This window comes from Rheinheimera pleomorphica (genome assembly GCF_011634895.1).
GTDB classification, from domain to species: Bacteria; Pseudomonadota; Gammaproteobacteria; order Enterobacterales; family Alteromonadaceae; genus Alishewanella; species Alishewanella pleomorphica.
The window spans coordinates 403,701-518,335 of sequence record NZ_SIRR01000003.1 but is presented as its reverse complement, the minus strand read 5'-3'; the positions used below and the strand labels follow the sequence as shown (position 1 = coordinate 518,335).

Genomic DNA, 114,635 nt, shown 5'->3' with positions numbered 1-114,635 from the left:
AACGCAACCAACCGGTGTATTTCTCGTTGATAGTCCATCTGGAAAATAGCCAGCCGTTGCAACTCGAAGCCCGTTATGTCAGCCCAAAGCTGGTGCCGGACTATGTACAACAAGATTTTAATCAGCAAACACCGCATCAGTATTTAAGTTTTATTGCGCCTTTGACTGAAGCCGAGCACACGGTAGAGGCGATTTGGCCGGATGACTTCACCTGTAAACATTTAATGCTGAAAAAAGCAGAACCCTGCCTGCGTCTGACCCGCCGCACCTTTAGCCGTGAAGGCGCGGTCAGTCTGGCTTATTTAACTTCACCGGGTAGCCGCTACCGTTTAGGCGGCCATCTGAACTTTTCCTTACCGAATAGCAGAGAGCATATCTGATGACAGACTCACGTATTGATAACAGCCGGGTGATCCGTGCTGACCGTGGTAGCAAAATCAGCGCTAAAAGCTGGTAAACAGAAACTGCCAAACGCATGTTGATGAACAACATGGATCCGGAAGTGGCCGAGTCCCCCAGGGCCAGTTAAACACTCTGTTACCAATCTCACTGCTTTGTAGCTTCTAAGTTAGCCGGCAGCACTATTTTGGTGCTGCCGCCCTTTTTTTGTTCAGCGTCCCTCTATTCTGGCTAGACCAGTATCGGTTTCTTTGTTAACTTCAGCTTGTTTATCAAACAGCTGCTGTCTATGGTTAAGGCAGCGCAACAATGCGGAGTGGACTTCAGTGATTCAGTTAAAGGTTGCCCACAAGGTCATTATCGGCTTTGGTTTTATCGCATTGTTGTTATTACTATCAAGCGCGTCAGCACTGCTGAGCTTTTCCGCTATTACCCAATCCAGTGAACAGGTAAACGCCTTGGCCGTGCCGGTGCAGCAACAAAGTAACGCTGCTCAAATTCAGCTGCTTAAGCTGGCTAAATTATCAGCTCTGGGTTACACCGCAGAGACAGATCCTGCAATTCAAAGTTATCAGCAACAGTTTAACAATGGCAGCGCCGCGTTACGGCAACAGCTGGCAACGCTGGTGGCATTAACCGCTGGCGAAAGTCGCTTCACCGACATACTTAGCAATATAGACAACCGCTATCAACAATATGCAACCGCCGTCGACAGCATGTTTAATGCCCGGTTACAAAGCAATACGCTGCAACACCAGGTACAAACCGAATTTGCGGCGCTGGAGCAACTGATAGACAACATTGGCGCCAACCTGCTGGATATTTCGTACCTGGAGCTGCCCGGGGGTGCCGGACAAATGGAGCTGATTGCCGGCAGTGCTAACCGTATTGACGGCCAGCTGCTCGGTTTGCTAAATACGTTAAAAGAAGTCGCCGCCTATGACAATCAAAGCCAGGCCGAGACGGCCCAGGAAAATATCAGTTTCAGTTTAAGTGACATGCAGGTCAACATTGACTACATGGCAAATCTGGTGTCTGGCCAGAATACCGATGGTTTGTGGCAAGACGTGACACAACAGCTGACTGAGCTGACTGCACGTTTACAAGCCGGCAATAGCCTGGCTAATATTAAGCTGGCTCAGGTACAGGCACAGCAACAAGCCCGGCAGGATTTAAACCAGTCAGAGCAACGGGTCGATCAAGTTATAACGGCGCTAGATAGCCTGCTCAGCGCTGCTGACAGACAGTTTGCTGCTTTACAGCAGAACGTGTCAGACTCTGTCAGTTCAGGCAATGCCCGAACCCTTAGCCTGATGCTGATATTGATCGTGCTGGCAGTGGCGGCAGCTTATTTAACCATTAACGCTATGCTACGGCCACTCAGTGGTATTAATACCGTGCTGACCGACATCACCAAAGGTGATTTAACGCGCAAGCTACGCATCATTCAACAGGATGAGTTTGGCGCCCTGGCTGAAAAAGTCAACAGCCTGACCAATGCACTTAGCAGCCTGATTATTAATATTCAGCACAATGCCGGTGAGTTAAATCAGAATGCCAGCCAGTCAGCCTATGAAGTTGGTGAAATAAACGACTCTTTGCAACATCAACAACGTCAGATAGCTGAAGTCAATGACATAACCCGTCAGTTGGCTGACAGTACGCGGGATATCGCCCAGCAATCTGCTGACACCACCTCTGCTATGCAACAGGCCCTGGAGCAAGGTAAGCAGATAGACACTATTGCCAGACAAAACAATGACCTGATTAACCACCTTGCGCAGCAGCTGACAGCAACCAGTGATGTCATGAGCCGGGTCAATGACGAAGCTAATAATATTGGCAGCATACTGGCCACCATTCGCGGTATTGCCGAACAGACCAACCTGCTGGCACTGAACGCAGCAATTGAAGCGGCGCGGGCCGGCGAGCAGGGCCGCGGTTTTGCAGTTGTCGCCGATGAAGTGCGCTCTTTAGCTGGTCGCACGCAGCACGCTACTGACGAAATACGTCAGATGATAGAAACACTGCAGCAGCAAAGTAAACAAGCGGTGCAGGCAATTACTAACGGTAAAAGCGACGCCGACAGCTGCGTAACGCAAACATTGGCGCTGGTATCCTCACTTGAATTGGTCAATCAGGCGCTGGCCAGAACGCAGGATATCAGTAGTCGGGTCACTGCTGCGACTGAAACCCAATTGTCTTTGGGTAGCACTATTGATAAGAATATGCAGCAAATGGTTGAAGTCGCGCATGTCAGCAGCGAAAAAGCAGAGCGTACTTTGCAGCATAGCGACGGTGTTTCTACGCTGGCAAAAGCACTACAAAAAGCTGCCAGTGCGTTCAAAATAGCCTGAATCTATCCCAGCAGGGCGCGGCGTCCTGCCGCTGCACAACTAACCCTCAGTGTTATCTGCGGCTCCTCGCCGCTGCGTTGCTCAGCCCTGATCACAATCTGGCGTCCTGTCCACTACGCCGCCCGTCCTGAGCGATAGATTGGCATCTTGCCACTGTGCCGCTAATCCCAAGCAAGAATGATTGGCTTACTGCCACTACGTTGCTAATCCTTAGCAAAGAAAAGGGCTGGACTAAGTCCAGCCAGGCAGGAAGTAATTTTGCATCCTAGTGTTTTTATCGATTCCTTTCGTCAGCTAGTGTGCCAAAACATCGATAAAAAACCCGATGAAAAAATGATATCAGCACTAAACCAATGCAAATTGTTGTTCCCGATGGCGTTTTTGCTGCTTTTTTAGACTTTTAGCATCAAGTAACTCAATATTTGCCTCGCGGGCAAAAATCCAGGCCTGGCTGCTAAAGCCAGCATAACTTACCACTATGCCACTGCTAAAGTCCGCGGCCAGCATTTGCTGAAACAATGATCGTATCTGGGTAATATCAACAACCTGCTCATTTTGTTGCATATAAACCAGCTTTTCATGTTCTCTGCCCTGCAGACAACGATATTCCGGACTAACACGCGGTGTGTGACACAATTTGCCCTGATGTAATAAAAACCGCTCAGCATCCTGTAAAAATTGCTGTTGTTTATCGTTGGAAGATAAAAAACTACGCAGCGGCAAAGCAAAACCAAACAATTTATACTGTTCATCCAGTTCAAAAAAGGCCAGCACGTTAAATATCAATGCCACAACAAACATCAGCACGAAAGTCCACAGCATAAAGGCAGACCAGAAAGCAGATAATACCCAGTTGTTGTTACTGAGTAGTAAGGAATGCTCAGCAAAGAATAAATACACAGCACCGGCAACAACGCCAAGTGCCGTGCTTACAGATGATATAACCAGCCATTTATTTTTCATAACACCCTCAACTCCATCTGTTGAGTAGCAATTATGCGACCGCAGTGTAAAGTAAACCTGATAAGAAGCTGATAAATGCTTTATAAAATGTCGGTGTGGCGAATTATTACTCAGCCACAGTGTGTTAATGCCTCTACAGCAGAAGCGTACTGATAACGAAATGCAAACTGACGGATAAATCGCTGTGGGTCAACCTGACGCAGCTGCGTTGACGGTTCAGAGAAGCGCGCGACCGTGCCGGTAAGCTCTGCTGCTTGCTGGTAAAAAACCTGCCGTGATACCGCCTGCGGACAGCTCAAATTAAAAACGCCGCTACTTAGGCTGCTTTGTGCCAACAGACATAGCACAGCCCGGCCAATATCAGTACTGTGCACCATGTTTATTACTGCCTGCGGATCCGTCAGGGTTTTACCGGCAGTAAAACGCCCGGGGTGACGGCCCGGCCCCATTAATCCGGCCAGGCGTAAGGTAATACAGGGCTGAAACTGCGCTAAAGCCTGCTCTGCAGAGGCTAACAACTGCACCCGAGGCAACGACAGCTGTAATGAGGCAGTTTCATTTACCACACCATCCAGCCCCTGATAGACACCGGTTGAACTAAAGTGGATTATCGCCCGGCTTTTAGCCGCTTGCATCAGCTGCGCCAGCCGCTGCGACGACTCAACATACTGATTGTCACCTGGCTGCCTTCCGGGCGCTATGGCACAAATGACCACGGCACCGGCAAACAGTTGCTTCAGCTGTGTGCTCATCTCAACAGGCTTGCTTAAATCCAGCACCTGGCAATCCACAACTGGCGAGAGTGTACCGCAGGCCACAGCAGTTCTGCGGGTAGCAACCAGGCTATAGCCTGCCGCACTCAGTACCGGCACTAACTGCTGCCCAAGCCAGCCACAACCTACTATGATTATTTTCATTGTATCTCCGTCATCAGGTTGTGGTTTTATGCGGCAAAACGGCATAGCGGCCGTGAAACTCTGCCGCCAACTCACCCGCTGAGTATATGCCGACACGGATCTGCTGCTGTACTTTACGGCCATCAGCCAGCGGCGCTAAGTCCCCGTTACACTGCTGCAGTGCACAGCGCGCTTCGGGTTGCGCCGCCACCGGACGTCTATAACTGATATTGGCGTCAGCCAGTACCTGATCGCCTTGTAACCCCAACGCCTGCAACTGCAGATACAACATGCCCCAACCTGTCAACGTTGCCAGCGCATAAATGCTGCCGGCAAACATGGTCTGGTGCAAATTGACATTCGGCGCCAATGGCGCCGCGCAGCGCAGCTCGTTGCCATCAAACCGCGCCAGGCTAAGCTGCATATACTGACTCAGCGGTATGGTTTGCTGCCAGGTTTGGCTTAATTGTTCACACCACTGCTGGTATTGCGCGCCAGTTCCGGCAATACGCAGTGGCTTCTGCATTAGAAAATGTGCAATACCATACAACGCGGGCGCAGTAGCCGCTTGCTGATAGCCATTACGCAAATAAAATGGCCGTGCCGTATCACGGGCATTTAAGCGGATCACCTCGCAGCCCCACTGCACGGCTTGTAACTCCAGCGCCGCCAGCAATCTAGCGCCGGCACCTTTACCCTGATGCTGTGGTGCCACAGCCATATATCGAACCTGAGCTGCTGCCGGCCCCAGCCGGTGTAAGCGCCCCACCGCCGCGACATCGCCTTGCTCTGTCAGCAACATCAAATGATAAGCCTGGCTCTCCAGTTCATCTTGCTCAGAGCCCGGCGGCTGCTGCCAGGGGGCACGCAAAACCTGCCAGCGCAAATGATAATAAGCCTGCCATTCCTCGGCAGTTTCGGGAGAACGTAATTGCCAATGCCGCATTATTACCTCGTCGCGTTTAGCTTTGTAGCAAGAAAGTCACAGGGCCATCATTTGTCAGGCTTACCTGCATTTTGGCTGCAAACCGTCCGGTCGCAACCGCTAAACCGAGCGCCTGACATTCGCTAACAAAGGCGTTATAACATGCCAACGCGTGTTCAGGCCTGGCGGCTGGGGTAAAACTAGGTCTAAGGCCAGACTGCGTATCTGCTGCCAGGGTAAACTGTGATATCACCAGTAAGCTGCCGCCGGCTTGCTGCACATTTAAATTCATCTTGCCCTGGTCGTCAGCAAACACCCGGTAATGGGCCACTTTATGCGCCAGCTTAGTGCTGTCAGCCAGATTGTCGGTTGCTTCTACACCAAGCAGTACCACCAGGCCCTGCGTTATCTGGCCAACAACCAGCTGCTGCACACTGACAGAGGCACTGCTAACGCGTTGTATCAGCGCTTTCATTTTACTCCTACCCTTAATTATCGGCCTGATTTTGATCCGGATCATTCGCCGCCGGCCGTTCGGTGTCGGCGGCTATTTGTTGCAATAACGCAGTAAGTTCAGCCCCAAGTAATACAACCATCCAGCATAAATACACCCAGACAAACAAAATAGGGACCAAAGCCATAGCGCCATAGATTGTATCGTAAGCCGGAAAATGCGTGACATAAAGGGTAAAACCGCGCTTGCACAGCTCAAACAACACGGTGGCCAGCAAAGCCCCCCACAACGCATGACGCGAGCGCACTTTAATGTTTGGCACGACCAGATACAGAATAAAGAATGCCAACAGTGACATCAGATAAGGCACCAGGCTTAGTACCAACGTAGAAAAGCCGGGGGTATAGTCATCGGCGAAGCGCGTTAAACCAACCAGATAGGACGTCAATGCTATTGATGAACCAAACAAGATAGGCCCCAGGGTTAGGATCATCCAATAAATAGAAAACGAAATAATGGGTCTGGGTCTGGTGTTAACGCGCCATATCTTATTCAGGGTTTTATCAATATTATGAATAAGTAACAAAGCAACCAGCACCAGAGCCAGCACACCGACAGCCGTCATACCGCCGGTGTTGCCGATAAACTGACTGATATAAGACTGAATTTCCTCACCGCGGGACGGAATAACATTAGCATAAACAAAGCTTTCTATTGCCTGACGGAATTGGGCAAACATTGGGAAGGCTTTTAGCATGGTAAACATCACCGCGATCAGCGGCACCAGCGACAATAGAGAGATATAAGCTAGATAACCTGCAACCACGTTAATTTGGTCATCTCGCAACCTGTTTACCAGTAATACAATAATAGTTTTTGTACTACTAAGCCTTTCACTCCAGCGATTAGCCATATTCCACGCCTCAAAAGTCACTCATTTATCAATTTTTTGTTCATTATATGTAAAATAAAACATTCTTTTTTAATGTAGATTTTTGCCGCGGCCGATTGCTTCAATCTGCCCTAAAAACAACATAAATTACAAAAAGGATCGGAAAACTTTATGTTTAATTTTAAAAAAACGCTTATTACCAGTGCGCTGTTGTGTTCTACTTTCGCAGTATCTGCTAACTCGCAGCTGCCTGCGGCTGTGGCAAATGATGGTACTATTCAGGCAGAAACTCAGCAAGTACAGCCTGCCGTAGTTCAAGCCATAGGCGCATTTATCCTTGCAGAAGCTAAAAGCGCGTTAATTTCTAAAGCAAAATCCTTTATTAAAAACGCTTTGTTTGGCTCTGGCGGCTCTGCTGGCCCAAGCATTGTGTTACTTCACGAAGACTCTCTTGCCCAAATTGAGTCCATTGTACGCGATGCGATCCTGCGTTCTGATGTGGCGCAATTCAGAGCAAGCTTTAATACCACATCCGCCAACCTGACTGACTATCATGAAGTGTTGAACAACAACGTGGAAGACTTCCTGTTGCTGACATTGCTAACAAATGATGTAAACAGCTTGCGGTTGCACCATGCATTTGACACTGATTATAACCCTACCAGTTTCTATTTAACCCATAGTTATGGTTTAGTCGCAGCATTAACCATGTCAGTGATGACGGAGAATGTATTAAAAAATCGCTTCTCTGAAGCTTACGCCCGCACTGTCGCCCGCGGTCTTGCAACCAAGCTGTCACAACTTGGTGCTGCTGCCGATGTCAAAATTAGTCAGTCAGTCAGGCTTACAGGACCTACCGGAGACTGTAGCGGCATTATTATATATTCTGATAAAACGAACAAAAAAGAACAGCTGCCATCTGATTGGGAAGCAGACTATAACTTTGAGGTGACCCCCTCCTTCCGGAGAGACTGTGCTTACACCGTAACAGATACCTTATCAAATCGGAGTCGGCGTTTTGATTTTGCCCTGTATGGAGAGTACTTTGCGGCCAATCAGGCGATGGCACTGTATAACTCATGGCAAGATGAGCATAGAAGCCGGATTAAAGGCAGTGACTATACTACGCTGCTAAGCAGATTAAATAGTTATTAATGTAGTTTTTTGTGCAAACAAAAAGGCCAGCAATTTGCTGGCCTTCGTATTTCAAGACTGAATTAATCAGCGCTGCGGCTGGCGCGCTTACGATCGTTTTCAGTCAGGTGGCGTTTACGAATACGGATAGACTTAGGCGTCACTTCTACCAGCTCGTCATCATCAATAAACTCCAGTGCCTGTTCCAGCGTATAACGGATTGGCGGCACCAGGTTAATGGCTTCATCAGTACCGGAAGCACGCACGTTAGTCAGCTGCTTACCTTTTAAACAGTTCACTGTTAAGTCATTGCTACGGCTGTGAATACCAATTACCTGTCCTTCATATACCTCTTCAGCATGGCTGATAAACATCCGGCCACGTTCCTGCAGTGAGAAGATTGCATAGCCGGCGGCTTTACCCATGGCGTTCGAAATCATAACACCATTAGTGCGCTGGCCGATAGTGCCGCCCTTGTGCTCACCGTAGTGTTCAAAGCTGTGGTACATCAAGCCCGTACCTGAGGTAATCGTCATAAATTCAGTACGGAAGCCAATTAAACCGCGGCTTGGCATCAGGAAGTCCATCCGGATGCGGCCTTTACCGTCTGGCTGCATATTGGTCATTTCTGCCTTACGCTCACCCATACGCTCCATAATTGAGCCCTGGTGCTGCTCTTCACAGTCGATGGTGACGTTTTCCATCGGTTCCATGCGCACACCGTCGACGGTTTTCATGATCACTTCCGGCCGTGATACCGCCAGTTCAAAACCTTCACGGCGCATGTTTTCAATTAACACGCCCAGGTGCAACTCACCCCGGCCTGACACTTTGAACTTGTCACCGTCCGGCGTTTCTTCTACCCGCAATGCCACATTGTGTTTCAGCTCGTGCTGCAGGCGCTCTAAAATCTGCCGCGAGGTAACAAACTTACCTTCTTTACCGGCAAACGGCGATGTATTGACCTGGAATGTCATGGTTACGGTAGGTTCGTCTACCTGCAATGCAGGCAGTGCTTCTACTTTAGTGGTGGCACAGATGGTATCAGAGATTTTCAGCTCACCAAGGCCGGTGAAAGCAACGATATCGCCGGCTGTCGCCTCTGTCGTCTCTACCCGCTCCAGACCTAAGTAACCGAACACCTGGCCAACTTTGCCATTACGTTTACTACCATCAGCTCCAACAATGGTTACCTGCTGGTTTGGCTTTAACGCACCACGTTTAATACGGCCAATGCCGATAATGCCTAAATAGCTGGAGTAATCCAGCTGTGATACCTGTAGCTGTGTCTCACCGTCCAGCTCAACAGCAGGTGGTGCTACGTGATCGACTATCGCCTGGAACAAGTCAGTGATATCTGTTTTTGGCTCATTGTAATCCAGCGTGGCCCAACCATTTAACGCTGACGCATACACGATAGGAAAATCTAACTGCTCGTCAGTCGCACCCAGGTTGTCGAACAGGTCAAATACCTGATCAATGACCCAATCCGGCCGTGCGCCCGGGCGGTCAATCTTGTTTACCACGACGATAGGCTTTAAACCATGCGCAAACGCCTTTTGCGTTACAAAGCGGGTTTGCGGCATTGGACCATCAACGGCATCAACCAGCAGCAAAACAGAATCGGCCATTGACAATACACGCTCTACTTCACCGCCGAAGTCGGCGTGGCCTGGCGTGTCCAGAATATTAATATGGTAACCGTTCCAGCGCACCGAGGTGTTTTTTGCCAGGATAGTAATACCGCGCTCAGATTCCTGCGCATTTGAGTCCATCACACGCTCCTGCAGTTTAGCGCGGGCGTCGAAGGTGCCAGACTGCTGCAGCAGTTTGTCAACCAAAGTGGTTTTACCGTGGTCAACGTGCGCAATAATGGCAACGTTGCGCAGCTTTTCTAAATTTGTCGCAGTAACGCTCATGTAAACATATCCTCTGTGGCACTAGATGACCATAATGACCACCAGGCAAAACTAACTGAAACGAAAGGGCGCATATTCTACTCTGTTTTTGCATGGAAAGAAAAACCGCATCTGAGGTTTCGGCAATTTTTTTTCGCCACAGGCAAAACTGCAGCTACACTTAGGTCTGCCAAGACTGCACCATAGTGAGGCGACAAAGCACCATTTTGGTGCTAACCTGACAACTCGGCCAGGGTTAAATTTTAATAAACAGATAAATTTCATAATGTTACATCTTTGGCATGTAACTGGCATTTATTGGCGCAACACCTTGAAACTCGTTCAAAACAGGTCAATTTGGAGGAATGCATGTCTGCATCATCTGTACTGAATTTAATTAAAGAAAATGAAGTAAAGTTTGTCGATTTACGTTTTACCGACACCAAAGGTAAAGAGCAGCATGTAACCATTCCGGTTAATCAGATCACCGAAGACTTCTTTGAAGACGGTAAAATGTTTGACGGCTCGTCTATTACGGGCTGGAAAGGTATCAATGACTCAGACATGATCTTAATGCCGGATCCTGCTACTGCGGTATTAGACCCATTCTTTGAAGAAACCACGTTGAACATTACCTGTGACGTGATCGAACCCAGCACCATGCAGGGTTATGACCGTGACCCGCGCTCTATTGCCAAGCGTGCAGAAGACTACCTGAAATCAACCGGCATTGCCGATACGGTATTGTTTGGCCCGGAGCCAGAGTTCTTCATGTTTGACGACATTCGTTTTGAAACCAATATGTCGGGTTCATTCTTTAAAATTAACTCAACCGAAGCAGCCTGGAACTCTGGCACCAGCTATGAAGATGGTAACAAAGGCCACCGTCCAAGTGTTAAAGGCGGTTACTTTCCGTTACCACCGGTAGATTCAGGCCATGATATTCGTAGCGCCATGTGTATGGTGCTGGAAGAGATGGGTCAGACTGTTGAAGCGCATCACCATGAGGTGGCGACAGCCGGTCAGAACGAAATTGCCACCCGTTTTAATACGCTGACCAAAAAAGCAGATGAAATTCAGCAGTTAAAATACGTTATTCATAACGTCGCGCACTTGTATGGCAAAACGGTTACCTTTATGCCTAAGCCACTGGTTGGCGATAATGGCTCAGGCATGCACTGCCACCAGTCACTGGCCAAAGACGGCGTTAACCTGTTTGCCGGTGACAAATACGCAGGCTTGTCAGAACTGGCGCTGTACTACATCGGCGGCATCATTAAGCATGCTAAAGCGCTGAACGCCTTTACCAACCCGTCGACTAACTCGTACAAGCGCTTAGTGCCACATTATGAAGCGCCGGTAATGCTGGCTTACTCTGCGCGTAACCGCTCTGCCTCTATCCGTATCCCGCTGGTGCCAAGTGCTAAAGCACGCCGTATTGAATGCCGTTTCCCGGATCCGGCAGCCAACCCTTATTTGGCATTCGCTGCTCAGCTAATGGCTGGTTTAGATGGTATCCAGAATAAAATCCACCCTGGCGATGCGATGGACAAAGACTTATACGACTTGCCAGCCGAAGAAGCCGCAAATATCCCGCAGGTTGCCGCTTCATTGGAAGAAGCCTTAAATGAGCTGGACAAAAACCGCGCTATCTTTACTAAAGGCGGTGTTATGTCAGATGCGATGATTGATGCCTACATTGATATTAAGCGTGCTGAAGCGCGTAAAGTCGCAGTGGCTGTTCATCCATTAGAATTTGAGCTGTACTACAGCGTTTAAAATAAAGCTGATGCACAAAGCTCACTTCGGTGAGCTTTTTTTTTGTAGAAAAAAAGGTCAAAGCAGGCTACAGTAACCGCATTTGGTAACAATAATAATAAGAAAACAGCAATGGATTACCGCATGAATAACGTATTGTTTATTTTAATATTGTTGCTTGTTGTGCCAACGATAAACGCACAAGAAACAAAAAAAGTATTTGTTACCCGCGACGCTAATGGGGTGTTAGTTTTTTCTGACAGTCCGCAGGCTGGTGCTGAAGAGCTAACCCTGTCCAGTCGTGCGAATATTATGGCCGCCACCGACCCTACCCTGCCGCTAGCCAAAAAGCCTGCAGCAGAGCCATTTAAAGTCGAGATAGTCCAGCCCGAAGAACAGGGTACAGTACGTGATAACACGGGTTCGGTCTATGTCTCTGGTAAAATTAGCCCGATGTTTGAACGTGGCTTGATGGTACGTTTGCTGGTAGATGGCAAAGCCCAGACTGAACCACAAAATAATACGGTGTTTATTTTACGTGATATAGAACGTGGCGAACATAAACTGCAAATGGAACTGTTTGATAAAAACGGCAAGATAATTGCAACCAGCCCTGTAACGACCTTCTATTTACATAGAGCTTCGGTAATCTCACCAAATTAGTGCCATAGGTAGGCAATTCAGCCGAAACTGAATTACACTGTCCCCAATGCGCACCAATTTGGTGCAAGGGGCGGTACAGTGACACAAAATTCAATTACAACAGCGCAACTACAGGCGCATATTACTGAACAGCTGACGACAGCTATTATGCTGCTGGATGCCAGTTTAGCCATTCGCTATTTTAATACCGCATGCTGCGCGGTATTAGGCTTGGGCGAAAAACGCCTGGCTGAGCACTACTTTATAGAGCTTTTTCAGCACATAGACATTAGTGCCGCACATTTGCACAGCGCGCTTAACGCTAAGCAAGGTTTCAGCGTCAGCGATGTACAGGCCGTATTGGCTGATGGCCGTCATTTATTGCTGGATATCGCCGTAACCCTTAGCGAACATCCGGCAGAGCACTTATTACTGGAAATCCGTCAGGTTGATCAGCAACGCAAAATCAGCCTGGAAAGCCTGCAACAGCACCAACATCTGGCAGCCCGTGAGCTGATCCGTGGCCTGGCCCACGAAATTAAAAACCCACTTGGCGGCTTGCGCGGTGCAGCTCAGTTACTGGAAGAATCTTTACCTGAAGAGTTAACCGAATACACCCAGCTGATCATTGCCCAGGCTGACCGGTTACGTAACCTGGTTGACCGCTTGCTGGGGCCCTACCGCCCGGCCCAGCGCATCAGCAGCAACTTGCACCAGATGATTGAGCAGGTACGTCAGCTGGCACTGATGGATAACCCCGGTCAGGTGCAATTTAGCCGCGACTATGACCCAAGTATTCCTGATTTCCCTTTTGATCCTGAATTGCTCGAGCAAGCCCTGCTTAATATAGTTCGCAATGCACAGCAAGCCCTGGAACATACCGAGCACGCCTGCATTTGCCTGCAAAGCCGGGTCTTACATCAACATACCTTACATGGCAAGCGCTACAAACTGGTCGCACTGATCCGCGTAATCGATAATGGCCCGGGTATACCCGGCGAAATAAAGGACACCCTGTTTTATCCGATGGTCAGTGGCAAAGCCGGTGGCACCGGCCTGGGCTTATCTATTGCGCAAACTTTGATCCATCAGCACGGGGGCTGGATCGATTGCGACAGCTGGCCCGGCCATACTGAATTTACGTTATACCTGCCAATTGCAGACACTAAGGATTGAACGAATGAGTCATACCGTGTGGATTATTGATGACGATAATTCTATCCGCTGGGTTCTGGAGAAAGCCCTGGCCCGGGCGGATATTTTGTGTGAAAGCTACGCCTCAGCCGATTTAATGCTACAGCGGCTGGAATATGATCAACCTGCAGTGGTGGTATCGGATATCCGCATGCCCGGCACCGATGGCATGGCGTTGTTAAGCCGGCTGCAGGAGCTGGCGCCGGAGCTGCCGGTTATTATCATGACAGCGCATTCTGATTTAGACAGTGCTGTTAATGCGTTTAAACGCGGCGCTTTTGAATACCTGCCCAAACCTTTTGATGTAAACGAAGCGGTGGCGCTCATTAGCCGGGCGCTGGATCATGCCAAAGCCCGACAGCCAAAGCACAAAGCTGCGGCCACTGTGCTATCGCCGGAAATTATCGGTGAAGCGCCGGCCATGCAGGAAGTCTTTCGCGCTATCGGGCGCTTAGCCCGCTCCAGCATCAGCGTGTTAATTAACGGCCAGTCCGGTACCGGTAAAGAACTGGTGGCCAGAGCATTACATAAACACAGCCCACGTGCAGAACAGCCTTTTATTGCGCTGAATATGGCCGCAATTCCAAAAGATTTAATTGAGTCGGAGTTGTTTGGCCATGAAAAAGGCGCCTTTACCGGTGCTAACAACCTGCGCAAAGGCCGCTTTGAACAAGCCGATGGCGGCACGCTGTTTTTGGATGAAATCGGTGATATGCCACTGGATGTGCAAACCCGGCTGTTGCGTGTGCTGGCGGATGGCCAGTTCTACCGCGTGGGCGGCCATCAGGCGATAGGCGTCGATGTTCGCATTATCGCCGCAACCCACCAGAATCTTGAGCAACTGGTGAGTGAAGGCAAGTTTCGTGAGGACTTGTTTCATCGCTTAAATGTGATCCGTGTGCATTTACCCCAGCTGCGTGAGCGCAAACAGGATATTGCCAGGTTAGCACAGCACTTTTTACAGCAGGCGGCCAAAGAGCTGAATGTTGAGGCGAAAACGCTGACCAAAGAAGCCGAGCAGTTTTTAAGCCAGCTTGACTGGCCAGGCAATGTGCGTCAGTTGGAAAACACCTGTCGTTGGTTAACCGTCATGGCCAGTGGCAAACATATCGTTGTTGCCGATCTGCCGCCTGAACTGACCACGCCAGCGAAAACGACTACGGCGCAGGTGAACGGCCAATCTGGCAGCTGGCAAGAGCTACTGGCTAGCTGGATTAGCAGTAAACTTAATGCCGGGGCGGAAAATATTCTGGCTGAAGCCGGACCTGAGTTCGAACGCACGGTATTGCAACAAGCATTACAGTTTACCCATGGCCACAAACAGGAAGCGGCAAGGCGCCTTGGCTGGGGCCGTAATACCCTGACCCGCAAACTAAAAGAACTGGATTTGGAATAGTATCAGCGGGCCAAAGCCCGCTGTTACGCCGCTGCTGCCAAATAGCGGCTCAGCTATTGTCGCGCTGCTGCTTTTTATGTTGCCACCTTTGCCACTTTTCGCGCTGCTTTTCTGCTAATTGCACGCGTTGCTCAGCAGTTAATACCTGCAGCATTTCATGGCGTAATTTTAACTGAACCAGGCGCTGCTCCAACCGCTGCTGTTGTTGCTGCTGCAATAATTGACGGGCGCTTACCTCATCAAAACTGTCGGCAGCCAGCAGCGCATCAAGTTGCTGCCGCACGCTGTTATCGCGCTGCCAGGTGCCTTTTGTGGCGCGATGTTGCTGCATCAGTTGCTGTATTTGTGCCTGCTGCTCCTCTGTTAGGGCTAATGATGCCAAGGCGCGCTGCAGCGGAAATTGCCTGCTGTGCTGGTGCTGCATGCCCCGCTCATGGCGGCTACCCTCTTGATGGTACTGATGCGCCAGCACCATACCTGACACACTGCTGGCCGTCAGTAGGCTTAATGCAATAATCAATGTCGTTGCTTTCATCGGTTCTGCTCCTGTGGTTAAGACAGGTTAAGCATAAAACAGCCAATGCAAAGCAGCGCAAAGGCCGGGTAAAGATTCGGTAAAGATATAGGGCTGCAGCGTAAGATTAGGTAAACTCTGCTGAGTAATAAGGAGTGGCTATGCCTGCAATTCTGATGATAGATGATGACACTGGCTTATGTGAGCTGGTAGCGGAATATCTGGCGCTGGACGGTTATCAGTTCAGCGCAGCCCATGACGGTCGACAAGGGCTTGCACTGGCCCAAAGCGGTGACTTTGACCTGATACTACTGGATATTATGCTACCGGGCATAGACGGCTTAACGGTGCTCAGGACGCTGCGTACTGAGCACTATTGTCCGGTATTGATGCTGACCGCCCGTGGTGATGATGTTGACCGCATTGTCGGGCTGGAATTGGGTGCCGACGATTACCTGGCCAAACCGTTTAATCCGCGCGAGCTGGTAGCACGCATCAAGGCGATATTACGCCGGGTAGAGCTGCTGCGTGCACCGCACAGCGCACGAGGTAGCGTAATTGAACGCAATGGTTTACTGCTTAATCCACATAATCGCCAGCTCAGTTGCCACGGCAACGCTATTAACCTCACTGCTACCGAATTTCAGCTGTTGGAATGTTTAATGCGCCGGGCCGGTGAAGTGATCAGCAAAGATGAATTAAGCCGCGACGTGCTGGGCAAACGCCTGCAAATGTATGACCGCAGCCTGGATATGCACATTAGCAATATCCGCAAAAAAATTGCGCCCTTTGCCAGTGATGAAAAAATACAGACCTTACGCGGCAGTGGTTACTTATTTTTGGCAGCTGACCAATGAAAGCCCTGGCGCGGTTGAACCCGTTTCATTATCTGGCCGGCAGAATTTTTCTCTGGTTCTGGTTGGTGTTACTTAGCGCCGTGTTCGCCACGCTGGCGCTGTCGCGGGCGCTGACCGAGCAAACCGAAATCCGCCGTCTGCCGAACAGTATCAGCCAGCAATTACAGCAGCAACTGCAGCGCTTTGCCGACAGCGACAGCACAGCAACACTGTTGGCCAGACTGCAACAGGATAATCCCCGGCGTTGGCTGGTCGTCGACACCGGCAACAACAGCATACTGACACCAGACCTGTTACCACGTGATTTTGACCCACACTGGCTGACTGAGCTGTCTCAACTGTCACGCCCCCGCTGGCTTAAACACCACCATATCTCACTGGCCGGGCCCTTTGTACTGCGCATCGGCGAAGACACATTAGCCTTGTATCAGCAGCGTCAACGTCCACCTCAGCCCTGGTGGCGTTTAAGTGCGATACCACAGCAAGTATTGCTGCTGTTTACCTTAGTTATTTCGGCTGTGGCCAGTTTAATTCTGGCGTTGTCTATTTCACGGCCACTGCGCGAATTACTGCAACGCAATCTGCAGTTTGCCGATGGCCAGCTGCAAAGCCGGGTCACACGGCTGATTAAACGTCAGGACGAACTGGGCCAGCTGGGCCACAGTTTTAACACTATGGCAGAGCGGATCAGTGCCCTGCTAACCAATCAGCAGCGGCTGCTGCGCGATATCTCCCATGAACTGCGCTCACCACTGGCGCGGGCGCAACTGGCGCTGGGGTTAACCGAGCGCCAGCAAACCCTGGAACAAGTGCCCAGGTTGAAACAAGAGCTTGACCGGTTGGATGCCATGCTCGATGAACTGCTAACCTTCAGCAAGCTGGATGCCGGCCAGTACCAGCTCGAACAGCAACAGTTTGATTTAACAGGCTTACTCACTGAAATTATCGACGTAAATCAGGTAGAGGCCGATGCCAGACAACAGCAGATCACGCTTAGCGCGCCTGAGCAATTGCTGATTAATGCTGATAGCCGTTTGTTAGCGCGGGCCATTGAAAATATCCTGCGTAATGCCATTAAATACGGTCCTTGTCACAGTGAAATCAGCTGTCAGTTGCAAGTGCAGCAACAGCAACTGTTACTGACAATATGTGATCAGGGCCCGGGCATCGCCCCCGATCAGCTCAGTGCCATATTCGAACCGTTCTACCGCACCTCCAGCAGCCGCAATAGCAGCACTGGCGGCACCGGGCTGGGCCTGGCAATTGTTGCCCAAATCATTCGCCAGCATGGTGGTCAGGTCAGCGCCAGCAATCAGCACAGCGGTGGGCTTTGTATCCGCCTACAGTTACCGTTACACTAAGGCCAGATTTGTCCTTCGGATCGACATATTGAACACAACCACTTTTCCTGCCATCACCGCTCTGGGCAATGCTGCCAGCCTGGCGGCAGACTGGCCTACCCGGTTAAAACCTTTCTGGCAGGCCATGCAATGTGGCGTGTTAAACGGCAGCGGCAAACTGCCACTGTCTTATTATGCGCACCTGACACCGGGCGCTAAACAGGCTGTCGTTATCAGCAGTGGCCGCATGGAAATGGCGGTTAAATACGCCGAGTTATGCTATGAACTGGTACACGCCGGCTACAGCGTGTTTTTGCTTGATCATCGTGGCCAGGGGTTGTCAGGCCGCGAGCTGGATAACCCGGATAAAGGCTATGTAGCTGATTTCGCGCTGTATCACCAGGATATGGATCTGTTTGTCCGCACTATAGTACAGCCATCCGCGCACCAGCAGTATCTGGCATTAGGCCATTCGATGGGCTGTGCCATTCTGGCCGGCTATATTCAGCACTACTGCCATCCTTTTAGCGCGGCGATTTTTGCCTCGCCAATGTTTGGTATCTATACCGGGCTGGTACCGACAACGCTGGCCGAAGCCCTGGCGTTGGCATTTGGCGCCGTTAACCGCCGCTTAAGCCCGGTGCCATGGTACTTTCCCGGGCAAAGTAACTACCGCGAAAAAGCGTTCGCCAATAACCCACTAACCAGCAGCATTGAGCGCTACCACTGGCTGCATCAGTTATACCGTGAGCACCCTAAAGCCCGGCTTGGTGGCGTCACGACATATTGGGTGCAGGCTGCCATCAGAGCAATGCGCACGATACAGGCTGAAGCTGCCAACTGGCCGCTGCCGGTGCTGCTACTGCAGGCTGCTGCCGATAAAGTCGTCAGTAACCATGGCCAAAACCAGTGGTTTGCGCAGCTGCCTACTCAGCTGCTACACCAAAAAGTCGTGTTGCCACACGCCAGGCACGAGATATTTATGGAAACTGACGCCCTAAGACAACAAGCCGTCAACGCCATCAATGTGTTTTTAAGACAGCTGCCAGATAGCCACTGATTTGTTACACTTGGCGGCTGTCAAATCCGGAGTAGATTATGCTGCATATCGTGTTGTTTGAGCCTGAAATTCCACCGAATACCGGTAATATTATTCGTTTATGTGCTAATACCGGCTATCAGCTGCATTTAATCGAACCGCTGGGTTTTGCCTGGGACGACAAACGCATTAAACGTGCCGGCCTGGACTACCACGAATTTGCGAAGGTACAGCGCCATGCCAGTTTTAGTCATTTTGTTAGCCAGATTGCACCAGCACGCCTGTTCGCCTGTACCACCAAAGGCCATACCCGGCACAGTGACGTCAGTTATCAGGCTGGCGATGCGCTGATCTTTGGCCCGGAAAGCCGTGGCTTGCCAGCGGATGTACTTCAACAGCTGCCGGCAGAACATTGGCTCAGGATCCCAATGACAGCAAACAGCCGCTCGATGAATTTATCTAATGCGGTAGCCGTTTTTGTTTACGAATCATGGCGCCAGCTCGATTATCTCGGCGCCAGGGCATAAAATCCGCTTAGCGATATTTGCATATTCAATCACCCTACAGCTATATTTAATGGCGCTTTGCTCGATAACAAGGATGTCGACACTATGCCATTGTCACGCTGGCTGCTTTGCTCTGCCTTATTACCGCTAACAGCCAGTGCCGCTGCCAGCGGCAGCTTTAGCTGGTTGCCGCAGCTGACAATAGCCGTCTTGTCGTTAATCACCGCCCTACTGCTGCTACACATTCTGCAATTGCGAAAGCGCAGTCATAAACTGCTACAGCAACAGCAAAAGGTGCAACGCTTTTTACAACAGGCTACTGATTATGTTGCTGTACTTGATGCCAGGCTAAACCCGGTTTACGTTAACCCCAGCCTTTCTGCGTTGGTCAGCGATGTATCGGGCCCTTTGGCTTTTTACCTGGAGCAACACAGCCAACAATTATTGTTACCCCAACTTGAACTGGCAGATAACTGGCAAGGTGATGCCTGGCTGCAAACCACTGACGGCGATAGGTTAGCGCTGTCAATCAGCTTAACCCGATTGGCAGAAACTCCCAGGCAGTATTTGCTGCTAGGGCGTGCCATCGATAGCCTGACTCAACGGCAACAGCAGGCCGCACAGAATTACATCCGGGATCCTCAGACTGGATTACTTAGCCGGGCCGTGTTAACAGAATACCTGCAAAGCTTTATTCAGCTGAGTACTGCCAGTCAGCCTAAGTTTGCCTTGCTGCTGGTAAAATTTAGTCAGTTGCTCGGTGCTGATATAGCCAAACCGGGCGCCACCCTGCAACATAGCCTTGCCGATTTAAGCCACGCCATGCAGCAGCTAGCCGGGCCAGAATATATACTGGCTCGCTACAGCAATGACACCCTGGCCCTTCTGGTGCCGCATCATTTATGTCAACAGCAGGCCGGGATCGACGTAAACCGGCTGGCACATAAGCTATTAAGCCTGACCGATATCGCCAGGAGCAAACTGAACGTGTCACTGCACACGCAGATAGGCATCAGCCTGTATCCGTTGGATGCGCAGCACCCGGCTGAATTAATCTTTGCTGCCAGCACAGCGCTGCAGCAGGCTGTCCGCCTTGGTCACAGTAATCTGGTATTTGCTAACAGCCGCCTGCAACAACGCGGCCCGGAGTATCTGGCGCTGGAAAGTGAACTGAACAACGCCCTGTCTAACGATGAATTTGAATTGTATTACCAACCACGTTTTAGCATTGGCAGTAATCGTATTATTGGCTATGAAGCCCTGCTACGCTGGCATAACCCGCGCCGAGGCATCATCTTACCGCAACATTTTCTGGCGCTGGCGGATGAAACCGGGCTGCTCATTCAGCTGGATCGGCTGGTATTTCAAAAAAGTTGTGAACAGCTACTGCAGTGGCAGCACACCGGAGTCAGTCGTGGCCGTATTTCACTTAATGTTGCCACGCTTAGCGTACGCCAGCACGATTTTATTGCTTATTTAACCACACAATTACGGCACAGCGGCTTAACAGCTGAGCATTTCGAACTCGAACTACCTGAAGATATTTTATTAGATGACAGCAGTCAGGTCGCTGATTGCCTGCAACAACTGCACACCTTGGGCTTTCATCTGACACTGGACAATTTTGGTGCTGGCGTCTCTTCACTGGCAGCACTGAGAAAGCACCCACTACACAACCTGAAAATTGCCCCGGAATACATTAAGGGCATGGAAAATAATGAACAGCAGCGCAACATAACGGCCAGTTTGATCCGGCTGGCATCCTATCTGCAGCTAGATGTTATTGCCAGTGGTATTGAAAACGAGATGCAGGCTTACCTGCTGCATGTGATGGGCTGCGATATTTTACAAGGCCATCTGTTTAGTAAAGCTTTGCCAGCAACAGAGATCCCACTGTTGCTGGCAAAAGAGAACAAGTTAGTACGTAAGCAGGTTAGCTGACTTCGTCGCGTTTTTCGCGGCCGAGTAAATCCAAGGCGGCTAACTTCACATCCTTGCCCTGATACAACACCTGATAAATTTGTTCGGTGATAGGCATCTCGACACCAACACGTTGCGCCAGATTAAATACCTCTTTGGCATTGCGGTAGCCTTCAACCACCTGACCAATACTCTGCATTGCCTCGTCAACCGGTTTACCCTGGCCTAACAATAAACCAAAGCGCCGGTTACGTGATTGGTTATCGGTGCAAGTCAGCACTAAATCGCCCAGCCCTGCCATGCCCATAAAAGTGTCTTTTTTGGCACCAAGCGCACAACCCAGCCGGCACATTTCGGTTAAACCACGCGTAATTAACGCCGTACGGGCATTGGCACCAAAACCGATACCATCGGCCATACCGGCACCAATGGCAATAACGTTTTTTACCGCACCACCAAGTTGCACACCAATAAAATCGGGATTGGTATAAACACGAAAACTCTTGGCGCAATGCAGCAAATCAGATAACTGGGTAATAAAGTCTGCATCGGTTGACGATAATGAGATGGCTGTTGGCATGCCCATTGCCATTTCTTTGGCAAAGGTCGGCCCCGACAATACCGCCAGTGACACTTGCTCCCCCAGAATGTCACGCGCCACATCCTGTAGCAAACGACCCGTTTCCGGCTCAAGCCCTTTAGTAGCCCAGGCTACCCGGGCGTCCGGTTTGAGTAATGGCTTAATCTGGCGCAAGGTGTCGGCAAACGCATGACTGGGCACCACCAACAGTATATCCCGGCTGCTGGCGACAGTTTCGGCTAAATCGGCACTGAGCTGCAACGTATCGGGCAGGCGAATATCGGGTAAGTACTTCTGATTCAGACGCAGTTTTGCCATCTGCGCCATATCTTCACTGCTGCGGCCCCACAGGCTGATTGTATTGCCGTTACGGGCCAGACAAATAGCCAGAGCGGTGCCGTAAGAGCCCGCCCCTAACACCGCTATAGCTGAAGGCTGCATCGCTTAAGCGTCTGCCCGTGTGCCTTGAGCTTCAGCCTGACGCTGCTGCACATATTGGGCAAACAAGGCGTCAAAATTTACCGGCGCTAAGTTCAGCTGCGGGAAAGTGCCACGGTTAACCAGGTTAGACACCGCTTCACGTGCATAAGGGAATAACACATTCGGACAGTAAGAGGCCAGCATATGCGCCATTTGTGCGTCTTCGAGCTGACCAATAGAGAAAATGCCTGCTTGTTGTACTTCACATAAAAACGCCGTTTCACCTTCAACCGTTGTCGTAACGGTTAAAGACAGCACTACCTGATAGACATTCTCTTCCAGTTTTTCGCTACGAGTGTCTAAATCCAGTTTTACTTCAGGCTTCCATTCTTTACGGAAAATTGCCGGCGCATTGGGCGCTTCAAATGAAATGTCTTTAACAAAAATACGTTGAATGGCAAATTGTAAACCCTGCTGCTCAGTTGCAACGCCGTTTGCTTGTTGTTCGGCCATGATAATTCCTACTGTTTTTATAAATGTAATAAGGGATCGAGTTGTCCGCTGGCGTCAAGTGCCAGCATATCATCGCAACCGCCGATATGACGCTGGCCGATAAAAATTTGTGGCACTGTGGTGCGTCCGCCGGCACGCTCAATCATTTCTGGTCGTAATTCTGGTTGTTCGTCAATCCGCACTTCCTGATAGCTTACGCCTTTACTATTGAGTACCGATAAGGCGCGAACACAATAAGGACAATAAGCTTTGGTGTAAATAGTCACTTGCGACATCATTACCTCTTTGACTTAACCAATGGCAAGCTCGCGCTCGTCCAGCTACCCATGCCGCCTTGCAACACAGCCACGTTACTAAACCCTTGCTTTAACAGGCTCGCTGCCGCTTTTTGTGCGGTCATACCGGCCTGGCATACCAAAATAATGGGTTCTGCTTTGTGTTTTTCAAGCCCTGCCAGCTGCTGTTTTTCAATATCGGCTAACAGCAAGTGCCTGGCGCCGGTAATATGGCCCTTGGCAAAATCTGCCTCGGCACGAATATCTACCACCAAAGCATTTTGCCGGTTTACCTGCAATGTCAGCTCAGTCGGGCTTACCTGCTTTAACGCAGAAAAACGTGACTTGAGCACACTGGCAATTAACATAACAAATAGTACCAGCCACACCGCACTTAAAATCGGGTGGTTTGCAAAAAACTCGATATACTGCTGCATATTTACTCTGCTTTTAACCTTAAAAATACCAGCGCTGAGTATACTCAGTTTAATCGCTAAAAGCAGCCCTGCACTGGCACAAGGCTGCACACAGGGCTGGAGAATTATGCAGATTTCGGTAAGATAACCACTCTTTTTTGTCTTCTCGCTTAAGCACGGAGTTCGCATGACCAGTCGCAAAAAACCTTTAGTGTTATTAATTCTGGATGGCTGGGGCTATCGTGAAGAAGTGAACAACAATGCTATCGCCCAGGCGAATACGCCGGTGATGGACAGGTTATGGCAAGATTACCCCCATACGCTGATCTCTGGCTCAGGACTGGATGTCGGTTTACCCGACGGGCAAATGGGTAACTCAGAAGTCGGCCATGTCAATTTAGGTTCAGGCCGGGTGGTATACCAGGACTTTACCCGCATTACTAAAGCAATCAGCGACGGTGACTTTTTCAGCAACCCGGTGTTACTAAGTGCAGTAAATAAGGCAAAACAACAACAAAAAGCAGTGCATATTATGGGGTTGTTGTCGCCAGGTGGCGTACACAGCCATGAAGATCATTTGCTAGCGATGATTGAGCTGGCAGAACGTCAGGGCGCTGGCCCCATCTATCTGCATGCGTTTTTGGATGGCCGTGACACGCCGCCACGCAGTGCTGAAGCGTCACTAGCAAAAGTGCAGCAACACTTTGCCCGTACCGGCAGCGGCCAGATTGCATCAGTCATTGGCCGCTATTACGCCATGGACCGTGATAAACGTTGGGACAGGGTGCAAAAAGCGTATGACTTACTGACTCAGGGCAAAGCAGACTTTCACGCTGCAGATGCTACAGAGGCGTTAAAACAGGCCTACCAGCGCGATGAAAATGACGAGTTTGTTAAAGCAACCGCTATTGTTAAAGCTGATGGTACTGCGGTGCAGATGCACGATGGCGACGCGCTGATTTTTATGAACTTCCGTGCTGACCGGGCACGTCAGTTTAGCCGCGCGTTCACCGATGATGACTTTACCGGCTTTAGCCGCCAGCATCGTCCGGCACTGAGTAGCTTTGTCATGCTGACTGAATATGCGGCAGACATCAAAGCGCCTTGTGCTTACCCGCCTGAAAGCCTGAACAATGTGCTGGGCGAATGGCTGGCCAAGCACGGCAAAACTCAGCTTCGCATCTCGGAGACAGAAAAATACGCCCATGTGACCTTTTTCTTCAGTGGTGGTCGTGAACAGCTGTTTGACGGTGAACAACGTATTCTTATCGACTCGCCTAAAGTAGCAACCTACGATCAGCAACCCGAAATGAGCTCAGCCGAGCTTACCGATAAACTGGTCAGCGCCATCCACAGTGGCGAATTTGATGTCATTATCTGTAACTATCCCAATGGCGACATGGTGGGCCACACCGGCGTGATGGCCGCAGCCATTAAAGCCGTCGAAGCCGTTGATCACTGTATTGGCCGCGTAGTGTCTGCATTGCAGGACGTTGGCGGCGAATGCCTGATCACAGCCGACCATGGCAATGCCGAGATGATGCTGGACACAGACTCCGGTCAGGCGCATACCGCACACACCAGTGGTCCGGTACCGCTGATCTATGTCGGTCGTCCGGCCAAGGTTACTGAAGGCGGTATTCTCAGTGACATTGCCCCAACCATGCTCGCCTTGATGGGGCTGCCGGTACCAGAGGAAATGACCGGCAAAATTCTGATGCAGCCAACCTAAATGGCATTGCTACGTTCATTCTGCTGGTTAATGGCCAGCAGCATCCTGTTGCTGTGTTGGGCCGCTTCGCTATCGGCTCAGGAAACACAGCAGCAAGAGCTGGCTGAACTGAAACAACAAATCCAGCTGACCGAGCGTCAGGTGAAACAACAGCAAAAGCAGCTGGAACAGGCAGAGGCCGCCTTGCAGCAATCTGATCGCGCGTTGGCAGAGGCTGCGTCGGCTACCCGGGACACCTCGCAACAACTGCAACAGCTGCAACAGCGTGAACAGCAGTTAACCGAACAACAGCAAGCGTTGGAGCAAAAAATACAAACCCAACAACGCTTGCTGGCATCACAGCTAAAAAGCGCCTATAGCCTTGGTCAGCATGACTACAGCAAAATGCTGCTGAACCAGCAGGACGCCGGCAAACTGGAACGGGTGCTGAGTTACTACCAATACTTTAACCGCGCCCGTTTAGCACAGCTTAACGCATTAAATATGACAATTAGTCAGCTGCAACAGGTGTTAACTGAACTGGCAGACAAGCAGCAGCAATTGCAGCAAACATTACGCACGCTACAACAGCAACAGCAGCAGTTGGCTCAGGCCAAAGCACAGCAACAACACGCGGTGAGCAAATTGCAGGATACCCTGCAGCAACAGGGCAAGCAGCTGGATTACTTGCGCCAAAACGAAAACAGCCTGCAGGCCAAGCTGGACCAATTGCGTAAACTGGCTGAGCAAGCACGTGAGTTAGCAGGATTAAACGGACAAAAAGGCCGCTTGAGCTGGCCCCTGCAAGGGCGTTTATTGCAGCGCTTCGGTGAAAACCGTCAGGGCGGGATGCCGGCACGCGGTATTCTCATACACGGCAGCGAAGGGGATGCTGTAAAAGCCATTGCCGATGGCCAGGTGATCTACGCCGACTGGCTCAAAGGCTATGGCTGGGTTATTGTGCTGGATCATGGGGCTGGTTTTATGAGTTTATATGGCCATAACCAAAACTTGCTAAAACAACCCGGTGCACGTATCAATGCCGGAGAAACCATTGCCCTGGCAGGCATGAGCGGCGGCCAGGCCTCTGCAGGCTTGTATTTTGAGATCCGTGATAAAGGCGAAGCCGTTAACCCGCTTAGCTGGTTGCAGCAAAACAAACGCTAAAAGCTGATGTAAAGCCGCTTTGTTACGCTTATACTTTGGCCTGAAAATAAGGCATCAAGCCTTTAGCACTACACTATAAACAGAGAATAATAATAACGTGCGACAACTCATTATATTATGCCTAAGCCTGTTCAGCCTGACACTGCACGCCAGTACTGAAACACCGCGCATTGCCATCATCATTGATGACATTGGCTATCAGAAAGCCGACTTAAAACTGATTGATTTACCCTTTGCGCTAACCTTTGCCGTACTACCGCATACGCCTTACGGCCAGCGTGCTGCCCGCTATGCTTTTCAGCAACAAAAAGATGTGATGTTGCATATGCCAATGCAGGCCAGCAATGGCAAAGCTCCGGGCCCGGGCGCGCTGACAGCTGACATGTCAAAGCAACAGGTGCAGCGCACGCTACAGGCTGCCCTGGCCGATATTCCCTATGCCATTGGTATTAATAACCATATGGGCAGCTTTTATACCGAGCAAAGTGATGCCATGGCCTGGACCATGGAGTACCTGAGCAAACGGCATTTATTTTTTGTCGACAGCCTGACGACATCGCGCAGTCAGGCCAGTAAATATGCGAAACAATACAGTGTAACCAACCTGAGCAGGCAGGTATTTCTGGATAACGAGCAAAACGAAGCGGCAATAGCCCGTCAGTTTGACACCCTGTTACGTATTGCCCGCAAACGCCAGACGGCAATAGCGATAGCGCACCCTTATCCAGAGACCTACAAGTTTTTGCGCAAACAGTTACCTAAACTGCAGCAGCAAGGCGTAACCCTGGTGGGCATTGCACAATTACTACCGCAGCACCATGATGTGGTTGCAGCAGGATTCACGGCGCCAGCGGTATCGGCTCCGCAATAAGCGGCCAGCCCTGGCGATTATGCCTGCGTTTGTTGCTGTAAAAACACTAACAGCTCAGCCGGTGGCATTGGCTTGGCGTACATAAACCCCTGTACTTCATCACACCCCATGGCTTTTACCGCCAGCTCCTGCGCTTTGGTTTCAACCCCTTCGGCAATAGTCGATAAGTGCAGCCGTTTACCCAGATTAATGATGGTTTCGGCGATAACCGCACCGGCAACGTGGTCAATGTCACGAATAAAAGCCCGGTCAACTTTAATCCGGTCCAGTGGTAATTGCTGCAAATAACTCAATGATGAAAAGCCAATACCAAAGTCGTCTATCGCGACCTTTATGCCAAAGTTTTTCAGTTTTTGTAACGCCTCTATCACTATTTTCGGCTCGTCCATCACCACCGATTCGGTGATTTCCAGCTCCAGTAACTGCGGCGCTATCTGATGGCGGCTAACACAGTCGATCACAGATTGCACAAAACCATGGTTACGAAACTGCGGCATAGACACATTAACGGCGATACGCAACGAGGCAAAACCTTGCTGCTGCAGCTGTTTAATTTGCATGCATGCCTGCTCCAGCACCCAGCTGCCAATTTCAACAATCAAGCCGGAATACTCAGCCAGGGGAATAAACACTGCCGGAGACACAAACTGGCCATTGCCCTGCGGCCAACGCAGCAACGCTTCCATCCCCACCACTTGTTGGCTGTTTAGCGACACCTGCGGTTGATACCATAACTGCAAACGGTCATGGGCAAAATCCTGCCGTAGCATACGCAGTAACGCCAGGCGCTCTGCCATCTCCTCTTCCATGTCCGCGGTGTAATACTGAAAATTCTGCCCCAACTGCTTTTTCGCTTTGTTCAGCGCGATGTAAACATGCTTCAGTATTGTCAGGCCTTGCTCTGCGGTGTCGGTTAAGCGACAAAAACCAAAGGTTGCGTTAACCTGCAGCGCGTGTTCAGAGGCATGAAATGGCGCGTCAAACACCGCCTGCAGACGCTCAGGCGTCAGATCGTCCTGCGGGCCTACCAGGCCGAACACGTCGGCACCAATACGGCCCAGTTGCGCCGTAGCACCAAAATGTTCAATTAGCCGCAAAGTGACCGCGATCAATAATTCATTACCGACATCCTGGCCCAGGCCATCATTAACATCGGAAAAATGGTCGATATCAATCAGTACAGCAACATTGTCTGCCGCCTCATACCGCTTGGTATCCTGCAGGATCTGAATAAATTCGTTGCGGTTTGGTGTTTTCGTCAACGGGTCAATATAAGCCGCATGTTTTAGCTGCTGAAACAACGTCACGTTTTCATAGCCAATAGAAATATTGCTTAAAAATACCTGGATCAGCTGACGGTCCAGCTCTTCTATTGGCCGGTTAGTTTCTATATATACTGCTGCGCAATGGTTGTCATTGCCAAGGTAGAGCACCGTATCAATATCTGAGAATATATGCTGGCGGGTCGACAGGCATTTTGTGATCTGACTAACAATACGCGGGTTATCGAGCCGGTCGAGCTGGCACTTGATAAAAGGCGCATAGTGGCCGGCAGCGCCCAACACGTAAATAGTTTCACTGGTGCTACCATCGTCCTCAATTTGGGCACATAGCACGCCCTCGGCGTGCAAGCCTATCAGTGAAGAAATCTGGGTGACAACGCCTTCTGAGAACTCATGCAGCGAATGTTGCTCCAGTAAATTAGCCCCGGCATTAATAATTTTTTCCAGACCACGCCGGCTTTGGTTTATCGTACGGATTTGCTGATAAGAACGCAGCGAGGCAATAATAGAGGTGACCAGCTTGCTGCGGGTTAATTCTGTTTTAGTTTTGTAATCATTAATATCATATTCTTTAATCACGCTTTCTTCAGGCGCATAACCTGGCTGGCCGGTACGCAGCACAATACGCACTTCATCCATACACAGCTCTTCACGGATCTGGTGCACCACTTTTAGCCCGGCATCATCTGACTCCATCACAACATCAAGCAATACCAGTGCGATATAAGCGTGCTGACGCAAAAACTCAACGGCGTCTTTACCTGAATAAGCATGATGAAACACCAGCTTGCGGCCCAGAACCGTTAAATCGCTCAGCGCCAGCTTGGTAACAGTATGTATCTCTTCGTCATCATCAACAATCAACAGGTGCCATTCACCCAGCGTTTGTTGCTGTGCGTTAGCCGTAGGTTCTTCTTCTGCTAAAAACAGAAAATCCTCATCTGTTTCTTTTGACACCATTGTTCAGCCTTATCTAATGATTCCGTTTAAATATACATGCTTAATATGTATTAGAGTAAGTTATAACAGATTTTATTTTGCGCAAAGTAGTTAGCTGCACTTGCCGCAAAATATATCCGATGCCAAGATACCCACCGGTACTACTGCTGGGATCACTTAGCTTTATGGTAAAAATAACCACGCTGACCGGCCAGCAACGTTTGCGCCAGCTTGCTAAAGCGCAGTTTGGCACGGTGTTAGGGTCTGCCGACACCATTACCCCGGCAGAGCCTAAGGCGCAGCAAGGCCATTTTGGCGATAAACATCAGCAACTCGCTGCACGATCTGGTGCCCAAGGCAACCAATCTAACCTGTCGCTAGCCCAACGGGCTGAACGCCGTTTGCAAATGCAACGCGAGCGGCAACAACATAATCTGGAGCGGGTAATAGCACAGGCCCTGGAATACTGCCCCGAACATGTCTCTGCCCAGGATGTAGACCCGGATTGGTTTGCACAGTTTTGTGAACTGACACTGGATATCTCTAACGGCAGCATGCAGCAATTGTGGGCCAAGATTCTGGCTGGCGAAATTGCCAGCCCGGGAAAATTCGCCTTAAAAACGCTGCATACGCTAAAACGCATGAGTTATAAAGAAGCACTTGCACTGCAGCAAGCGGCGAATTTAAGCTGTCGCACACGGCAAGATCCCACTGCCCGCATTTATTTTGGTTATATCCGCCGGCCATCATTATGGCGTTTGCTAACCGGCCGTAGCCGGGCGGTGCTGAATTTAAATCAGTTTGGCTTAACCTATCCACAAATTCTCAGCCTGGTGGATATAGGTCTGTTACACAGCTCTGAGATAGAAAGCGGAGAGTTGCCCTTTGGCCAGTCATTGTGCTGGCAGTATCAACAGCTGACATTAAATGGCACTGTCATCAGTAAAAATGTGGTGTTGCAGTACTATAAATATACCGCCAGTGGCGCTGAGTTACTGCCCCTGCTAACGACTCAGGTAAACCAGCCCTACCTGGATGCGCTAAAGCAGTTATTACGTGATACTGTCCGTTTTAACGGCTGACGAACACCAACGTAAGATATGCTGCAGTTTAGCCGCTTCCAGTGGTTTGATAATGACATCGTTCATACCTGCTTGTAAAAACAGCTGTACCTCGTCGTCCAACGCATGCGCTGTGAACGCCAGGATAGGGGTATGCTGATACTCGGGGGTTTGTCGCAGCCGGCGGGCTACCTCAGTGCCATCAATATCCGGTAACTGAATGTCCAGCAAAATTACGTCAAACCGCTGTTGGCGGCATAATGTCAGCGCTTCGGTACCACAGCTGGCGGTAAACAGCTGCAGTGGGTGTTGTTTTAATAATACCCGTACAAATGCAAGGTTGGTGGGGTTGTCATCGACCACCAGCAGTTTTGCTAAGTGAGTGCCAGCCTTAGTCGCATCCAGCACCTGAGCCAACACAAAAGGCGAGCTGGTTACAGGCAGCTTTAGCGCCGCCTGCCACATCGCAAGCTGAGCTGGCACGGCATAACACAATACCTTGCCGCGGCTGCTAAGGTCTTGCAACACCTGATGCCATACCGATAACTGCGCAGGCTCAGGTAGAAAAATTATCGCCACATCATACAGATACTGCTCACTTTTCATCGTCAGCTCAGATAAATCGTTGCATTTAGCAACATGCGCGGCCAGTGCGGCCAAACTATTGCTGCGCTCTTGCAAATTACTGCTCTGACTATCGAATAACAATACATGTTGTAAAGCGGACTGAGGCAACTCTGACAAACCATGCACAGGGATCGCTAAACTAATATTGCCGCCCAGGCCATCGAGAGATTGCAGTGAAAACGTGGCATTAAGCTGTTGTTTTACCGCCATGACAATAGCAATATCACTCTCATGCCATTGCAGTGTGCTGGTGTCCTGCCCCTGCAATAACTGACGCACCCGTTTAGCAATGCCATCACCGTTATTGGTAATATTTAACCGTAATACCGTAGCGGTACTGTCCAGTTGTACCTTTAAACTGATCTCCGTTACGTTAGTACTGCGACAGCCCAACTGCAACATCGCGCACAGTAATGTTTGTAGCAGCTGCGGACAGAATGTCAGTTCAAAGCCCGGATTATCAGCACCTTCAAACAGCTGCAGCGTCACATTGTGGTCAGCCAGTAGCTGGTCAAACTGTGGCAACTGGCCAGCCAGTAACGCCGTCAGCTGCACACGGCTATCGTCTGACATGGCTGGCCCGGTATCCAGCTGTAATAACAATAACTGTGCTGCCAGATATTGAGCAAACAGCTGTTCTGGCAGTTCATGCTGCTGCCGCTGTAATTGATGTATATGCTGTAATCTTAACGCAATCTGCTGTTGCATCTGCTGACAGCGGCCTTGCAGCTGCTGACACTGCTGTTGCAGTACATCGTGTTGCTGCTGCAACTGTACGTTGTGCTGCTGCTGCTGCTGCAACGCCGACTGCAATTGTTGCAGCTTATCAGCCTGAGCCTGGGCCAGCTCGTTAAAGCCTTGCTGCACCGGGGTTAACTCCGGCACCAGTTGCTCATCAACCCTGACATTCAACTGCCCGTGACGCAGTTGATTTAACTTATGTGTCAGCAAGCTCAGATCAGTATGCAAACGCTGTATCAGCTGCGACCACCGATGTTGCCACAACAGCAATACCAGCCCACCAATAAGGCCGACGATCATCACTGGCACCAGCCATACGCCGTAGCCAACGGCATTATCAATGGCCAACACTAAATAATAAGGCCCACTGCCCGGTCGCAGGCTGATACCGGATACCGGGTCAGCTTCAGCCGGCGTGATCGGTTGCACAGCCAAAAATTGGTTTTGATATGACAACAGGGTGTAACCATTTAGCATGGTTTCTGCTGTGAATTGCTGTAATATCGCCGGTGTATCTGTCGCCAGCATTAAGCGATGGTTTTGGTCAAATATCGCAATCGCCGTTACGGCTAAACCACTACTATGGCCAATATGACTTAGCTGCGCCTTCAACCAGTCATAATCATCGTTGCGTAGTAAAGGGCGGATACTCAGCTGCAACGTCGCAGCGAAGCGGGCAATGTCTATCCGCTGCTGTGCCTTGGCTTCGTACTGATACCATAACCCGGTGAACACGCTCATCACCAGCAGCGCTATTAACCAGGGCAAAGTTAACTGCCTGAAATAATTTACCAAAATCAGACCTGATTAGAAGAACATTAGGCTAACTATAAAACGAATACGGCAGGCTAACAAGGCGCACGCCCGTCAGACCCTGCCGGATTGAGCAACGGGCAGAATGCCCGTTGCTGCTGAAGGTGACGCTATCAGAAGTGTAACTCGACGCCGGCAAACACGCCTTTAAAGTCCAGATTCGCATACAGATCGTCAATATCGTCTAACCGTAAATTAACCGCCCGGTAGCCCAGCTTAACGCGTAAATCTACTGCCAGATTATCCAGCAACGCATAAGCGACGCCACCTTGCATATCGTATACCCGGCTGCCGTCATAAGAAACAAAACTGCCCTGAGCAAACAGTTCCAGCCCGGTTAACGGCAAACCAACAACGGCCGAGCCATAAAGCATAGGGATAAAAGTTGAAGCATCCTGCACGGCAACCATACCGTTGGCAGCCGTTTCGGCTACCGCGACGCTGCCGTTAATGTACTTGGCATTAACGCCTAAATCGAGGCTGACCAAATCATTATCGAGAATTTCGTAATACAACACATAATCGGTATTGGTCAGATCAATCTGGTTCTGTACTTCGCTATCGACGCTAAACGACTCGCCGGCAAAGCTGAAGTCTGCACTTAACGCCGTAATACCGGCAGATTGCAGCTCATTGTGTTGCAAACGGATATTCGGCAGCAGCGGGATGGGATGCTCCAGCGCAACGTAATAAGACTGCTGCGTTTTATCGGCAAAATTAAATTCCTGTAGCTGTGACGTATTGGCAAAGCTGCCATCCGTTGCAGTACGCCAGCCATCAGCGCCGATATAAAGACCAAGCAAGGTATCTGCCTGTGCGGCGCCGCTTGCCAGCGTGCCGGTCAGCGCTAACATCAATGCTGTTTTTTTCATGCGTGTTTTACCCTTGTGTTAATAATTCAGACAGATCAATTAAAGCGGCATTTGCGCGGGAAATATAATTCGCCATCACCAGCGAGTGGTTTGCCATTAAGCCAAAGCCGCTGCCATTAAGCACCATCGGGCTCCATATCGGCTGCTGCGTGGCTTCCAGCTCGCGGATAATCTGTTGCAGGCTCACCATAGCGTTTTTGCGCTGCAATACATCAGCAAAGTCGGTTTCTACCGCGGTTAAAAAGTGCAGCAGCGCCCAGCTGGCTCCGCGGGCTTCATAAAATTCATCATCCAGTTTCCACCAGCTGGTTTTAATCAGCCGCTGTCCCGGCGTTGCCGTCGATTGACGCGCGTTGGCCTCGCCAGCCAAATCCGTATTTAGCCGCTCCTGCCCCACACTGGCGCTTAAACGCTGTGAATAGCTGCCCAGGCGTTTCTCGACCGCTTTGAGCCAGTCCCGTAAATTGTCAGCGCGGGCGTAAAACTGGCTGTCTGGCCGTTGCGGGTCCAGCAACTCTTCGCGGTACAAATACAACTGCGCAATAGCCTGGCGGTATTCTGCTTCAGCGCTGGGAATGGCCCAGCTACGATGGTCAATATTAAACTTTGGCTGAGCCACTTTCAGGTAAGGGTTTTCCGTTGACTGCGACTGTGAACGGCTTAAATCTTTGCGCAGCGCCAACGCCAGATCCCGGGTCATTTCCAGGGCGCCCAGTTCCCAGGCGGGCATATTGTCCAGCAGAACAAAAGGCGGCATCACATCATTGGCCACATAGCCGGCATTTTTGTCCAACAAGGTTTGTGCAACACGGATCAAAGCGGTCGTCGTGCTATAACCAACAACGTGCTGCTGTAAAGTGGGCTGAGCGTCGTCCGTCATCAGTACAGGCTCTCTGCTGGCCCACCAGCCTAGCAGATATAACACCAGCACAATCAGCGCGAATGAGGCGCTTATCAGTTTTGCATTTACCATAACTGTCCTTTAACGCTTTGGCATTGCCACAACCGGCAGCAATATTTCCAACTGTTGGCCGTTAGCAAATTGCAATAATACCGGCACGCTTTGGCCAATACTTAGGCCTGCGGCCGGTTCAAATAGCATCAGATGCAGGCCACCGGGTTCCAGCGTGACACTGCTGTGTGCGGCAATATCAATGCGCCCGACCTGCTCCATCCGCATCATGCCATCTTTGTGGCTGTGCTGATGCAACTCTACCCGGGCAAAAAGCGGGCTACTGGCGCTAACCAGCTGTACCGCATCGGCTGAAGCGTTATGCAAGCTAAAGTATCCGGCCGTCACAGTACGCCCGGGCATTGGCTGGCGCACCTGGCCATGGTCTACGCTTAATGCCGGCGTTGACGCAGCAACGGTATGCAGTGCGAATAACATCAGGGCAGAAATCAGCAATCGCATTTTGTTTCTCCTTGTAAGTCACAGCGTTATATTACACCAGTTTCCGCAGGTGCACAGCCTGTAACTTCAGGCAAAATGTCAACACGCCCTAGCGATCCGGTAATATTGCCGCGGCGACCAGATAGGCCACTATGGTAGCCAGTGGAAACAGCAGTAATAAAATAATCGCCAATAAGCGGATCAGCCAACGCGGCTGCTGATAGTAGCCAGCAAGCCCGGCGCACACGCCGGCAACTTTGCGATAAGCCCGTGCACAATACCAGCGGTCAGTATCATAAGTGGCCATTTTCATACTCTCCTGTTTTATATTTGTCGTCATTTGGTGCTAACTTTGCCAGCAACATCAACAGACAAAACACGGCAAAGGTAAATAACTCCATATTCAGCCAACTCATTACTGTTCTCCTTAAGCGCGCATGCGTTGCCAGGCACCCAGTAACGGCATCAGGCCATGCCACAGCAGCATAACCGGAATGATGCTGAGCACCGGGCTTAGGTACATAAGTAATAACCAACCGGATGAAACAAACATAGTTTATTCCGCCGTGTCAGCGGTGGACTCAGGCCGGTGATCTACCAGCACGGCGGCGACATCCTGCTCGGCCATTTGCCGCGCCTGCAGCGCAATAACGGTTTTATGCAGCGCCTGCCGTGCCTGTTGCTGAGTGCTTTGGCGCATTACCACCAAAGCGTGTTGCAGCTCAGTGTGCAGCTGTTGTGTAATCTCATCTGCTACGGCCGTAGTGTTCATCAGACCGGTGGTCAGCGTAGCGCTTAGGGTTAGTGCTGTTAAGGTGTTCATTGTTATCTCCTTGTAGCCAGTTTGTCGGTACTGCAATGTTCGGTATGCACTGGGTATTTCAAGTGTCATGCCAATTGCCAGACAACAGCTAAACCAATGATTTTTAGAGTAAAAACAAAAAAGCACCTACAGATAGCCTGAGGTGCCTTTTGCTAAAAACCAAAAAATAGTGGAAATAACTAACTAGATGGTCAAATGCGTTACCAGTTTTAACTTTGCCAACGCCTGCAATAATAACTCTGGTTTTGCATCGGCTAAATGGCCTTGTTCGCTCAGCAATCGCCGCCATTGCCGCGCACCTGGCAGCCCCTGAAACAGACCTAACATATGCCGGGCAATGTGCCAGAAACGGGCACCTTGCTGCATTTGCTGCTCAATATAGGGCAGCATCGCCAGTACTACCTGCTCGGGTGTGCGTCCATTACCGGCCGCACCATAAATCAGGCTATCAACCTCACTTAGCAGCATAGGATTGGTATAGGCTTCGCGCCCGACCATCACACCGTCAAGGTATTGCAGCTGTTCGTGGGCTTGCTGCAAGGTTTTAATGCCGCCATTAATACTGATATTAAGCGTCGGAAACTCCCGCTTTAACTGGTGTACACGCGGGTAATTCAGCGGCGGAACTTCGCGGTTTTCTTTCGGACTTAGGCCTTTTAACCAGGCTTTACGGGCATGAATAATCAATTGGCGGCAACCAGCATCGGCTACCGTGGCAACAAAATCCTGCAAAAACTGATAATCGTCTGAGTCATCAATGCCAATGCGGGTTTTCACTGTGACCGGTATACTGACCACATCCTGCATCGCTTTAATGCAGTCAGCTACCCGCTGCGGCTGTGCCATCAGACAAGCACCAAACATACCGTTTTGCACCCGATCCGACGGGCAACCTACGTTAATGTTGAGCGCATCATAACCACGTTGCTCAGCAAGTTTGGCACAGTGCGCCATGTCTGCCGGCTCCGAGCCACCCAGTTGCAGCACTACCGGATGCTCTTCTTCGTTAAACGCCAGATAATCACCGCTGCCATGAATAATAGCACCGGTTGTCACCATTTCTGTGTACAGCACGGCATGCTGGCTTAGCAGCCGGTGAAAGTAGCGACAGTGCTTATCTGTCCAGTCGAGCATTGGGGCAATGGAAAACTTATGATCGATAAGCACAGCCGCCTTCATTGGTTATTTCATATCCGGCAAGTTGCGGCCATAAAAAATTTCCCGCATTTCGCGGAATACTTTCTTACTAATGGCTTTTTGCTCTTCCGGCGTCATCGAATCAGTGCCCATACCAAACAGGTAGTTGTTCAGGTCAGCTTCTTTTAACATCATCTTGGTATGAAACAGGTTTTCCTGATAGACGTTAACATCAATCATTTGAAACGCGCGCTTAGTCTCTTCATCCATAAAGTTTTGGATCGATGAAATCGGATGGTCAATATAATGCTTAGTACCGCTGATATCGCGGGTAAAACCACGCACCCGGTAATCAATGGTCACAATATCGGATTCAAAGCTGTGGATCAGAAAATTCAGTGCTTTCAGTGGCGATATAATGCCGCAGGTTGACACCTCTATATCGGCACGGAAAGTACAGATACCATCATGCGGATGCACTTCAGGGTAAGTGTGCACACAAATATGGCTTTTATCCAAATGCGCTACAACGGCATCCGGACGCGGTCCGGGGTTTTCTGAGTTGTCCGGGTCAACCAGTACCGGCTCTTCGCTGACCAGTATCGTGACACTGGCCCCTTGCGGATCATAATCCTGCCGAGCCACATTCAGAATGTTGGCGCCAATAATATCGGTCACCTCAGTCAGAATGTCCGTTAAGCGGTCAGCATTATATTGCTCATCGATATACTCAATATACTCTTGCCGGTGTTGTTCCGTTTTGGCATAGCAAATGTCATAAAGGCTGAAACTCAGGCTTTTTGTCAGGTTATTAAACCCGTGTAGCTTCAATTTTTCAAAAGGCTTAACCACTTAACATTGTCTCCGCAAAAAACCGCTCAGCGGTTATAAACTAAATAAATGGCGTTACTCTGCCGCTGGCGCAAAGGACGCGGTTTTGACGCTGAATGAATGGCTCACTGTGACGGCTGCCGCTAACATCAGCGATACTGAACAATATTTGTCAGCCGACAACTGGACGGCGCGCTCCACCTGCTTTTCACTAAGATCAATACCGGTCACGTCAAAGTGCAGGTGCAGCTTGGTAAAGACTTTAGGTATCGTTTCAGCGCGCTCAGCGCTTAGCTGCACTTCGCAGTCCACTACCTGCTGACGGGCTTTTTTCAAAATACTCACCACATCAACCGACGAGCAGGCTCCTGCCGCCATCAGTACCATCTCCATCGGACTGGCAGCAACACTGCCCTCTTTATTGCCATCAAACACTACAGCATGACCACTGCCGGAATGGCCAATAAAGGTGTTGTTCTCGAGCCATTTAACTTTTGCTTGCATTGCCCATCCCAGCCGGAAAAATAAGGCCGATATTCTACGTAAAAGTGGCTCAGGTATCTAGCAAATTCGCAGTGCTAAGCGGGTTAATCCAGCAGATCTGCAATGGCGTTATCAAACAGGTTTTTGATTAACAGGGAGATTTCAGTAATAAGCTCGGCTTGCTGTGCTGTGGCTTTTTTTTCCAGCACGCTCGACAGTACTTCCTGAAAGTCGTACATAATGCCATCGACTTCACGAATAATCATGCTGCGATGGTTCATTTCCAGCTCGGTATGCTGGGTACATAGGGTAATAATTTGTTCTGCTATTGTCTCTTCCAGCAAAACGCCGATGGTTTTATCAGTCGTACCACTGCCAGTTTGCTCAAACAGCGACAAATGCTCTGTCAGAAACTGGATCAAATGCTCGTATCCGGGTTTATCTGTGACCATAAGTTGCTTTACACCTGGCTGCTGGCAGTAATACCAATAAGTTTACGTTATTTAAGCAAAAACCTTAGCATAAAACAAATCGGGGCTGACGCCCCGATAAGATTTATTTTTCAGCGATTAAAAACGCAGCCCGGGCGATAGTTGCTCTGGCATCACCACTTGCTCTAGCTCAACCGACGCGACCGGATAAGCACAGTAATCAGCGGCATAGTAGGCACTGGCTCTGTGGTTACCACTGGCACCTATGCCACCAAAAGGCGCTGCCGAGCTGGCACCGGTAATAGGCCGGTTCCAGTTAACAATACCGGCGCGGATACGGCGGAAAAAATGCTGGTACAGCTCAGCACTGTCGCTAAGCAATCCGGCTGACAAGCCAAAGGCGGTACTGTTAGCGGCATCGATGGCCTGATCAAAGTCAGTAAAACGAAACACCTTTAGCAGTGGGCCAAAATGCTCGTCGTCCGGGAAATCGGTAACAGCAGAACATTCAATGATACCCGGCGTAACCAAGGCGGTATTTTCATCCAGATGACGCATTTCCAGCAGCACCTTGCCACCGAGCTCTACCAACTGCTGCTGCACCGCCAGCATACCTTTAGCTGCAGCGACTGAAATCATTGAGCCCATAAACGGCTGCTCTGTTGCATCGTAAACACCAACACTGATGTTGCGGCTCACTTCAAGCAAACGCGCCAGAATAGCATCACCCTGCGCCCCCACCGGTAAAAATAATTTACGGGCACAGGTACAGCGCTGGCCGGCAGAGATAAACGCCGACTGAATAATATCGTGCACTGTGGCATCAATATTACTAACATCCTGCACAATCAGTGGGTTATTGCCGCCCATCTCCAATGCCAGAATCTTATCCGGCCGGCCGGCAAACTGCTGATGTAAATAATGACCGGTACGCGAGCTGCCGGTAAAGAAAATGCCGTCAATACCCTCGTGCGCCGCTATGGCTTTACCGGTATCCACTTCGCCTTGCAACAGGCTTAATACGCCTGCGGGCAAGCCAGCTTGTTGCCACAGTTTTACGGTATCTTCTGCCACCTTTGGTGTTAACTCTGAAGGTTTAAACACCACCGCATTCCCCGCCAGCAAGGCCGGCACTATATGGCCATTGGGCAAATGGCCGGGAAAGTTATAAGGCCCAAACACCGCTACCACGCCATGTGGTTTGTGCCGGATAAAAGCCCGGCCTTGTGGCATCGGGTTTTCTTTCGTACCGGTACGCTCCTGATAGGCGCGCACTGAAATATCAATTTTGCCAATCATCGCGCCCACTTCGGTGCGGGCTTCCCATAATGCCTTGCCGGTTTCTTCGGCAATCGACAATGCCATGGCTTCTTTGTGTGTGGTTAACAGCTCTGCGAAGGTTTTAACTATCGCAACCCGCGCGTCAAAGCTTTGTCCAGCCCAGTCATATTGCGCTTTACGCGCAGCCACTATAGCCTGATCAACCTGCTCGGCCGTAGCGGCCTGGCCTTGCCAAATCAGCGAGTTTTTCGCCGGATCCAATGATTGAAACGCCTTACCGGCGCCCTGTACCCAATCACCGTTAATAAACTGCTCTGCGTGCTTCATGCTACTCCCCTGCTTAATATGGGCCTTTAGATGCGGGTAACTCTGACCCAATCACCGTTGTTAACGTGCAGCGCTGCTGCAACGTCTGCACCAATGGTTACCTGCTCACTGTGTTCATTTACCTGCAATAGCTGCCAGGTAGCGCGAAAATCAGCCAGCTTTGTATTGCTGATTAAATAAGGCTGGCCGTCCTTACTCTGGCCAATCTGCACCTGCAAACGCCGGCTGTTGCGCACCGAGCGGATATGCTCTACCCGGGCTTCCACTGTCGGGCCAGCATCAAAAATATCGACATAACCGCGGTTAGAAAACCCCTCAGATTGCAATAATGCCAGTGCAGGTTTGGTTTTGTCGTGCACCTTACCGATAACGGCCTGTGCCTGTCTACTCAGCAGACTGACATAAATCGGATACTTTGGCATTAATTCAGCGATAAACACTTTTTGGCCGATACCGGTTAAATAGTCGGCGGTGGGAAAATCGACTGAAAAAAAGTGTTCCTGCAACCACTGCCAAAACGGCGAGCTGCCATCGGAGTTTGACACACCGCGCATTTCCGCAATCACTCTGTCGGCAAAGCGCTGTGGAAACTCCGCCATAAACAAAAACCGCATCTTAGATAACAAACGGCCGTTGTTTTTTTCGCGCCGGCTTTCGCGTAAAAACAAAGTGCATAGCTCGCTGACACCAGTGTAGTCGTTGCATAAGGTTAAAATATCAACCGTTTTGTACACGCCAAGCGAGCGCGAGCTGTGTACCACCTTACCCAGGTGGTAATGATAAAAAGCGTCATCCAGCCCCACTGCAGCTTCCAGCGCACTGGTACCACACACTTCTCCGGTGTCGGTATCTTCCAGCACAAACAAATAGCCTTCATCGCCGGGCTGGCTTACCGCCTTACTGAACGAGTGTTCCGAGCGACTGATCTTACGCATCAGCAGTTCGTCGTTTACCGGCAGTGAGGTAAAACCGTGGCCGGACTCTACCGCAATATCATACAGCGCCGGGTAATCATCCGCACGGATTGGGCGAATCACCATCATCGTCGCTTACTCCAGTTTTGCTTTATAGTTTTCGGGGCCCAAGGGCCCCATGCTTCATTTTTGTGCAGTCTTAGCGCTGCCTGAAAATGTTAGTCAGCCGGTTACCACCTGTTTAACCGCCTGTTCAAATCGCTGCATACCTTCACTGATATCTTCAGGCGTGATCACCAGTGACGGCGCAAACCTGATTACATCCGGCCCGGCCACCAGCGCCATAACGCCATGCTCTGCAGCGGCTAAAAAGAAGTCACGCGAGCGGCCTTTATAGGTATCGTTTAATACCGCGCCCAGCAACATACCCTGGCCACGCACTTCACTAAATACCTGATATTTTTCATTAATCGCATTTAGCGCATGGCGGAATAATTGCTCGTTGCTAACAACCTGCTGCATAACTGCAGGTTGATTAACGGTATCCAACACCGCCTCAGCCACCGCGCACGCCAGCGGGTTGCCGCCATAAGTGCTACCGTGGGTGCCTACTTTCAGGTGACTGGCAATCTCTGTGGTCGTCAGCATAGCACCAATTGGGAAACCGCCACCCAGTGACTTGGCGGTAGTCAGAATGTCCGGTGTTACGCCATAATGCATATAGGCATACAGTTTACCGGTACGGCCAACGCCGGTTTGCACTTCGTCCATCACCAGCAGTGCATTATGCTGGTTACACAGCTCACGCACCCCTTGTAAAAAATCGGCTGTTGCCGGAATAATACCGCCCTCGCCCTGAATTGGCTCTAATACTACGGCACAGGTGTTGTCAGAGATTAACGCTTTGACACTGTCCAGGTTGTTAAATTCAGCATGCAACACGGCACCCGGCTTAGGACCAAAACCATCAGAATAGGCGGCTTGTCCACCCACAGTGACAGTGAAGAACGTACGGCCATGAAAGCTTTTACCAAACGAGATAATCTGATCTTTGTGCGCACCAAACTTATCCAGCGCCCAACGCCGCGCCAGTTTAAACGCTGCTTCGTTAGCCTCTGCACCGGAGTTGGCAAAGTACACTTTGTCGGCAAAGGTGTTATCGACCAGTTTTTTTGCCAAGCGCAGCGCCGGCTCGTTGGTCATAACATTGCTTAAATGCCACAGTTTGTCGGCTTGCTGCTTTAATGCATTAACCAGTGCCGGGTGACAATGGCCTAAGCTGCTTACGGCAATACCACCGGCAAAATCGACATATTCGCGGCCTTGCTGGTCCCAAACTCGTGAGCCCTCACCCTTTACAGGAATAATGCCGGCAGGGGCGTAGTTAGGTACCATAACTTCATCAAATAACGCACGATTGATTTGCGACTGGCCGCTCATGTTCAGTTCCTCATCTTGTTCAGGGTGTCGCTGTGTTTTCAGCGATCGGATTAGACAGTTGTGCCTTAATTGGCAGGCATTATTGCAGATTTAATCGGCCTTGTCTTGCCTGCCAATATCGCTAAAAGTCAGAAAATACAAGGGCTGCAGATAGATTTGCAGCCTAACTGAATAACTAAGCAACAACAGGCCTCAGGCGGACACGAACATTAGCAGAGGTTGCCGCGACGCCACAGGCAGTGGCTACAGATTGCCGCCACAGCGCGCCCGTCGCTGCGGCTTGCATGTTTATGGTGCTATTTTTTTACTAAATATCGACGCCAAGCCGCTTCAGGTTGGTCTTATGCAGCAATTCAATGCTGTCGTGGCTTAACTGTACCTGAGCCAGCCAGCTTTGCGCTTGTGCTTCCGTCACCTGCTGACGTTTTTTCAACTCCTGCCACTGCACATAGGTTTGTGCCTGTTGCACCAGTCGTGCCAACGGACTACTACCGGCAAAGCCCACACCTTCCGCCAACTGATCTAACGTCTGGCATAGCGGTAAACTTTGTAATTGCCAGCGTGAGGTAATATCGGCACTGAGCTCGGCGGCAAATTCAGACAGGCTGGACGCTAAAAAACTGGCATCCGGTGTTAACCCATCCAGTACATCTGTCAATTGTGTATTACGGCTTTCCCGCGCTTGTAACAGCTGCTGTTGGCGCACCTGTTGATAGGTGCGCAGATAATTGCGGCAAACCACCATATGGCCGAGGGTATGAAATAAACCAACACAAAAAGCATTGTACGGATGCTCCGCACTATGCTCGGCCAACTGTTTGGCTGCAATGGCGACAGCTAAAGAGTAGTCCCACAGCTGGCCTTTGAGTGCAGTAAAAGGATCGGTGGAATGCGGTAACATACGCCGCAAGGCGTACACTGGCAAAATAAGCTGTAAACTTTCTACACCAAGATAGCGCAGCGCCGTTTTAATATCTTTTACCATGGCCCCCGAGGCAGTGCGATTGCGATATTGTGGTTGATTAACCAGCCGCAATAAGTCCTCTACCAACCAGGGCACGGCTGATATCAGCGGGTCCAGCTTGTTAACGGTGACGACCTTCGCACTTAACACATCCAGGATCTGATAAAAACTGCGACCCGGATCAAACAAAGACGCTGTGACCTGATCAATATTATGCAAGCGGCGCAGCAGCTCGTCGGCAACCTCGTCATGCAAATGTGCCTGGGCAAACTCGGCAAACTGTGCCTTCGCCTGGGCACCGGCAAGGCGTAATTGCTGCGCTCTGGCTTCAACTTCCAGCAAAGTACGCCCCGAGTCGGCATGGCCGGCACGAATTTGATAACCCAACCTTTTGTTGTCTGGGTTAACGCCTACCAACAGATCAAAGAAACGCTGCGTCAGGTTTTCTGCAGCTGGCGCCGGGAGAGTCATCACGTATTCTTACTTCCGTTACGGTTATTCTCGGTAAGCGCATACTGCGATGGGCTCACCATTGAGTCAAGTGTTAGCAAGATTGGGGGCTAAGGCTAAGAAAATTGGCCAATAATTGCTTACCTTGCTGGCTTAAAATTGCCTCTGGGTGAAACTGTACTCCATGCACCGGCAGTGTGCTATGCCGCAGCCCCATCACTTCGTGCGGTTGTTGGCCAGCGTCGACTGTCCAGGCTGTTTCTTCCAGCTCGGCAGATAAACTCTGACGCTCGACAACTAACGAGTGGTAGCGGGTGACATCAAGCGGATTAGCCAGGCCGGTAAACACCGACTGATTATTATGCATAATCAGTGAGTTTTTGCCATGCATCACCTGTTGTGCGCGCACCACTTTAGCCCCAAACACCTGGGCAATGGCCTGATGCCCCAAACACACGCCCAGAATAGGCAGTGTCGTAGCAAAATGCTCGATCGCTTTTAGAGAAATGCCAGCATCATCCGGACTTTTCGGCCCGGGAGAGATCACCAGATACGCCGGCGCCAGCGCGCGAATTTGCGCCAGGCTGATATCGTCATTACGCCGCACCATCACCTGCTGCCCTAATGCAGCAAAGTACTGCATCAGGTTGTAGGTAAAGGAGTCGTAGTTATCTATAAGCAGTAACATTTAGCGCTGCAGCCTTAGTGTATTACGGCGTCACAAAGCCCACGGCATCATTAACTTTGGCCAGCGTCACCGCAGCACGGGCACGGGCTTTTTCAGCGCCGTCACGCATAACGGCGTTTAATGTTGTTTGATCAGCCCGTAGTTCGGTAAAGGTTTTTTGTACCGGCTCCAGTAAAGTAATAACTGCATCGGCAACGTCACCTTTTAAATGGCCATACATTTTGCCTTCGTACTCGGCTTCCAATGCCGCGATAGTTTTACCGGTAACGCCACTTAAAATGCTTAACAGGTTAGCCACGCCGGGTTTAGTGTCCAGATCAAAACGTACCCGTGGCGGGTCTTCGGAGTCTGTCATTGCCTTCTTAAATTTTTTGCTGATCATCTTCGGATCTTCAAGCAAGCCGACAAAGTTCCACGGGTTCTCGTCTGACTTTGACATCTTCTTCGTCGGGTCTTGCAAACTCATCACCCGCGCCGCCACAGGTGGAATAAAAGGCTCAGGCACCGTGAAAATATCACCGTGCAGTGCGTTAAAGCGCATCGCGACATCGCGGGCCAATTCCAAATGTTGTTTCTGATCGTGCCCTACCGGGATTTGGTTAGCCTGATACAGCAGAATGTCGGCCGCCATTAACACCGGATAAGTAAACAGGCCGGCATTAACATTATTGTTGTGCCGCTCAGACTTATCTTTAAACTGTGTCATGCGGCTGAGTTCACCAAACTGGGTATAGCAGTTTAGCACCCAGGCCAGTTGGCTGTGCTCGGGCACATGTGATTGCATAAACACGGCTGAACGCTGAGGGTCTATGCCACAGGCCAAATATAATGCCAGGCTGTCCAGCGACGCACTGCGCAGCGCTGCCGGGTCCTGCCGCACGGTAATCGCATGTAAGTCGACAATACAGTACAAGCAATCATAGTCATCCTGCATTTTGTCCCATTGACGCAGCGCCCCCAGATAATTACCGATGGTAAGTTGTCCGGATGGCTGTGCACCACTTAGCACAATTGGCTTATTGCTCATAGTTGTATCCACTTTCAAGGCTGTATTATTAATGATGGCCGGCAGCGGCCGGTTTGAAGAGCAGCATTATAACCATATCAGCGCGCTGCAACAGTAAAAAAGCCGCTTAACGCGGCACTTTTGCCAATTGCTGACGCATCTGTTCAATCACCTCAGCATAATCGGGTGCAGTAAAAATAGCGGAGCCGGCAACAAACATATCTGCACCGGCCTGCGCAATGTCTGCGATGTTATCGACATTGACGCCGCCATCAATTTCCAGCCGGATAGGCAGGCCACTACGGTCGATAATACTGCGTGCAGCAGCCAGTTTATCCAGGGTTGCCGGGATAAACTTCTGACCGCCAAAACCCGGGTTGACTGACATCAGCAAAACGATATCAACTTTATCCAGCACATAGTCCAGATAACTCAGAGGTGTTGCCGGGTTAAAGACCAGCCCCGCCTGACAGCCATGGCTTTTAATCAACTGTAAGGTGCGATCAACATGCCGTGAGGCTTCCGGGTGAAAGGTGATCATAGAGGCACCCGCTTGCGCAAACTGCGGTATCAGCGCATCAACCGGTTCTACCATCAGGTGTACATCAATAGGCGCACTGATGCCATAGTTGCGTAGCGCCTGGCACACCATAGGCCCCATCGTCAGGTTAGGCACATAGTGATTGTCCATCACATCAAAGTGCACTACATCAGCGCCAGCACGCAATACAGCGGCAACATCGTCACCTAAACGGGCAAAATCAGCTGACAGTATTGAAGGTGCAAGCAAATAAGGTTGCATAAAAAAATCCACTCTTGAGCAAAGTACAGACTTTACTGGATCTGACAAAAAAATACACCGGCTGATACCGCAGTTGTAACGCACAAAAAACACGCAATAGCGCACCAATACAGCACATCGCCCAGTACTCATGCACAGAAAAAAAATCTAACTAAATGAAAAATAATGAATAAACCAGATGGCACACATCTTGGAACCCAAGCGACAGGGAACAGAGAAAAGGGCAATTAAAATGATGACAGCAACAAAACGTACCATACTGGCAACAAGCATGGCGATGTTAAGTTTAACGACAGCAACGGCAGCCGCCAACGAGTTGACGCTCAGTGGCGATGTCACTTTTGCGTCAGACTACGCCTTTCGCGGTATTTCACAAACCGAGGAAGCCCCCGCACTGCAAGGTGGCTTGTCACTAAGCTCGGCCTCGGGCTTTTACGTTTCGGTGTGGGGGTCTAATGTTGATTTTCTGGCACAGGGCACACTGGAACTCGATGTTATGCTGGGCTGGAGCGGCGCAATAAACGACGACTGGTCAACCGATGTCGGGATCATGCGTTATGGTTATCCAAATACTGCGATTGCCGGTTCAAATTTCTATGAAGTGTATGGCTCTTTGTCATACCAAGACCTGACCTTTGGTCTAGCTTACAGCGATGATTACTACGCCAATAGTGGCGATTTCTTTTACCTGTACGCAGATTACAGCTACGCGCTAATGGAAAACCTGAGCCTGGACTTACACGTTGGCCAAAACGAGTACGATGACAGCAGCGCCAGTTACCTTGACTGGAGTATCGGACTCAGCACGGAAGTGTTGGGCGCCGCGTTGAGCCTGGCCTACATTGATACCGATATCGACGGTTCCTACCTTGCCGATAGCCGGGTCATTTTCTCGGTTTCAAAAAGCTTCTGATACCGAATCACACGACCGGCGCTGCGCCGGTCGTGTTAGCCCTGCCACAGTGATCTGCCTATTGCTTATAACACTATAAAGCCGGGTGAAACATTTATTGTTGCTGCTTAGAATTTAATCAGCTTGTATCAAGGTACAGAATGTTTTACTATCACACCGTTTTGTAAGAGCAAATGGATTTAACATGAAATTTACCAAGCTGTATAAAGCTGTTTTAATTTCTGCTGGCGTTAGCGCTGGGGCTCTTTATGCTGTGGCACCTACAGTTCTGACAGCGTCACAATGCCATACCCTGAGCGATAGCCATGCCATCGAAGATTGTATCAATGTCAGTCAACAGAGCTGGTACAGTTGGTTTCAGGGAAAAAGCCGCTCAACTCAGTTTCATTTTGTTGATCTGCTGGAGCTGCTAAGCCGATTTAGCCCGGCGCAAAAACCTTAATGTCAGCACAAAAACCTACCTTACTGCAAGTCGTTAAAGCGGTGTTAGGTGCTATGGTGGGGGTTCAGTCAGAGCGGCAGCGCCAGCAAGATTTTACCGCCAGCAGCCCACTGCCTTATATTGTGGTGGGTATTATTTTTACCCTGCTTTTTGTGGCAACACTGCTACTGGTGGTGTCATGGGTGTTGTCATAGCCTGATACACTGCAAACAATTCTGCCACCTTACCCCTGGTAGCGCCCTTTTGACTGATAGAACGCCCCACTTGCAAACTGTGTAGCACCGCTTGCTGATAAATTTTGCGCGTCCAGGTGGTATCGTGATTACTGATCACCACTGTAATACCACGTTGCTGAGCTTTTTCTGCCAGATTAGCTAGTTGCGCCTGATCGTCCAAATCAAAGCCCTGACTGGCATAACTGGTAAAACTGGCGGTTTTACTCAGCGGCACATAAGGTGGATCGCAATAAATCACCGTATCGGCCTGTGCTTGTTGTATCACCTGCTGATAGCTGGTACAGCTAAACCGTGCACGTTGTGCTTTTTCAGCGAAGTAATGCAGTTCCGCTTCCGGAAAATACGGTTTTTTATAACTGCCAAAAGGCACATTGAACTTACCCGACAAGTTATAACGGCATAAACCGTTATAACCATGGCGGTTTAGATACAAAAATAATACCGAGCGTTCATAACTGTCCGTACTCAAATTAAACTGCTGGCGTAGACTTAGGTAAGCATCGCGCTGATTAGTCTGCGCGGTAAATAAGCTTTTTGCATCAGCGATAAAGCTTTGATGCCGGCGTTGCAACAGTTGGTATAGGGCGATCAGATCGGCATTAATATCATTTAACTGATATTGCGGATAATCAGTATTTAAAAACACTGAGCCCGCGCCGACAAAAGGCTCTACCAGGGTACTCGCTGGCGTAAGATGAGATGCAATGGCATTAACCAGGTTATACTTGCCGCCTGCCCACTTTAAAAAGGCGCGGCTCTTTTGCGCGGCGGACATCAGCGTATCATTCCGGCGCACTGTGCAGACTAATCTGCCGCGCCCTGATCTCGGCCTGTACTGCGGACATGCTTTTGATAAAAGGGCCGGTAGCGCGCAGTGCCGCCGGTAACTGTGCCATTGCAGCTTTTGCTGCAGCCACGCTGTCAAAAGGCGCCTGCAGCAACACCAGCTGCATTTTGCCCTGCCAGCTGCGCTGATAACTGAGTACAACCACATCCGGATAGGTTTTTTTAAAACGCTTTAGCGCGGCATCACTGGATAGTACGGCCAACTGCACGGCAGTGGCAGATTTATCCATCTGCAACAAGCTGGCTTCATCGTAAAGATTCTTATCGCTATCTGCAGGCTCAATCTGACCTGGCGACGACGGCGCTATTTCTGCGGCATCAGGCTGAGTATCAACCGGCGCAGTTAGCAAATTGCTGTCTGCTACCTTGTCACTGTCCGCTGACAGCGCAGTGTCACTTTCCAAAATGGTACTGTCGCCGTCAGAGTTAGTGTTGTTACTCACCGGCGCGTCGAGGCTGCGCGGCGCTTGTTCAGCTAAGGTCAACCCCGCCGGCTTAGCAACACCGCTCGCATCGCTGTCTGTTGCCGCAACGGTATCTGTAGCAACAGTCACCTCTGCCACTGCAGCTGCGTGTTCTGCTGAGGGCGGTTGCGCAGCCTGCTGTGCAACCGGCCAGAAGTTATATGCTAATACCAGCAATACTACCGCCAACACACCGCTGATGACTGGCAGTAGCGGTACGCTGGCGTTGGTTTTATCATCGCCAGCCACCTGACGCGGCGGTAGCAACAATAAATGCAAATTGTTATTTGCCCGCGCCAGACGCTCAGCCAGCTCAATACTATTTAACGCTTCATGCTGCAACAACTGAGCTGCATCGGCCGCAGTAACCCGATTCAGCGTCAGTGTCAGGCCAGCGTCTGCCATGCTTTGATCGGAAAAGCAACACAGTATGCAGGGCAATGCTGCCAGCTGTTGTAACAGTTCAACCGGATAACGTCCGGCATCATCAATCACCAGCAGTAGTGGCGTTGTATCAGCAGCTTTAGCCACTTGCTCTGCCAATGAAACATCATCCCGCAGTGATGAAGCAAACCACTGCTGCATCAACTCTGCTGAGGCCTGCTCCGGCGCGATTCTGGCGCTAAGCAAAGCGACATTGTGTTGGCTGGAAAACAATTCAGCCAGCGCCAGTGCTAACGTCGACTTACCACTGCCATCCGCCGCGACGACATCAATGCGCCTTACATCATTAAAAGCCAATTGAAATAATAAGCGCTCCAGCCACTCCCGTTGTGATGGCAACAGATGCTGTAATTGTGACAACCCCGCCTGCAGTGCGCTGGTGTCCATCAGTGGAAAATCCCTATCAGTTCTTGCTCTGTCACATCGTCAACTAATGCGGTCTTACCAAAGGCTGTCGGCAAGACAAAGCGCATCTGACCATTCTGCACTTTTTTATCTGTTTTCATGTAGGGCATAAAATCGTCAATCTGCATTTCTGCTGGCGGCTCTACCGGTAAATTAAATGCCCGCAACAAGCGGCAAATTTGTGCCAATTCAGCTTCACTTAACCAGCCGCGGGCCACTGACACCTTAGCGGCCATGACCATGCCTGCAGCAACAGCCTCGCCGTGCAACCAGTTACCATAGCCGAGCCAGGCTTCTATTGCATGGCCAAAGGTATGTCCCAGATTTAACAGTGCCCTGTCACCCTGCTCGGTTTCATCACGACTGACAATATCAGCTTTCATTTGACAGCAATGGCGGATCATCTGTGCCAGTATAGCGTCGTCCAATTGGTTAATTTGCTGCTGATGCTGTTCCAACCAGCGAAAAAACGTGGCATCAGCTATCAAACCATACTTAATCACCTCAGCCATACCAGCAGCAAACTCGCGCGCGGGTAATGTCGTCAGAACAGCGGTATTAATGACAACCTGCGCCGGCTGTTTAAAGGCACCAATCATATTTTTTCCCAGCGCATGGTTAACTGCGGTTTTACCGCCTACCGACGAATCCACCTGCGATAACAAGGTAGTGGGAATTTGCACAAAAGCCACTCCACGCTGATAACAAGCCGCGACAAAACCGGTCAGATCGCCAATCACGCCGCCTCCCAATGCGACCAGCAGCACATCACGCGACATCTGCTGTTGTAGCAAAAAGCTTAATACCTGTTCAAACGACTGCAGGGTTTTATAGGCTTCGCCATCGGGTAAGAGGAAATGTTGTACTGCACTGTGTGGAAACAACTGGCGCACCGCGTCAAGGTACAGCGGTGCCACCGTAGGGTTAGAAATAACCACCACCTGCTTTTTTTGTGCCAGTGCCGGCGCAAGCAGATCAAAGTTATCGCTGATAGAAATGCTGTAGCTGCGCTCGCCAAGTTGGACGTCAACTTTTTGCATCTGCAGCTCCCCGGTTATGTAAGATCAGAAACCCAGTTGGTCGATAATCTGGCTGGCGACAGCCCGTGCGCTTTGCTCATCAGTACGAATGGTAAAATCAGCAATTTCGGCGTACAGTGGGTTACGTTCCGCAGCCAGTCGCTCTAGCACCTCTTTTGGTGCTTCTTCAGTTTGCAACAATGGCCGGCGCTTGTCACGCTGGGTGCGGGCGACTTGTTTTTCGATCGGCGTTTCCAGATAAACCACGATACCGCGTGCCGATAAGCGATTGCGGGTTTCCTTGCTCAGCACCGAACCACCGCCGGTGGCCAATACTATACCCTGCAACTCTGTCAGATCCTGAATGACATTTTCTTCACGTACGCGAAAGCCCTCTTCACCCTCAAGATCAAAAACCCAGGCAATGTCAGCACCGGTGCGGCGCTCAATTTCCTGATCTGAATCGTAGAATTCTAAGTGAAGCATGTCTGCTAAGTGACGTCCGATTGTGCTTTTACCTGCACCCATCGGGCCAACGAGGAAGATATTACGTTTTTCTGCCATAAGTCGTATTACTAATCAGCTAACTCAGTGAAAAGTTGAATTCAAGGACCAAAAGGCTCCCACGAAAATTTGAAGCGCTGAATTATGTCAGGAATAGCCTTTTGTTGGCAAGCTAATTCTGAAACAGCGCATCGCCGTGACTTACGCCACGGCGATGGCGTCAAGGCTATAAACCGTCAGTGATGATCTTTGGCGTAACAAAGATCAGTAACTCGTTTTTCTCATTGACTTCACGGGTCGACTTAAACAGGTTACCAATGTAAGGAATATCACCAAACAAAGGTACCTTACTGACGGTAGACAACACTTGCTGCTGGTAGATACCACCTAGCACTATAGTTTCGCCATTATCAACCAATACCTGAGTCTGAATTTGTTGGGTATCAATCGCCGTTGCCGGACCTGTCGGTGTTTGCACCGTTTCACCACGGGTATTCTGGGTAATCACCAAATCCAGAATAATCTTATTGTCAGGTGTGATCTGTGGTGTCACCGTCAGGCTCAATACCGCCTTTTTAAACTCAACGGTGGTAGCACCACTAGAGGCGGCCTGCACATAAGGAATTTCAACACCCTGCTCTATCCGGGCTTCCTTCTGGTTAGCGGTGGTAATACGCGGGCTGGCAATAATTTCACCTTTGTTTTCCTGCTCCAGCGCCGACAGTTCCAAATCCAGTAAGGTACCGTCTGCCAAGCGGGCAATATGAAAAGCGATGCTCCCCGCCGGGTTACTGGCCGGTAAATTCACATTCCAGCGATCGTCCAATGATGGAATAACGCCATTGGCAATAGTATTAGCGCCACCAGCAGAACCCGAGGTCCCCTGATTAGAACTGCTGCTGCTTTGCTGATCACTGAAACCCCAACGAATACCCAACTCGTCTGTCACGCTGTCACGCACGGTAACCATACGCGATTCAATCAGTACCTGCCGTACCGGGACATCCAGGCGCTCAATCAACTTACGCACACTTTCAATGTTGGCAGCGGTATCTTTTATTAAGATGGTATTGGTCCGTTCATCGACGTTGACTGAACCACGCGATGATAACAAGGTCGCGTCTTTGTTACTTAGTAACTTGGTAATATCGGCAGCCTTGGCGTAGTTGACTGACAAAAAGTCAGAGAATAACGGCTCCAGATCGGCCACAGTTTGTTTCGCTTCCAACTCACGCGCTTCGCGAGCCGCCAATTCATCTGTTGGCGCCACCATCAGGATGTTGCCTTCCATCCGTTTGTCCAGGCCTTTTACCCGCAGCACGATATCCAGGGCCTGATCCCAAGGCGTACCGTCCAGGCGCAAGGTAATGTTACCGGTAACAGAGTCGCTGGTAACCAGGTTAAAACCGTTGTAATCAGCGATGATCTGCAACACAGTTCGTACCGGAATATCTTGAAAGTTCAGTGATATAGCACGGCCTTTATACTCTTTACCGCCGCCAAGAATACTGCGGTTGGTCGTATCTCGCTCTACATTCAGCGTAAAAATGTTATCGATTTGCTGATAGGTATAGGTAAACTCCGCTGTAGTATCTATAACCAGCCTGGCCGATGCACCCTCTTTAAAGGTTTCAATACCTTTGACGATAGTACCAAAGTCGACTACGTCAAGCTGATACAGCAACTCATCGAGAATGTCAGTATTGTGAAATTCAACTTCCAGCTTACCCAAACGCTCGCTAACATCTACTGCCGCGGTATTATCGCGTAAGAACACCAGCACACGGCCTTCGCCTTTATCACCACGGCGGAAATCTATTGCGTTAACCCGGTTGATATAGGTTGGCTTGACATCAGCTGCCTGGCCTACCGCATCAGAGGTTGGGTTATCTGAAATATGGATATAAAACACATTTCCTCTGACCCGGGTGCGGTAAATTTTCAGGTAATCCAGGAAAATCACCGTTTTGAAGCCATCACCGGAAAATTCAGATGTTATGCGTTTAACACCGGCTTTATCTATCAGGACTTCGTTAAGTTTTTCTTCATAATCCGACTCATCGAAAAACAACTCGATACGTGCCGGCTCATTAAACACCTGAATGCTGGGATCAGCATACAGTTCTTCGTCAAAGATAAACTCGATTTCTGTTTCACCGGTCAACAATGGGTTATACCGCACATCGTACAGTAACGGCACCGCAGCGGCCGGTAATGAAAGTAGCATTAAGGCTGCAAAGCACAGTAAGGTGCGCTGGATTGTGTCAGACATTGTTTTGATTATTTTATCCATGATTTACTCGCATACCTATCAATTACTTGCTACTGATGGGCCATCGGCCATCTGCAACATGGTCGTCCGTTCTTTCCAGCAACCGGCGCCATCTGGGATTAATTCAAGCAACTCAATATGAGTTGGTTCAACGTTAATAACCCGGCCATGGAATAATCCAACGTGATTATTCAGTGTTACCCGGTGCAATGTTTTGTCTGATGCTTCAATTAAAGCCCAGATATTACCTATATCGCCCAGGGTACCGCGCATCTTTAAGTTATCCAGTGCGTATTTTTCCAGTGGCTCCTTTCTGCGCCGTGGGTCAGGGTGTAAACAATCCTGAACCTGTAGGAATTTGTCCTGGATAGCTTCTGGTCTGGGAGCTGAAAATGGGCTGCGTGCATCCTGTGACCGATACGGAATATGCACAAATTCCTGCACTTCCGGCAAAGGCTCTACCCGGGCTCTGGTATTCGCCTTTACTTCAGCAATGTGATTTTGCACATCACTCAGGTCATCAAAACAGCCACTCAGAGCAAATGTTAAGGCGATCAGGGTTATACGCTTTATCATGGCTGCACCTCTTTATACCGGTAGGTTTTGGCCACAACATTAAAACGCAAACGCTCATCGTTTTCGGTTTGAATAGAGAAGTCATGCAAACTGACAATACGTGGCAGTTTTGCCACTTCGCTGACGAAACTACCAAACTGATGGTAGTCGCCTATCACTTCAATCTTAATGGGTAGCTCAGTATAAAACTCTTTCTCGATCTCTGGCTCCCAGTTAATACGGATAAAGGTCAGGCCACTGGTAGTACCAACATAGGTAATGTCATCGAGCAAGCCTGGTGTTTCATGCGTGGTGGGCAGCTGCTTTAACAGAAAAGAGAAGGTTTGCTCCATTTCTACCATTTGCTGCTTGTACAAATCGAGGTTAACCGCAGAGGCGTATTTGGTGCGATATACCTGACGCAGTTGCAGCTCTTTATTTTGCGCAGCAGCTAACTCATCAATCTTACTGTCAACCAGCAAGAAATAACTGACAACAGACACCAACAACGCCAGTAAAAAGGCAAACACCACTTTTGCCGCTGTCGGCCAGGACCCCATGTTTTCGAAATCAAGATCATTAATATCGATTTCAGACAGGTTGATATTCAGGCTCATTTGGCACCTCCATTGGCTGGTGGCGTCGGCGTTTCTGCGCCTTGTACAGCTTCATAACCTTTAACGGTCAGGTGCATTTTAAAGTTGCTAAGCAAACTGACTGAATCTTTACCTGCCTCAATAAACTCCAGATAAGGTGTCGATAACAACTCTGACTCCTCTGCTTCGCGCAGCATGTTCGATAAGCGGTTGTTCGATTCACTTTTGCCAATCAGCAGCAAAGAGGTGCCTTTCTTTTCCAGTTGTGTCAGATACACACCGGCCGGTACAGCCGACGCTATCTCATCCATAATCTGAGTACCCAGATTCCGGCTGCCCTGCAACTGTGAAATCAGCGACATACGCTGCTGCAGACTTTTCTTGGTTTCATTCAAGGTACGGATTTCGGCAATACGCTGATCCAGTACTTTAATTTCATTTTCCAAAAAGCGGTTGCGTTGCATTTGACCGTCAATTCTGGCGCTATAAATCATATTAACAACAAACACTAACAAAAAGCTCAGTATTGCTGTCGCTGTCAGAAGGGTGAGGAACTGCTTCTGCCGTTCTTTGCGCGCTGCATCGCGCCACGGCAACAGGTTTATATATGCCATGACGAAAAACTCCTTAACGCCAGACCACTGGCAACCATTAGCTGTGACGCATGGCGATTTAGCTGGTCACGATCAACAGACGTCGCCACTTCCATGGTTTTAAATGGGTTAGCCACAACCGTATGGATCCCCAACTCGTCAATCAGCAGCTTATCTATACCTTCAATCAGCGCTGTGCCACCAGAAATAATCAGATAATCGACGGCGTCTTTGCCACTACTGGTCAGATACATTTGAATACCACGCCGTACTTGCTGCAGCAACATCGTTTGAAACGGCGCCAATACCTCGAACGTATAGTTCGGTGGTAAATCTCCGGTTACCTTGGCTTGTTCTGCTTCTTCATAGCTTTTGTTGTAATACGACAGAATGCTGCGGGTATACTGATCACCACCAAATACCTGATCACGGGTATACAGGGTTTTCCCGTTTTCGATAATACTGAGCAATGTCATCGTTGCGCCGATATCAACCATCGCCACGACTTTTTTTGCCGCATCATCCGGTAATTGCTTTAAGCACAACTCAGATGCACGGCTTAAGGCATAACTTTCGATATCAACAACCTTGGCGCTAAAGCCACCATTGTCTAACGCTGCTACCCTGGCTTCGATACTCTCAGTACGGGCCGCACTGAGCAGCACATTGACTTTAGACGGATCGGCTTCGTTTACGTCCAGCTTCTCAAAATCAATACTGACTTCATTTAGTGGATAAGGAATAAGGGTGTCTGCCTCAACTTCGATCTGACTTTCAAGTTCAGCATCAGTTAAGGACACATCCATAAAAATGATCTTACTGATCACGGTAGATCCGGAAACAGCGGTAGCGGCAAATTTGACTGAGCGCGGGATCTTTTTACGGATCTTGCTCAACACATTTCCCACTGCCTCAATGTCCTGGATCTCCCGATCAGACATGGCACCTTTAACCATAGGTTCAACGGCAAAGGCTTCAACTTTGCATACGCCGTTGTGCTGACTAAGTAAGACAGCCTTAACGGAGTGTGCACCGACATCGATCCCCACCATCATCGGTGTTTGTTTACTGAACAGGCGATTTATCATAGCTTCCTGCGGCCAATTTATAGTTATGATTATTGTCTCATTGATAGCTTAGTCGCTAATTTTTGGCAAGAAAAAGCGTTTAATCTAAAGCTAATAAATATATACTAGCAGCGTTGTAAAGGAATTGGGAGTATAAATTGGGGTTATTCAGTGTCTTGGGTTAAAAAACTTTTAATTCTCAGTCTGATCATGATCCTGACCGGTATAGCGTCGATCGCTGGGATCTATCTGTATCTGAAAGATGATCTGCCGGATGTCACCACCTTACAGGACGTCAGATTACAAACCCCCATGCAGGTTTTTACCGCCGATGGCGAGCTGATTTCGCAATTTGGTGAAAAACGCCGTATCCCGCTAAAATTGGCAGAAATGCCACCTTTATTAGTACAAGCCTTTTTAGCAGTAGAAGATACAAGGTTTTACGAACATCCCGGCATTGATATTATCGGTATCTTCCGCGCCGCTACCGTAGTGGCATCCTCTGGCGATTTTAGCCAGGGCGCCAGTACCATCACGCAGCAGCTGGCCCGTAACTTCTTTTTAAGCCGGGAAAAAAAATTAATCCGCAAGATCAAAGAGATTTTCCTGGCGTTCCATATCGAGCAATTATTAAGCAAGGAACAAATCCTTGAGCTGTACCTGAATAAAATCGAACTTGGCCAGCGCTCTTTTGGTGTAGGCGCCGCTGCCCAGGTTTATTTCGGTAAGACAGTACACGAGTTAACAGTTGACGAAATTGCTATTATTGCCGGCTTACCTAAAGCGCCCTCAGCACTGAATCCGGTACGTTCAGCCAGCAATGCCCGGGCCCGCCGCAATGTGGTGCTTGGCCGGATGCTGGATACCGGTGTCATTGACAAAGCCAGTTACGATGCGGCTATTGCAGCCCCCATTACCAGCAAATTACATGGCGCTCAAATCACGGCATCGGCACCCTATATTGCCGAAATGGTGCGTCAGGATATGGTAGCCCGTTTCGGTGAAGAAACCGCTTACTCCGATGGCCTGAAAGTTTATACCACTATTAATAGCCAGCAACAGGCCAGCGCCAAGCAAGCCCTGCAGCAAAATTTATATGACTATGACGAGCGTCATGGCTACCGCGGCCCCATCGCGCAGTTGTGGCCGGCCACTTTACAGCAGCCAGCAGACGGCGAGCCGGAGTACGTCGAAGATCAACCTCTGCCGCGTGAAACGATCCTGGCGTATCTGGATAAGCAACAAAGCATTGAAGACTTGCGTCCAGCGGTTGTCACTGCCGTTCAGGCGCAAAGTGCACAACTGATTATTGCTGGCGGTCAGGATATCCGCCTGGAATGGGAAGGCTTAAAATGGGCGCGTGGTTTTATTAATGACGAGCGTCAGGCTGTGGCGCCCAAGACCGCTTTTAGTATTCTGGCACCGGGTATGCATGTGCTGGTGCGCCAGCAAGACGAGCAATGGCGACTGTCGCAGCTACCTCAAGCCAGTAGTGCTATCGTAGCAATAGACCCGAACAATGGTGCTATCCGCTCATTAGTCGGTGGTTATAGTTTTAGCCAAAGTCAGTTTAACCGTGTTACCCAGGCGAAGCGTCAGGTTGGCTCTAACATTAAACCCTTTATTTACTCTGCAGCGCTGGAGCATGGCTATACCCTTGCGTCCATAATGAATGACGCACCAATACATCAATGGGATGACAATGCCGGTATCGCCTGGCGGCCGAAAAACTCACCGGCAGTGTACGATGGTCCAATCCGGGTGCGTGAAGCTTTAGCAAAATCGAAAAACGTGGTGTCAGTTCGCTTACTGCGCGGCATAGGCATAGATAACAGTATCCGTCATTTGCAGCGCTTTGGCTTTGCTGCCAGCGATTTACCGCGCAATGAAACCTTGTCGCTTGGCTCGGCGTCACTGACACCGCTGGAGCTGGTAACCGGTTATGCCGTATTTGCCAACGGTGGTTATCTGGTTACGCCTTACGTAATCGATAAAATTTTGTCGGAAGAAGACGACCTTATCTATCAGCATAATCCGGCCATTGCCTGTAACAACTGTGAGCAAAAAGCGGCAGAACAGCAGCAAACGGATACGATAGAAGCCGATGCTGAAGCTCAGCTCGACCAGTTGTTTAATGCTCTGGCTGAAAATAATGTCGCCGAACCACAGCCTGGCGCCATCGACGAACCCCAAATTAAGCTGGCAGAGCAGGTTATTTCAGAGCAGAACAGTTTTTTAATTGCCGATGCGTTGAAAAGCAGTGTCTGGGGTGGTGGCAGCTGGCAGCATGGCACCGGTTGGAATGGCACAGCCTGGCGCTTGCAACGTTTGAAACGGCGCGATATTTCGGCTAAAACCGGCACCACCAATGACTCTAAAGACACCTGGTTCTCGGGCTTTACACCCGATCTTGCTGTTACAGTTTGGGTGGGATTTGATGATGCCAATCGCAGCCTGGGTCGTGCGCAGTGGCACGCTAATATGGGGCAGCAGCAAAGCGCTGGCGCGGAATCCGGTGCGCGCACAGCGTTGCCGGCCTGGCTCAGTTATATGCAGAACACGATAAGCAGCTTACCTGAACGTCAATCCAACCCGCCGGTCGGGCTGGCATCCGTTAGGATTGATGTGCAAACCGGTTTATTAAGTCGCCACACAGATCACAGCAGCAGCTTTGAGTTTTTTAAAGCCGGCACCGAACCGACGCAGTATGCCAGCGCTGATATTCAGCAGATCAGCTTTGATAGCCGCAGTGAGAAAAAGCCTGAGGATGAACAAGAAGAAGTCGAACTGTTTTGAAAAAGGCCCCGTCAGATAGCGGGGCCTTATCACAGCAGCATATTATATCTGCTGCTCAAACCAGAGTTTAGCCTGGCTCAGCGCTGTCAACACCTGCTGTGGTGCCGTACCACCCAGCGCCGCGCGCTTTTGCAAGCCGGCTTCCAGCTGCAGCGCCGGATACACATCTTCGCCAATCAAACTACTGAACTGTTGTAACTCATTAAGCGATAAGGCTTCCAACGCCAGCTGCTGCTTGACCGCATGCACCACCAGCTCGCCGACCACCTCATGGGCATCACGAAACGGTATACCTTTGCTGACCAGATAATCCGCTAAGTCAGTGGCGTTGCTGTAACCCAACTCTGCCGCCTGGCGGCACTGTGCCTCGTTCACCGCCAAATGCGGCAATACGGTGGCAAGTACCAGCAAAGATTGCTGCCAGGTAGCCATCAGGTCAAAGAAGCCCTGTTTGTCTTCCTGCATATCTTTGTTATATGCCAGCGGCAGGCCTTTCAGTACATGTAAAATCGCTACCAAATGGCCCAGCACCCGACCGGTTTTACCGCGCAACAGCTCAAATACATCGGGGTTTTTCTTTTGCGGCATTAACGATGAGCCGGAGCTTATCGCATCGCCCAGTTTGAAGAAGCCTGCTTCACCGGAGCAGAAGAAAATCACATCTTCAGATAAACGCGATAAATGTGTCATACAAATGCTGGCGTCGGCAGATAGCTCCACCACATAGTCGCGATCTGATACGGCATCCAGGCTGTTTAGCGCGGCGCTGGCAAAACCCAAGCGCTGTGCCAGTTGCACACGGTCCACCGCCACGCCGGTGCCGGCTAAGGCACCACAACCGAGTGGACAAACATCCAGCCGTGTTAAAGCATCATCTAAGCGGCTGACATCGCGTTTAAACATCTCAACATAGGCCAGTGCCCAGTGTGCCACCAGTACCGGCTGCGCGCGTTGCAAATGGGTAAAGCCTGGCATCACTGCAGTACCAGCACGCTCAGCAAAGGTTAGTAAAGCAGCAATGGCACCGAGTAAAGATTGGCGTACGTGTTGTGCCTGCAGTTTGCTCCATAAGCGCAAATCGGTTGCCACTAAATCATTGCGGCTGCGCCCGGTGTGCAGTTTTTTCGCCACAGCCCCCAGTTTGGCCGTTAACTGTGCCTCAACCCAGCTGTGAATATCTTCTTCGTTGGTTTGCAGCGGCAGCTTAGCATCTGCTTCAATTGCCACCGCTAAATCGGCTAAGCCGGCATCGAGCTGCGCGGCTTCATCAACGGTGATAATACCGGCCTGTGCCAGTTGCTGTGCCCAGGCACGCGAGGCCTGAATATCCTGTTGTGCCAGCAGGTAGTCAAAGCTTAGCGAGTCGTTAAACTCGCGAAACTCAGCCAGGGTTGCTTCCTGAAAGCGTCCGCCCCACATCGCCATAATAATTACCCTTTTTGTTGCTGGTGCAGTGCACGGATGCGGCTGGCCAGGCTGTACAAGCGGATAAAGCCGGCGGCATCTTTCTGGTTATACACTTCGTCACCTTCAAAGGTGGCAAAGGCTTCAGAGTACAGTGAGTTCGGCGAGCGGCGTTTAGCCACTGTAACATTACCTTTGTACAGCTTAATCACCACATCACCGGTTAATTGCTCAGCCAACGAAGTGGCTGCTGCCAACAGTGCATCTTTTAATGGCGTAAACCAACGGCCATCGTATACCAGCTGGGCAAACTCCTGGCCGACTTCTTCGCGGTATTTCAGTGAAGTTCTGTCATACACCAGTGCTTCCAGGCCTTTTAACGCCGCCATTAAAATGGTACCGCCCGGTGTTTCATAGCAGCCACGCGATTTCATCCCAACCAAACGGTTTTCGACGATATCAATGCGACCCACACCATGCTCCGAGCCAATTTCGTTTAACAACTCAATCGCCGCCACCGGGGCAACAGCATGGCCGTTAATTTTGCTCAGCTCGCCTTTGTCAAAGCTCAGCTCAACATAAGCCGCATGATCCGGCGCCTGCTCCGGTGATTTGGTCCACATCCACACCTGCTCTGAGGGCTCGCACCAGGGGTTTTCCAGCTCACCGCCTTCGTGCGAGATATGCCACAGGTTGGCATCACGGCTGTAAATTTTGGTGGCAGAAGCCGTAGTCGGTACTTTTTTCTCGGCTAAATAGTCCAGCAGTGACTGGCGGGAGTTGAACTGCCATTCGCGCCAGGGCGCTATCACTGTTAACTGTGGTGCCAGCGCAGCAAAGGCGCCTTCAAAGCGCACCTGATCATTACCCTTACCGGTACAACCATGGCACAAGGCATCGGCGCCCAGCTCCAGCGCTAATTTTACCTGAGCGCGGGCAATCACCGGCCGCGCCATCGACGTGCCCAGCAGATACTGGCCTTCGTACACGGCACCGGTTTTCAGCGTCGGGTAAATCACTTCTTTGACTAACTCTTCGCGTAAATCGACAACATGACAGCTGCTGGCACCGGAGTTAATGGCTTTTTGCTCAACACCGGCCAATTCCTCATCGCCCTGGCCCACGTTGGCGACAAAGGCAATCACTTCGCAGTTATAGTTGTCTTTTAACCACGGCACTATGGCCGAGGTGTCCAGACCGCCGGAATAAGCTAATACGACTTTTTTGATACTCATAGTGTCCTCACGCAAATAAACTGATTAATACGGCATTCTGGGCATGCATGCGGTTTTCCGCCTGCAGTAAAACAAGTGACGCCTCGCTGTCCAGCACCTCACTGGTCACTTCGTGCTCGCGGTGTGCTGGTAAGCAGTGCATAAAGTACTTGACCGCCAGCCGCTGCATCACGGCCGTGTTGATTTGGTACGGCTTAAACACCCGCTCAATAACATCAGGATCGGCTTTATCACCCATCGACAGCCAGGTGTCAGTATAGATAGCATCGGCGCCGGCGGCGGCGGATAAATGCGGGCTTAACTCCAATACCGCACCGGTAGTGGCGGCAATTTTCTGCACATTCAGCAGCACCTGCGCATCCGGTGAAAACCCCTGAGGCGTAACCACGGTCATCTTCATACCGCTCAGCGCAGCGCCTATCATTAGCGAGTGACACACATTATTGCCATCACCGACATAAGCCAGATGTACCTTGTTCAGATCGCCAAAGCGCTCTTTTAACGCCAGTAAATCGGCCAATGCCTGGCAGGGATGATATAAATCACTCAGGGCATTAATCACCGGCTTATGGCTGGCTTGTGCCAGTTGCTCTAAGGTTTGCTGCGAAAACACCCGCGCCACTATGGCATCGGTCCAGCAGGCCAGATTGCGGCCAAAATCGGCGACGGTTTCGCGTTTGCCCATAGCGCCGTTTTGCTGATCCAGATACACACTATGGCCGCCAAGCTTATAAATACCGACATCAAAACTCACGCGGGTACGCAACGACGGTTTTTCAAAAATCAGCGCGATGCTTTTACCCGCCAACGCCTGAGTGTATTGCTGCGGTTGCTGCTTTACCTTCAGGGCTAAATTCAGCAAATCGTTAAGCGTCGCCGGGCTTAATTCAGCCAGACTCAATAATTGGTTTAGTTTACTCATGTTCAACTGACCTGCCGCCATTGCGGCATCCTTGTTTAAGGGACTAACAGACGATGCGCGTGCCTACTGCTTGCTGACGCATCAGCTTTAACAAATCGTGCGGCTGTTGCCAGCCCGCGACGGTGATGCTTCGTCGCAGTGCCTGAGCGGTATCCAGTGCCGCATCCAGTTTGACTTTCATACCACCTTTAATCACACCCTGCTGCACTAACTCTGCAGCCTGGCTGGCGTTAAGTTCGTTAATCAGCTTGCCTTCACCATCTAAAATTCCCGGTACATCGGTCAACAACACCAGTTGCCCCTGCACCAGCTGGCAAATGGCGGCGGCCGCTAAATCGGCATTTACATTTAATAACTGGCCGTGCTCACCATGGCCAATTGAGCTGAAAACCGGCGTAAAACCGCCAGCCAGTAAATTTGTTAGCAAAGTGCCATCTTGTGGTTTTGCTACACCAACTGCCCCCAGTTTTGTATTCAGCTCAAAACGGCAGCTGTTGCCAGCAGACAGGGTTAAGCCGACCGGTTTTAACGCTTGTAAAGCAGCACGCGCCACCATATGCGCATTGACTGCACCGGCTAAGGCTCCGGCGATCACCGGCATTTGTTCTTCCGGTGAAATACGCTGACCGTCCAGTTTCTCGGTGTGAAAACCAAACTTGGCCAGCCACTGATCCACCTGATCACCGCCGCCGTGCACCAGCACCAGCGGATATTGCTGTTTTAGCTCGGCACACACAGCCAGCAAGGCATCCAGCGCACTGTCGTCCTGCAACAAGCGGCCACCCATTTTCAGTACCAAAGGCGTATTATTCATGGCTCACTCCAGCAAATAGACCTGCAGTTTCCGGCTTGCCAAAGCGTACATTTGCCGCCTGCATCGCCTGGGCTGCCGCACCTTTTAACAGGTTGTCAATGGCCGACACCACTACCAGCTGCTCACCATCCTGCTGCCAGTGAATATCACAATACGGCGTACCGGCAACATCTGCCACATTGGGCGAATGCGATACCAACCGCACCAGCGGCTTACCAGCATAGGCGGTGTTAAAGGCTGCTGATACCTGCTCAGCACTGACACCGGCTTTCAGCGTCACCACACTGGTGGCCAGGATGCCGCGTTTAAAGTTGCCTAAATGCGGTGTGAACACCACTTTGCGGCCTACGTTTTGCTCTATTTCAGGCCGGTGGCGGTGTTTAAAAAAGCCGTACGCATTTAAGCCAACTTCACAAAATGAGGTGCTAAGTGCAGCTTTGCGGCCGGCACCGGATACACCGCTGGTGGCATTAATTACCGGAATGCAGTTATCGGCCACTAAACCGGTTTTAAGCAAAGGTAGCAATGCCAAACTACAGGCGGTTGGATAACAACCAGGTACCGAAATTAACCGTGGCAGTGGCTCGGTTTGCCACTCCATCAATGAGTAAACGGCCTCGGCCAATAATTCCGGGTGCTGGTGTTCATAGCCATAATATTTTGGATACAACTGCGGCTGCTTTAAGCGAAAGGCGCCGGATAAATCCACCACATCAATGCCCTGAGCCAGCAGCAACGGCGTTACCGCCTCACTGGCTTCGTGCGGCAAGGCTAAAAACGCGACATCAATTTTACCGTTTAAACCTGCAGCCAACTCATCGGTCCACGGTTGCACCATAATGTCCAGTTGTTGCTTATAACGTGGGTAAAGTGAAGAAAACGGCTCGGCCGCCCGGCCAGCCGACGCATAAGCCCCTACCAGCTGAAAATAGGGGTTACGCGCTAAAATTACCGCCAGCTCAGCACCGCTGTAACCGGCTGCGCCTAATACAATGCTGCGCACTAAAGAAGAAGATTTGTCTGTTGATAACATCAATTACGGCTCTTAAACAATAAATAACGTATAGGTATAGCACGAAACAGCCGCTAGTGTAGAACGGTCGCCATGCAGTTTCAAGAATTATTATTCTGTTTTTGTGAATTTTTATACAATAACTTTAGAGCGGTAAAGCAAAGTCAATGCGATTACGGCCACGCTGTTTCGCCTGATATAGCGCACTGTCGGAGCGAGATAACAATTTGTCATGCTGTGTTTCACCGGCATACTCTGCCACCCCCATACTGATGGTCAGATTAAGCCCGGGCGCAACAACGCTGCAATCTGCCAGCATCACCGCTTCGCGGATCCGCTCACAGATATCACGGGCAGCCTCGGTGGTGGTATTAGGTAACAGTAGCGCAAACTCTTCGCCGCCCCAGCGCGCGACAGTATCTTCAGCACGGCAATGGCTGCTGATTATCCTAGCCACCAGCTTAAGCACTTCATCACCCACACTGTGGCTATAGCTATCGTTCACCTGTTTAAAGTGGTCAATATCTAATAGCACCAGAGTCAATGGTAAAGCGGAACGGCGCGAACGCGCACATTCCCGCGCCAGGGCTTCATCAAACGCGCGACGATTCGCCAGCCCGGTTAGCGCATCCAGGCGTGCTTGTTGTTCAAATTCCTGCGCTTGTATTTTCAACTGCGCTAACAGCTTAGAGCGCTCGACATCGGCCGCGGTTAAATAATCAGCCTGGCGCTGCAGTTCAACGGTTTTTTCGGCGACCTGCTGCTGTAACTGTTGCTGACGATACTTCAACTGCGCTAAGCGCCAACGCAACGCCGCCAGCAGTAATATCAGCCCTGCGCCAGCCAGCGCAGACCAAAACAGCGGCTGCTGCCAGTAGTAAGGCAAAATAGTAAAACGCAGACTGGCTTCCTGCTCGCTCCAGCCACCCTGCGGATAGGCAGCCGCAACCCTAAGCTGATAATCACCGGGGGGTAAATTGGTATATTCTGCAGTGTTGTGGCTACCCCGGTCGATCCAGTCGTCATCAAAGCCGACTAGTTGGCTGCGATATTGAATGCGCTGCGGCATAACAAAACCCAGGCCGGCAAATGCAAACTCCAGCCGGTTAGCCCCGGCTGGCAATACCAGCTGCGGCTGCAATGGCAACGTGGCGCCATTAACCCGTAAACCTTCTATCACCACCGGTGGTATATTGGTGGCAAAACGCTGCAAAATTGAGGGTTGCACCCAACTCACCCCTTTGGACGTTGCAAACCAAACGCTACCATCCTGAGCCAGTGCAGCAGCGGCCATCGAACCGCCATTAGCCTGCGCACTTTGCATGCCATCACTTTCGCCAAATAATTCGTAGCCTAATTTATCCTGCCGGCCACTGAGAACGGCATTGAGGTTATCGCGCTGCAGGCGCAAGATCCCCCTGTTACTGCTGACCCACAAATGATGCTCTCTGTCTGCCACTGCCTGAAACAACTTGTCAAAGGGTAAGCCCTGCTTGCGTCCCAGCATCGTCAAACGGCCATCAGAAAAATGATACGCCACCAGGCCCCTGTCAGTGGTCATCCACAACACATCGAGCATCGGATCCGGCGTAAAGCCAAAAGCATACTCAGCGCCGTCCAGTCCGCTAAAATCCAAGGCGCTGATGCTGCCATCAGTTTGTCGTATTGCTACCCCGCCGCCGGTACCAATAAACAAGCGGCCGTCACTGTGTTGATACAACGCCATGATAAAGGGCGCCGGTAACCCCTGTTCAGTGCCTATAGCGCTAATGCTGTCTGCTGTAACAAAATTCAGCCCCTGTGCCGTACCAACCCAGACCCCATCGGCAACCGGTAAAATGGCGCGAACTTCGTTGGCCAGCAAACCATTACTACGCTGCAGGCGCTGCACAACCTTACCGCTGTGCCACAGTAAAGCGCCATCTGTATAGGTACCAATCCAGACCGCGCCATCAGCGGCTTCAGTCAGGCTAAGTACCGACTGCCCGCGGCTGTGCGCCGACAAATCCAGCTGTTCGGTCTGTTCATTATTGAGCCGGCTTAAGCCCTGGCTGGTGCCGACCCAGATACTGCCATCCGTGTGCGCCAACACCGCCCGTACATAATCACCCGCCAAACCGCGCTCAGCTGTTTGCGTAACAAAGGGCGCCTCACGCAACCGGAACAAGCCGCCATTAGTACCAACCCAGATACTGTTCTCCCGGTCATGATACAAAGATAAAATGCGGTTATTCGGCAAACCACCCTCGATCGTCAGCTGCTCCAATTGACCATCTGCCAAACGCAGCAATCCCCGGTCTGTGGTGCCAATCCACACTTCATCATTGCGCAACAACAATGCAGACACCGGTTGTTCGGTCAGCTCCGGGTGGTATAACGATATCCGGCTATCCTGCCACTGATACAACCCTTGCTCAGTGCCAATCAGTATACGTTCAACGTCCTGTTGCAGCGTAAATACCGGTAACGCCGGGATCGCTGCTATCGTTTCGATAACCCCGCCAGCTTGGGGGTTAATTACCGCCAGGCCACGGCCTGAGCCAATCCACACCCGGCCGGCATCGTCAACCAGCACGCTGTGAACAACGTCACTGGGTAACCCCTGAGCAGAGGTATAATGTTGCCGGCTACCATCGGCATGCTGATAAAACAGGCCCTGGCCTTCACTGGCCAACCAATAACCGCCGCGCTGATCCGGCTGCACCGCATTTAGCAGCACGTTTAACTGCGGCCAGTGCTGCCAACCCGCCATACTGCGCCGGACGAAACCGCCACGGGAGCCCGCCACCAGCAGCGCGCCATCCCGGTCATGGTTCAGCGCCCGGATACCCGAGTCAGGTAATCCGGTCTCTTCACCCCGGCCCAACACCGCAAAATGCCGGCCATTAAAACGTGCCAGCCCCTCCCAGGTTGCCACCCAAAGATAGCCGTCGTCGCTTTGGCTGATACTGTTGATCGTGTTATGAGGCAGGCCGTCGCGAGTGGTCCAGCTTTCCTGAAAGTAGTTATTGAGTTTAATAGCAGGTGTAGCAGAGGCGATAGCGCTGCAGCTTAATGCGGCCACAAAGCAAACCCGACATAGTAAAAAGTAATTCAGGCAACTGGCAACGTCACGCCAGTTTGTTATCCAATGCATGTCACTCTGTCCCTGCTCAATCAGCAAATGCTAAAGCACTAATTAACGCCAGAGTAGCCTAATTTTCAGCGCCAGCCAAGAGGCGGCTGGCGAAGCTGCGGTAAAGCAACCGCAGCGGAACACAGGATAACTTAACCCGCCATTTGTGGCCGAACACCGAGTAAATGGCAAATAGCGTAACTCAGCTCACTACGGTTTAAGGTGTAGAAGTGGAAATGATCAACACCTTCACGGCTTAATACCTTGACCATTTCCATGGCAATGTTGGCGGCCACCAGATTGCGCGTAGTGGCATCGTTTTCCAGTCCTTCGTAGGCCTTATGCATCCACTGCGGTACTGCCACATTGGTCAGGCTGGCAAACTTTTGTAACTGGCCAAAGTTAGTCACCGGCAAAATGCCGGGAATAATATCAACATCAATGCCAATGGCGGCGCAGCGGTCGCGGTAACGTAGAAACTTTTCAATATCGAAAAAAAACTGCGTGATGGCGCGGGAAGCGCCGGCGTCGACTTTGCGCTTTAAGTTCAGCAGATCAAACTGCGCATTGGGTGCCTCTGGGTGTACCTCAGGATAGGCGGCTACCGAGATATCAAAATCGGCTACGGAACGCAGAATTTCCACTAAGTCTGCCGCATATAAATCCGGTTTTGCTGTACTGCCCGGCGGTAAGTCACCACGCAGCGCAACAATATGGCGGATACCGTTCTGCCAGTAGTCTTTGGCAATGGCGATAAGGTCATCCTTAGTCGCATCAACACAGGTTAAATGCGGCGCGGCAATTAAGCCGGTGCGTTGTTTAATTGATTTAATAATATCGTGCGTACGGTCCCGCTCGCCCGAGTTGGCACCATAGGTCACTGAAACGAAAGACGGTGCTAATGGCGCCAGCCGCTCTATTGATTGCCACAAAGTTTGCTCCATTTGTGGCGTTTTCGGCGGGAAAAACTCAAAACTGACGTTAACCTTGCCGGCAACATCCTGCAGATTGCGATTAATTGCTTCTAAATATTGTGCATTTGCAAATGCCATAACGATTCTCTTGTTGTTACGTCAGGTCAGCCGGTTTGGTTACCGGGCGAATAAGGTGATTAATCAGTTGGGCTAAATCAGCGTGCAGGCCGCCGGCGGTCACGGTTTTTCCGGCGCCTGGGCCTTTTAACACCAGCGGATTGCTGTCATACCAATCAGACTGAATCACAAATACATTATCGCAAGGCGCTATAGCGGCCAGTGGATGTAAAGGGCTCACGGCTTCCAGCGCCACTGTTGCTACCGGCTTGTCTTGCTGCTGCAACGCCAAACTGGCGACATAACGCAACACCTTACCCTCGGCCTGAGCCTTGGTAAAAATCTCAGCCATGCGGCTATCCAACTGTTGCCGCTGCGCCCAGAATGCCTGCCAGCTACCCAGTTCCAAGCCAGCCGGTAGCAGTGGTTGCAGCTCAATATCTTCCAGCTCCAATGCCAGATCCAGCTCCCGCGCCAGTACAAGTAGTTTACGCTGCACATCTTTGCCGGATAAATCATCACGCGGGTCCGGCTCGGTTAACCCCGCTTGCTGCGCATCCAGTACAAAATCAGAAAACGGCTTACTGCCATCATATTGACATAACAACCACGACAAGGTCCCTGAGAAAATACCGCTAACCTGATTAATGCGATCACCGGCGCTGCGTAATTCCTGCAAAGTGCGCTGCACCGGTATACCGGCGCCGCAAGTGGTGTTGCTCAACCATTGGCGCTGGTGTCGCGCCAGTGCTTGCTTGATTTGCTGATATTCAGCCCCCGGCAGCGTTACGCCTTGTTTATTGGCGCTGATAATGTCGCAACCGGCAGCAATAAATTCAGGGTAGCGCCGGGCGAAATCGGCGCTGGGGGTAATATCTACCAGCACCTTAGGCGATGGTAACGCCTGTAAATAAGTGATCAGTTGCTCAGGCTGCCAACTTACGCCGTCGGCCAGCGCCGTTTGCCAGTCAGCTGCCGTTATACTGTCTGCCAATGCTGCCTGACGGGAATTAAGCACCGCAGCCAGATTAAGCTTAAGTGTAGAGGCAAAACGTTGCTGCTGCGTTGCCAGCATAGCGAGAAATGCCGCGCCGACATTACCGCTGCCGGCCACCACCAACTGCAGCACCGGCAGCGGCTGAACTAACTGTTGATGCAATTGCTCCAGCCTCTGTGCTGGCAGCGGTTCTGCCAACAACCAAATCAGCTGCTGCGCGCTTTCGTAGCGGTGTAACACGCTGTGCTGCTGCAATAATTGGGCGGCGCTGGCGCTCAGTGTGATATCAGCGGCTTTTAGCCAGGCCAGCGCGTGGTAACGCCGGGTATCCCATACCGCGTGAATATTTAAAGCCGCCAGATACTCCAGCGCCTGTGCTGCGCACCCTGCCGGCAGTAACCAGCACAGATTATCGCCCTGCTGCGGTAGCGCGATCACCGGTTGCTGCAATTCCAGCGCCAGTTGATCGGCGCTAACAGCGGCCTCCTGATGCAGTGTCAACAAGGTGACATCATGCAGCTCAGTAATAAAACTCTGTGCTGTCCCTTCGTGCTGTACCACGCGGCAGCCGGCATGTTGCGGTTCATAACTGCTGCGCACCAACAGCGCCGTTGTCGTATCGGTTAGCGGTGACAAGGTGCGGGCATGCAATACCGGATTACCCAGTTGCGCCAGTTGACAGGCCTGCTGCCAACTTACCTGTTGATAGGGCAGTGCAGCCTTAACCTTGCGCGGATCGGCGCTATAAATGGCTTTAACATCGGTCCAGATTGTCACTTCAGCGGCATTGACCAGCGCACCAAGCAAGGTCGCCGAATAATCACTGCCATTACGTCCGAGCGTAATACTGCGGCCTTTTTCATCACGGGCAATATAGCCGGTCACCACCTGAATGGCATCGCTTTGGCTCAGCGTACTTAACAAGGCCGCCGACTGCGCCCAATCCGGCTGATGCTGCTTTAAGCGCAGAAAATCGCGCGCATCCAGTGCTGTCGCCGCAAGACCACGCTGTTGCAGCAACTGGCTCAGTAATAACGCCGACAAGCGCTCGCCTATTGCCAGCACATCATTAAATTGCTGTTGTGCCAGCGCGTCGGGTATGCCTGCCAACCATTGCTGCAATTGTTGTGTTACCCGCTTAGCGGCCTCTGCGGCTAAAGTTTGTTGCACTAAGTCAGTCAGCTGACGACACAGAGCCGCTAAGGCGGCATCGCGTCTGACAACCTGATCGGCTGCGGCAATAATTGCCAGTAACGCATCTGTGGTATCGCCCGGTGCTGATACCACTACCCACAGCGACTGCTGCGGGGTTTGTTGCTGCAAAATATCCGCTACCGCAGCAAAACGCGCGGCACTGGCCAGGCTGCTGCCACCAAATTTATGCACCTGCGCCGGTGCGCGCTGCTGTGCTTGCTGTTGAACTAGCATAGGTAATTACCAAAAAGCGCTAAGCGCCGGGTTTAACCGGAACTGCTGTTGTTGTTCATGCGGTTGCTTTACCACGCTGCCTGCTGCGCCAGCGTTGTCAGCCCGGCCGATAGCGTTTGCCACGGCATTAAAGGCGTATTGTAAATCAGCCAGTAAATCATCACTATTTTCAATGCCTACTGATAAGCGAATTAACGTCGGGCCTATGCCGGCCGTTTGCTGCGCTTGTGCGTCCATTGAGGCATGGGTCATGCTGCCCGGATGACAAATCAGGCTTTCAATGCCACCCAGCGATTGCGCTAAAGTGAATAAGCCCAGCGCATTAAAAAACACCGGCAACAGGGCCGCATCAGCGGCTAAGTCAAAGCTGCACATAGCACCAAAGCCGCTTTGCTGGGCTTTGGCAATGGTATGGCCCGGATGCGCAGGTAAGCCCGGGTAATACACTTTAGCAACCAAGGGCTGTCTGGCCAGAAATTCGACCACCTTGGCGGTATTGTCTTGCTGCAGACGTAACCGTGGCTCCAGTGTGCGCAAACCGCGCAGCGTCATATAGCTGTCAAAAGGTGCACCGGTGATCCCCAGACAATTGGCCCACCATTTTAGCTCATCCCCCAGTTGCACTCTGTTGCATACCAGCACACCGCCAACAATGTCACTATGGCCGTTAATGTATTTAGTGGTGGAATGCACCACTATATCCGCACCCAGCGCCAACGGCTGTTGCAGCACCGGCGATAAAAAGGTGTTATCGACCACCACCAGAGCCTGTAACTGTTTTGCCAGCTGACACACAGCGCGCACATCGGTAATTTGCAACAGCGGGTTTGACGGTGTTTCCAGCCAAATCATTTTCGGCTTAGCCGCTGCCACTTTATCTGCCCAGTCAGGTTGTTGAAAATTCACAATAACCAGCTTAAATGCCTGTTTACGCTGCGCTAAATTAGTAAATAAGCGATAGCTGCCACCATAGCAGTCATGCGGGATAACCAAGGTATCATCCGGTGTTAGTAACTGCAGCGCCAGCAAGCAGGCTGACATGCCAGTACTGGTGACGATGGCTTTGACGCCGCCTTCGAGCTCGGCCAGCGCTTCAGCCAGCAGATCGCGGGTCGGGTTATTCGAGCGCGAATAATCGTATTGCCCCGGCTGCTTAAAGGCTTTTAATTCATAGGTTGAGGTTAAATACAGCGGCGGTGTCACTGCGCCAAAGGCAGTGTCCTGAGCTATGCCGGCACGGGCGGCAATGGTCGCGGCATGACGCTTTGACATAGGGAAACCTCATTTAGATGTTTAGACGTCTAAAAGTATAATGATAGAAATAAAGATGTCAAACCATTTAGCCGTCTATAATGATTATTTGTTGCACACTATTTGACTGAGCGGCATAACAAGATAGAATTTCGCCACTTGCGCGAGCAATACATCATTCAGACTACTACAAGGTAAGCATATGGCTAAGTGGAATGGGGAATACATTCACCCGTACGCGGAACACGGTAAAAAATCAGAACTGGTAAAAAAGATCACCGTATCTATTCCGCTGAACGTATTAAAGGTGCTGACAGACGAGCGCACCCGGCGCCAGGTCAACAACCTGCGTCACGCAACCAACAGCGAACTATTGTGTGAAGCGTTTTTACACGCCTTTACTGGCCAGCCGCTGCCTGCCGATGAAGATTTACGTAAAGACAACCCACACCAGATCCCGGTTGAAGTGCGGCAGATCCTGACCAGCATGGGCAAACCGATCCCGGTGATTATTGAAGCCGACAGCGACGAAGAATAAGTTGCTGTAGAGCATAAAAAACCGCCTGCAGGCGGTTTTTTTATGCATGTAGCTTAGGCGCGACCAACTTAGCTCATGGCAGCCTGTAGCTTTTTCATGGCGTTTTTCTCCAACTGACGTACGCGCTCAGCAGATACGCCATAGCGATCAGCCAGCTCTTGCAACGTCAGTTTGGCATTGTCCAACCAGCGGGCACGGATAATATCCTGGCTGCGGTCATCCAGTGTACGCATCGCCGCTTGTAAACGGTCAACGGCAGCGTTATCCCACTGATCTTCCTCAACCCGGTGGGCTAAATCAGAGGCTTTATCTTCCAGATAATACACCGGTGCCGTATAAGCGGCTTCATCATCTTCATCCGGCGCATCAAACGGCATATCGTAGTTGCTCATGCGCGCTTCCATTTCACGCACTTCATGCTCAGCCACACCTAATGACTCAGCCACGTTTTTCACTTCTTCCTGGTTAAACCAGCCTAAATGCTTTTTCGCTTTGCGCAGGTTAAAGAACAGTTTGCGCTGGGCCTTAGTAGTGGCAATTTTTACGATGCGCCAGTTTTTCAGCACATACTCATGAATTTCGGCTTTAATCCAGTGTACGGCAAAAGACACTAAACGCACGCCGACGCTGGGGTCAAAGCGTTTCACCGCTTTCATCAGGCCTATGTTACCTTCCTGAATTAAATCACTGACCGGTAAACCATAACCTGAGTAGCTACGGGCAATGTGTACCACAAAGCGCAGGTGCGACATAATCAGTTGCCGCGCTGCTTCTAAATCACCATGCTGGTGCAGGCGTTCAGCCAGGCTACGCTCTTGTTCCGCGCTGAGCATGGCAATAGAACTGACAGCATGAGTGTAAGCTTCCAGGCTGCTGCTGGCCGCTATCGGTAATGACATCATTTCTGCTGTATCGCTCATTTCTGTGTCCTGTCCTACTTAAGTGCATCGATATTAGCACTCTTTGACAGAGAGTGCTAATTTTAGTTGCGCCAGTTTTTAGATCTGCTTATTCTAAAAACTAAATACTCATAATGAAACGTTATTAAGGGCCGGTCGGTTCAATGGCGCTGATATGGCGCCGCACTGACAAATAGGAACCACTGAGGCCAAGTGCCATCGCCAACAGCATTAAGCCGGCAAATTCAGCCAGGCTCAGCGCCATCAGGCTAAACTCACTGTCATACAACGAGGTAACACTGACAATAGCGCCCTGTAACCACCACAGCATAGCTTCGACAATTAAAAATGCCAGCAAGCCACCAAAGACACCGTACCAGATACCGCCATACAGGAAAGGCCGCTGAATAAAGGCATCGGTTGCCCCTACCAGCTTCATCACTTCAATTTCATCTTTTTTATTCATAATCGACAAACGGATCGTGTTGCCGATAATCAGTAGCACGGCCCCCAACAACAATATGGCGATGACCAGCACCGCCTGGCGCAGTAAGCTGACGATGGCGTCAAGCCGGGTCAACCAGTCAATATCCAGCTTACCAAATTCGACAATCCGCTCTTTGCTTAAACGCTGCAGTAACTGTCGGGCACTGTCGGCATTGGTATTTTTAGGCAGCACCAACAGCACATCGGGTAGCGGGTTATCGGTTAAATAATTCAGCGCGGCACCAAAACCGGATACTGCGGCAAATTCATCCAGCGCCTGCTGTTTACTAATATGTGTTACCCGGGCCACGGCACTGTCGGCCTGTAAAATTTTCTGTAAGCTGCTAATTTGTGTGTCACTGCTACCGTCTTTAATAAACAGGCTGATCTCGGCCGCCTGAGTAAAGCTATCACTGACTTGCTGTACGTTTTTTACCAGCAAATGTAAGGTCGCAGGCAACGTCAGGCTGACACCCAGCACCCCGATAGTGAGAATAGACGCTGATGGTGTACGCCAAAGTTCACCTAAGCTGGCCACAGCCTGACGCAGATGATTTACCCAAAACATCACAAAGCGCCGGCCCAGGCTGATTTTATGCTCAGCAGCACCACTGCTTACCCGGCCAGAGAACAAGATACTCATAGCGGGTCCTCCTGGTACTGCAATAAGCCATCGTTAATCATTTTGCCTTGCTTTAATGTGAGGGTGCGGTATTTCATGCGCGCTACCAGCCCCAAATCGTGGGTCGCCACCAGCACCGATACCCCAACCTGATTGAAGGCTTCAAATACCCGCATAATCTCTTTCGATAAATCCGGATCCAGGTTACCGGTTGGCTCATCGGCCAATAACAACGGCGGTTTGTTGACCACAGCACGGGCAATACCTACCCGTTGCTGCTCACCACCGGATAAGGTATGTGGCAGACAGCGCACTTTATCCAGCAAGCCCACCTTGTCCAGCGCCGCATGCACCCGCTTTACCATATCTTTGCCACTAAACCCTTCAATAACCAGCGGCAGCGCCACATTGTCAAACACGGTATGGTTCATCAGCAGGCGGTGGTTTTGAAAGATAATGCCAATGTCGCGCCGCACATACGGAATATGGGGCCGGCGAATACGGCTTAAATCGACATCGTTAATCAGCACTTTGCCAACACTGGGACGCTCAATCAAACTGATCAGCTTTAATAGCGTACTTTTGCCGGCACCGGAATGGCCGGTTAAAAACGCCATTTCACCTTTTTCCAGCTTAAAGCTGACCCGGTCCAGCGCGACAAAGCCACCGGGATAACTTTTACTGACGTCAGCAAACTCCAACATAATTAACTGTCCCGGTTAAATAAAGCGCGAATAAAGTCCTGACTGTTAAACACGCGCAAATCATCTATGCCTTCACCGACACCGATGTAGCGCAGCGGTAATTTAAATTGATCCGCGATGGCAAAAATCACCCCGCCTTTGGCGGTACCGTCGAGCTTGGTTAAGCTGATGCCGGTTAACGGCACCGCCTCGTTAAATACTTTGGCCTGACTCAGTGCATTCTGGCCGGTACCGGCATCCAGTGTCAGCATCACTTCATGCGGCGCGTTAACGTCAATTTTCTGCAGCACCCGGACAATCTTTTTCAGCTCTTCCATCAAATGCGCTTTATTTTGTAAGCGTCCAGCCGTGTCAGCAATTAACACATCCACTTTGCGCGCCTTCGCCGCCTGGTAAGCATCAAAAATCACCGAAGCGCTGTCAGCGCCAGTGTGTTGTGCCACCACGGGGATCTGGTTGCGCTCGCCCCATACCTGCAATTGCTCAACCGCCGCCGCACGGAACGTATCACCGGCAGCCAGCATGACGCTTTTGCCCTGCTGCTTAAACTGCTGCGCCATTTTGCCAATAGTGGTGGTTTTACCCACCCCATTGACGCCCACCATCAAAATGACAAAGGGGCCGTCACTGTTCACCGGCTGTAAGGGCTGCTCAACATCATGCAGCAATGCCGCCATATCCTGCTGCAGCTTGTCAAACAACAAGGCAGAATCTTTCAGCGATTTTCTGTCAGCATGCTGCTCGAGCTGCCGGATCAGTTTTTGTGTGGTGTCTACACCGACATCCGCCAGTAACAGCTGGGTTTCCAGCTCTTCATATAATTCATCATCAATTTTGCGACCACTAAATAGCCCCGCCAAACCTGAACCCAGGTTCTGACTGGTTTTCGACAGTCCTTGCTTCAGTCTGGCGAAAAAGCCGGTTTTCTTTACCGGTTCAACAGCCACATCGCTGTTAACCGACTGCTCTGGCGCGGCCATCCGGTTATCGGCGCTAACGTCGGCAGTAGCGGTGTCTGGCTGTGGCTCCAACGTCTCCGACACAAGGCTGTTACTGCCAGCGTCTGGCTCGGGCAGCACAGTATCCTGGGCCTTACTGATATCGGAATCGCCGCCTTGTCCCGAAGCAACGTCGCTTTGCTGGTTATCTTTGCCAAACCCCAGCCAGGAAAACAGTTTATTTTTTTTGCTCATAAGCCCAAGTGTATGCTGATAAAAACTAAGGTAAACTTGGCGGTTATACTAACACCTTTGTGTTAAAGGCAAAACGGATTAGATGAAACAAGCAAAAAGCCAACTAAAACGCCCGCTAACCAGCGGCAAACGCCATGCGTCGGTCGCCGGTGCCCCGGGCGAAGTCAGAGTGATCAGCGGTAAGTGGCGCGGCCGCAAATTGGCCGTGCTGGATGCAGAAGGCTTGCGCCCGACCACCGATAGGGTAAAAGAAACCTTATTTAACTGGTTGATGCATGACATTAGCGGCGCCAAGGTGCTCGATTGCTTTGCCGGCAGCGGTAGCCTGGCTATTGAAGCATTGTCACGTCATGCTGCCAGCGCAACGTTAATTGAACGCGATGCGGTGTTAGCCCGCCATTTGAAGCAGAACTTACAAAAACTACAGTGTGCTGATGCGCAGGTGATCAATCAGGATTGTTTAAGCCTGCTAACTAGCGGTGCGGATAAGCACTACGACGTGGTGTTTATTGACCCGCCGTTTCGGCAAAACCTGGCACTAAGCTGCTGCCAGACGTTAGAGCAACAACATTGGTTAAGCGCCAACGCACTGATATATCTGGAAACTGAAAAAGAGCTGCAGCTTACGCAGTTACCGGCAAACTGGCGTCTATTAAAAGAAAAGATAGCCGGCCAGCTGGCATACCGGCTGTATCAGCGCAGTACCTAACATAGGCTAACGCTTACTGCGCTTCGCTGCTATTGAGCTCCATGCCAAGGTTGGTTAGCCCCTGCTCTGCCACCCAGTGTTGCAGCAGCTGGCGCTCGTCGCGGCCAAACTGTTTAATCGGACTAACCAGCGCAATCAGTTCTGCTAAACAGTCCATTTCGTATTGCATCAGCGGATGCTCACGGACGATCTTTTTCAGCTCAGCCTCAGTGGTAATATCATCGTCAATACTGTCATGCTCAATCAGGCGCGCCACGGTAGCCTGGGATATTTTTGCCACGTTAACAAATTCGCCGGCATCTTGCTGTGCTATGCCGCTTAACATCATGTCCAAAGCGGTAGCACAGTCAACTGCAGGGTAGACACCAAAAATATCAAAGTCGCTGATTTGCGGTGTAATAAGCTCAAGCTCTTCAGATAATTTATCAAAGTTAATTTTTGCCTTTTTAACCGTTAACCATTCCCACACCAGGGTAAGGATATGGCGCGGTAACGCCGCATCACCGCTTTGGGTTACTTCAGCAAACAGCTGGTAATTCGGTAACATACGCTCTAACAGGGTGGCAGCGATAGCCGCTTGCTGGTAAAACCCCAGCTCACGCATCGCCTGAAAATTATTGGCTTTTGCTTTCATCTTTGTCCTGAAGACATGACCAGCAGATATCGAAACTTTGATAGTTTAGTTCGCCGCAGCTGCATTGCCACTGTGCCGGTTCATGTTGTAGTTGTTGTAAGTATTGGCTGATTATACGCTGCGCCGCTAGATATTGCTGCTGTGGCACCCAAAGCTGCACGCCAACATCGGTTAACGGCAGCTCACCGGCGGCTCCGGCCAGATACTGGCCGCTAAGCTGCACCAATATTGCAGAGCGTTGCAACAAGCCCTGCACCAGGCCAGCTTCAAAACTGTTTTCAGCCTGATACAGCCGCTGCCAGCTGGTAACGTCAGCCGGGTGCAGCAGCTCCACCTTAGCCAGTCACCTTCAGCTGCTTCTGGGCGTATTCAAACTTCAGTTTAAACTCCATCATCCGCTCTTCCAGCGCCTGAATTTGCAACTGATGCGCTTCCTGCTGCTGCTGCAACTCAGTCCGCAAGGTACGGATCAGCTCGCGGCTGCTGTCAGCTTCCTGCTGTTGTTTTTGTTCCGCTGCATATTGGCGGTTTTGCGCGTGTTCCAGCTGGGCTTCTAACTTCTGATTTTTTGTCTGGCTAAGCTGATGCTGCTCGGTCAGATTAACGTAATCGGCCTGCAAGCGGGTTAGCTCTGACCCCAAGCCGCCGGTTTCATCCTGCATAGCAGCCAGTTGTTGCTGCGCTTCGGCCAGTTGCTGTTGTGCTGCAGCTAACTTCTGTTGTGAAGCTTGTTCTGCCTGTTGCTGCGCATCAGCCTGCGCCTGCAGTTCTTGCTGCAACTGCTGAATTTTTTGCTGTTGCAGTTCATGTGTTTTTTTCCGATCCTGCACTTCCTGCTGCAGCTTAGCGATAACCTGCTGTTTTTCCTGCTGCGCTGCTTCAACGTCGGCAAACTGCTGTTTTTCAGCCGCAAAAGCATCCGCCTGCGCCGCCAGTTGCTGCTCCAATTGTTCCAGTTGCTGCTGAGAGTCGGCTTTAAGGTCATTAATTTGCTGCAGCAGCTTTTGCTGTTGCTCTGTCGCCAGTTTCAACTCAGTTTTGCTTTGTTGCACCACCAACTTCATTTCATGCACAGCGGCCTTAGCCTGTTCGGCGTCAGCGTCTGCGGCCGTCAGTTGTTGCTGCAATTGCGCTACCTGTTGTTCTGCTTGCTGCAGTTTTTCGGTGTCGGCCTGATCAGCCGAAGCCTGTTGTAAGGTCGTAAGCTGCTGCTGAAATTGTTCCAGTTTAGCAGTCTGGGCACTGCGCTCTTGGGTTAATGCCGCCAGTTTCTGGTTGGCCGCGTCTAACTCTGCGCTAACCGCTTTATGTTGTTGGCGCAATTTGGCCAGTTCCTGATTGTCGGCACTGGCCACTGGTACGGCTAAGTCCAGCTGTTGCTTGGTTTGCTGCCAGTCTTTAAACAGTTTCTGATAGGCTTGTTCTTGTTCAATTAAACGCTGCTGCCATTGTTTCTGGCTGTCGGTTATCACACTCGTGGCAAACTGCTGTAACTGCTGTTGCTGGGTGTTTAATAACTGGCTGGAAAATTCCACCAGGCTGGCTTCCAGCTGCTGTTGTGCCGCCTCGGTTAATTCGGCAATAACTTGTTGCTCGTTTTTATTATTGTTTTTTTTCACTGCATTCATTATCAGCTCTCGCTTTACTCCGGCAGCGGTTGCGTTGAAACCTTTGCAAGCGCTACATCTTCTTTAGACAAGTACACCAGCATCTACCTTATCAGGTATTGCAGCGAACGCATACTATGGCACCAATTAGTGTAATATGAGTTGTCACCGATAGCTAACGCTAAAGCTACTTTTGACCTTTTCAACATTTAATTTCTCATAACAGGAACTTAAACATGATGGACCTGACCACGCCAGCTTTACTGTTCCCGGCCATTTCACTGCTGTTACTGGCCTACACCAACCGCTTTTTGGTGTTAGCGCAACTGATCCGCGAGCTTAACCAACGCGAAGGCGCTAATGTCCGCGATATGGCAAAACGACAGATCTCTAATTTGCGTAAACGCATCGTGTTAATAAAAACCATGCAGGCTTTTGGTGTGCTCAGTTTTGTGTTGTGTACTGCCGCCATGTTTTGCCTGTTTATGCTGTGGCAAACTGCCGGTCAATTGTTGTTTGTGATCAGTTTAATTAGCTTATTAATTAGCCTGCTCTATTCTTTGTATGAGATCCAAATCTCTTGTGATGCGATAAATATAGAACTGGAATCACTGCAAAATGGCTGATCGCGGTTAGCCGTGGACGATATGATGGCAAATGACGATTTTTTGTTTCAAAGCGACAACGGCGACGACGACACAAAGCCGGTGAATAACGCACCGCCCTGGCAGGTACTGATTGTTGATGATGATGACAGTATTCATCAGATAACCACTCTGGTATTGAATAACTTTGAGTTTGAGCAAAGGCCATTACAACTGTTGCATGCTTACAGCGCGCGTGAGGCCGAACAGCTGATTGCTGCCAACGCCGATATCGCTGTGGCCCTGATTGACGTGGTAATGGAAACCCAACATGCTGGCCTGGGGCTGATTAAAACGATACGGCACAAGTTAAAAAACCAGCGTATGCGACTGATTTTACGCACTGGCCAGCCCGGAGAGGCGCCGGAAGAACATGTAATACGTGACTACGACATTAATGATTACAAAAATAAGACGGAAGTTACCGCCATCAAACTGAAAACTCTGTTGTATGCCGGCCTGCGGTCATATCGCGATATCTGCATTATTGAGCACCACAAGGCCGGGCTGGAAAAAATTATCGGTTGTACTACCAGCTTTTTGCAATGCAGCACGTTAAAAGATTTTGCCTCACTTATTCTCGGCCAGGTGGCGTATCTGTTGTCTTTGGAGCGCGAGCAAATTTTCTGTTGCGCCGCCATCAATAATGCCAAACCCGAGGGCCTGCTACTGGATGTTATTGCCAGCAGCAACCCAACCAATCAGCGTGCTTTACCTGCAGAGGTGTTCAATAAAATTAAGCAGGTACAACAAGATAAGCAGTCTTATCATGGCGATGACTGCTTTATCAGCTATTTTACCACCCATAAAGGCAGTGAAAACTTTCTCTATGTCAGTAAAAGTAGCAAGCTGGACAGCACTGAGCATCATCTGCTGAGTTACTTCTCCCACAATATTGCTATTGCTTACGAGAATATTCGCTTGCGTGAGCTGATGCGGGATAGCCAGCGTGAGCTGTCCTACATTTTGGGTGAAGCAGTAGAAAAACGTTCGAAAGAAACCGGCAGTCACGTCAAACGCGTGGCCAATTACAGCCACCTGCTGGCCGTGAAATGCGGTTTGTCCGACTATGAAGCTGAAGTCATCAAGTTGGCATCGCCGCTGCACGATTTGGGCAAAATTGCTATCCCGGATCATATTTTAAATAAGCCAGGTAAACATGATGAGGCAGAATGGGCTATCATGCAGCAGCACGCTGAGCTCGGTTACCAGATATTACAACATTCCACTAACGAGATCCTGCAGATGGGTGCCATTATAGCGCAGCAGCATCATGAAAAGTGGAACGGCAAAGGCTACCCACAAGGGCTAAGCGGCCACAATATCCATATTGCCGGCCGTATCACCGCCCTGGCCGATGTTTTTGATGCTCTGGGCAGTGACCGCTGTTACAAAAAAGCCTGGCCGCTGGCACAAATTATCGAACTTATCCGCACTGAACGTGGTCAACACTTTGACCCGGCCCTGGCGGATATACTGTTGAACAATCTGGATGCATTCCTCGCGATACGCGATGCCTACCCGGATTAAGCATAGGAAAAAATGTATGCGAAGTACCCGAATGAACAACGTTTTAATGGCCTGTCTGACAGTGGCTGTGTTGGTTATCACCGGCTGCGCTACCGGCCCTAAAGTGCGTTCTGATGCCGCAGCCAACGTCAATTTTTCCGGCTTTAAAACCTTTGCTTTTATGCCAGAGCCGGCCACCGACAAAGCGGGCTACGCGACCTTAGTAACGCAGCATTTTAAAGATGCCATCAGCGCTGAAATGGCAGCGCTAGGTTATCAATACAGCGAGAGCAACGCTGACTTGTTGGTCAACTTTAACTCTAATGTTGAAACCCGCACCGATGTGCGCTCAATGCCAGCGGCAACAATACATTACGGCTATTACAATTATCGTCGCGGTATCTATGCCGGTTTTCCGCTGTATGCCAACGATGTCGATACCATCCGCTACAAGTACGGTACCGTTAATATTGATGTGGTTGACGCCGCCAGAAAACAGCTGATCTGGGAAGGTATTTCAGAGGGCACCTTGAAAAAATCCGATCTGGAAAATCCTAAGCAGGCGATTGCCGAGGTGGTCGGCTTGATTTTTCAACAATACCCAACCCGCCAGGTTATAGCACAACCTTAAACCAGACCAACAAAAATGCCGCTGTAGACTGTACTACAGCGGCATTTTTTATACCGCATTTGGCACCAGCTGGCGGATCTTTTGCTGCAGCGGTGCGCAGTCGGCACTGACATCCTGCTGCTGGATCGACAAGGTTAGCTCCCCCACCGTAAGACCAAACTTATGCAGGGTACTGCGATTGAGTAAATTTTCGCTGTCTATCAAGTAAAGCCAGTCTTTTACTGTGACGTCCAGGCTGTCGCCATCGTATGGAATACGTAGTGTATATTCCCAGTACAGCGTATTACCGGCCAACTGGCCTGTTGCCAGCCCCACCACATCGCCGGCGCGACCAACAATGCTGCCGTCGGCATTTTGTTGCAGTTGCCAGTGACGCTGCTCAATGCGGCCATCGCTAAAGTAGAACAGCTCGTATAAATTGCCAGTATTACCCTGCCAGCTACCACACAATTCAGCGGTAAAACGTACGCTTTGTTTACCCTGCCAGTCGTGCAGCACACCCCAGGCCCGGCTTTGGCCCTGAAAAAACTGATCCAGCTTTAACAGCGGTGTTTCATTGCTATACTCCGACACTGACTGACTACAGCCGCCCACTAGCACGGCGGCCAGTAGTATTGATAACTTGCCCATAATTTCCTCCTAAACTCTGCACAGCTACGCTGCGCAGCCGTTACTGGCTCATAAAAAGGCAAAAATACTGTGACAACACCAAACTAAATTCAGGCCCGGCCCGACTTATTAACCAAAACCCGAAGAGAATAATAATATCGTGTTTAAACGCAGTGACGACAGTTTAATTGCCAAAGCATTAAATGGCGACCAGCGTGCCTGGCAGCAACTGGTAAACCGCCATCAAAGTGCGCTGTTTTACTTTGGCTTACGCCTGCTTGGCTCGAAAGAAGACGCTAATGACCTGCTGCAGGATGTGCTGATGGTGCTGTGCCGCAATCTGGGGCAATACCGCGGCGACAGCAGCTTTAAAAGCTGGTTATTTGGCATCGCCAATTACCGTGCGATGGACCTGCTGCGCAAGCGCAAATACAGCGACAATGATGATGCACTGGCCGAACTGGCCGATGACACACCGGACTTAGCGCAACAGCTTGCCAGTAGCCAGACGCAACAACAGGTGCGCAAACAATTACTCAGATTGCCCGCCGAACAACGCCTGGTAATGGAACTGAAGTTTTATCAGCAATTTACCTTTGACGAAATTGCCAGCCAACTGGCGGTTTCCAGTAACACGGTTAAATCGCGCTTTTATGCCGCGCTGGATAAATTACGTCTGCAGTTGGAGGACGACCATGTCGAACAATCAGCAAATTTTTGAACTCTGGCTTGAAGGTAAGATCAGTGCCGAACACTGCGCGCAGCAGCTGCAAGACGACCCTGTGTGGTATGGCCGGCTACAAAATGCGCTGGCGATAAATGCCGATGCCAAATTGCCGGCGTTTACCGCCATCCCGCCATTTGACAGCAGCGCCCTGTTTGCCAGCCAGTGGCAACGGCCTAAACCGCAACGCAGTTGGTGGCCACAAGTCAGCCTGGCGTTGTCATGCGCAGCGATGTTGATCAGTTTGTCGCCAGCACAGCTTCGGCTGCAGGATGGCAGTCTGACACTCAGCTGGCACAACGCTAAAGCTGAGGTAGACGCGGCGGTCAGCACAGCCCTAACCGCCTACCAGCAACAACAGCAACAGTGGCTGGCTCAGCAACTGGAATTACAGCAACAAAACACCAGCTCTCAGTTAGTGCTGCTAAAAGACTATTTGCAGGACGAACTCAAACACGACCAGCGCAGCGACATGCTGCAACTGGTGGAGTACCTGAACCAGCAACGCCAGGCTGACTGGCAGTACTGGCAGGAAAACTATCAACCGATGCAGGCCGGTTACCGCCCTGCCGACAGTTACTACTTAACCCCAACACAAAGCGGAGTGGTAAAACCATGAATGCATTACGCCTTACCCCAATTTATGCCGCCTTTGGCCTGGCTTTAACCATGTTGCCTGCCAGTGCGGCTGAGGTCAGCCCGGCATTGAAGAAAAGTGCCGATATCCTGCAGACTATCTTGCATACCGCCTTTAAAGACAATGAGCAGGCCAGGTTATCATCCTTGCAGTACAGCTATTTAAGTGGCCAGGGCCTGCTGTTTCAGGCCAACAGCGGTGGACGACACCTGTTCCACTTTAGCAACCTGACAGTACCGGCAGCACCGGCTGCACCACTGCCGCCGATACCCGGCGCTGAATTTGAGTTTGAATTTGACACCAATGATATAGAACGCTTGACAGAAGCGGCGCAGGAAATGGCAGAGCAGATGAAAGATCAGTACCGCCAGAGCCACAAAGTTATTGAAAAGCAACGTGCTATTGAGCGTGAGTTGCGTAGCACAGAGCGGGAACTACGCGATATAGAATTTAACCAGACCCTGAGCAAGCTGGATAAAGCACAGCAACAGGAACTCAATATGCTGCAGCAAAAAGCCAGGATACTGCAGGAGAAACTGGCCGAAGCCAGTAAAGAAGCCGAGGTTAGTCGGCAACAACTGGAGCAACAACGGGCGAAACAATTAGCGGAACAACAGCAGCAAACGGCGGTGATGCGAAAAACCGTGGGGGAGAAATTCAGCCAGGTGCTGTGTGACTACGGTGCCAGCCTGCGTGACCTGCCGGATAACGAATATATTACGCTGCAGATCAATCAGCGCGGCAGCGATGGCCGCTACTACTGGGTGGTTAAAAAAGCCGATATTAACCAATGTCTGAGCGGTAAAATTAAGGCTAAGGATTTACTGGCTAAAGCCAATAACTATCAGTTCTGAGCTGTGCCGGCGCAAGCCGGCATTCCCCCTGATTAAAAACGCCAAATTCTGCTTTGTCAGCGTGCATTTTTCAGCGACAATAGCGCGGTTCCGCTTCGGAACCCTGCTCTGAGTCATATTCTATGTCTGCTGCTGTCAACGCCGGTGATGCCCTGAATTTCGATGCCATTATTGATGCCTTTTATCAACATGGCTGGGTCTGGCTGCCTAATTTTTTAAGCGCTGAGCTTAACAGCGCGCTGCTGCATGAAGCACAGCACGAGGCCGAGCTTACCCCAGCCGGCATTGGCCGCCTTGGCGATCATCAGTTAAACCAGCAAGTCCGTCGTGATGCAACCCAATGGTTTGATGGCCAAAGCAACGCGCAGCAGCACTATCTGGCCTTGATGGCACAGTTGCAAACCGTGTTTAACCGGCGCTGCTTTTTAGGTTTATTTGACTTTGAATGCCACTTTGCCCGCTACCGTCAGGGGGATTATTATCAAAAACATGTCGATGCGTTCAGCGGCCGCTCTAACCGGGTGCTAACCACTGTCAGCTACTTAAACAGCGTAAGCCGTGGTGGTGAGCTGGCACTGTATAATGAACACGACCAGCTAATCGATAAATTTCTACCCACAGCAGGCAGCCTGATATTGTTTGAAAGCGAGCGCTTTCCGCATGCGGTGTTACCGGCCATAGACACCCGTTACAGTATCGCCGGCTGGTTTCGCAAAAACGCCAGTATTAACGGCGTGCTGGATCCGGCCAGTTAAAACGCCTATGATAAGCAGCATGCGCAGCGTATTCAGTTATCTATTAATCTTTACTCTGGCACTATCCGGCCTGAACGGATCGGTGCAAAGTGCGCATGCCTATACGCTGGCCGATGCCCTTAATCAGCACGTCACGTCTGCTGTGGCTGACACAGCGCCTGACATGCCCTGTCACAGCGCGAAAAACGTCACCGTAACCGACACCGAACATGACTGCTGCGATAAACCGCAACAGCAATGTGAAGGCGACTGCTGCGCCAAGCACTGTGCTACCGGCTCTGCTTTGCTGGCTGCTGAGTTGTTCCGCTATATCCGGCCGGATAATACGATTTCCCGGCACAGTATCAGCCTGCCGCTGTGGTTATTTGCCGCTGAATCCCCGCCACCAATAATCGCCTGAAACCGCTTTGTTATTAAGGTCGTGCCATAGCACGCGGCTAAAGTTTTGGTTCAGGAAAATCCCATGCATAACATTTACTTTCTGGCTCTGCTGCTGTTGCAGAGTGTATTAACCTTATCGGCTCAGGAAGCTGACATTGATGCTCACAGTGGCCATCAGCACGCCACTACTGCGCAGCAGCCAAGCGTATTACCGCAGGCTGGCGCACTGTATGCCTGCCCAATGCACCCGCACATCAAGCAAGATACGCCAGGCAATTGCCCGATTTGCGGTATGGATTTAGTACTGCAGCGCCAGCAAACGTCAGCAGTGGTTAGCGTTAATGGCGCTATGCAACAAGCGCTGGCTATCCGCACTGAAGCGGCCGCGCCGCGTACCTTATGGCGCTTCATTGAAACCTTTGCCCAGGTGCAATATCCGGAGGATGCCATTCACCACAGCCATATCCGCGCCGAAGGCTGGATAGAGCAACTGTATGTGCGCAGCTTCGGACAGCGTGTTAAGGCTGGCGATAAGCTGTTTAGCTATTATGCGCCGGATTTACTGGTGGCGCAGGACGATTATCTGCAAGCGCTGTCTGTCAGTATGCAAAACGGTCAGCGCAGTAGCAGCTTATTGCAGCGTGCCGAAACCCGGCTACGCCTGCTTGGCCTGACCGACAACGATATTAATCAGCTTAAGCAAAGCCGGCAAAGCCGGTATCACATCACTGTCTATGCGCATCAGGACGGGGTGGTCACCATGTTAAATGTGCGCGATGGCATGTATATCAGCCCGGGTGACACCTTAATGGAAATCACCAGCTTAAACCGGGTCTGGCTGCTGGCCGATGTGCCTGAAGCCCAGCAAAGCTGGCTGTTTGACGGCATGAGCGCCGAGGTTGATATCCCTTCCCGGCAAATCAGCGCCATTGAAACAGTGGTCGATTATATCTACCCGGCATTAGATGCCCAAAGCCGCAGCAGCAAGGTGCGGCTGAGCCTGGACAACAGCCAGCAGCTGCTTAAACCCAATATGCTGCTGCCGGTGCGGCTGTACGGCGGGCCGCTTAAGGATGTGCTGGCAATACCGCGCGACGCTGTGCTGCTAACAGGTAACAGCAGCCGGGTGGTAGTGCAGCATGGCGATAGCTTTAGCGTGCGACAAATTACCACCGGCAGCAGTGCTCAGGGCTATGTGCAGGTGTTGTCCGGCTTGCATGAAGGCGAGCAGGTGGTAGTGTCCGGCCAGTTTTTACTGGACGCCGAAGCCAGCCTGAGCCAGTTGCCAGCCAGCAACGTTCACCAGCACCAGGGGCTACGCGATGATTAACGCCATTATCCGCTGGTCGGTGCAAAACCCGTTGCTGGTGCTGCTTAGCACCCTGGCGCTGGCGCTGTTTGGTTATCAAGCCAGCCAGCAACTAAAACTGGATGCGCTGCCAGATTTATCCGACGTGCAGGTGATCATTAAAACCAGCTATCCGGGCCAAACCCCGGAAACCATTGAGCAGCAGGTTAGCTATCCGCTGTCCACTGCCTTGCTGGCGGTCCCCAAGGCCAAAGCGGTACGCAGCTTTTCCATGCCGAACGACAGCTATCTGTATGTCATATTTGAAGATGGCACCGACCCGTACTGGGCGCGCTCACGGGTGCTGGAATATTTGCAAACGGTCAACCTGCCAGCTGGTGCTAAAGCCACACTGGGGCCCGATGCCAGCGGTGTCGGCTGGATTTTCCAGTACGCCCTGACCGCCCCCAGTGCCGATATATCACTGGAGCAGCTTAGCAGCCTGCAGCAGTTTTATTTAACGCCAGAGCTGCAAAGCGTCGCCGGTGTCGCCGAAGTGGCCAGTATTGGTGGCATGGCGCTGACTTATCAATTGCAGCTTGAACCACGCTTAATGCGGGCCTACAACGTGACACTGGCACAGGTGATCAGCGCCATTAACAACCACAACCAGCAGCAAGGCGGCAGCATTATTGAAGTGGCTGAAACCGAGCTGCTGGTGCAGGCCGGTGACTATATTCAGTCACTTTCTGATTTAGCGGCCGTGCCACTGGGCGTGCGCAATAGCGCCGACTATCCGTTAACCCTGGCGGATATTGGCACTGTGCAGCAAGTCCCGGCCGCCCGGCGCGGCATTGCTGAGCTAAACGGCGACGGCGAAGTGGTGGCCGGTATTATTGTCATGCGCCACGGCGAAAACGCCCTTAGCACCATCGCCGCGGTTAAACAGAAACTGGCTGAGCTGAAAAATGGCCTGCCAGACGGCATTGAGCTGGTAACGGTGTACGACCGCTCTGAGCTGATTGAAAACACCGTGAATAACTTAAGCCAGAAGCTTCTGGAAGAAATGGCCGTGGTCGCGCTGGTGTGTTTAGTGTTTTTATTGCACGCCCGCTCTGCGTTGGTGGCGGTGATCAGTTTGCCGCTGGCACTGCTGGCCAGTATTTTACTGATGCAGCTGCTGGGTTTTAACGCCAATGTGATGAGCCTGGGCGGTATCGCCATTGCTATAGGTGCTTTAGTGGATGCCTCTATCGTGATGGTAGAGCATGGCCATAAAAAGCTGGAGCAGGCCCGTGCCAACGGTCGTCAGCTGAGTCACTCCGAGTTTCGCCAAACCATTATCGATGCCTGTCTTGATGTCGGTCCGGCGCTGTTTTTCTCCTTGCTGGTGATCACCGTCAGCTTTTTACCGGTGTTTATGTTAGAAGCACAGGAAGGCCGTTTATTTGCGCCGTTGGCTTACACTAAAACCTTTGCCATGGCCGCCGCGGCTATTTTGGCGATTACGTTAATTCCGGTGCTAATGCTGTATCTTCTACGCGGCAAAATTCCGTCTGAGCACAGCAACCCGTTAAGCCGGCTGTTGATAGCCTTATACACACCGTTGTTAAAGCTATGTCTGCGCTTTCCAAAGACGTTAGTGCTACTAAGCGTGCTGGCGCTGGCGTCCAGCTTGCTGCCATGGCAGCGCTTATCCAGCGAGTTTATGCCAGCCTTTGCCGAGGGCGACTTATTGTATATGCCCACGACCCTGCCCGGTTTAAGCCCGGCCACGGCAGCAAAACTGCTACAGCAAACCGACCGGTTAATAAAAACCGTGCCTGAGGTAGAAACTGTGCTGGGCAAAAGTGGCCGAGCCAATACCGCTACCGATCCGGCGCCGCTGACGATGCTGGAAACCAGCATTAAACTGAAACCGCAAAGCCAGTGGCGTGAAGGCGTAACGCTGAACGATATTATTGCCGAGCTGGATGCCACCGTGCAGGTACCAGGGCTCACCAACGCCTGGCTGCCGCCGATTAAAACCCGCATTGATATGCTCTCTACCGGTATTCGCACGCCTATTGGAGTCAGGGTCAGCGGGCCGGATTTAACCACGATCTCAGAGGTAGCGCAGCAGCTTGAGGCTGACATTAAGCAACTGCCTGGCAGCCGCTCAGTATTTGCCGAACGCGCTGAAGACGGCCTGTACTTACACATCAGCCCGGATTTACAGCAACTGGGCCGCTATGGCCTAACCCTTAGTGAGCTGCAGCAATATGTAGCTTTTGCTATTGGCGGCGCGCCGGTGGCGCAAAGCATTCAGGGCCGCGAGCGCTACGACATCAGCCTGCGCTTCCCGCGCGACTACCGCAGCCACCCGGATGATATTCGCAAACTACCGCTACAAACTGCCGATGGCGCTTATCTGTTGCTGGAGCAGGTCGCTAAGGTAGAGGTGGTGAACGGCCCGGTGATGATCCGCGCCGAAAATGCCCGTTTAACCAGCTGGGTCTATATCGACTTACCCGCTGACACCGAGCTTGGCAGCTATATCGACCAGCTAAAACAGTTGCTGGCACAGCAGCGTTTTCCGGCGCAGGTCAGCGTCAGCATTGGCGGCCAGTATGAATATATGCAGCGTGTTACCCAGCGGCTTGAGCAGTTGGTGCCCTTTACCCTGCTATTGATAGTGGTGTTACTGTACTTAACCTTCCGTCAGTTTAGCGATGTGCTGCTGGTGCTGCTGACCCTGCCGTTTGCCCTTAGCGGCAGCCTGTGGCTGCTGTACTGGCTGGACTACCAGTTATCGGTGGCGGTGGCGGTTGGCTTAATTGCACTCAGCGGTGTCGCCGCGGAGTTTGCAGTAGTGATGTTGCTGTATTTAAAACGGGCGGTAGATGAGCTTACGCCACAAAATCAACAGCAGCTGTGGCAGGCCATTATGCAGGGCGCCGTGCAGCGGGTGCGGCCCAAAGCGATGACGGTATTGACGATAATTGTTAGTTTATTGCCAATAATGCTCGGTAGTGGTGCCGGTAACGAGGTGATGCAACGTATTGCCGCGCCCATGCTGGGCGGCATGATAGCGGCGCCTTTGGTGTCGATGTTGCTGATGCCGGTGCTGTATTTTCTGCTGTTGCGACGGGGCTTGCCGGAAAAAGGATAAAGGCCGCTAAGTCAATCGCTGCACGAATCTGTTCATGAGGATGGCATGCCCGATTTGGGCGTCACAGAGTGTCTGAGCCCTGCCGCAGGCAAAAGGGCGAGTTGCTGTGGCGAGCCAAATAGGGTCTTGGCATCCTCGCGTGTTCACTGATGCCAACTTTTGCGTCTATTTGCCGGAAGCACTGCCCCGCTCTGCTCGCCTCAGCGGGGTTTCGGGCAATCCTGCCCTCAACCAGGCGGGCCAGCTACGCTGACCAACTTCGTTCCTGACGAATTTGTCACCCGCCTTCGCTAACGCGAAATGGGTCTGAGGCTACGCGTTCGGGGCAGTGCTTCCTGCTTTGGGCTTTAGTTTTTGTCTGTTTGCAAGGTTACTTTCTGCCCTAATTGCACACCATGTTTAGCAAACCAACCGCGGGGCATTTCCAGCGCCGCAATCACCGGCTGCTGCGATGGCACCGGCGTTTTATCAAACGGCTCCAGCCTAATCAGCTCGGCAATGCGCCAGTCCGGGCCAATATAGGCCACATCCAGCGCCATGCGGGTATTGGCCATCCACAGCGATATTGCTGTGGGCTCAGCATATAGCAACAACATACCGGGGTCGGCACTTTGCTGAAACATCAGGCCCTGCGCCCGCTTTTCTGGCGTATCAGCCAGTTGCACCTGGATCAGCGTATCGCCAAGCTGCAGCGGCACCAGGCTAAAGGTTTCACGTGGCTGCCCGCTAGCAACGCAGGCCAGCAATGACAGTAAGAATGTCAGGCCAATAAACAGGCGCCTCATCATATTTTATCCTTCAATCAAGTAGCTTAGCGCTATACCGGCAAACACCAGCATGCCCACATAATGGTTATGTAAAAACGCCTGAAAACACCCCTGCCGGCCAGCTCTGGCAATTTTATACTGATAAACAAAACAGCCGGCAGCAGCCAACAAAAACAGGTAATACACGATATGTAATCCGGCCAGATAGCCTACCGCCGTTAGCAGCACAAGTGTGCTCAGTTGTAGCAGAACGATAATCGGCAACACATAATCGCCAAATAAAATCGCCGTCGATTTAATGCCCACTTTAATGTCATCCGGCCGGTCGACCAGCGCATAATAGGTATCGTACGCCACTGTCCACAGCAAATTAGCCAGATACAGCAGCCACAATACCGGCGGCAGTTGAAACTGAATAGCCATAAACGCCATCGGCATGCCCCAGCTAAAAGCGGCGCCCAGAACCACCTGCGGCAAATGCGTGTAGCGCTTCATAAAAGGATAAACTGATGCCAACAGCAGTGCGACTAAGGATAGCAACACCGTTTGCCAGTTTAAAAACCACAGCAGGCTGGCACTTAGCGACAACAGCAGGGCAAACAGCTGCAGCGCCTCAGTAGCCGATACCGCACCGCTGGCCAATGGCCGCGCTTTAGTGCGCTCTACTGCGCCGTCCCAGTGGCGATCAGCGTAATCGTTAATCACACAGCCGGCGGCGCGCATTAACACCACGCCGACACTGAACACCACTAGCAAATGCAACGGCGGTATCCCCTCAGCCGCCAGCCACAGCGCCCACCAGGTTGGCCAGAGTAATAAATAGGTGCCTATCGGTTTTTCCAGCCGCATCAGCTGCAAATAGTAACGCCAGTGACCGCGCTTTAGTGCCAGTATCATGCAACCTTTGCCTGCAACTGCGCCGTCGCCGGCAAAAACACTTCGGCCACTAACAGCGGTAAGCCGTTAAGCTGAAATACCGAGCGGCGGGCATAACAAGGTGATGTGCCAGCCACGTCGCTTAATGACGAGCCAGACAGCTGCAGCTGTGCCACTTCGATAGTGCCGCGTTTTAAGTCTGGCTGCTGAAAAATATAATCACCCAACGGCCGCTCACCTAAATCGGCCAGCGGCTTAAAGCGATTAACAGTATGCTGCGGCAGCCAGCTTTGTGCATACACACAAGGCATATCATCACACCACAATATCACTTCGCGCAGCTGACCAGCGTCGGCATTTGGCAACAAGGGCCGCAAAAAGGCCGGCAAACGGGCGGCGCGCTCATTTAGCAGCTGCACCCGAAACGCGCTGCAATGGCGTTTTAAGCGGGCGGTTAACGAAGCGGGCTCCAAAATCCAGCCGGCAAGCTCTGCTGGCAGGCGCAGCGTTGCGGCATCCTGCCAATGCGCATCAAGAGAAATCAGGGCAATAGTCACAAGGTGTTATTCTGCTACGAAAAAGTCTGGCGGCATCATAACAACTTCGCTGGCAATTTTCAGCCGCCATCAGTACAGAAAACGGCTTACGGCAAAGCGGCATAACTGGTAAAATGCCGGCCTTAACGCTAAGGTTAGTGTCGACGCTGGCCATTTTTCCTAACTAAAAGTGATACTTATGCTAAAAATTCTGCCACTTTGTTTGTTGCTGTTAATTGCATTGCCAGCCACCGCGCAAGAACAACCGAAAGAAGTGGTGTATTACGGTTTTGACCCCGACATCGTCACCAACTATATTTCCGGCAATCGCCGCAGCCTCGGCTATATTCGCATCACAGTTGAGTTGATGCTGGAAGATAAAGCCTTTTTGCCGGCGATTGAACATCACGAACCGCTGATCCTCGACATTATTTACGGCACCATCAGCAAACAGCCGGAAGACAAAATTAAGTCCTTAACCGGCCGCGAAGAAATTCGCTTGGCGCTATTGGATCAGCTACAACAGGCGATGAAAAAAGAAGCCGGCAACCCTATAATCCGCGATATTCTGTTTACTAAGTATCTGTATCAGTAAGCTGCTGTTGCTGACCGTTATGCTTGCGCAATAACCAGGCCCAGGCAAAACCGGCCAGTAAACCACCCAGATGCGCCCAGTTGGCCATGCTTATCCACAGCAGGTCCATAAAGCCTAGCAGCAGCCACAACAACATAAAACCGGCCAGGCCATTGCTAATCGTCAGCCCCTGCGCCGGGTTCAAGCGTCCGGCCAGCCAGAAATAGCCAAATAAACCGTACACCACACCAGACATGCCGCCAAAATACGGATGTACAATAAAGTACTGCGCCGCATTAGACACCAGGGCGACCGACAAGCTGACATTCAACAATAAGCCACTACCGAGTTGCTGTTCAAACTGCCGCCCCAAATACAGCCACCAGGCCAGATTAAACACCAGATGGGTCAGCGTAAAATGCAGCAATATTGGCGTAAACCAGCGCCATAGCTGCGCTGGCTCGGTTAATTGCAGCGCCGCGCTGCTGGCTTGCCAGTCCAGTTGCTGCCAGCCATACACCAATAGACACAACACCAGCAGTAGCAGCGTTAGCGGTGCCTGCTGCCATAACTGCCGCAAGTTAAACGCCGGCAACACGCGCTCAGTGGCCGCCGCTGTCGGCTGACTGAGCTGCCAGGCCGCCGCCTGATAACGTGGATGCGCCGGCTGCTGCAAAAACCGCTTAAACTCTTCTTCAACCTGCGCCAGCTGCTCAGCGGCAGCATATAATTCGGCAAAATCGGGCCTTTGCACCACAGCACTTACCTGTAAGCCCTGCGTCAGGCAGTAGTCGGCAAATAGCTGAGCGGCAGCGGCTGAATTTAGCTCAGCAAACTTATTCAACCTTATCACTCACAAAAGGCAATTGGCTGCGCCAGCTTTCAAAGCCGCCGTCCATGCTGTACACCTGTTCAAACCCCTGCTGCGCCAGATACTGCGCCGCGCCCTGGCTGGAGTTACCGTGGTAACACACTACCACCACCGGCTGGTCAAACTCGTACTGCTGCATAAAGCCGTGCAGGCTACCGTTGGTCAGATGAAAAGCGCCGTTGATATGGCCGGCAGCAAAGCTTTGTTCATCACGGATATCGGCAATAACCACCTTACCCTCTGCCTGTAACTGCGCCGTTTCTGCCACTGATATATGTTTAAAATCGCTCATGCGACCTCCGTTAAAACAAAGTGCTTATAATACCGCACTCATGCACAATAAGCAGTAACCAGAATTCATACGGCGCCAGCCTACTTTAGTGCTAGTTCTGCAGATAACGCTGGACACTGATTAAACTATTGTTAACAATAGCAACTAAAAATTATGTCCTCCCGGAGTTGTTATGACCAGCCTGATTATTCTGGCAATCCTCGTTGCTATCGTGTTTTGGGTTATCAGCATTTTTAATCAGCTGGTAAAACTAAAAAACCGTTTTCAAAATGCCTTTGCCCAAATTGAAGTACAGTTAAAACGCCGCTATGACCTAATCCCTAACCTGGTTGAAACAGCCAAAGCCTATATGGCGCATGAGCGCGATACGTTAGAGGCCGTGATCAGCGCCCGCAATGCCGCTATGGCCGGCCTGAAAGTGGCGGCGAACAACCCTGGCGATGCCAGTGCAATCAGCCAGCTGGCCGGCGCCGAAGGGGCGTTGCAAAGTGCCATGAGCCGGTTAAATGTGGTGATGGAAGCCTACCCCGATTTAAAAGCGAATCAAAACATGATGCAGCTGTCAGAAGAGCTGACCAGCACAGAAAACCGCGTGGCGTTTGCCCGCCAGGCCTTTAATGATGCGGTAACCGATTACAATAGTTATAAGCAGAGCTTCCCACCGGTATTGCTGGCGCCCAGCTTTGGCCACGCCACTGATGCCAAACTGCTGGAGTTTGCCGACAGTGCCGCCATTCAGGCAGCACCTAAAGTTAGCTTCTAACCACCACTACGCCGCGCATGAGCAGTAATTTTTTTGCCCAGCAAGATTTGGCCCGGCGTAATACCCGCATCCTGGTCGCCTTATTTACGCTGGCCGTGCTGCTGTTATTACTGCTGACGAATATTGTCACCCTTATCAGCCTGGGGTTGCTTGACCCGGCGTTTATCAGCGGCCCCTGGCAGTGGCAAACCTTACCCTGGCATCTGCTGGGCTGGGTCAGTCTGGGCGTTATTACCGCTGTCACTCTGGCAGTACTGTATAAATGGCAACAGCTAAAAGCCGGTGGTAAAGTGGTCGCCCAGTCGCTTGGTGGGGTACGTTTATCTGCGGATAGCTCAGATCCGCTGCAGCGCCGCTTACTTAACGTAGTAGAAGAAATGGCGCTGGCCGCCAACACCCCGGTACCACCGGTTTATTTGCTGCCCGAGCACAGCATTAATGCCTTCGCCGCCGGTTACAGCCCGGCCGATGCCGTGATCGGCGTAACTCAGGGCTGCCTGCAGCAGTTAAACCGTGACGAGCTGCAGGGGGTTATTGCGCATGAATTCAGCCATATCTTAAATGGCGATATGCGAATGAATATCCGCCTTATTGCGGTCCTCAATGGCATTTTATTTTTAGGCCACATTGGCTATTACCTGCTGCGTGGCAGCCGCAGCAGCGCCGTGCGCGCAGGCTCGCGCTCATCGGGTAATAAAAACAGTGGTGGCGGTGTGCTGGCGCTGGCACTGGGGCTGGTGGTTATTGGCTATGTCGGCTCCTTCTTTGGTAATTTAATTAAAGCGGCCGTCAGCCGTCAGCGCGAGTTTCTGGCAGATGCCAGCGCGGTGCAGTTTACCCGCAACCCGCGCGGTATTGCCGGTGCCTTAAAAGTCATTGGCAGCCACAGTAGCCACAGCAAAATTGCCCATGCCAATGCCGATGAAAACAGCCATCTGTTTTTTGGTGAAGCCATAAGCCGCTGGGCATCGATATTTGCCACCCATCCACCGCTGGCTACCCGGATTAAACGGTTAGAACCGCACTGGAACGGTAAGTTTCCAACACCACGTAACGCCCAGACCAGCGACAGTGACAGTGACACAGCAAGCAACCAAACGCACACTGTCAGCACAAGCAGCGCCGGCGAGCGCTTACAACAGGCACTGCCGCTGTTACTGCTGCACAGCAGCCGCCAGACCGAGCCGGCAATGGCCCTGGTATGTTGCATCTTACTGCAGCAGGACGACAGCATACGCCAGCAGCAACTCAGACTGATTAAAGAAATGGCGTCAGTGACGTTGTTGCAGCAGGTTGATCAACTGTGCGACGCGGTTGCCAGCCTGGACGCACTGCAACAGATACAGCTACTACAACGCCTGATGCCAGCGCTTAAGGCGTTATCGGAAGGCCGCTTTAAACCCTTTGAGCAATTACTGCACGCCTTGCTCGGCGCTATACCACAGCCAACGCTGGCACCCTGGCTGGTCAGCCAGTTTGTCGAGCACAACCTGGCGGTGCAGTTTGACCCAACACAAATTAGCAAACAATACTCCGCGAAAACGTTGGCGCAACTAACGCCTGCGGTTGGCCAGTTGCTGGCACTGGTCAGCAGCCTGGCCGGTGATAACAGCCAGCAGCAACAAGCCTGGCAGGCAGGTATTGCTGCGCTGGACATTAACCTGGACACCCGCTTACCTGCGGTTAATTTGTCTCAGCTGAGCCAGCAGCTGCCCGTATTACTGGCGCTGGCTCCGCTACAAAAGCAACGGCTATGGCAGGCGATTGAATGCTGTGTCAAGGCAGATCAATTGCTGCAAACGAACGAGCAGGCTTTATTGCTGGCGCTGGCGCTGCTGCTGGAAATGCCTTATCCAGCCAGCGAGCAGCCAGCTTAACCGACAATACCGGCTTTTACCGCAGTTCACCCTTTAGTCTTGCCGCGTTTTCAGCTAAAATTAGCGCCCATTTTTTCAGCAGGAAAACGTCATGACCGATAATCGCTTGTTTTTGTTGTACGATACGTCATTTGACGAGATGGATGCTGAAGGCAGCCCTGGTTTTGGCTATGTGCTGGTATTTAACAGCGACGATGCCCAGCAGTACCAGGCTGGTGAAAATCCCAACTGCGCCGCGGTATCTATGCTATTTACCGACCATGCCGATGGCAGTATCAGCGGCGATCTGCTTGGCTGGGCGCATCTGGATGCCGATATTTTTCAGCAATTTCCGCTCGGGCAGTTTTTCTTGCTGATGGAGCAAGCCGCCCAGGTGGCCATTAACGCATACCGTCAGGTGGGTCAGGTGCCTGACCGCCTGGTAGCACAGCACCTGGACGATGAAGAACTGATCCAATTTGATGTGCAGTTTAACGACCTGCAACTGAACGAGCAGCAAAACGAACAGCAATTGGCGCAGCAATTGATGTCAGGCCGGCCCTATCTGGACTCCTGATCCGCCCTGGCGCCAGCCGCGACAGAAACCGCTTTGCATTTAGGCGCCTCCGCTTTTACTATTAGCAGCAGCGCTATCACATTTCCGGAGAAGCAGAATGGCACAAGCCATTGATATGTCAGCCATTGAACAGGCATTAAACGGCTTTACCATACCGCCACAACCGGAAATTCTGCAGCATATCCAGCAGCAGCTGGACGCGCCCGAACCCAATATTAAGCGCATCGCCGCGTTAATTAACCTGGATATCGGCATTGCCGGTTTTACGTTAAAGGTGGTGAACTCGGCGTTTTTTGGCCTGCGGCGTAAAATTACCTCGGTGGAACACGCCTGTAAATTTCTTGGCGTTAACCGGGTACTAAAATTAGTCCGTAGCGTATTACTGCGCTTTACCCTGGCTGAGGGACAAAACGATAAATTCAGTTTGAAGCTGTGGGCGAACGCGCTGCAAACGGCCAACATCGCCATGACACTGGCCAAGCATTTTAACTTTGCGCAAGATGTGCAGGACGACTGCTATAGCCTGGGGCTGTTTCATAACGCCGGTATAGCGCTTATTTATCAGCAGGCGCCGCAATATGAGCAACTGATGCAGCAAGGCCTGCTGGCACAGCGCGGTTATAGCGAAATTGAAGAACAACACTTTGCTACCTGCCATGAAGTGCTGGGCTATTTAATTGCCGAGTCCTGGGGTTTAACGCCTGCACTATGCAATGTTATTGCCTATCACCACAGCCCGGCACTGATGCTCGAATCAGACAGTGAGCTGGAAAAGCAGCTATTTGCCTTGCTGAAACTGGCTGAACATTTTAGCGGTGAAAGCCGTCAGCTGTTTGACATTAGCCTGGATCCGGAGTGGGAACAGCACAAAAGTGCCATTTTAGACGTGCTGGAGCTGGAGCCGCTGCAACTGCCAGAGCTGGCCGAACTGCTACACCGCCAGCAGATCAGCACCATTTACGCGGTCTAGTGATGGCGCACCACAAACTTAACCTGCCAGAAAAGCGCTGCCCGGTGTGCGGCTTGTTATTTAGCTGGCGCAAAAAATGGCAGCGTAACTGGCATAGCGTCATTTACTGCTCTGAGCGCTGCCGCCGTAACAAGCCCCTGACGACCCAAAGCAACGCATGAAGATTATTCTGGCCCCGATGGAAGGCGTAGTCGATGCGCTGATGCGCGATATGCTAACCCGGATTGGCGGTTACGATTTATGTATTACCGAATTTATCCGCGTGGTCGACCAAAAGCTACCCGCGCGGGTATTTACCCGGCTGTGTCCTGAGCTATTAACCGGTGGTAAAACCTATGCTGGCACGCCAGTGCGGGTGCAACTGCTGGGGCAAGACCCGCACTGGCTGGCTGAAAACGCGGTACGGGCGGTCGAACTGGGCTCTCCCGGCGTCGATTTAAACTTTGGCTGTCCGGCAAAAACGGTCAACAAAAGCCGCGGCGGCGCTGTGCTGTTAAAAGAAACTAACCAGCTATATCAAATTGTTAAAGCGGTGCGCGATGCGGTGCCGGCGCAGTATCCGGTCAGCGCTAAAATCCGCCTCGGCTATGATGACACCTCACTCACCCTGGATAACGCCACGGCCATCGCCGCAGCCGGCGCCAGCATGCTGACCGTGCACGCCCGCACCAAAAGCGATGGTTACCGGCCACCGGCCTACTGGCCCTGGATCGCCAAAATAAAGCAGCATGTGACGATTCCACTTATTGCCAATGGCGAAATCTGGCAGGCCAGTGACGCCGCGCTTTGCCAACAGCAATCGGCCTGCTCTGACATTATGCTCGGCCGTGGCGCCTTAGCCATGCCTAATCTGGCGCAAAGTATCCGCACAGGCGAGCCGGCCATGCCTTGGCCAAAGGTACTTGAGCTGTTAATGCAGTACTCAGAATTTGAAATGTGCGGCGATAAAAGCCAGTACTACAGCAACCGCATTAAACAGTGGTTTAGCTATTTAAAGCTGCAATATCCGCAGGCCGCTGAGTTATTCAGCCAGCTAAGGGTACTACGTAAAAGCAGCGAGATCCTGGCCACGCTGCAGCAGGCTCTGCGAGAGGAAACTCGCCCAAAACAGGTTAGACCAGTATAAACTGGCGAAATGTTAGCCATCAGCCACCACAATCCAAAAAGCCGCTAAATAAAGACTATACTCCTCAAACAGTTAGTTTAAGGAGATAAGCCTATGCCAGTAAAAATAGCCGTGCTGATGGAAAGCCGGCCCGGCGAAAAGCGGGTGGCCCTGGTGCCTGCCGTAGCCGACAAACTGAGTAAACTCAGTTGCAATATCAGCATGCTAAGCGGCGCCGGCCTGGGCAGCAAACTGCCCGACGCTGCCTACAATGGCGTTGACATTGCCGGCACCGAGCAACATTTACTCAGTGACGCCGACATCGTGCTGGCAGTACAGCCACCCAAGCCCAGTGAAATTGCGCTGCTAAAACCGGGCAGCATACTGCTCAGTTTTATTTACCCGCACAAAGAGCCTGAACTGACCCGCTTATTATGTGAAAAACAGATCACCTGCTTTGCTATGGAGCAGGTGCCACGCATCAGCCGCGCTCAGGCGATGGATGCGTTATCGTCGCAGGCGGCACTGGCTGGCTATTATGCTGCGCTTTTAGGTGCCACTAAGCTTGCCCGTATTTTGCCGATGATGACCACCGCGGTGGGATCTATCCGCCCGGCACGTTGTCTGGTAATGGGCTTAGGCGTGGCCGGTTTACAGGCACTGGCTACGGCGCGACGTTTAGGTGCCATTACCGAAGGCTATGATGTGCGGCCAGAGACCAAAGAGCAGGCCGAATCACTGGGCGCCAAGTTTGTTGATACCGGCGTTGATGCCCGCGGTGAAGGCGGCTACGCCCGTGAGCTGACCGCTGATGAAAAGGAAAAAATTGCTGCCGTAATTACTAAGCATATCCAGCAGGCCGATATTGTTATTACCACAGCAGCGATACCAGGGCGGCCATCGCCAAAGCTGATTAGCAAAGCGCAGGTAGACGGCATGAAACTGGGTGCAGTCATCATCGACTTAGCCGCAGAAGGCGGCGGTAACTGCGAATACAGCGTACCGGGCGAAACGGTAACCCAAGGCCAGATAACTATAGCGGCGCCGCTAAATGTGCCCTCGATGCTGGCTGAGCATGCCTCAGAGCTGTATGCGAAAAACCTGCTGAATTTATTGCAGCTATTTGTTGTTGATGGCGCTATCAAGCTGAACTGGGATGACGAAGTGCTGGCAAAAACCGTGCTGACACATAACGGCGAAATTAAACCCGAAGCGGTAAAAGCCGCCCTGGCGCAACACTAATACAAGGTTATTACATTACTTATTGGGGAGAGTTATGGACTACACCACTACCATCTTAACCGGCTTTGTCGCGCTGTATATTTTTATGCTGGCCGCCTTTACCGGTTTTGAAATTATCGGCCGGGTACCGGCCATCTTGCACACGCCACTGATGTCCGGCTCTAACTTTATCCACGGCATCGTCGTGGTGGGTGCGCTATGGGCACTTATTAACGCCAGCTCACTGCCAGAGCAGATAATCGGTTTTATTGGCGTATTGCTGGGTGCCGGCAATGCTGCTGGCGGCTATGTCGTCACCGAGCGCATGCTGCAAATGTTTAAGCCCTCTAACGAACCCGGTAAGGAGTAACGCATGAATGCTGCCCTGCTTATCGACAGTAGCTACTTTGTGGCTGCCTTTTTGTTTATTTATGGTTTAAAACGCATGTCATCACCGCTTAGCGCCCGCTCCGGCATTGTCGTGGCTGGCTGGGGCATGCTGCTGGCAGTACTGGCCAGCTTTTTCTATACGCTGGATGTCAACGACGCGGCCAAACCGCACCTTAATACCAATATCGCTTTAGCCCTTATTGCACTGGCACTGGGCTTAGGCTGGGCCTGGCGCAGCGGCAAAAAAGTGGCGATGACCGAAATGCCGCAAATGGTGGCGCTGTATAACGGCATGGGCGGCGGCGCGGCGGCAGCCATTGCCGCTATCGAGCTGATTGGCTATAAAACCCACGGCACGGTGTCGCTGAGCCTGGCAGTACTGGGCGGTTTAATTGGCGCTATAGCGCTATCCGGCTCGCTAATTGCCTGGGCCAAACTAGACGGCCGCATTAACGGTACCCTGCGCTTTAGTGCATTACAGCTGGTAAACGGCAGTTTGCTGTTAATCCTATTGGCCATTGGCGGCTATATTATCTGGCACGGCGGCGCAGTCGCCTGGCCGCTGTTCGCCGTATTTTTTGCGCTGGCGCTAATTTATGGCGTAATGATGACGATGCCAATCGGCGGTGCCGATATGCCGGTAGTGATTTCCCTGTATAACGCCTTTACCGGCTTAGCCGTCGGCTTTGAAGGCTATGTGCTGAATAACCCGGCCCTGATGATTGCCGGTATGGTGGTTGGCTCGGCCGGCTCCTTGCTCACCTTACTGATGGCTAAAGCGATGAACCGCTCGGTCGCAAATGTGCTGTTTTCTAACTTTGGCGCGGCCAGTGATGAGGCCGAAGGCGAAATCGCCGGTAGCCAAAAACCGATTGATGCCGGCGATGCCGGTATTAATATGCGCTACGCGTCTAAAGTCATCATAGCGCCCGGTTATGGCTTAGCGGTGGCGCAGGCGCAACACAAATTGTTTGAGCTGGTAAAGCTGCTGCAGGATGCTGACGTCGAGGTGAAATTTGCCATTCATCCGGTGGCCGGCCGCATGCCGGGCCATATGAACGTGCTGCTGGCTGAAGCTGGTGTGCCGTACGACATTATCTTTGATATGGAAGATATTAACGACGAGTTTAAAGAAGCCGATGTCGCCATCGTTATTGGTGCCAACGACACAGTAAACCCGGCGGCTCGCACCAACAAAAGCTCGCCGATTTACGGCATGCCGGTACTGAATGTCGATATGGCCAAACAGGTGTATGTGGTAAAACGCGGCCAGGGCAAAGGCTATTCCGGCGTAGAAAATGCGCTGTTTTACGCCGACAATACTCAAATGGTCTATGGCGATGCGCAAAAGGTGATGGTCAATATGATCCAGGCCATTAAATCACTCGGCGGCGGCCACTAGGTCGCAGCTAGCTGCTGCTGGCAGAGTTGTGCCAGCGTTTGCAGCGCCCTTTGCAACCTGGCGTCCTGCACGACCGCGCAGTTAAGCCGGATAAAGTTGCCAAAGACAGAAGCTGCACCCGGCGCCGCGGGCGAGAATATTGTCCCCGGCGCTATGCTGATATGTTGCGCCAGCGCCTGCTGTGCCAGCAGGTTTGCATCAATTGGCGGCGGCAGCTCAAGCCACAGCACAAAACCGCCCTGCGGCTGGCTAACCCGGGTACCGGGCGGAAATAACCGGCCGACCTGGTTACTGATCGCGGCTAGTGCCAGCTGGTATTGCCCGCGAACCTGCTGCAGGTGACGCTGATACTGGCCATTTTTCAGCAGCTTCGCCACTGCCAACTGCGGCAGCGCCGCTGTGCTGATATTGCTGATAAACTTCAGGTACTCCAGCCTCGCCCTATGTTTTGGCGCTATGACCCAACCGAGGCGTAGATCCGGCGACAAGGTTTTGGAAAACGTGCTGCAGTAAAAAATATCGGCATCAGGCGCCAGTGCCAGACAACTGGCTGGCCTGTCGCCGCTAAAGCCTAGATCGCCGTAAGTATCATCTTCAATCAGCGGTATAGCACGCGCACTTAACATAGATGCAATCTGCTTTTTATGGCTATCGGGCATCAGGCTGCCCAAAGGGTTACTGTAGTTGGCAATTAACACACAGGCCTTTACCGGCCATTGCGCCAGCGCTTGCTGAAGCACCGCGGGTAACAGGCCCAGCCGGGGATCGCATGGCAAAGCCAATGCCTTTAGCCCGGCCGCTTCCAATGCCTGCAGTAAGCCATAAAAAGCCGGCGACTCTATCGCCACCACATCGCCGGGCTGTGTCACCGCTTTCAGGCTTAGCATCAACGCTTCCTGACAACCATTGGTAATAATCACCTGCTCAGGCGATACCACAGCACCGTGCAGCGCCATACGCCGGGCAATTTGTTGGCGCAATTCGATAGCACCACTACTGGCTTCGTAACGTAGCAAGCGCGCAGGCTCAGTTTTCACGGTGTGTTGCAGCGCTTTTTGCAGCGCATGCAGCGGTAAAAAAGCCGGTGCCGGCACTGCCGCACCCAGCGCCATATAGCGGCTATCGGCGGCAGCTTTGGATAAGGTTAACGCCATCTGCTGGCTGCTGACTATGCTGGGCATAGCCTGCGGCAAAGGGATATTGCTTAGTGGTGGCGGTTGGTAGCGCGCTTTAACAAAATAGCCACTGCGGCTAGTGGCACTCAGATAACCGTCAGCTTCCAACTGACGGTAGCTGGCCAAAACTGTCGCCACGCTAAGCTTGCGTCTTTTTGCCAGCTCACGTACACCGGGCAGCCGCTCGCCGCAGCGATACTGGCCCTGCTCTATTTGCTGTTGCAGCTGCTGAGCCAGTTGCTGATATAAAAAGCGCATGTGTCTCCGGTGGTCAGTTAACGTAGAAAGCTCTTTAGTGCCTGCCACAATGATGGCAGTACCGACAAGGCCAGCAAAGCGCCCATTAGCCGGTTAAACAGCCGCCGCTGCTGTGGCGCCGCCAGCAGGCGTTTTAATGCCGCGCCAAACAACAACCAGCTTCCGGTGCAGGGCAAGCCAATCAGTAAAAACACCAGCGCAATCAGTGCCAGCTGTTGCCAGTACACACCGTGCAGGCTGGTAAAAGCGGCGATAGCGCCGGTAATCATTACCCAGGCCTTGGCATTTACCCACTGAAACAGCAGCGCCTGCATAAAGCTTAGCGGCTTGCTGTTACCGGTTGCTATCTGCTCTGGCTCAGCGCTGGCAATCTTCCAGGCCAGATAGAGCAAATACCCTGAACCCGCCACTTTAATCAGCTGGTGCAGCAACGGCTGCTGTAACAACAACCCGGCGCCCAACCCCACTGCCAGCAGCATCAGCAAAAAGCCCAGCTGAATACCGGCCAAGTGCGCCAGGCTTTTTTGCACGCCGTAGTTTAACCCCGACGACATAATCATAATATTGTTCGGCCCCGGCGTAATGCTGGTGGCAAAGGCAAAAAATACCAAAGCCCAAAATAATTCCATCTGCACTCTCCACTGCTGTTTGCTATCAGCCAGACAATAGCGCCGCAGGCCAGTAGAAACTAGACACAGTAGCCAGACAAAAAAAGCAGTACAGATCAACCAAAGTTTAAACCAAAGCAGTACAGTGGCAAGCCCACTGCCTTTATTAGCTGGTACGGCAAAATCACACCGCAGACAAAACAGCGTTTGACTTTCACTAGTCAGGTTGTAAAAATGCGTAAATTGTAAAATTGTTGTTTAGAAAAAGCGCTTTTTATAAACAAGGTGGCAGGATGCAAGACCGGCAATACGATGGCGTAATACTGGAAGATAAATGGGGTAAAACCTATCTGTGCAGTACTTGTTTATTTGCCTATGCCGATTTAGGTGAGGATCACGTCACAGAGGTTAAAGACAAGGTTTTTGGCGGTTATTTTTTGCACGATCTGGAACCGCATTGGAATTTACGCAAAATCTGGGCAGACATGTATCAGCACGCCAAGCCCTGGGCTTTTGATTTATCGAAGTTTAATGATTTTCAGTTGCGTGATGCGCTGCTTGAAATCTTCGCTGCTGATGAAATGCGTATTTGGCAACTTTCCGAAGGCTGGGGCGCGCCACCAGAAGGCAATGGCATAGGCGAAGGCGGCCTAGCGCCCACCAGCAGCAGCGGTGCAGGCCCGGCGCCGGCAGCTAAAGCCGCCAAACCGAAAGGCGGTGGTATGGTGCCAGAAGTAACTGCAGCATCAGCTATAGCCAGCCACCAATCCACGGTCGTGCCTGAGGCTGTTCTGGACAAGGTTAAACTACGTCAGCTACGTTATCAGGAGCGCCAGACACTGCTGAGTAACACGGCAGGCATATCTGAAGTACAGCAAGCGCATGAACGGCTCAATTTTAATAACGACAATATTCTGCGGGCAGAAGCAGCACAGTATGTGTACAAAGTAGATGAGTTTAACCGTGGTGCATTAGATGTATTACCAGAAGCGCCGCCAGGGCTGCAAATAATCAACCCTGAAGACATAGGCCTTAATCAAGAGCACTTCACTAATCAACAATCTGGCTTTGGCGCAGCGTTATTTAAGTCAGAGATCAATGGTGAAACCATGCTAACGTATCGCGGCACCAATAACGCGGTAACGGGCAAGCAGGACTGGTTAACGAACCTTAAGCAAGGTAGTGGGTTGGAAACAGCACAATATAATCAGGCAATGGATTTAGCATCAAGTACCCTGCAAATTCTTGGAAATGATTTTACCATTGTCGGCCATTCGCTTGGCGGTGGCCTGGCATCGTCAGGCGTAGCCGTAACCGGTCAGCCAGGTTATACCTTTAATTCTGCAGGCTTACATCCAAAAACTGCTGGCCGCCAGAATGGGTTATCTATTGCCGATGCTTCTAAGCTGATTACCACCCAGGCCGTTAAAGGTGAAGTATTAACTATGGCGCAAAGCCTGGGCACTAAAGCCGTACTTGCCGGCGCCGCTGCCGCTATCGGCGGCCCCATTGTTGGCCTGCTGGCGGCTATAGGCATTACTGCCTTTAATGCTTTACCCAAAGCCGCTGGCACTATGCTAGATTTGCCCAGCGTTAAAGGTGGCAACCCGATAGCAAAACATGGCATGGATCAGGTGATTGACGGCATAGAAGCGCAAAAGGCTGAAGATATCGAAACACTGTCAGGTTTTTCAAAGGCTTACAATGGCTAGAATAAAAACACCCATTTTTACGGCAATAAAACTGGTGCCAGTTTTAATTATTATGCTTGTTGGCCTGCTTAGCAGCTGCAATTCAGAAGGAAAGAATATGAAAGCCGAGTTATTTTTTGATACTAAAATGGTTGAGCTGCTACATGCCATTCAACGGCAGGATACTGCCAGCGCTAAGTCCATGTTAGCGCAGGGTATCGACTTCAATATCCGTGGCGATGAAGGTATTACCCCACTGCTTTGGTTAATTATGCAAAAAGACACTGATGCCGTTGAGTTGGCCCTGCAGTTAGGGGCTGATGCTAATTTCCCTGCCATGGTCAGCATAAACCGTGACGGGCCAAAGCCCGCCCAACCGTTGGCGATTATTGCCGGCGATGGTGACAACAAGCTATTTAGCTTATTACTAAAATACGGTGCCAGCCCGGACTCCCGAGACGAATCTACTGGCCAACCCGCTATCTTTGGCACCATAGGCCATGATAACTGGCAGCAATTCAACCTACTGTTGGAATATGGTGTTGATATTAATGCTACAGATAACTCAAAACGTAATGCTGCACTATATGCAGCTTCTTTACTGAAATACGACTTTGTTATCAAAATGCTTGAGCTAGGTATTGAATACAACATCCCTAACAAAGGAGGTGTTACATTGGCTCACGCTATTGAAACATTGTTTGATATTAATCGCAGGAATCCTAACTATAATCTAAGTACAGAAGTACACACAGCAAAAAAAATGCTGGAAGACAAAGGAATAAGCTTCCCACCTCCAACACCAAAAGAAATCCGGGCACAGCATAATCAATAACGGAGTTAATTTGCTGCGGTTGATGCTTAAGCTTTTTTATTGGTTTTAAATCAATGATTTTTTTGCATTTCAACAAGTTTTTGAGGCTGGTGCAACATCAAGCGCTGATATGACGCTAACAAAAACTTAAGAGATAGGAGTGAGCAAAATCAAAGAACCGTTAAAAACGATATTGAAAAAATACTGCCATGTCGAATGCTACGATCCCAACTTAATAAGGGAGGCCATCATTACAGGGAAAGGATTCCCCTATGACGTAGAGCTATTTAAAACGCAACTGCGTGAAGCTATCGACTATAAGCTCATTTCAACTAATGAGTATGAAGAGTTAACTGAAGAGGATTTCGATTCTGACGAGGACCTACAGCTTTGGTTAGAGAAATTTTTCTCCGAAATTTCTGACGTTATTTAATACCCGGAACAAAACTACCTGAAACAGCCTGAAAGAGATCCCTTATGCTGTATGAAATTGCCATAGCCGATGCCTACGGTGCCGGATTCGAGTTTGCCGCCCCAGAGCTGATTGCCCGGCACAATGACCTTAGCCACTATATTCCACATCAGCTATACGGCATGCTTGGCAACTATACCGATGACACTCAAATGAGTATGGCACTGGCCGAGTTGTTAATAGCCGATGCAGACTGGACTGCACTAAACATTGCCGATCAGTTCGTAAAATGTTTCAAACGAGACCCTCGTCAGGGGTACTCAAAAGGGTTTTATGCCGTATTGCAACAAGTTGAAAATGGCCAGCAGTTACTCACTACGCTGCGCGCTCTTAGTAGCCGCAACGGTGCGGCTATGCGTGCTGTACCGCTGGGTATAATTGCCAATAAGCAGCAGCTGTTAGCCTGTGCCAAACAACAAGCTGCTATTACTCATAACACCCCTGTTGGCATAGCCAGTAGCTGTGCCGTCGCGCTGGCAGCGCATTATGGTTTGTACCAACTGGGCGAGCTATCGCAGCTGCCCGCATTTTTGCAAAGCGAAGGTTTTGCTGACTGGAATTACAACTGGCAACAAGCGGTAACGGTAGAAGCTTTTGATACCGTAAGTGCCGCATTAAGTTGTTTGTTACGCCATGACAACCTGGCTGATTTATTGCAGAGCTGTGTGGCGCTGTCGGGCGATACCGACAGTGTGGCAGCGATCGCCGTGGGTATTGCCAGCTGTTTTACCAGCTATAGAAAAAACCTACCCGAACAGCTGAAACACAATCTGAATGAGCCTAAGTATGGACTGTCTTATCTGGCAGAATTGGATAAAAAATTATTAGCCAAGGTAAACCGTTTGGTGGTAAAGGAAGTAATTTGACAGGCGGGCTACTTTGAAAAAAATTAGTGCAGATTCAATTGGAGTAATTCCGGCATATGTCAGAGGACAGGAAGAGCATGGCTTAAGCTACTTTCTCTGGGAAGATGTCTATGCTGTTGGGGCGCAATGCGCCAATTGCCAGACTATTATCTGGCAAAATCCGCTAACTAACCCAATTTTAGCTGCAACGAAGCCCAGACAAATTGCTGATTCCGGACCGCAGTACACTGCGAACTATCAACAAAATATTCAACGCTTTCTTAAGTCTCAACCATCTTGTCCGCAGTGCGGAGACAATCATTTCGACTTGTTTGTGAATAACGTAAACTTCCCACGTTTTGCTGACGGTGCTGTGTTAGATGAAGGCACAGCAGTAACTATCAATGAACAACCTAAAGCTCAGATTTGGTGGTTGGGGTAGTTAGTTCACATAAGGATGCTTGAACAAGGTTAATGCTCGCAATGCGTATTGGAGTAAGATATATGAACAGCTCATTTCAACCTGTAAGCGCAGACTCCTTTCCGATGCAATACGGTGGTTGGACGAAGCAGGAAAAAGTTAATTATTGGAGCGAACAGCTTTATCGCATAAGACGGCATGCCTCAGAAGATGGCGCGCCTTTAGATAGCGTGTTTAATGCAAAATTGATCGAGCATATGACTAACATTGACGCCAACATTCTGAATTTGTTACCCGAAATTCTGATACAACTGGCCAAAATGGAAATGACGGCAACGGCCCCAATTTTTGCAGCCTTTACTGCCAGAACACAGATTGCTCTGACCGAAACCGCCTAACCCTGAGTATTAGTTACGGGCGCTGACTCGACAGCACTTAACGAGGCTATAAATTACTGGTGACTATTTTTGTCAACCACTTAACATAAACAGCGAGTGTGGAATATATTGCGGCAGTTAACACCAAGAGATACAGCAGATATTGCAGAATTCAAAGAAACGACAGGCTATGCGCTTGTCGCATTAGAACGCTATTTATCTGGCGAATGGCAATGGCATCAGCTTTGGGACTTTAACTTTGAACATGTCACCCCCTTGAATCTTCAGTGTCGATGCAAATTTGAAGGGCTTCGGGCGTCTGGCAGACGCGAAGGATACCCACGCAGCATTCAGCAACTAGAGAGCCTGGGTTGCTCTTTCACTCTAATCGGGGTCAGGCAAAGCTGGTTTGAAGACGCCTATTACCAGTGTTCATGCGGACAATACTGGAAAGAAGTGTTTGTTGAAGCGATGCAGTACATGGGGAACCATGCCTATCCAATAGAGCCGGCAGCCATAGATAATGCGAAGCTGCTGCACAAAAAATAGAGATGAGCACTGAGATAATTAAACACAAGCATTTGTCAGATCATTTTCTAGTCAGAGACAGCATGAATGGTTCAGTATCTGAGGTGAATGCATTACCACCTGGTCAGCAGCCAAGAAAAAAAGCCGCGTATATTAAACAGGATGGCAAATTTATTGGTGTCTATGCCTCGGGAAAAGGGCCTGTCATGTTTATTAATGAAACTGTGCTGCCATTTATTAATCCGTCATGGACTGCAACACTAGCTAAGCTTAACGGCCATAACCAATTTATCGTACAGCAAGATGGTAAGGAACTTTTCAAAGCCGATTATCAACCACCTGCAACGGACGACCTTGATCCATGGTCAGATGCCGAATCGGTAGACCTGTTCAGCTGGATTGCAGCCAAACGGCATGATAAAGAAATATTTCAAATGTGGACAACAACATAAATAAGTTCAGCGCTACCAATACATCTGTAAAAGGCAACTCAGATTGTGTTGCAGGCCATCAGATTGCACTTTATGCGCAGGATGGTCAGCTCATGCTGCAAATTGACAGTCAACTCTGGCCATTATCGGCACCGCATTTAAAGCTACACTTTTACCATGATGTGAGAAAGCGGCAAACCCACTTTGCCATAACATCGCCGGCTGGTGATTTTGCTATCGATTATCCGGCTTGGTGGGCTGAGATCCCAGATTTTGTGCCGGTAGAGCCAGAAATGGATAAAGATGAGGATTATCTGGCGTACATCTACGAAGTCTGGCAAACACCGTCTCTTCAGCAGGCACTGTTAAAAAGATGGACGGCTTAAAAAGTTTACCGAGTCCGCCTGCGGGGATTGAGCTTATTGCTCAAGTAGAGGACCTGATAAACTATCCCGGACGTTATTACTCTTTCTTCAAACAAGACAAATATTTATCCATTTGCCGCCACAGAATGATAAAACCCAAAAACGGTGCAAAGTTTCAGACTACGTCTCAATTTGACGCACCTTTAGAAATACTTCCTTGGTTTATTCACAAGCTTAATTTCTTTCGTCTAATGCCCCATGAGGGTGGCCTACCGCATGGCAAGATCATGACGGATGAGGGAGCAGTAGCAAAAGAACAATTAGCATTATGCAGACTAGCGAATGCTGGCAATGACAGTGGTGACGCCGGCTATCAGATTAATAACCTCTCCAGAGCCGATCGTAAAGCGCCAAGTACTTCTCAGGAAATTTCTTTTTCAGACAGCCTGTTATTCGATGGCGGTCTGCTGGCAACATGGAGTGCTCTTGCTGAAAAATATCAACATAATAACCTTTAGCTGGAGTTTTCAACCTGAAAGAGTGTAATCTGCGTGACCTTTTAAAATCTGCAGATGGCAGCAGATAAGTTGATTGCCGCCATTAATAACATCTGTTTTGAAAGAAAGGCGGTTAATGATGCCTAGCATATTTAAACATTTAGGTCTGATAGATTATTCCAATATACCAACCGACTACGTGTACATAGGTACGTTACCCAATGCGCTATCATCACCCAACAGAGAGATAGTCAGTGACATATTTATCGGTAAAGGGCTTTTTATTGTCAGAAAAGAAGGTCGCTTAGCCAATGGTAAAAGAAACAGCATAACGCAGTTTGAAATGCCATTAGATGCTTTAAGCTGGGTGCTAGAGTCAATAGAAACCATGTTTGAGCGCAAGCCGTCACTGGGCGGTCTGGCAAAAGATATACAACATACTGATAAAGCGTTTGACGGTGAAAATATTGAACTACGTTATGGCGTTTCTGTGGCAGGTGAAGGCATAGGAGGCTATACCGTGACAAATTTCAGCCGTGACTGCCATATCCTGCCGGGTGAAGCTGCGCAAACTTTTTCATTTGCATTAACCATTTGGCAAGACCACGCGCGGGCTATATTTAAAGATATTATTAAGCGTCAGCTTGCGGGTGAGTTTGCTTAAGAAACTGCAGGTAATTCATTGACATATCTAAGAACTGATTTACTTGAAAATCATCATATTGTTGCAATGACGTGCCAGGATCCAGTGATGACTGACTACACCAGATTTGTCATTTGCAGCCCTGACACGCTGATTTTTCTCAGTAAAATAGTCGCCGATAAGCGTATCAGCAGCAAGGAAGATGAACCTGGACTGTGGCTGGAGCAAGCTGAGTTTCCGCTGGTCGCTTTACCTTGGATTGTGCGGACGATTGAAGATAAATTTTGGCGTTGGCCAAACCAGGGCGGCCTACCAAATGACACCTTACACGTAAGTGGCAATATTGCAGGCGAACAGCTTAAGATCCGTTATGTTCCGCAGTGCAGTGATGACGGTGAAAAAGGCATTAAGCTACAAAACTTAAGCCGTCCTGCAGTTAATGGCAGAGGAAACAGCCAAAGCGTGTTGTTACCTAATAAGCTGTTGAAACAGGCGGGCTTACTGCAAATACTTAAAGACTTGTGTGGCAAAAATAGCCTTAATTATCCTGATGTGTATAAGCCCTAAACGGAGACTTCAATTTGCGCTGCCCGCCCGCCATGAATTTTGATGCTCTACAATCAGCGGCAAATGACGTAATTGATGCGATTGACACCGATTCGCTAGAGACTGTTACAGCTGATGTGCTGACAACCATTAAACACCAGATGGTGTTTATTCGAGACGCTGCCGCTGCGGGTAAAGACCCTGCGGCAGAATTGCCAGCCGGCACCAAATTCACCTATGCCGTATTGGCATCGCGTGAGCTGGCAAGCCCCAACGAATTGATGCTACAAACCAGGATAGACAAAGTGACTCGAATACTTATTAAAGCCTAAATGCACCTAACTTAAACGCAGGCTTTGTTGTAATAATTGTCCGCTTTGAGCGAAGCGGACATTAAACGCCGAAATATAAGTTGAGTTATTGTTCGCAACAAAGTGAAGTGAATCCGACACTAACAGCTACGAAAGCGACTCAATCGGTTTGGGAGTTGTGTTTTCAGGTTTGTAATTTTGCTTCCAGTAACTACCAAAGGGTAGCATTAAAATGTGCAAAATTAGCCACCATAGAAAAATTGGAGCGTTTCCAAAGAAATGACCAGCGGGCATATAACCATGAGACATTTGATTCCTCAAATCACCATAAATTTTGTCTATCAATATAGCTTGAAGGTTGCCTGTAATATTTTTCCCTAGCACATCTAAGATAACGGCATGATTCAATAAGAATTTCAGACCACTCCGCTCTTGACTTCCATCTCCATGAAGCGTGGTTGGTTCCTCACCTTGACTCCTGACAACGTACCTAAGCGAGTTTTCGATTTGAGGAATCAAAACATGGCAAGCAGTAAGAAAGTCGCCTTCGAGTCCGCACATGACACCTTTGACAAAAAAATACTCGTGACCTTTAGGTATAAAAGGATGGTTTTTCAAGATTGACTCTAAAGTATGTTCTGAAACATGGTGTTGTGTCATTATTTCATTTATTGCTGGTCTTATCTGCCCTTGGACAGCCAATTGATGATCAATTCCTATGTTTCTCATCATAATTGACCATGTTACGATTCCATCTGGATCATCGTTAATTCCCATTCCGGATGGAACTGTAGCAACGGTAATACCTTCGTGATCAATGTGAGTTCCACCAAACATCCAAGCTATAGTGGTTTGCATTTGTTCAATTGCTTGGCTCCTTAACGTGTCAATACAAGCAGGTCTTGACACCAAAACACCAAGCCTAAATAACATATCGAAAAAATCCTGCCCCTGAACTTGAATTTTCGCTTGATGGACTATTTCACTAATATTAGTGCCGGGCGTTGAATACTCATGTAGCTGATGTAAAGATTCTAATTGGCAATCTCTCATTTTCTCATATAGCTCAAGCCTTTTTTGTCGCGTATTTGGTACTTTTGATAAAGAGTCAATTGCTTTGAGTAGAGCTCCAGCTGAGATAAGCCCTCCATCTTGCATCTCAGAGTCTTTTACA

Annotated in this window: 120 protein-coding genes (2 of these 120 cut by a window edge); 55 read left to right on the top strand and 65 right to left on the bottom strand. The window is 50.7% G+C overall.

All coding sequences use genetic code 11. From position 1 onward, the window contains the following. On the top strand, positions 1–380 hold the 3' portion of the coding sequence (gene hutC, locus EYB30_RS03520; RefSeq protein ID WP_166837140.1) for a histidine utilization repressor. It extends 349 nt beyond the left edge of the window; 380 of the gene's 729 nt are visible here — the last part of the coding sequence; the start codon falls outside the window, past its left edge; it ends in the stop codon at positions 378–380. Between the two features lie 345 nt (positions 381–725). Next, positions 726–2,756, top strand: a complete 2,031-nt coding sequence (locus EYB30_RS03515; protein WP_206674555.1) for a methyl-accepting chemotaxis protein — start codon at positions 726–728, stop codon at positions 2,754–2,756. A gap of 345 nt (positions 2,757–3,101) precedes the next feature. Here EYB30_RS03515 and EYB30_RS03510 read toward each other — a convergent pair whose 3' ends face one another. The 5 genes from EYB30_RS03510 to EYB30_RS03490 all read right to left on the bottom strand — a co-directional run bounded on the left by EYB30_RS03510 (position 3,102) and on the right by EYB30_RS03490 (position 6,907). After that, the gene (locus EYB30_RS03510) at positions 3,102–3,719 is read right to left on the bottom strand and encodes a restriction endonuclease (protein WP_166837138.1); all 618 of its coding nucleotides are present in this window, start codon (positions 3,717–3,719) and stop codon (positions 3,102–3,104) included. A gap of 110 nt (positions 3,720–3,829) precedes the next feature. Continuing rightward, positions 3,830–4,636, bottom strand: coding sequence for an NAD-dependent epimerase/dehydratase family protein (locus tag EYB30_RS03505; protein WP_166837136.1), 807 nt, complete (start codon positions 4,634–4,636; stop codon positions 3,830–3,832). Positions 4,637–4,649: 13 nt separating this feature from the next. Continuing rightward, the gene (locus tag EYB30_RS03500) at positions 4,650–5,561 is read right to left on the bottom strand and encodes a bifunctional GNAT family N-acetyltransferase/hotdog fold thioesterase (protein WP_166837134.1); all 912 of its coding nucleotides are present in this window, start codon (positions 5,559–5,561) and stop codon (positions 4,650–4,652) included. A gap of 16 nt (positions 5,562–5,577) precedes the next feature. Continuing rightward, positions 5,578–6,015 carry a D-aminoacyl-tRNA deacylase gene (dtd, locus tag EYB30_RS03495; protein WP_166837132.1) on the bottom strand — a complete coding sequence of 146 codons (438 nt, stop codon included), beginning with the start codon at positions 6,013–6,015 and terminating at the stop codon, positions 5,578–5,580. A gap of 13 nt (positions 6,016–6,028) precedes the next feature. After that, positions 6,029–6,907: a virulence factor BrkB family protein gene (locus tag EYB30_RS03490; RefSeq protein WP_166837130.1), complete on the bottom strand. Its 879-nt coding sequence runs from the start codon at positions 6,905–6,907 to the stop codon at positions 6,029–6,031. A 150-nt stretch (positions 6,908–7,057) separates the two neighbouring features. On the opposite strand from EYB30_RS03490, the gene EYB30_RS03485 reads away from it, so the two are divergent. Next, a complete protein-coding gene (locus EYB30_RS03485; protein ID WP_166837128.1) occupies positions 7,058–8,041 on the top strand; it encodes a hypothetical protein in 984 nt (327 codons plus the stop codon). Positions 8,042–8,103: 62 nt separating this feature from the next. Here EYB30_RS03485 and typA read toward each other — a convergent pair whose 3' ends face one another. After that, positions 8,104–9,939, bottom strand: a complete 1,836-nt coding sequence (typA, locus tag EYB30_RS03480; protein WP_166837126.1) for a translational GTPase TypA — start codon at positions 9,937–9,939, stop codon at positions 8,104–8,106. Between the two features lie 348 nt (positions 9,940–10,287). Between typA and glnA the strand changes: the two genes are divergently transcribed. The 4 genes from glnA to glnG all read left to right on the top strand — a co-directional run bounded on the left by glnA (position 10,288) and on the right by glnG (position 14,908). Then, complete coding sequence (glnA, locus tag EYB30_RS03475) at positions 10,288–11,697, top strand: glutamate--ammonia ligase (RefSeq protein ID WP_166837124.1); 1,410 nt, start codon at positions 10,288–10,290, stop codon at positions 11,695–11,697. Between the two features lie 123 nt (positions 11,698–11,820). Continuing rightward, positions 11,821–12,339: a DUF4124 domain-containing protein gene (locus EYB30_RS03470; RefSeq protein WP_166837122.1), complete on the top strand. Its 519-nt coding sequence runs from the start codon at positions 11,821–11,823 to the stop codon at positions 12,337–12,339. 78 nt (positions 12,340–12,417) lie between these two features. Next, on the top strand, positions 12,418–13,494 hold the full coding sequence (gene glnL, locus EYB30_RS03465; protein WP_241697953.1) for a nitrogen regulation protein NR(II): 1,077 nt from the start codon (positions 12,418–12,420) through the stop codon (positions 13,492–13,494). 4 nt (positions 13,495–13,498) lie between these two features. Beyond that, on the top strand, positions 13,499–14,908 hold the full coding sequence (glnG, locus tag EYB30_RS03460) for a nitrogen regulation protein NR(I) (RefSeq protein ID WP_166837120.1): 1,410 nt from the start codon (positions 13,499–13,501) through the stop codon (positions 14,906–14,908). Positions 14,909–14,957: 49 nt separating this feature from the next. Here glnG and EYB30_RS03455 read toward each other — a convergent pair whose 3' ends face one another. Beyond that, on the bottom strand, positions 14,958–15,443 hold the full coding sequence (locus tag EYB30_RS03455; RefSeq protein ID WP_166837118.1) for a periplasmic heavy metal sensor: 486 nt from the start codon (positions 15,441–15,443) through the stop codon (positions 14,958–14,960). A gap of 140 nt (positions 15,444–15,583) precedes the next feature. On the opposite strand from EYB30_RS03455, the gene EYB30_RS03450 reads away from it, so the two are divergent. The 5 genes from EYB30_RS03450 to EYB30_RS03430 all read left to right on the top strand — a co-directional run bounded on the left by EYB30_RS03450 (position 15,584) and on the right by EYB30_RS03430 (position 21,105). Then, positions 15,584–16,279 carry a response regulator transcription factor gene (locus EYB30_RS03450; RefSeq protein ID WP_166837116.1) on the top strand — a complete coding sequence of 232 codons (696 nt, stop codon included), beginning with the start codon at positions 15,584–15,586 and terminating at the stop codon, positions 16,277–16,279. Further along, on the top strand, positions 16,276–17,640 hold the full coding sequence (locus tag EYB30_RS03445) for an ATP-binding protein (protein WP_166837114.1): 1,365 nt from the start codon (positions 16,276–16,278) through the stop codon (positions 17,638–17,640). The genes EYB30_RS03450 and EYB30_RS03445 overlap by 4 nt, the downstream gene beginning before the upstream one ends. A 28-nt stretch (positions 17,641–17,668) precedes the next feature. Further along, the gene (locus tag EYB30_RS03440; protein WP_206674554.1) at positions 17,669–18,679 is read left to right on the top strand and encodes an alpha/beta fold hydrolase; all 1,011 of its coding nucleotides are present in this window, start codon (positions 17,669–17,671) and stop codon (positions 18,677–18,679) included. Between the two features lie 38 nt (positions 18,680–18,717). Further along, a complete protein-coding gene (trmL, locus tag EYB30_RS03435) occupies positions 18,718–19,185 on the top strand; it encodes a tRNA (uridine(34)/cytosine(34)/5-carboxymethylaminomethyluridine(34)-2'-O)-methyltransferase TrmL (protein ID WP_166837109.1) in 468 nt (155 codons plus the stop codon). A gap of 84 nt (positions 19,186–19,269) precedes the next feature. After that, entirely contained in the window at positions 19,270–21,105 is a 1,836-nt protein-coding gene (locus tag EYB30_RS03430) for a putative bifunctional diguanylate cyclase/phosphodiesterase (protein WP_166837107.1), read from the top strand. Here EYB30_RS03430 and gpsA read toward each other — a convergent pair. Genes gpsA through EYB30_RS03410 form a run of 4 tightly spaced genes read right to left on the bottom strand, consistent with a single transcriptional unit; the run spans position 21,098 to position 23,309 of the window. Further along, positions 21,098–22,105 (bottom strand): NAD(P)H-dependent glycerol-3-phosphate dehydrogenase, encoded by a 1,008-nt coding sequence (gene gpsA, locus EYB30_RS03425; RefSeq protein ID WP_166837105.1) that lies wholly within the window; start codon positions 22,103–22,105, stop codon positions 21,098–21,100. The genes EYB30_RS03430 and gpsA overlap by 8 nt on opposite strands. 3 nt (positions 22,106–22,108) lie before the next feature. Then, positions 22,109–22,597 (bottom strand): protein-export chaperone SecB, encoded by a 489-nt coding sequence (gene secB / locus EYB30_RS03420; RefSeq protein ID WP_166837103.1) that lies wholly within the window; start codon positions 22,595–22,597, stop codon positions 22,109–22,111. A gap of 17 nt (positions 22,598–22,614) precedes the next feature. Continuing rightward, positions 22,615–22,875, bottom strand: a complete 261-nt coding sequence (gene grxC / locus EYB30_RS03415) for a glutaredoxin 3 (RefSeq protein WP_458411341.1) — start codon at positions 22,873–22,875, stop codon at positions 22,615–22,617. Next, the gene (locus tag EYB30_RS03410; RefSeq protein ID WP_166837101.1) at positions 22,875–23,309 is read right to left on the bottom strand and encodes a rhodanese-like domain-containing protein; all 435 of its coding nucleotides are present in this window, start codon (positions 23,307–23,309) and stop codon (positions 22,875–22,877) included. The genes grxC and EYB30_RS03410 overlap by 1 nt, the downstream gene beginning before the upstream one ends. Positions 23,310–23,475: 166 nt before the next feature. Here EYB30_RS03410 and gpmM point away from each other — a divergent pair, with 166 nt between their 5' ends. The 3 genes from gpmM (at position 23,476) to EYB30_RS03395 (ending at position 27,037) form a co-directional block, all read left to right on the top strand. Continuing rightward, positions 23,476–25,020: a 2,3-bisphosphoglycerate-independent phosphoglycerate mutase gene (gpmM, locus tag EYB30_RS03405; protein ID WP_166837099.1), complete on the top strand. Its 1,545-nt coding sequence runs from the start codon at positions 23,476–23,478 to the stop codon at positions 25,018–25,020. Then, a complete protein-coding gene (locus tag EYB30_RS03400) occupies positions 25,021–26,166 on the top strand; it encodes a murein hydrolase activator EnvC family protein (RefSeq protein ID WP_241697952.1) in 1,146 nt (381 codons plus the stop codon). Between the two features lie 97 nt (positions 26,167–26,263). After that, positions 26,264–27,037: a divergent polysaccharide deacetylase family protein gene (locus EYB30_RS03395; RefSeq protein WP_166837097.1), complete on the top strand. Its 774-nt coding sequence runs from the start codon at positions 26,264–26,266 to the stop codon at positions 27,035–27,037. 17 nt (positions 27,038–27,054) lie between these two features. Here EYB30_RS03395 and EYB30_RS03390 read toward each other — a convergent pair whose 3' ends face one another. Continuing rightward, the gene (locus EYB30_RS03390) at positions 27,055–29,280 is read right to left on the bottom strand and encodes a two-component system response regulator (protein ID WP_166837095.1); all 2,226 of its coding nucleotides are present in this window, start codon (positions 29,278–29,280) and stop codon (positions 27,055–27,057) included. Positions 29,281–29,399: 119 nt separating this feature from the next. On the opposite strand from EYB30_RS03390, the gene EYB30_RS03385 reads away from it, so the two are divergent. Further along, positions 29,400–30,341 (top strand): TIGR03899 family protein, encoded by a 942-nt coding sequence (locus tag EYB30_RS03385; RefSeq protein ID WP_241697951.1) that lies wholly within the window; start codon positions 29,400–29,402, stop codon positions 30,339–30,341. On the opposite strand, the gene EYB30_RS03380 is transcribed toward EYB30_RS03385, so the two are convergent. From EYB30_RS03380 to rpe, 19 genes are all read right to left on the bottom strand, one after another. Next, positions 30,312–32,456, bottom strand: coding sequence for a response regulator (locus EYB30_RS03380; RefSeq protein ID WP_166837093.1), 2,145 nt, complete (start codon positions 32,454–32,456; stop codon positions 30,312–30,314). The two genes, EYB30_RS03385 and EYB30_RS03380, sit on opposite strands and share 30 nt — an antisense overlap. Before the next feature lie 158 nt (positions 32,457–32,614). Further along, a complete protein-coding gene (locus tag EYB30_RS03375) occupies positions 32,615–33,373 on the bottom strand; it encodes a TIGR04219 family outer membrane beta-barrel protein (protein WP_166837091.1) in 759 nt (252 codons plus the stop codon). A gap of 7 nt (positions 33,374–33,380) precedes the next feature. Continuing rightward, positions 33,381–34,346 carry a DUF2333 family protein gene (locus tag EYB30_RS03370; protein WP_166837089.1) on the bottom strand — a complete coding sequence of 322 codons (966 nt, stop codon included), beginning with the start codon at positions 34,344–34,346 and terminating at the stop codon, positions 33,381–33,383. Between the two features lie 9 nt (positions 34,347–34,355). Then, positions 34,356–34,787: a copper chaperone PCu(A)C gene (locus tag EYB30_RS03365; protein ID WP_166837087.1), complete on the bottom strand. Its 432-nt coding sequence runs from the start codon at positions 34,785–34,787 to the stop codon at positions 34,356–34,358. 88 nt (positions 34,788–34,875) lie between these two features. Next, on the bottom strand, positions 34,876–35,073 hold the full coding sequence (locus EYB30_RS03360; protein ID WP_166837085.1) for a PspC domain-containing protein: 198 nt from the start codon (positions 35,071–35,073) through the stop codon (positions 34,876–34,878). Continuing rightward, positions 35,060–35,182, bottom strand: a complete 123-nt coding sequence (locus EYB30_RS18725) for a hypothetical protein (protein WP_277816722.1) — start codon at positions 35,180–35,182, stop codon at positions 35,060–35,062. Before EYB30_RS18725 ends, EYB30_RS03360 begins: the two co-directional genes overlap by 14 nt. Positions 35,183–35,193: 11 nt before the next feature. Then, positions 35,194–35,319 (bottom strand): hypothetical protein, encoded by a 126-nt coding sequence (locus EYB30_RS18720; RefSeq protein WP_277816721.1) that lies wholly within the window; start codon positions 35,317–35,319, stop codon positions 35,194–35,196. Positions 35,320–35,322: 3 nt separating this feature from the next. After that, a complete protein-coding gene (locus tag EYB30_RS03355; RefSeq protein ID WP_166837083.1) occupies positions 35,323–35,589 on the bottom strand; it encodes a hypothetical protein in 267 nt (88 codons plus the stop codon). Between the two features lie 183 nt (positions 35,590–35,772). Then, entirely contained in the window at positions 35,773–36,768 is a 996-nt protein-coding gene (dusA, locus tag EYB30_RS03350; protein ID WP_166837081.1) for a tRNA dihydrouridine(20/20a) synthase DusA, read from the bottom strand. Between the two features lie 3 nt (positions 36,769–36,771). Then, positions 36,772–37,578, bottom strand: a complete 807-nt coding sequence (gene speD, locus EYB30_RS03345) for an adenosylmethionine decarboxylase (protein WP_166837078.1) — start codon at positions 37,576–37,578, stop codon at positions 36,772–36,774. A 54-nt stretch (positions 37,579–37,632) separates the two neighbouring features. Continuing rightward, positions 37,633–38,061, bottom strand: a complete 429-nt coding sequence (locus tag EYB30_RS03340; RefSeq protein WP_166837076.1) for an OsmC family protein — start codon at positions 38,059–38,061, stop codon at positions 37,633–37,635. Between the two features lie 83 nt (positions 38,062–38,144). Continuing rightward, the gene (locus tag EYB30_RS03335; protein ID WP_166837073.1) at positions 38,145–38,492 is read right to left on the bottom strand and encodes a DUF3802 family protein; all 348 of its coding nucleotides are present in this window, start codon (positions 38,490–38,492) and stop codon (positions 38,145–38,147) included. Positions 38,493–38,609: 117 nt separating this feature from the next. Then, positions 38,610–40,079, bottom strand: coding sequence for a succinylglutamate-semialdehyde dehydrogenase (astD, locus tag EYB30_RS03330; protein WP_166837071.1), 1,470 nt, complete (start codon positions 40,077–40,079; stop codon positions 38,610–38,612). 26 nt (positions 40,080–40,105) lie between these two features. Next, complete coding sequence (gene astA, locus EYB30_RS03325) at positions 40,106–41,122, bottom strand: arginine N-succinyltransferase (RefSeq protein ID WP_166837069.1); 1,017 nt, start codon at positions 41,120–41,122, stop codon at positions 40,106–40,108. A gap of 93 nt (positions 41,123–41,215) precedes the next feature. Beyond that, the gene (locus EYB30_RS03320; RefSeq protein ID WP_166837067.1) at positions 41,216–42,433 is read right to left on the bottom strand and encodes an aspartate aminotransferase family protein; all 1,218 of its coding nucleotides are present in this window, start codon (positions 42,431–42,433) and stop codon (positions 41,216–41,218) included. A gap of 307 nt (positions 42,434–42,740) precedes the next feature. Then, the gene (locus EYB30_RS03315) at positions 42,741–43,868 is read right to left on the bottom strand and encodes an HDOD domain-containing protein (protein ID WP_166837658.1); all 1,128 of its coding nucleotides are present in this window, start codon (positions 43,866–43,868) and stop codon (positions 42,741–42,743) included. A gap of 73 nt (positions 43,869–43,941) precedes the next feature. Continuing rightward, on the bottom strand, positions 43,942–44,535 hold the full coding sequence (locus tag EYB30_RS03310; protein ID WP_166837065.1) for an anthranilate synthase component II: 594 nt from the start codon (positions 44,533–44,535) through the stop codon (positions 43,942–43,944). A gap of 22 nt (positions 44,536–44,557) precedes the next feature. Continuing rightward, positions 44,558–45,562, bottom strand: coding sequence for a tryptophan--tRNA ligase (trpS, locus tag EYB30_RS03305; RefSeq protein WP_166837063.1), 1,005 nt, complete (start codon positions 45,560–45,562; stop codon positions 44,558–44,560). Between the two features lie 106 nt (positions 45,563–45,668). Next, a complete protein-coding gene (rpe, locus tag EYB30_RS03300) occupies positions 45,669–46,343 on the bottom strand; it encodes a ribulose-phosphate 3-epimerase (protein WP_166837062.1) in 675 nt (224 codons plus the stop codon). 232 nt (positions 46,344–46,575) lie between these two features. On the opposite strand from rpe, the gene EYB30_RS03295 reads away from it, so the two are divergent. The 3 genes from EYB30_RS03295 to EYB30_RS03285 all read left to right on the top strand — a co-directional run bounded on the left by EYB30_RS03295 (position 46,576) and on the right by EYB30_RS03285 (position 47,892). Beyond that, positions 46,576–47,256 (top strand): TorF family putative porin, encoded by a 681-nt coding sequence (locus tag EYB30_RS03295; RefSeq protein WP_241697950.1) that lies wholly within the window; start codon positions 46,576–46,578, stop codon positions 47,254–47,256. A 184-nt stretch (positions 47,257–47,440) separates the two neighbouring features. After that, the gene (locus tag EYB30_RS03290; RefSeq protein ID WP_166837060.1) at positions 47,441–47,698 is read left to right on the top strand and encodes a hypothetical protein; all 258 of its coding nucleotides are present in this window, start codon (positions 47,441–47,443) and stop codon (positions 47,696–47,698) included. Then, positions 47,698–47,892 carry a DUF2970 domain-containing protein gene (locus EYB30_RS03285; protein WP_166837058.1) on the top strand — a complete coding sequence of 65 codons (195 nt, stop codon included), beginning with the start codon at positions 47,698–47,700 and terminating at the stop codon, positions 47,890–47,892. The genes EYB30_RS03290 and EYB30_RS03285 overlap by 1 nt, the downstream gene beginning before the upstream one ends. Here EYB30_RS03285 and EYB30_RS03280 read toward each other — a convergent pair. From EYB30_RS03280 to EYB30_RS03240, 9 genes are all read right to left on the bottom strand, one after another. Further along, positions 47,837–48,709, bottom strand: a complete 873-nt coding sequence (locus tag EYB30_RS03280; RefSeq protein ID WP_166837056.1) for a Dam family site-specific DNA-(adenine-N6)-methyltransferase — start codon at positions 48,707–48,709, stop codon at positions 47,837–47,839. The genes EYB30_RS03285 and EYB30_RS03280 overlap by 56 nt on opposite strands. Positions 48,710–48,716: 7 nt before the next feature. Further along, a complete protein-coding gene (locus EYB30_RS03275; protein WP_166837054.1) occupies positions 48,717–50,075 on the bottom strand; it encodes a hypothetical protein in 1,359 nt (452 codons plus the stop codon). After that, on the bottom strand, positions 50,075–51,133 hold the full coding sequence (gene aroB, locus EYB30_RS03270; RefSeq protein ID WP_166837052.1) for a 3-dehydroquinate synthase: 1,059 nt from the start codon (positions 51,131–51,133) through the stop codon (positions 50,075–50,077). Before aroB ends, EYB30_RS03275 begins: the two co-directional genes overlap by 1 nt. Before the next feature lie 24 nt (positions 51,134–51,157). Beyond that, the gene (gene aroK, locus EYB30_RS03265; protein ID WP_166837049.1) at positions 51,158–51,676 is read right to left on the bottom strand and encodes a shikimate kinase AroK; all 519 of its coding nucleotides are present in this window, start codon (positions 51,674–51,676) and stop codon (positions 51,158–51,160) included. 166 nt (positions 51,677–51,842) lie between these two features. Next, positions 51,843–53,888 carry a type IV pilus secretin PilQ gene (locus EYB30_RS03260; protein WP_241697949.1) on the bottom strand — a complete coding sequence of 682 codons (2,046 nt, stop codon included), beginning with the start codon at positions 53,886–53,888 and terminating at the stop codon, positions 51,843–51,845. A gap of 39 nt (positions 53,889–53,927) precedes the next feature. Next, positions 53,928–54,464: a pilus assembly protein PilP gene (locus EYB30_RS03255; RefSeq protein WP_166837044.1), complete on the bottom strand. Its 537-nt coding sequence runs from the start codon at positions 54,462–54,464 to the stop codon at positions 53,928–53,930. After that, positions 54,461–55,060 carry a type IV pilus inner membrane component PilO gene (locus EYB30_RS03250; protein WP_166837042.1) on the bottom strand — a complete coding sequence of 200 codons (600 nt, stop codon included), beginning with the start codon at positions 55,058–55,060 and terminating at the stop codon, positions 54,461–54,463. Before EYB30_RS03250 ends, EYB30_RS03255 begins: the two co-directional genes overlap by 4 nt. Beyond that, positions 55,057–55,653 (bottom strand): PilN domain-containing protein, encoded by a 597-nt coding sequence (locus EYB30_RS03245; RefSeq protein WP_166837040.1) that lies wholly within the window; start codon positions 55,651–55,653, stop codon positions 55,057–55,059. Before EYB30_RS03245 ends, EYB30_RS03250 begins: the two co-directional genes overlap by 4 nt. Continuing rightward, a complete protein-coding gene (locus tag EYB30_RS03240) occupies positions 55,641–56,720 on the bottom strand; it encodes a pilus assembly protein PilM (protein WP_166837038.1) in 1,080 nt (359 codons plus the stop codon). The genes EYB30_RS03245 and EYB30_RS03240 overlap by 13 nt, the downstream gene beginning before the upstream one ends. A gap of 150 nt (positions 56,721–56,870) precedes the next feature. Between EYB30_RS03240 and EYB30_RS03235 the strand changes: the two genes are divergently transcribed. Beyond that, complete coding sequence (locus tag EYB30_RS03235) at positions 56,871–59,495, top strand: penicillin-binding protein 1A (RefSeq protein ID WP_166837036.1); 2,625 nt, start codon at positions 56,871–56,873, stop codon at positions 59,493–59,495. Between the two features lie 42 nt (positions 59,496–59,537). Here EYB30_RS03235 and argH read toward each other — a convergent pair whose 3' ends face one another. The 9 genes from argH to metB all read right to left on the bottom strand — a co-directional run bounded on the left by argH (position 59,538) and on the right by metB (position 72,725). After that, positions 59,538–60,920, bottom strand: coding sequence for an argininosuccinate lyase (gene argH, locus EYB30_RS03230; protein WP_166837034.1), 1,383 nt, complete (start codon positions 60,918–60,920; stop codon positions 59,538–59,540). 5 nt (positions 60,921–60,925) lie between these two features. Further along, positions 60,926–62,134: an argininosuccinate synthase gene (locus EYB30_RS03225; RefSeq protein WP_166837032.1), complete on the bottom strand. Its 1,209-nt coding sequence runs from the start codon at positions 62,132–62,134 to the stop codon at positions 60,926–60,928. Between the two features lie 7 nt (positions 62,135–62,141). After that, complete coding sequence (locus EYB30_RS03220; RefSeq protein WP_166837030.1) at positions 62,142–63,056, bottom strand: ornithine carbamoyltransferase; 915 nt, start codon at positions 63,054–63,056, stop codon at positions 62,142–62,144. A gap of 43 nt (positions 63,057–63,099) precedes the next feature. After that, positions 63,100–63,870 carry an acetylglutamate kinase gene (gene argB / locus EYB30_RS03215; protein ID WP_166837028.1) on the bottom strand — a complete coding sequence of 257 codons (771 nt, stop codon included), beginning with the start codon at positions 63,868–63,870 and terminating at the stop codon, positions 63,100–63,102. After that, entirely contained in the window at positions 63,863–64,903 is a 1,041-nt protein-coding gene (gene argC, locus EYB30_RS03210; RefSeq protein WP_166837654.1) for an N-acetyl-gamma-glutamyl-phosphate reductase, read from the bottom strand. The genes argB and argC overlap by 8 nt, the downstream gene beginning before the upstream one ends. 124 nt (positions 64,904–65,027) lie before the next feature. Then, entirely contained in the window at positions 65,028–68,018 is a 2,991-nt protein-coding gene (locus tag EYB30_RS03205; protein ID WP_166837026.1) for a ligand-binding sensor domain-containing diguanylate cyclase, read from the bottom strand. A gap of 131 nt (positions 68,019–68,149) precedes the next feature. Next, positions 68,150–69,049 (bottom strand): methylenetetrahydrofolate reductase, encoded by a 900-nt coding sequence (gene metF, locus EYB30_RS03200; RefSeq protein ID WP_166837024.1) that lies wholly within the window; start codon positions 69,047–69,049, stop codon positions 68,150–68,152. Between the two features lie 16 nt (positions 69,050–69,065). Further along, a complete protein-coding gene (metL, locus tag EYB30_RS03195; RefSeq protein WP_166837022.1) occupies positions 69,066–71,453 on the bottom strand; it encodes a bifunctional aspartate kinase/homoserine dehydrogenase II in 2,388 nt (795 codons plus the stop codon). A 6-nt stretch (positions 71,454–71,459) separates the two neighbouring features. Further along, entirely contained in the window at positions 71,460–72,725 is a 1,266-nt protein-coding gene (metB, locus tag EYB30_RS03190) for a cystathionine gamma-synthase (protein WP_166837020.1), read from the bottom strand. A gap of 181 nt (positions 72,726–72,906) precedes the next feature. Between metB and metJ the strand changes: the two genes are divergently transcribed. Further along, positions 72,907–73,242, top strand: a complete 336-nt coding sequence (metJ, locus tag EYB30_RS03185; RefSeq protein WP_166837018.1) for a met regulon transcriptional regulator MetJ — start codon at positions 72,907–72,909, stop codon at positions 73,240–73,242. 68 nt (positions 73,243–73,310) lie between these two features. On the opposite strand, the gene rpoH is transcribed toward metJ, so the two are convergent. The 4 genes from rpoH to ftsY form a co-directional block, all read right to left on the bottom strand. Beyond that, positions 73,311–74,162, bottom strand: a complete 852-nt coding sequence (gene rpoH, locus EYB30_RS03180; protein WP_166837016.1) for an RNA polymerase sigma factor RpoH — start codon at positions 74,160–74,162, stop codon at positions 73,311–73,313. Between the two features lie 124 nt (positions 74,163–74,286). Further along, the gene (gene ftsX / locus EYB30_RS03175; protein ID WP_166837014.1) at positions 74,287–75,270 is read right to left on the bottom strand and encodes a permease-like cell division protein FtsX; all 984 of its coding nucleotides are present in this window, start codon (positions 75,268–75,270) and stop codon (positions 74,287–74,289) included. Next, positions 75,267–75,953 carry a cell division ATP-binding protein FtsE gene (gene ftsE, locus EYB30_RS03170; protein ID WP_166837012.1) on the bottom strand — a complete coding sequence of 229 codons (687 nt, stop codon included), beginning with the start codon at positions 75,951–75,953 and terminating at the stop codon, positions 75,267–75,269. The genes ftsX and ftsE overlap by 4 nt, the downstream gene beginning before the upstream one ends. 2 nt (positions 75,954–75,955) lie before the next feature. Next, positions 75,956–76,933, bottom strand: coding sequence for a signal recognition particle-docking protein FtsY (gene ftsY / locus EYB30_RS03165; protein WP_410200349.1), 978 nt, complete (start codon positions 76,931–76,933; stop codon positions 75,956–75,958). Positions 76,934–77,228: 295 nt separating this feature from the next. On the opposite strand from ftsY, the gene rsmD reads away from it, so the two are divergent. After that, on the top strand, positions 77,229–77,855 hold the full coding sequence (gene rsmD, locus EYB30_RS03160; RefSeq protein ID WP_166837007.1) for a 16S rRNA (guanine(966)-N(2))-methyltransferase RsmD: 627 nt from the start codon (positions 77,229–77,231) through the stop codon (positions 77,853–77,855). Positions 77,856–77,868: 13 nt separating this feature from the next. On the opposite strand, the gene EYB30_RS03155 is transcribed toward rsmD, so the two are convergent. From EYB30_RS03155 to EYB30_RS03145, 3 genes are read right to left on the bottom strand one after another with little or no spacing between them, the layout of a single operon-like run. Then, a complete protein-coding gene (locus tag EYB30_RS03155; protein WP_166837005.1) occupies positions 77,869–78,489 on the bottom strand; it encodes a YjaG family protein in 621 nt (206 codons plus the stop codon). Next, on the bottom strand, positions 78,470–78,823 hold the full coding sequence (locus tag EYB30_RS03150; protein ID WP_166837003.1) for a putative signal transducing protein: 354 nt from the start codon (positions 78,821–78,823) through the stop codon (positions 78,470–78,472). Before EYB30_RS03150 ends, EYB30_RS03155 begins: the two co-directional genes overlap by 20 nt. A gap of 1 nt (position 78,824) precedes the next feature. Then, entirely contained in the window at positions 78,825–80,117 is a 1,293-nt protein-coding gene (locus tag EYB30_RS03145; RefSeq protein WP_166837001.1) for a coiled-coil domain-containing protein, read from the bottom strand. 215 nt (positions 80,118–80,332) lie between these two features. On the opposite strand from EYB30_RS03145, the gene EYB30_RS03140 reads away from it, so the two are divergent. The 3 genes from EYB30_RS03140 to EYB30_RS03130 are packed head-to-tail and all read left to right on the top strand — an operon-like array spanning position 80,333 to position 82,880. After that, positions 80,333–80,722 carry a DUF2721 domain-containing protein gene (locus EYB30_RS03140; protein WP_323601800.1) on the top strand — a complete coding sequence of 130 codons (390 nt, stop codon included), beginning with the start codon at positions 80,333–80,335 and terminating at the stop codon, positions 80,720–80,722. 21 nt (positions 80,723–80,743) lie between these two features. Next, positions 80,744–82,270 carry a response regulator gene (locus tag EYB30_RS03135; RefSeq protein ID WP_241697948.1) on the top strand — a complete coding sequence of 509 codons (1,527 nt, stop codon included), beginning with the start codon at positions 80,744–80,746 and terminating at the stop codon, positions 82,268–82,270. 16 nt (positions 82,271–82,286) lie between these two features. Next, positions 82,287–82,880, top strand: a complete 594-nt coding sequence (locus tag EYB30_RS03130) for a DUF4136 domain-containing protein (RefSeq protein ID WP_166837000.1) — start codon at positions 82,287–82,289, stop codon at positions 82,878–82,880. Positions 82,881–82,928: 48 nt separating this feature from the next. Here EYB30_RS03130 and EYB30_RS03125 read toward each other — a convergent pair whose 3' ends face one another. Further along, positions 82,929–83,510, bottom strand: coding sequence for a DUF3833 domain-containing protein (locus tag EYB30_RS03125; protein WP_166836998.1), 582 nt, complete (start codon positions 83,508–83,510; stop codon positions 82,929–82,931). 139 nt (positions 83,511–83,649) lie between these two features. Between EYB30_RS03125 and EYB30_RS03120 the strand changes: the two genes are divergently transcribed. The 7 genes from EYB30_RS03120 to EYB30_RS03090 all read left to right on the top strand — a co-directional run bounded on the left by EYB30_RS03120 (position 83,650) and on the right by EYB30_RS03090 (position 91,279). Continuing rightward, entirely contained in the window at positions 83,650–84,210 is a 561-nt protein-coding gene (locus EYB30_RS03120) for an RNA polymerase sigma factor (protein ID WP_166836996.1), read from the top strand. After that, positions 84,185–84,832 (top strand): hypothetical protein, encoded by a 648-nt coding sequence (locus tag EYB30_RS03115; protein ID WP_166836994.1) that lies wholly within the window; start codon positions 84,185–84,187, stop codon positions 84,830–84,832. The genes EYB30_RS03120 and EYB30_RS03115 overlap by 26 nt, the downstream gene beginning before the upstream one ends. Then, positions 84,829–85,704 carry a hypothetical protein gene (locus EYB30_RS03110; protein WP_166836992.1) on the top strand — a complete coding sequence of 292 codons (876 nt, stop codon included), beginning with the start codon at positions 84,829–84,831 and terminating at the stop codon, positions 85,702–85,704. Before EYB30_RS03115 ends, EYB30_RS03110 begins: the two co-directional genes overlap by 4 nt. 122 nt (positions 85,705–85,826) lie before the next feature. Further along, positions 85,827–86,459: a 2OG-Fe(II) oxygenase gene (locus tag EYB30_RS03105; protein ID WP_166836990.1), complete on the top strand. Its 633-nt coding sequence runs from the start codon at positions 85,827–85,829 to the stop codon at positions 86,457–86,459. A 19-nt stretch (positions 86,460–86,478) separates the two neighbouring features. Further along, positions 86,479–86,859 carry a hypothetical protein gene (locus EYB30_RS03100; protein ID WP_166836988.1) on the top strand — a complete coding sequence of 127 codons (381 nt, stop codon included), beginning with the start codon at positions 86,479–86,481 and terminating at the stop codon, positions 86,857–86,859. Positions 86,860–86,922: 63 nt separating this feature from the next. Continuing rightward, positions 86,923–88,170 carry an efflux RND transporter periplasmic adaptor subunit gene (locus EYB30_RS03095; protein WP_166836986.1) on the top strand — a complete coding sequence of 416 codons (1,248 nt, stop codon included), beginning with the start codon at positions 86,923–86,925 and terminating at the stop codon, positions 88,168–88,170. Further along, a complete protein-coding gene (locus tag EYB30_RS03090) occupies positions 88,163–91,279 on the top strand; it encodes an efflux RND transporter permease subunit (RefSeq protein ID WP_166836984.1) in 3,117 nt (1,038 codons plus the stop codon). Before EYB30_RS03095 ends, EYB30_RS03090 begins: the two co-directional genes overlap by 8 nt. A gap of 347 nt (positions 91,280–91,626) precedes the next feature. Here EYB30_RS03090 and EYB30_RS03085 read toward each other — a convergent pair whose 3' ends face one another. Genes EYB30_RS03085 through EYB30_RS03075 form a run of 3 tightly spaced genes read right to left on the bottom strand, consistent with a single transcriptional unit; the run spans position 91,627 to position 93,479 of the window. Then, the gene (locus EYB30_RS03085) at positions 91,627–92,067 is read right to left on the bottom strand and encodes a DUF192 domain-containing protein (RefSeq protein ID WP_241697947.1); all 441 of its coding nucleotides are present in this window, start codon (positions 92,065–92,067) and stop codon (positions 91,627–91,629) included. Between the two features lie 3 nt (positions 92,068–92,070). Then, positions 92,071–92,943: a 4-hydroxybenzoate octaprenyltransferase gene (gene ubiA, locus EYB30_RS03080; RefSeq protein WP_166836982.1), complete on the bottom strand. Its 873-nt coding sequence runs from the start codon at positions 92,941–92,943 to the stop codon at positions 92,071–92,073. Continuing rightward, positions 92,940–93,479 (bottom strand): chorismate--pyruvate lyase family protein, encoded by a 540-nt coding sequence (locus EYB30_RS03075; protein ID WP_166836980.1) that lies wholly within the window; start codon positions 93,477–93,479, stop codon positions 92,940–92,942. Before EYB30_RS03075 ends, ubiA begins: the two co-directional genes overlap by 4 nt. Positions 93,480–93,657: 178 nt before the next feature. On the opposite strand from EYB30_RS03075, the gene EYB30_RS03070 reads away from it, so the two are divergent. Continuing rightward, a complete protein-coding gene (locus tag EYB30_RS03070; protein ID WP_166836978.1) occupies positions 93,658–94,053 on the top strand; it encodes a flagellar basal body-associated FliL family protein in 396 nt (131 codons plus the stop codon). Here EYB30_RS03070 and glpG read toward each other — a convergent pair. Together glpG and glpE are read right to left on the bottom strand one after the other, a co-directional pair. Further along, the gene (gene glpG, locus EYB30_RS03065) at positions 94,034–94,876 is read right to left on the bottom strand and encodes a rhomboid family intramembrane serine protease GlpG (RefSeq protein ID WP_166836976.1); all 843 of its coding nucleotides are present in this window, start codon (positions 94,874–94,876) and stop codon (positions 94,034–94,036) included. The genes EYB30_RS03070 and glpG overlap by 20 nt on opposite strands. After that, positions 94,869–95,195 carry a thiosulfate sulfurtransferase GlpE gene (gene glpE / locus EYB30_RS03060; protein ID WP_166836974.1) on the bottom strand — a complete coding sequence of 109 codons (327 nt, stop codon included), beginning with the start codon at positions 95,193–95,195 and terminating at the stop codon, positions 94,869–94,871. Before glpE ends, glpG begins: the two co-directional genes overlap by 8 nt. A gap of 172 nt (positions 95,196–95,367) precedes the next feature. On the opposite strand from glpE, the gene EYB30_RS03055 reads away from it, so the two are divergent. The 9 genes from EYB30_RS03055 to EYB30_RS03015 all read left to right on the top strand — a co-directional run bounded on the left by EYB30_RS03055 (position 95,368) and on the right by EYB30_RS03015 (position 103,479). After that, a complete protein-coding gene (locus tag EYB30_RS03055; RefSeq protein ID WP_166836972.1) occupies positions 95,368–95,958 on the top strand; it encodes a LemA family protein in 591 nt (196 codons plus the stop codon). A 17-nt stretch (positions 95,959–95,975) separates the two neighbouring features. Beyond that, positions 95,976–97,835 (top strand): M48 family metallopeptidase, encoded by a 1,860-nt coding sequence (locus tag EYB30_RS03050; RefSeq protein ID WP_166836970.1) that lies wholly within the window; start codon positions 95,976–95,978, stop codon positions 97,833–97,835. A 91-nt stretch (positions 97,836–97,926) separates the two neighbouring features. Continuing rightward, positions 97,927–98,391, top strand: a complete 465-nt coding sequence (locus tag EYB30_RS03045; protein ID WP_166836967.1) for a hypothetical protein — start codon at positions 97,927–97,929, stop codon at positions 98,389–98,391. Positions 98,392–98,488: 97 nt separating this feature from the next. Continuing rightward, positions 98,489–99,361, top strand: a complete 873-nt coding sequence (locus tag EYB30_RS03040; protein ID WP_166836964.1) for an HDOD domain-containing protein — start codon at positions 98,489–98,491, stop codon at positions 99,359–99,361. Positions 99,362–99,363: 2 nt separating this feature from the next. Continuing rightward, complete coding sequence (locus tag EYB30_RS18715) at positions 99,364–99,522, top strand: DUF2256 domain-containing protein (RefSeq protein WP_166836961.1); 159 nt, start codon at positions 99,364–99,366, stop codon at positions 99,520–99,522. Next, positions 99,519–100,487, top strand: a complete 969-nt coding sequence (gene dusC, locus EYB30_RS03030) for a tRNA dihydrouridine(16) synthase DusC (protein ID WP_166836958.1) — start codon at positions 99,519–99,521, stop codon at positions 100,485–100,487. The genes EYB30_RS18715 and dusC overlap by 4 nt, the downstream gene beginning before the upstream one ends. Before the next feature lie 93 nt (positions 100,488–100,580). Further along, positions 100,581–101,708 (top strand): NAD(P) transhydrogenase subunit alpha, encoded by a 1,128-nt coding sequence (locus EYB30_RS03025; RefSeq protein WP_166836956.1) that lies wholly within the window; start codon positions 100,581–100,583, stop codon positions 101,706–101,708. Between the two features lie 34 nt (positions 101,709–101,742). Continuing rightward, the gene (locus EYB30_RS03020) at positions 101,743–102,057 is read left to right on the top strand and encodes an NAD(P) transhydrogenase subunit alpha part 2 (protein ID WP_166836952.1); all 315 of its coding nucleotides are present in this window, start codon (positions 101,743–101,745) and stop codon (positions 102,055–102,057) included. Between the two features lie 3 nt (positions 102,058–102,060). Continuing rightward, positions 102,061–103,479 (top strand): NAD(P)(+) transhydrogenase (Re/Si-specific) subunit beta, encoded by a 1,419-nt coding sequence (locus EYB30_RS03015; protein WP_166836949.1) that lies wholly within the window; start codon positions 102,061–102,063, stop codon positions 103,477–103,479. On the opposite strand, the gene EYB30_RS03010 is transcribed toward EYB30_RS03015, so the two are convergent. Beyond that, positions 103,476–104,912, bottom strand: coding sequence for an aminotransferase-like domain-containing protein (locus EYB30_RS03010; protein WP_166836946.1), 1,437 nt, complete (start codon positions 104,910–104,912; stop codon positions 103,476–103,478). The genes EYB30_RS03015 and EYB30_RS03010 overlap by 4 nt on opposite strands. Positions 104,913–104,929: 17 nt before the next feature. Further along, positions 104,930–105,541 carry a LysE family translocator gene (locus tag EYB30_RS03005; protein WP_166836943.1) on the bottom strand — a complete coding sequence of 204 codons (612 nt, stop codon included), beginning with the start codon at positions 105,539–105,541 and terminating at the stop codon, positions 104,930–104,932. Between the two features lie 272 nt (positions 105,542–105,813). Here EYB30_RS03005 and EYB30_RS03000 point away from each other — a divergent pair, with 272 nt between their 5' ends. The 13 genes from EYB30_RS03000 (at position 105,814) to EYB30_RS02940 (ending at position 113,482) form a co-directional block, all read left to right on the top strand. Further along, a complete protein-coding gene (locus EYB30_RS03000; RefSeq protein ID WP_206674553.1) occupies positions 105,814–107,232 on the top strand; it encodes a Tle-like phospholipase domain-containing protein in 1,419 nt (472 codons plus the stop codon). 97 nt (positions 107,233–107,329) lie between these two features. Next, entirely contained in the window at positions 107,330–108,046 is a 717-nt protein-coding gene (locus EYB30_RS02995) for an ankyrin repeat domain-containing protein (protein WP_206674552.1), read from the top strand. A 139-nt stretch (positions 108,047–108,185) separates the two neighbouring features. Next, positions 108,186–108,458 carry a hypothetical protein gene (locus EYB30_RS02990; protein WP_166836935.1) on the top strand — a complete coding sequence of 91 codons (273 nt, stop codon included), beginning with the start codon at positions 108,186–108,188 and terminating at the stop codon, positions 108,456–108,458. A 44-nt stretch (positions 108,459–108,502) separates the two neighbouring features. Next, positions 108,503–109,363 (top strand): ADP-ribosylglycohydrolase family protein, encoded by an 861-nt coding sequence (locus EYB30_RS02985; protein WP_166836932.1) that lies wholly within the window; start codon positions 108,503–108,505, stop codon positions 109,361–109,363. A gap of 13 nt (positions 109,364–109,376) precedes the next feature. Continuing rightward, complete coding sequence (locus EYB30_RS02980) at positions 109,377–109,784, top strand: hypothetical protein (RefSeq protein ID WP_166836930.1); 408 nt, start codon at positions 109,377–109,379, stop codon at positions 109,782–109,784. A 62-nt stretch (positions 109,785–109,846) separates the two neighbouring features. Continuing rightward, positions 109,847–110,161: a hypothetical protein gene (locus EYB30_RS02975; protein WP_206674551.1), complete on the top strand. Its 315-nt coding sequence runs from the start codon at positions 109,847–109,849 to the stop codon at positions 110,159–110,161. A gap of 108 nt (positions 110,162–110,269) precedes the next feature. Then, positions 110,270–110,689: a hypothetical protein gene (locus tag EYB30_RS02970; protein ID WP_166836927.1), complete on the top strand. Its 420-nt coding sequence runs from the start codon at positions 110,270–110,272 to the stop codon at positions 110,687–110,689. Between the two features lie 62 nt (positions 110,690–110,751). Then, the gene (locus EYB30_RS02965) at positions 110,752–111,120 is read left to right on the top strand and encodes a hypothetical protein (protein ID WP_166836925.1); all 369 of its coding nucleotides are present in this window, start codon (positions 110,752–110,754) and stop codon (positions 111,118–111,120) included. 92 nt (positions 111,121–111,212) lie between these two features. Then, entirely contained in the window at positions 111,213–111,485 is a 273-nt protein-coding gene (locus tag EYB30_RS02960; protein ID WP_166836923.1) for a hypothetical protein, read from the top strand. Continuing rightward, positions 111,473–111,982, top strand: coding sequence for a hypothetical protein (locus EYB30_RS02955; protein WP_166836921.1), 510 nt, complete (start codon positions 111,473–111,475; stop codon positions 111,980–111,982). The genes EYB30_RS02960 and EYB30_RS02955 overlap by 13 nt, the downstream gene beginning before the upstream one ends. A 115-nt stretch (positions 111,983–112,097) precedes the next feature. Next, on the top strand, positions 112,098–112,625 hold the full coding sequence (locus EYB30_RS02950; protein ID WP_166836919.1) for a hypothetical protein: 528 nt from the start codon (positions 112,098–112,100) through the stop codon (positions 112,623–112,625). Between the two features lie 87 nt (positions 112,626–112,712). Further along, on the top strand, positions 112,713–113,171 hold the full coding sequence (locus tag EYB30_RS02945) for a hypothetical protein (RefSeq protein ID WP_166836917.1): 459 nt from the start codon (positions 112,713–112,715) through the stop codon (positions 113,169–113,171). A 32-nt stretch (positions 113,172–113,203) separates the two neighbouring features. Next, positions 113,204–113,482, top strand: coding sequence for a hypothetical protein (locus EYB30_RS02940; protein ID WP_166836915.1), 279 nt, complete (start codon positions 113,204–113,206; stop codon positions 113,480–113,482). A gap of 126 nt (positions 113,483–113,608) precedes the next feature. Here EYB30_RS02940 and EYB30_RS02935 read toward each other — a convergent pair whose 3' ends face one another. Further along, a protein-coding gene (locus tag EYB30_RS02935) for a DUF4209 domain-containing protein (protein ID WP_166836913.1) crosses the window boundary here: on the bottom strand, positions 113,609–114,635 show its 3' portion. The gene runs 785 nt beyond the window's last position; 1,027 of the gene's 1,812 nt are visible here — the last part of the coding sequence; its start codon lies off the right edge, out of view; it ends in the stop codon at positions 113,609–113,611.

Coding starts and splice junctions, on each gene's coding strand:
- EYB30_RS03010 (WP_166836946.1), bottom strand. CDS start 104,912: ATGCGCTTTTTATATCAGCAACTGGCTCAGCAGCTGCAACAGCAAATA.
- EYB30_RS02965 (WP_166836925.1), top strand. CDS start 110,752: ATGAATGGTTCAGTATCTGAGGTGAATGCATTACCACCTGGTCAGCAG.
- metF (WP_166837024.1), bottom strand. CDS start 69,049: ATGGCATTTGCAAATGCACAATATTTAGAAGCAATTAATCGCAATCTG.
- astD (WP_166837071.1), bottom strand. CDS start 40,079: ATGAAGCACGCAGAGCAGTTTATTAACGGTGATTGGGTACAGGGCGCC.
- EYB30_RS03365 (WP_166837087.1), bottom strand. CDS start 34,787: ATGCGATTGCTGATTTCTGCCCTGATGTTATTCGCACTGCATACCGTT.
- ftsX (WP_166837014.1), bottom strand. CDS start 75,270: ATGAGTATCTTGTTCTCTGGCCGGGTAAGCAGTGGTGCTGCTGAGCAT.
- EYB30_RS03055 (WP_166836972.1), top strand. CDS start 95,368: ATGACCAGCCTGATTATTCTGGCAATCCTCGTTGCTATCGTGTTTTGG.
- dusC (WP_166836958.1), top strand. CDS start 99,519: ATGAAGATTATTCTGGCCCCGATGGAAGGCGTAGTCGATGCGCTGATG.
- EYB30_RS18720 (WP_277816721.1), bottom strand. CDS start 35,319: ATGTTTGTTTCATCCGGTTGGTTATTACTTATGTACCTAAGCCCGGTG.
- glpE (WP_166836974.1), bottom strand. CDS start 95,195: ATGAGCGATTTTAAACATATATCAGTGGCAGAAACGGCGCAGTTACAG.
- EYB30_RS03315 (WP_166837658.1), bottom strand. CDS start 43,868: ATGACTCTCCCGGCGCCAGCTGCAGAAAACCTGACGCAGCGTTTCTTT.
- dtd (WP_166837132.1), bottom strand. CDS start 6,015: ATGAAAGCGCTGATACAACGCGTTAGCAGTGCCTCTGTCAGTGTGCAG.
- EYB30_RS03225 (WP_166837032.1), bottom strand. CDS start 62,134: ATGAGTATCAAAAAAGTCGTATTAGCTTATTCCGGCGGTCTGGACACC.
- metJ (WP_166837018.1), top strand. CDS start 72,907: ATGGCTAAGTGGAATGGGGAATACATTCACCCGTACGCGGAACACGGT.
- EYB30_RS03040 (WP_166836964.1), top strand. CDS start 98,489: ATGGCACAAGCCATTGATATGTCAGCCATTGAACAGGCATTAAACGGC.
- EYB30_RS03335 (WP_166837073.1), bottom strand. CDS start 38,492: ATGGTCACAGATAAACCCGGATACGAGCATTTGATCCAGTTTCTGACA.
- ubiA (WP_166836982.1), bottom strand. CDS start 92,943: ATGATACTGGCACTAAAGCGCGGTCACTGGCGTTACTATTTGCAGCTG.
- EYB30_RS03245 (WP_166837040.1), bottom strand. CDS start 55,653: ATGGCATATATAAACCTGTTGCCGTGGCGCGATGCAGCGCGCAAAGAA.
- EYB30_RS02950 (WP_166836919.1), top strand. CDS start 112,098: ATGATGCCTAGCATATTTAAACATTTAGGTCTGATAGATTATTCCAAT.
- EYB30_RS03455 (WP_166837118.1), bottom strand. CDS start 15,443: ATGAAAGCAACGACATTGATTATTGCATTAAGCCTACTGACGGCCAGC.
- aroB (WP_166837052.1), bottom strand. CDS start 51,133: ATGCAAAAAGTTGACGTCCAACTTGGCGAGCGCAGCTACAGCATTTCT.
- secB (WP_166837103.1), bottom strand. CDS start 22,597: ATGGCCGAACAACAAGCAAACGGCGTTGCAACTGAGCAGCAGGGTTTA.
- EYB30_RS02995 (WP_206674552.1), top strand. CDS start 107,330: ATGAAAGCCGAGTTATTTTTTGATACTAAAATGGTTGAGCTGCTACAT.
- EYB30_RS03045 (WP_166836967.1), top strand. CDS start 97,927: ATGACCGATAATCGCTTGTTTTTGTTGTACGATACGTCATTTGACGAG.
- ftsE (WP_166837012.1), bottom strand. CDS start 75,953: ATGTTGGAGTTTGCTGACGTCAGTAAAAGTTATCCCGGTGGCTTTGTC.
- EYB30_RS03510 (WP_166837138.1), bottom strand. CDS start 3,719: ATGAAAAATAAATGGCTGGTTATATCATCTGTAAGCACGGCACTTGGC.
- EYB30_RS03145 (WP_166837001.1), bottom strand. CDS start 80,117: ATGAATGCAGTGAAAAAAAACAATAATAAAAACGAGCAACAAGTTATT.
- EYB30_RS03505 (WP_166837136.1), bottom strand. CDS start 4,636: ATGAAAATAATCATAGTAGGTTGTGGCTGGCTTGGGCAGCAGTTAGTG.
- metL (WP_166837022.1), bottom strand. CDS start 71,453: ATGCTAGTTCAACAGCAAGCACAGCAGCGCGCACCGGCGCAGGTGCAT.
- EYB30_RS03025 (WP_166836956.1), top strand. CDS start 100,581: ATGCCAGTAAAAATAGCCGTGCTGATGGAAAGCCGGCCCGGCGAAAAG.
- EYB30_RS02985 (WP_166836932.1), top strand. CDS start 108,503: ATGCTGTATGAAATTGCCATAGCCGATGCCTACGGTGCCGGATTCGAG.
- EYB30_RS03110 (WP_166836992.1), top strand. CDS start 84,829: ATGAATGCATTACGCCTTACCCCAATTTATGCCGCCTTTGGCCTGGCT.
- EYB30_RS03155 (WP_166837005.1), bottom strand. CDS start 78,489: ATGAAAGCAAAAGCCAATAATTTTCAGGCGATGCGTGAGCTGGGGTTT.
- EYB30_RS03385 (WP_241697951.1), top strand. CDS start 29,400: ATGCCAAGATACCCACCGGTACTACTGCTGGGATCACTTAGCTTTATG.
- EYB30_RS03340 (WP_166837076.1), bottom strand. CDS start 38,061: ATGCAAGCAAAAGTTAAATGGCTCGAGAACAACACCTTTATTGGCCAT.
- EYB30_RS03450 (WP_166837116.1), top strand. CDS start 15,584: ATGCCTGCAATTCTGATGATAGATGATGACACTGGCTTATGTGAGCTG.
- EYB30_RS02955 (WP_166836921.1), top strand. CDS start 111,473: ATGGACGGCTTAAAAAGTTTACCGAGTCCGCCTGCGGGGATTGAGCTT.
- EYB30_RS03370 (WP_166837089.1), bottom strand. CDS start 34,346: ATGGTAAATGCAAAACTGATAAGCGCCTCATTCGCGCTGATTGTGCTG.
- EYB30_RS03130 (WP_166837000.1), top strand. CDS start 82,287: ATGCGAAGTACCCGAATGAACAACGTTTTAATGGCCTGTCTGACAGTG.
- EYB30_RS03280 (WP_166837056.1), bottom strand. CDS start 48,709: ATGTCCGCCGCGCAAAAGAGCCGCGCCTTTTTAAAGTGGGCAGGCGGC.
- EYB30_RS02960 (WP_166836923.1), top strand. CDS start 111,213: ATGCTGCAAATTGACAGTCAACTCTGGCCATTATCGGCACCGCATTTA.
- typA (WP_166837126.1), bottom strand. CDS start 9,939: ATGAGCGTTACTGCGACAAATTTAGAAAAGCTGCGCAACGTTGCCATT.
- EYB30_RS03050 (WP_166836970.1), top strand. CDS start 95,976: ATGAGCAGTAATTTTTTTGCCCAGCAAGATTTGGCCCGGCGTAATACC.
- EYB30_RS03095 (WP_166836986.1), top strand. CDS start 86,923: ATGCATAACATTTACTTTCTGGCTCTGCTGCTGTTGCAGAGTGTATTA.
- EYB30_RS03275 (WP_166837054.1), bottom strand. CDS start 50,075: ATGGACACCAGCGCACTGCAGGCGGGGTTGTCACAATTACAGCATCTG.
- grxC (WP_458411341.1), bottom strand. CDS start 22,875: ATGATGTCGCAAGTGACTATTTACACCAAAGCTTATTGTCCTTATTGT.
- EYB30_RS03070 (WP_166836978.1), top strand. CDS start 93,658: ATGCTAAAAATTCTGCCACTTTGTTTGTTGCTGTTAATTGCATTGCCA.
- EYB30_RS03240 (WP_166837038.1), bottom strand. CDS start 56,720: ATGATAAATCGCCTGTTCAGTAAACAAACACCGATGATGGTGGGGATC.
- EYB30_RS02940 (WP_166836915.1), top strand. CDS start 113,204: ATGAATTTTGATGCTCTACAATCAGCGGCAAATGACGTAATTGATGCG.
- EYB30_RS03085 (WP_241697947.1), bottom strand. CDS start 92,067: ATGATGAGGCGCCTGTTTATTGGCCTGACATTCTTACTGTCATTGCTG.
- trmL (WP_166837109.1), top strand. CDS start 18,718: ATGCTGCATATCGTGTTGTTTGAGCCTGAAATTCCACCGAATACCGGT.
- argC (WP_166837654.1), bottom strand. CDS start 64,903: ATGTTATCAACAGACAAATCTTCTTCTTTAGTGCGCAGCATTGTATTA.
- EYB30_RS03220 (WP_166837030.1), bottom strand. CDS start 63,056: ATGAGTAAACTAAACCAATTATTGAGTCTGGCTGAATTAAGCCCGGCG.
- EYB30_RS03295 (WP_241697950.1), top strand. CDS start 46,576: ATGATGACAGCAACAAAACGTACCATACTGGCAACAAGCATGGCGATG.
- aroK (WP_166837049.1), bottom strand. CDS start 51,676: ATGGCAGAAAAACGTAATATCTTCCTCGTTGGCCCGATGGGTGCAGGT.
- EYB30_RS18725 (WP_277816722.1), bottom strand. CDS start 35,182: ATGAGTTGGCTGAATATGGAGTTATTTACCTTTGCCGTGTTTTGTCTG.
- EYB30_RS02975 (WP_206674551.1), top strand. CDS start 109,847: ATGAACAGCTCATTTCAACCTGTAAGCGCAGACTCCTTTCCGATGCAA.
- EYB30_RS03250 (WP_166837042.1), bottom strand. CDS start 55,060: ATGAGCCTGAATATCAACCTGTCTGAAATCGATATTAATGATCTTGAT.
- EYB30_RS03445 (WP_166837114.1), top strand. CDS start 16,276: ATGAAAGCCCTGGCGCGGTTGAACCCGTTTCATTATCTGGCCGGCAGA.
- EYB30_RS03285 (WP_166837058.1), top strand. CDS start 47,698: ATGTCAGCACAAAAACCTACCTTACTGCAAGTCGTTAAAGCGGTGTTA.
- EYB30_RS03140 (WP_323601800.1), top strand. CDS start 80,333: ATGATGGACCTGACCACGCCAGCTTTACTGTTCCCGGCCATTTCACTG.
- EYB30_RS03115 (WP_166836994.1), top strand. CDS start 84,185: ATGTCGAACAATCAGCAAATTTTTGAACTCTGGCTTGAAGGTAAGATC.
- rpoH (WP_166837016.1), bottom strand. CDS start 74,162: ATGAGCGATACAGCAGAAATGATGTCATTACCGATAGCGGCCAGCAGC.
- EYB30_RS03310 (WP_166837065.1), bottom strand. CDS start 44,535: ATGTTACTGCTTATAGATAACTACGACTCCTTTACCTACAACCTGATG.
- EYB30_RS18715 (WP_166836961.1), top strand. CDS start 99,364: ATGGCGCACCACAAACTTAACCTGCCAGAAAAGCGCTGCCCGGTGTGC.
- EYB30_RS03100 (WP_166836988.1), top strand. CDS start 86,479: ATGCGCAGCGTATTCAGTTATCTATTAATCTTTACTCTGGCACTATCC.
- EYB30_RS03105 (WP_166836990.1), top strand. CDS start 85,827: ATGTCTGCTGCTGTCAACGCCGGTGATGCCCTGAATTTCGATGCCATT.
- EYB30_RS03500 (WP_166837134.1), bottom strand. CDS start 5,561: ATGCGGCATTGGCAATTACGTTCTCCCGAAACTGCCGAGGAATGGCAG.
- argB (WP_166837028.1), bottom strand. CDS start 63,870: ATGAATAATACGCCTTTGGTACTGAAAATGGGTGGCCGCTTGTTGCAG.
- EYB30_RS03135 (WP_241697948.1), top strand. CDS start 80,744: ATGATGGCAAATGACGATTTTTTGTTTCAAAGCGACAACGGCGACGAC.
- EYB30_RS03400 (WP_241697952.1), top strand. CDS start 25,021: ATGGCATTGCTACGTTCATTCTGCTGGTTAATGGCCAGCAGCATCCTG.
- glnA (WP_166837124.1), top strand. CDS start 10,288: ATGTCTGCATCATCTGTACTGAATTTAATTAAAGAAAATGAAGTAAAG.
- EYB30_RS03410 (WP_166837101.1), bottom strand. CDS start 23,309: ATGCAGCAGTATATCGAGTTTTTTGCAAACCACCCGATTTTAAGTGCG.
- EYB30_RS03470 (WP_166837122.1), top strand. CDS start 11,821: ATGAATAACGTATTGTTTATTTTAATATTGTTGCTTGTTGTGCCAACG.
- EYB30_RS03320 (WP_166837067.1), bottom strand. CDS start 42,433: ATGAGCGGCCAGTCGCAAATCAATCGTGCGTTATTTGATGAAGTTATG.
- EYB30_RS03000 (WP_206674553.1), top strand. CDS start 105,814: ATGCAAGACCGGCAATACGATGGCGTAATACTGGAAGATAAATGGGGT.
- argH (WP_166837034.1), bottom strand. CDS start 60,920: ATGGCGATGTGGGGCGGACGCTTTCAGGAAGCAACCCTGGCTGAGTTT.
- dusA (WP_166837081.1), bottom strand. CDS start 36,768: ATGAAGGCGGCTGTGCTTATCGATCATAAGTTTTCCATTGCCCCAATG.
- astA (WP_166837069.1), bottom strand. CDS start 41,122: ATGATGGTGATTCGCCCAATCCGTGCGGATGATTACCCGGCGCTGTAT.
- metB (WP_166837020.1), bottom strand. CDS start 72,725: ATGTCAAAGCGTCATGCCGCGACCATTGCCGCCCGTGCCGGCATAGCT.
- EYB30_RS03430 (WP_166837107.1), top strand. CDS start 19,270: ATGCCATTGTCACGCTGGCTGCTTTGCTCTGCCTTATTACCGCTAACA.
- EYB30_RS03015 (WP_166836949.1), top strand. CDS start 102,061: ATGAATGCTGCCCTGCTTATCGACAGTAGCTACTTTGTGGCTGCCTTT.
- gpmM (WP_166837099.1), top strand. CDS start 23,476: ATGACCAGTCGCAAAAAACCTTTAGTGTTATTAATTCTGGATGGCTGG.
- rpe (WP_166837062.1), bottom strand. CDS start 46,343: ATGCAACCTTATTTGCTTGCACCTTCAATACTGTCAGCTGATTTTGCC.
- gpsA (WP_166837105.1), bottom strand. CDS start 22,105: ATGCAGCCTTCAGCTATAGCGGTGTTAGGGGCGGGCTCTTACGGCACC.
- trpS (WP_166837063.1), bottom strand. CDS start 45,562: ATGAGCAATAAGCCAATTGTGCTAAGTGGTGCACAGCCATCCGGACAA.
- EYB30_RS03290 (WP_166837060.1), top strand. CDS start 47,441: ATGAAATTTACCAAGCTGTATAAAGCTGTTTTAATTTCTGCTGGCGTT.
- EYB30_RS03375 (WP_166837091.1), bottom strand. CDS start 33,373: ATGAAAAAAACAGCATTGATGTTAGCGCTGACCGGCACGCTGGCAAGC.
- EYB30_RS03390 (WP_166837095.1), bottom strand. CDS start 29,280: ATGGTGTCAAAAGAAACAGATGAGGATTTTCTGTTTTTAGCAGAAGAA.
- EYB30_RS03020 (WP_166836952.1), top strand. CDS start 101,743: ATGGACTACACCACTACCATCTTAACCGGCTTTGTCGCGCTGTATATT.
- ftsY (WP_410200349.1), bottom strand. CDS start 76,933: ATGGCCGCGCCAGAGCAGTCGGTTAACAGCGATGTGGCTGTTGAACCG.
- EYB30_RS03260 (WP_241697949.1), bottom strand. CDS start 53,888: ATGTCTGACACAATCCAGCGCACCTTACTGTGCTTTGCAGCCTTAATG.
- EYB30_RS03355 (WP_166837083.1), bottom strand. CDS start 35,589: ATGAACACCTTAACAGCACTAACCCTAAGCGCTACGCTGACCACCGGT.
- EYB30_RS03125 (WP_166836998.1), bottom strand. CDS start 83,510: ATGGGCAAGTTATCAATACTACTGGCCGCCGTGCTAGTGGGCGGCTGT.
- EYB30_RS03490 (WP_166837130.1), bottom strand. CDS start 6,907: ATGGCTAATCGCTGGAGTGAAAGGCTTAGTAGTACAAAAACTATTATT.
- EYB30_RS03485 (WP_166837128.1), top strand. CDS start 7,058: ATGTTTAATTTTAAAAAAACGCTTATTACCAGTGCGCTGTTGTGTTCT.
- rsmD (WP_166837007.1), top strand. CDS start 77,229: ATGAAACAAGCAAAAAGCCAACTAAAACGCCCGCTAACCAGCGGCAAA.
- EYB30_RS03090 (WP_166836984.1), top strand. CDS start 88,163: ATGATTAACGCCATTATCCGCTGGTCGGTGCAAAACCCGTTGCTGGTG.
- EYB30_RS02945 (WP_166836917.1), top strand. CDS start 112,713: ATGACTGACTACACCAGATTTGTCATTTGCAGCCCTGACACGCTGATT.
- EYB30_RS03005 (WP_166836943.1), bottom strand. CDS start 105,541: ATGGAATTATTTTGGGCTTTGGTATTTTTTGCCTTTGCCACCAGCATT.
- EYB30_RS03255 (WP_166837044.1), bottom strand. CDS start 54,464: ATGATAAAGCGTATAACCCTGATCGCCTTAACATTTGCTCTGAGTGGC.
- EYB30_RS03205 (WP_166837026.1), bottom strand. CDS start 68,018: ATGCATTGGATAACAAACTGGCGTGACGTTGCCAGTTGCCTGAATTAC.
- EYB30_RS03360 (WP_166837085.1), bottom strand. CDS start 35,073: ATGGCCACTTATGATACTGACCGCTGGTATTGTGCACGGGCTTATCGC.
- glnG (WP_166837120.1), top strand. CDS start 13,499: ATGAGTCATACCGTGTGGATTATTGATGACGATAATTCTATCCGCTGG.